Source organism: Luteolibacter sp. Y139, from assembly GCF_038066715.1.
In the GTDB taxonomy this organism is placed as follows: domain Bacteria; phylum Verrucomicrobiota; class Verrucomicrobiia; order Verrucomicrobiales; family Akkermansiaceae; genus Haloferula; species Haloferula soli.
The window spans coordinates 1-115,343 of the sequence record NZ_JBBUKT010000012.1 but is presented as its reverse complement, the minus strand read 5'-3'; the positions used below and the strand labels follow the sequence as shown (position 1 = coordinate 115,343).

The 115,343-nt window shown below is 62.1% G+C and carries 85 protein-coding genes (1 of these 85 running past the window's edge); 47 read left to right on the top strand and 38 right to left on the bottom strand.

Annotation, left to right across the window (positions count from 1 at the left end; genetic code table 11):
- Together WKV53_RS23930 and WKV53_RS23925 are read left to right on the top strand one after the other, a co-directional pair.
- Positions 1-564, top strand: the final stretch of a protein-coding gene (locus WKV53_RS23930; protein ID WP_341407352.1) for a coiled-coil domain-containing protein. 1,554 nt of this gene lie to the left of the window's left edge; only the last 564 of its 2,118 coding nucleotides appear in the window; its start codon lies off the left edge, out of view; its stop codon occupies positions 562-564.
- A gap of 338 nt (positions 565-902) precedes the next feature.
- The gene (locus WKV53_RS23925; protein ID WP_341407351.1) at positions 903-6,227 is read left to right on the top strand and encodes a beta strand repeat-containing protein; all 5,325 of its coding nucleotides are present in this window, start codon (positions 903-905) and stop codon (positions 6,225-6,227) included.
- A 112-nt stretch (positions 6,228-6,339) separates the two neighbouring features.
- Here WKV53_RS23925 and WKV53_RS23920 read toward each other — a convergent pair whose 3' ends face one another.
- Complete coding sequence (locus WKV53_RS23920; RefSeq protein ID WP_341407350.1) at positions 6,340-6,828, bottom strand: hypothetical protein; 489 nt, start codon at positions 6,826-6,828, stop codon at positions 6,340-6,342.
- 206 nt (positions 6,829-7,034) lie between these two features.
- Here WKV53_RS23920 and WKV53_RS23915 point away from each other — a divergent pair, with 206 nt between their 5' ends.
- The 11 genes from WKV53_RS23915 to WKV53_RS23865 all read left to right on the top strand — a co-directional run bounded on the left by WKV53_RS23915 (position 7,035) and on the right by WKV53_RS23865 (position 32,312).
- The gene (locus WKV53_RS23915; RefSeq protein WP_341407349.1) at positions 7,035-8,069 is read left to right on the top strand and encodes an AAA family ATPase; all 1,035 of its coding nucleotides are present in this window, start codon (positions 7,035-7,037) and stop codon (positions 8,067-8,069) included.
- A complete protein-coding gene (locus WKV53_RS23910; RefSeq protein ID WP_341407348.1) occupies positions 8,059-8,949 on the top strand; it encodes a DUF58 domain-containing protein in 891 nt (296 codons plus the stop codon). The genes WKV53_RS23915 and WKV53_RS23910 overlap by 11 nt, the downstream gene beginning before the upstream one ends.
- 3 nt (positions 8,950-8,952) lie before the next feature.
- On the top strand, positions 8,953-11,058 hold the full coding sequence (locus WKV53_RS23905; RefSeq protein WP_341407347.1) for a BatA domain-containing protein: 2,106 nt from the start codon (positions 8,953-8,955) through the stop codon (positions 11,056-11,058).
- A 1-nt stretch (position 11,059) separates the two neighbouring features.
- A complete protein-coding gene (locus WKV53_RS23900; protein ID WP_341407346.1) occupies positions 11,060-13,489 on the top strand; it encodes a VWA domain-containing protein in 2,430 nt (809 codons plus the stop codon).
- On the top strand, positions 13,486-15,180 hold the full coding sequence (locus WKV53_RS23895) for a DUF4175 family protein (RefSeq protein WP_341407345.1): 1,695 nt from the start codon (positions 13,486-13,488) through the stop codon (positions 15,178-15,180). The genes WKV53_RS23900 and WKV53_RS23895 overlap by 4 nt, the downstream gene beginning before the upstream one ends.
- Positions 15,181-15,191: 11 nt before the next feature.
- Positions 15,192-17,039, top strand: coding sequence for a hypothetical protein (locus WKV53_RS23890; protein ID WP_341407344.1), 1,848 nt, complete (start codon positions 15,192-15,194; stop codon positions 17,037-17,039).
- Positions 17,036-17,851: a hypothetical protein gene (locus WKV53_RS23885; protein ID WP_341407343.1), complete on the top strand. Its 816-nt coding sequence runs from the start codon at positions 17,036-17,038 to the stop codon at positions 17,849-17,851. The genes WKV53_RS23890 and WKV53_RS23885 overlap by 4 nt, the downstream gene beginning before the upstream one ends.
- A gap of 255 nt (positions 17,852-18,106) precedes the next feature.
- Positions 18,107-22,753: a beta strand repeat-containing protein gene (locus WKV53_RS23880; protein WP_341407342.1), complete on the top strand. Its 4,647-nt coding sequence runs from the start codon at positions 18,107-18,109 to the stop codon at positions 22,751-22,753.
- A gap of 275 nt (positions 22,754-23,028) precedes the next feature.
- On the top strand, positions 23,029-27,615 hold the full coding sequence (locus tag WKV53_RS23875) for a hypothetical protein (RefSeq protein ID WP_341407341.1): 4,587 nt from the start codon (positions 23,029-23,031) through the stop codon (positions 27,613-27,615).
- Between the two features lie 296 nt (positions 27,616-27,911).
- A complete protein-coding gene (locus WKV53_RS23870) occupies positions 27,912-31,442 on the top strand; it encodes a hypothetical protein (RefSeq protein WP_341407340.1) in 3,531 nt (1,176 codons plus the stop codon).
- 174 nt (positions 31,443-31,616) lie between these two features.
- Positions 31,617-32,312 carry a hypothetical protein gene (locus WKV53_RS23865; RefSeq protein ID WP_341407339.1) on the top strand — a complete coding sequence of 232 codons (696 nt, stop codon included), beginning with the start codon at positions 31,617-31,619 and terminating at the stop codon, positions 32,310-32,312.
- A gap of 16 nt (positions 32,313-32,328) precedes the next feature.
- Here the strand turns inward: WKV53_RS23865 and WKV53_RS23860 are convergent, their stop codons facing one another.
- The 4 genes from WKV53_RS23860 to WKV53_RS23845 are packed head-to-tail and all read right to left on the bottom strand — an operon-like array spanning position 32,329 to position 37,279.
- Entirely contained in the window at positions 32,329-33,573 is a 1,245-nt protein-coding gene (locus tag WKV53_RS23860; RefSeq protein ID WP_341407338.1) for an efflux RND transporter periplasmic adaptor subunit, read from the bottom strand.
- 30 nt (positions 33,574-33,603) lie between these two features.
- Entirely contained in the window at positions 33,604-35,973 is a 2,370-nt protein-coding gene (locus WKV53_RS23855; protein ID WP_341407337.1) for an ABC transporter permease, read from the bottom strand.
- A gap of 19 nt (positions 35,974-35,992) precedes the next feature.
- Positions 35,993-36,715, bottom strand: coding sequence for an ABC transporter ATP-binding protein (locus WKV53_RS23850; RefSeq protein ID WP_341407336.1), 723 nt, complete (start codon positions 36,713-36,715; stop codon positions 35,993-35,995).
- Positions 36,716-36,775: 60 nt separating this feature from the next.
- Complete coding sequence (locus WKV53_RS23845) at positions 36,776-37,279, bottom strand: HD domain-containing protein (RefSeq protein ID WP_341407335.1); 504 nt, start codon at positions 37,277-37,279, stop codon at positions 36,776-36,778.
- 99 nt (positions 37,280-37,378) lie between these two features.
- On the opposite strand from WKV53_RS23845, the gene WKV53_RS23840 reads away from it, so the two are divergent.
- The 4 genes from WKV53_RS23840 to WKV53_RS23825 all read left to right on the top strand — a co-directional run bounded on the left by WKV53_RS23840 (position 37,379) and on the right by WKV53_RS23825 (position 43,279).
- Positions 37,379-38,452: a permease gene (locus WKV53_RS23840; RefSeq protein WP_341407334.1), complete on the top strand. Its 1,074-nt coding sequence runs from the start codon at positions 37,379-37,381 to the stop codon at positions 38,450-38,452.
- The gene (locus WKV53_RS23835; RefSeq protein ID WP_341407333.1) at positions 38,449-39,270 is read left to right on the top strand and encodes a TIGR03943 family putative permease subunit; all 822 of its coding nucleotides are present in this window, start codon (positions 38,449-38,451) and stop codon (positions 39,268-39,270) included. Before WKV53_RS23840 ends, WKV53_RS23835 begins: the two co-directional genes overlap by 4 nt.
- Positions 39,271-39,382: 112 nt before the next feature.
- The gene (locus tag WKV53_RS23830) at positions 39,383-41,260 is read left to right on the top strand and encodes an ankyrin repeat domain-containing protein (RefSeq protein ID WP_341407332.1); all 1,878 of its coding nucleotides are present in this window, start codon (positions 39,383-39,385) and stop codon (positions 41,258-41,260) included.
- 51 nt (positions 41,261-41,311) lie between these two features.
- Entirely contained in the window at positions 41,312-43,279 is a 1,968-nt protein-coding gene (locus WKV53_RS23825; RefSeq protein WP_341407331.1) for a hypothetical protein, read from the top strand.
- A gap of 3 nt (positions 43,280-43,282) precedes the next feature.
- Here the strand turns inward: WKV53_RS23825 and WKV53_RS23820 are convergent, their stop codons facing one another.
- From WKV53_RS23820 to WKV53_RS23810, 3 genes are all read right to left on the bottom strand, one after another.
- On the bottom strand, positions 43,283-44,764 hold the full coding sequence (locus WKV53_RS23820) for a hypothetical protein (protein WP_341407330.1): 1,482 nt from the start codon (positions 44,762-44,764) through the stop codon (positions 43,283-43,285).
- 266 nt (positions 44,765-45,030) lie between these two features.
- Positions 45,031-46,641: a trypsin-like serine peptidase gene (locus WKV53_RS23815; protein ID WP_341407329.1), complete on the bottom strand. Its 1,611-nt coding sequence runs from the start codon at positions 46,639-46,641 to the stop codon at positions 45,031-45,033.
- Between the two features lie 66 nt (positions 46,642-46,707).
- Positions 46,708-47,826, bottom strand: coding sequence for an AAA family ATPase (locus tag WKV53_RS23810; protein ID WP_341407328.1), 1,119 nt, complete (start codon positions 47,824-47,826; stop codon positions 46,708-46,710).
- Between the two features lie 90 nt (positions 47,827-47,916).
- Here WKV53_RS23810 and bla point away from each other — a divergent pair, with 90 nt between their 5' ends.
- Positions 47,917-48,816, top strand: coding sequence for a class A beta-lactamase (gene bla / locus WKV53_RS23805; protein WP_341407327.1), 900 nt, complete (start codon positions 47,917-47,919; stop codon positions 48,814-48,816).
- Positions 48,817-48,822: 6 nt separating this feature from the next.
- Here the strand turns inward: bla and WKV53_RS23800 are convergent, their stop codons facing one another.
- From WKV53_RS23800 to WKV53_RS28750, 4 genes are all read right to left on the bottom strand, one after another.
- The gene (locus tag WKV53_RS23800) at positions 48,823-49,686 is read right to left on the bottom strand and encodes a D-hexose-6-phosphate mutarotase (protein WP_341407326.1); all 864 of its coding nucleotides are present in this window, start codon (positions 49,684-49,686) and stop codon (positions 48,823-48,825) included.
- A 110-nt stretch (positions 49,687-49,796) separates the two neighbouring features.
- Positions 49,797-51,044, bottom strand: a complete 1,248-nt coding sequence (locus WKV53_RS23795) for a Gfo/Idh/MocA family protein (protein ID WP_341407325.1) — start codon at positions 51,042-51,044, stop codon at positions 49,797-49,799.
- Positions 51,045-51,144: 100 nt separating this feature from the next.
- Positions 51,145-52,125: an aldo/keto reductase gene (locus WKV53_RS23790; RefSeq protein WP_341407324.1), complete on the bottom strand. Its 981-nt coding sequence runs from the start codon at positions 52,123-52,125 to the stop codon at positions 51,145-51,147.
- Between the two features lie 60 nt (positions 52,126-52,185).
- Complete coding sequence (locus tag WKV53_RS28750) at positions 52,186-52,581, bottom strand: 2'-5' RNA ligase family protein (protein WP_375341840.1); 396 nt, start codon at positions 52,579-52,581, stop codon at positions 52,186-52,188.
- Between WKV53_RS28750 and WKV53_RS23785 the strand changes: the two genes are divergently transcribed.
- Positions 52,552-52,740 carry a hypothetical protein gene (locus WKV53_RS23785; RefSeq protein WP_341407323.1) on the top strand — a complete coding sequence of 63 codons (189 nt, stop codon included), beginning with the start codon at positions 52,552-52,554 and terminating at the stop codon, positions 52,738-52,740. The genes WKV53_RS28750 and WKV53_RS23785 overlap by 30 nt on opposite strands.
- Positions 52,741-52,763: 23 nt before the next feature.
- Here the strand turns inward: WKV53_RS23785 and WKV53_RS23780 are convergent, their stop codons facing one another.
- Positions 52,764-53,198: a TA system VapC family ribonuclease toxin gene (locus WKV53_RS23780; RefSeq protein WP_341407322.1), complete on the bottom strand. Its 435-nt coding sequence runs from the start codon at positions 53,196-53,198 to the stop codon at positions 52,764-52,766.
- Complete coding sequence (locus WKV53_RS23775) at positions 53,198-53,443, bottom strand: hypothetical protein (RefSeq protein WP_341407321.1); 246 nt, start codon at positions 53,441-53,443, stop codon at positions 53,198-53,200. The genes WKV53_RS23780 and WKV53_RS23775 overlap by 1 nt, the downstream gene beginning before the upstream one ends.
- Positions 53,444-53,539: 96 nt before the next feature.
- Between WKV53_RS23775 and WKV53_RS23770 the strand changes: the two genes are divergently transcribed.
- Complete coding sequence (locus WKV53_RS23770; RefSeq protein WP_341407320.1) at positions 53,540-53,854, top strand: type II toxin-antitoxin system TacA family antitoxin; 315 nt, start codon at positions 53,540-53,542, stop codon at positions 53,852-53,854.
- A gap of 2 nt (positions 53,855-53,856) precedes the next feature.
- Here WKV53_RS23770 and WKV53_RS23765 read toward each other — a convergent pair whose 3' ends face one another.
- From WKV53_RS23765 to WKV53_RS23730, 8 genes are all read right to left on the bottom strand, one after another.
- On the bottom strand, positions 53,857-54,384 hold the full coding sequence (locus WKV53_RS23765; RefSeq protein WP_341407319.1) for a GNAT family N-acetyltransferase: 528 nt from the start codon (positions 54,382-54,384) through the stop codon (positions 53,857-53,859).
- A gap of 24 nt (positions 54,385-54,408) precedes the next feature.
- Positions 54,409-54,978 carry a hypothetical protein gene (locus WKV53_RS23760; RefSeq protein WP_341407318.1) on the bottom strand — a complete coding sequence of 190 codons (570 nt, stop codon included), beginning with the start codon at positions 54,976-54,978 and terminating at the stop codon, positions 54,409-54,411.
- A gap of 113 nt (positions 54,979-55,091) precedes the next feature.
- Positions 55,092-57,662: a DEAD/DEAH box helicase gene (locus tag WKV53_RS23755; protein ID WP_341407317.1), complete on the bottom strand. Its 2,571-nt coding sequence runs from the start codon at positions 57,660-57,662 to the stop codon at positions 55,092-55,094.
- Between the two features lie 204 nt (positions 57,663-57,866).
- A complete protein-coding gene (locus tag WKV53_RS23750; protein WP_341407316.1) occupies positions 57,867-58,226 on the bottom strand; it encodes an iron chaperone in 360 nt (119 codons plus the stop codon).
- A 17-nt stretch (positions 58,227-58,243) separates the two neighbouring features.
- Complete coding sequence (locus tag WKV53_RS23745) at positions 58,244-58,558, bottom strand: hypothetical protein (RefSeq protein ID WP_341407315.1); 315 nt, start codon at positions 58,556-58,558, stop codon at positions 58,244-58,246.
- A 25-nt stretch (positions 58,559-58,583) separates the two neighbouring features.
- Positions 58,584-59,705: a ribosome small subunit-dependent GTPase A gene (gene rsgA, locus WKV53_RS23740; protein ID WP_341407314.1), complete on the bottom strand. Its 1,122-nt coding sequence runs from the start codon at positions 59,703-59,705 to the stop codon at positions 58,584-58,586.
- Between the two features lie 46 nt (positions 59,706-59,751).
- Entirely contained in the window at positions 59,752-61,293 is a 1,542-nt protein-coding gene (locus WKV53_RS23735; protein WP_341407313.1) for a maltoporin, read from the bottom strand.
- 173 nt (positions 61,294-61,466) lie between these two features.
- On the bottom strand, positions 61,467-62,363 hold the full coding sequence (locus WKV53_RS23730; protein ID WP_341407312.1) for a LytTR family transcriptional regulator DNA-binding domain-containing protein: 897 nt from the start codon (positions 62,361-62,363) through the stop codon (positions 61,467-61,469).
- A gap of 367 nt (positions 62,364-62,730) precedes the next feature.
- On the opposite strand from WKV53_RS23730, the gene WKV53_RS23725 reads away from it, so the two are divergent.
- On the top strand, positions 62,731-63,960 hold the full coding sequence (locus WKV53_RS23725) for an aspartate kinase (protein ID WP_345789677.1): 1,230 nt from the start codon (positions 62,731-62,733) through the stop codon (positions 63,958-63,960).
- A 111-nt stretch (positions 63,961-64,071) separates the two neighbouring features.
- Here the strand turns inward: WKV53_RS23725 and WKV53_RS23720 are convergent, their stop codons facing one another.
- Complete coding sequence (locus WKV53_RS23720; RefSeq protein ID WP_341407310.1) at positions 64,072-66,954, bottom strand: DUF2339 domain-containing protein; 2,883 nt, start codon at positions 66,952-66,954, stop codon at positions 64,072-64,074.
- A 185-nt stretch (positions 66,955-67,139) separates the two neighbouring features.
- Here WKV53_RS23720 and recA point away from each other — a divergent pair, with 185 nt between their 5' ends.
- The gene (gene recA, locus WKV53_RS23715) at positions 67,140-68,174 is read left to right on the top strand and encodes a recombinase RecA (protein ID WP_341407309.1); all 1,035 of its coding nucleotides are present in this window, start codon (positions 67,140-67,142) and stop codon (positions 68,172-68,174) included.
- Between the two features lie 196 nt (positions 68,175-68,370).
- Here the strand turns inward: recA and WKV53_RS23710 are convergent, their stop codons facing one another.
- Entirely contained in the window at positions 68,371-70,272 is a 1,902-nt protein-coding gene (locus tag WKV53_RS23710; RefSeq protein WP_341407308.1) for a hypothetical protein, read from the bottom strand.
- A 134-nt stretch (positions 70,273-70,406) separates the two neighbouring features.
- Between WKV53_RS23710 and WKV53_RS23705 the strand changes: the two genes are divergently transcribed.
- The 5 genes from WKV53_RS23705 (at position 70,407) to aroE (ending at position 76,904) form a co-directional block, all read left to right on the top strand.
- A complete protein-coding gene (locus WKV53_RS23705; RefSeq protein ID WP_341407307.1) occupies positions 70,407-72,326 on the top strand; it encodes a RecQ family ATP-dependent DNA helicase in 1,920 nt (639 codons plus the stop codon).
- A gap of 440 nt (positions 72,327-72,766) precedes the next feature.
- A complete protein-coding gene (locus tag WKV53_RS23700; protein WP_341407306.1) occupies positions 72,767-73,702 on the top strand; it encodes a polyphosphate polymerase domain-containing protein in 936 nt (311 codons plus the stop codon).
- A 37-nt stretch (positions 73,703-73,739) separates the two neighbouring features.
- Complete coding sequence (locus tag WKV53_RS23695) at positions 73,740-74,435, top strand: DUF4956 domain-containing protein (RefSeq protein ID WP_341407305.1); 696 nt, start codon at positions 73,740-73,742, stop codon at positions 74,433-74,435.
- Between the two features lie 37 nt (positions 74,436-74,472).
- Positions 74,473-75,945 (top strand): porin, encoded by a 1,473-nt coding sequence (locus tag WKV53_RS23690; protein WP_341407304.1) that lies wholly within the window; start codon positions 74,473-74,475, stop codon positions 75,943-75,945.
- A 62-nt stretch (positions 75,946-76,007) separates the two neighbouring features.
- Positions 76,008-76,904: a shikimate dehydrogenase gene (gene aroE / locus WKV53_RS23685; RefSeq protein WP_341407303.1), complete on the top strand. Its 897-nt coding sequence runs from the start codon at positions 76,008-76,010 to the stop codon at positions 76,902-76,904.
- Positions 76,905-76,907: 3 nt separating this feature from the next.
- On the opposite strand, the gene WKV53_RS23680 is transcribed toward aroE, so the two are convergent.
- Together WKV53_RS23680 and WKV53_RS23675 are read right to left on the bottom strand one after the other, a co-directional pair.
- Entirely contained in the window at positions 76,908-78,002 is a 1,095-nt protein-coding gene (locus WKV53_RS23680; RefSeq protein ID WP_341407302.1) for an FmdB family zinc ribbon protein, read from the bottom strand.
- A gap of 9 nt (positions 78,003-78,011) precedes the next feature.
- Positions 78,012-79,133 carry a hypothetical protein gene (locus WKV53_RS23675; RefSeq protein WP_341407301.1) on the bottom strand — a complete coding sequence of 374 codons (1,122 nt, stop codon included), beginning with the start codon at positions 79,131-79,133 and terminating at the stop codon, positions 78,012-78,014.
- A gap of 180 nt (positions 79,134-79,313) precedes the next feature.
- Here WKV53_RS23675 and WKV53_RS23670 point away from each other — a divergent pair, with 180 nt between their 5' ends.
- The gene (locus tag WKV53_RS23670; RefSeq protein WP_341407300.1) at positions 79,314-80,141 is read left to right on the top strand and encodes an LOG family protein; all 828 of its coding nucleotides are present in this window, start codon (positions 79,314-79,316) and stop codon (positions 80,139-80,141) included.
- Between the two features lie 6 nt (positions 80,142-80,147).
- Here the strand turns inward: WKV53_RS23670 and WKV53_RS23665 are convergent, their stop codons facing one another.
- Complete coding sequence (locus tag WKV53_RS23665; protein ID WP_341407419.1) at positions 80,148-80,741, bottom strand: GNAT family N-acetyltransferase; 594 nt, start codon at positions 80,739-80,741, stop codon at positions 80,148-80,150.
- Positions 80,742-80,840: 99 nt separating this feature from the next.
- On the opposite strand from WKV53_RS23665, the gene WKV53_RS23660 reads away from it, so the two are divergent.
- Complete coding sequence (locus tag WKV53_RS23660; protein WP_341407299.1) at positions 80,841-81,575, top strand: copper homeostasis protein CutC; 735 nt, start codon at positions 80,841-80,843, stop codon at positions 81,573-81,575.
- Positions 81,576-81,726: 151 nt separating this feature from the next.
- Complete coding sequence (locus tag WKV53_RS23655) at positions 81,727-82,170, top strand: hypothetical protein (RefSeq protein ID WP_341407298.1); 444 nt, start codon at positions 81,727-81,729, stop codon at positions 82,168-82,170.
- A 239-nt stretch (positions 82,171-82,409) separates the two neighbouring features.
- Here the strand turns inward: WKV53_RS23655 and WKV53_RS23650 are convergent, their stop codons facing one another.
- The 3 genes from WKV53_RS23650 to WKV53_RS23640 all read right to left on the bottom strand — a co-directional run bounded on the left by WKV53_RS23650 (position 82,410) and on the right by WKV53_RS23640 (position 85,696).
- Positions 82,410-84,173 (bottom strand): phosphatidylinositol-specific phospholipase C domain-containing protein, encoded by a 1,764-nt coding sequence (locus WKV53_RS23650; protein ID WP_341407297.1) that lies wholly within the window; start codon positions 84,171-84,173, stop codon positions 82,410-82,412.
- 69 nt (positions 84,174-84,242) lie between these two features.
- On the bottom strand, positions 84,243-85,079 hold the full coding sequence (locus WKV53_RS23645; RefSeq protein WP_341407296.1) for a hypothetical protein: 837 nt from the start codon (positions 85,077-85,079) through the stop codon (positions 84,243-84,245).
- Between the two features lie 68 nt (positions 85,080-85,147).
- On the bottom strand, positions 85,148-85,696 hold the full coding sequence (locus WKV53_RS23640; RefSeq protein WP_341407295.1) for a hypothetical protein: 549 nt from the start codon (positions 85,694-85,696) through the stop codon (positions 85,148-85,150).
- Between the two features lie 149 nt (positions 85,697-85,845).
- Here WKV53_RS23640 and WKV53_RS23635 point away from each other — a divergent pair, with 149 nt between their 5' ends.
- Both WKV53_RS23635 and WKV53_RS23630 read left to right on the top strand, forming a co-directional pair.
- On the top strand, positions 85,846-86,541 hold the full coding sequence (locus tag WKV53_RS23635; protein ID WP_341407294.1) for a hypothetical protein: 696 nt from the start codon (positions 85,846-85,848) through the stop codon (positions 86,539-86,541).
- A 68-nt stretch (positions 86,542-86,609) separates the two neighbouring features.
- Positions 86,610-87,329: a uracil-DNA glycosylase family protein gene (locus WKV53_RS23630; protein WP_341407293.1), complete on the top strand. Its 720-nt coding sequence runs from the start codon at positions 86,610-86,612 to the stop codon at positions 87,327-87,329.
- A 111-nt stretch (positions 87,330-87,440) separates the two neighbouring features.
- Here the strand turns inward: WKV53_RS23630 and WKV53_RS23625 are convergent, their stop codons facing one another.
- Positions 87,441-87,746 carry a hypothetical protein gene (locus WKV53_RS23625; RefSeq protein ID WP_341407292.1) on the bottom strand — a complete coding sequence of 102 codons (306 nt, stop codon included), beginning with the start codon at positions 87,744-87,746 and terminating at the stop codon, positions 87,441-87,443.
- A gap of 155 nt (positions 87,747-87,901) precedes the next feature.
- Positions 87,902-88,627 carry a 3-keto-disaccharide hydrolase gene (locus WKV53_RS23620; RefSeq protein WP_341407291.1) on the bottom strand — a complete coding sequence of 242 codons (726 nt, stop codon included), beginning with the start codon at positions 88,625-88,627 and terminating at the stop codon, positions 87,902-87,904.
- Positions 88,628-88,743: 116 nt separating this feature from the next.
- On the opposite strand from WKV53_RS23620, the gene WKV53_RS23615 reads away from it, so the two are divergent.
- Complete coding sequence (locus WKV53_RS23615; protein WP_341407290.1) at positions 88,744-89,250, top strand: hypothetical protein; 507 nt, start codon at positions 88,744-88,746, stop codon at positions 89,248-89,250.
- 10 nt (positions 89,251-89,260) lie between these two features.
- On the opposite strand, the gene WKV53_RS23610 is transcribed toward WKV53_RS23615, so the two are convergent.
- From WKV53_RS23610 to WKV53_RS23600, 3 genes are all read right to left on the bottom strand, one after another.
- Complete coding sequence (locus tag WKV53_RS23610) at positions 89,261-90,631, bottom strand: L-serine ammonia-lyase (protein WP_341407289.1); 1,371 nt, start codon at positions 90,629-90,631, stop codon at positions 89,261-89,263.
- A 98-nt stretch (positions 90,632-90,729) separates the two neighbouring features.
- Positions 90,730-92,295 carry a LamG-like jellyroll fold domain-containing protein gene (locus tag WKV53_RS23605; RefSeq protein ID WP_341407288.1) on the bottom strand — a complete coding sequence of 522 codons (1,566 nt, stop codon included), beginning with the start codon at positions 92,293-92,295 and terminating at the stop codon, positions 90,730-90,732.
- Positions 92,292-92,882 carry a sigma-70 family RNA polymerase sigma factor gene (locus WKV53_RS23600; protein WP_341407287.1) on the bottom strand — a complete coding sequence of 197 codons (591 nt, stop codon included), beginning with the start codon at positions 92,880-92,882 and terminating at the stop codon, positions 92,292-92,294. The genes WKV53_RS23605 and WKV53_RS23600 overlap by 4 nt, the downstream gene beginning before the upstream one ends.
- A gap of 126 nt (positions 92,883-93,008) precedes the next feature.
- Here WKV53_RS23600 and WKV53_RS23595 point away from each other — a divergent pair, with 126 nt between their 5' ends.
- Positions 93,009-95,402 carry a hypothetical protein gene (locus tag WKV53_RS23595; protein WP_341407286.1) on the top strand — a complete coding sequence of 798 codons (2,394 nt, stop codon included), beginning with the start codon at positions 93,009-93,011 and terminating at the stop codon, positions 95,400-95,402.
- Positions 95,403-95,417: 15 nt separating this feature from the next.
- Here WKV53_RS23595 and WKV53_RS23590 read toward each other — a convergent pair whose 3' ends face one another.
- Positions 95,418-96,857, bottom strand: coding sequence for an arylsulfatase (locus WKV53_RS23590; protein WP_341407285.1), 1,440 nt, complete (start codon positions 96,855-96,857; stop codon positions 95,418-95,420).
- 604 nt (positions 96,858-97,461) lie between these two features.
- On the opposite strand from WKV53_RS23590, the gene WKV53_RS23585 reads away from it, so the two are divergent.
- The gene (locus WKV53_RS23585) at positions 97,462-100,440 is read left to right on the top strand and encodes an RICIN domain-containing protein (protein WP_341407284.1); all 2,979 of its coding nucleotides are present in this window, start codon (positions 97,462-97,464) and stop codon (positions 100,438-100,440) included.
- Between the two features lie 65 nt (positions 100,441-100,505).
- Here the strand turns inward: WKV53_RS23585 and WKV53_RS23580 are convergent, their stop codons facing one another.
- Complete coding sequence (locus tag WKV53_RS23580) at positions 100,506-101,261, bottom strand: N-acetylmuramoyl-L-alanine amidase family protein (protein ID WP_341407283.1); 756 nt, start codon at positions 101,259-101,261, stop codon at positions 100,506-100,508.
- Positions 101,262-101,359: 98 nt separating this feature from the next.
- Between WKV53_RS23580 and WKV53_RS23575 the strand changes: the two genes are divergently transcribed.
- From WKV53_RS23575 to WKV53_RS23565, 3 genes are all read left to right on the top strand, one after another.
- A complete protein-coding gene (locus tag WKV53_RS23575) occupies positions 101,360-101,722 on the top strand; it encodes a hypothetical protein (protein WP_341407282.1) in 363 nt (120 codons plus the stop codon).
- A 117-nt stretch (positions 101,723-101,839) separates the two neighbouring features.
- Positions 101,840-102,466, top strand: a complete 627-nt coding sequence (locus WKV53_RS23570; RefSeq protein ID WP_341407281.1) for a tetratricopeptide repeat protein — start codon at positions 101,840-101,842, stop codon at positions 102,464-102,466.
- A 4-nt stretch (positions 102,467-102,470) separates the two neighbouring features.
- Entirely contained in the window at positions 102,471-104,720 is a 2,250-nt protein-coding gene (locus WKV53_RS23565) for a ComEC/Rec2 family competence protein (RefSeq protein ID WP_341407280.1), read from the top strand.
- Here WKV53_RS23565 and trmB read toward each other — a convergent pair.
- Complete coding sequence (gene trmB / locus WKV53_RS23560; RefSeq protein WP_341407279.1) at positions 104,709-105,329, bottom strand: tRNA (guanosine(46)-N7)-methyltransferase TrmB; 621 nt, start codon at positions 105,327-105,329, stop codon at positions 104,709-104,711. The genes WKV53_RS23565 and trmB overlap by 12 nt on opposite strands.
- 187 nt (positions 105,330-105,516) lie before the next feature.
- On the opposite strand from trmB, the gene accB reads away from it, so the two are divergent.
- The 9 genes from accB to WKV53_RS23515 all read left to right on the top strand — a co-directional run bounded on the left by accB (position 105,517) and on the right by WKV53_RS23515 (position 115,213).
- On the top strand, positions 105,517-105,981 hold the full coding sequence (accB, locus tag WKV53_RS23555; RefSeq protein WP_341407278.1) for an acetyl-CoA carboxylase biotin carboxyl carrier protein: 465 nt from the start codon (positions 105,517-105,519) through the stop codon (positions 105,979-105,981).
- Between the two features lie 53 nt (positions 105,982-106,034).
- The gene (accC, locus tag WKV53_RS23550; protein WP_341407277.1) at positions 106,035-107,387 is read left to right on the top strand and encodes an acetyl-CoA carboxylase biotin carboxylase subunit; all 1,353 of its coding nucleotides are present in this window, start codon (positions 106,035-106,037) and stop codon (positions 107,385-107,387) included.
- A gap of 9 nt (positions 107,388-107,396) precedes the next feature.
- Complete coding sequence (gene thiE / locus WKV53_RS23545) at positions 107,397-108,026, top strand: thiamine phosphate synthase (RefSeq protein ID WP_341407276.1); 630 nt, start codon at positions 107,397-107,399, stop codon at positions 108,024-108,026.
- Between the two features lie 84 nt (positions 108,027-108,110).
- Complete coding sequence (locus tag WKV53_RS23540) at positions 108,111-109,046, top strand: PfkB family carbohydrate kinase (RefSeq protein ID WP_341407275.1); 936 nt, start codon at positions 108,111-108,113, stop codon at positions 109,044-109,046.
- 441 nt (positions 109,047-109,487) lie between these two features.
- The gene (locus tag WKV53_RS23535) at positions 109,488-110,417 is read left to right on the top strand and encodes a hypothetical protein (RefSeq protein ID WP_341407274.1); all 930 of its coding nucleotides are present in this window, start codon (positions 109,488-109,490) and stop codon (positions 110,415-110,417) included.
- A gap of 83 nt (positions 110,418-110,500) precedes the next feature.
- On the top strand, positions 110,501-111,031 hold the full coding sequence (locus WKV53_RS23530) for a PEP-CTERM sorting domain-containing protein (RefSeq protein ID WP_341407273.1): 531 nt from the start codon (positions 110,501-110,503) through the stop codon (positions 111,029-111,031).
- Positions 111,032-111,303: 272 nt separating this feature from the next.
- Entirely contained in the window at positions 111,304-112,251 is a 948-nt protein-coding gene (locus tag WKV53_RS23525; RefSeq protein WP_341407272.1) for a hypothetical protein, read from the top strand.
- A gap of 271 nt (positions 112,252-112,522) precedes the next feature.
- Positions 112,523-114,523 (top strand): sensor histidine kinase, encoded by a 2,001-nt coding sequence (locus WKV53_RS23520; RefSeq protein WP_341407271.1) that lies wholly within the window; start codon positions 112,523-112,525, stop codon positions 114,521-114,523.
- Positions 114,524-114,544: 21 nt separating this feature from the next.
- Positions 114,545-115,213: a response regulator transcription factor gene (locus WKV53_RS23515; RefSeq protein ID WP_341407270.1), complete on the top strand. Its 669-nt coding sequence runs from the start codon at positions 114,545-114,547 to the stop codon at positions 115,211-115,213.
- Positions 115,214-115,343 lie beyond the last annotated feature (130 nt).

Here is a 115,343-nt window from a genome sequence, read left to right as displayed (position 1 = left end):
CTGCCGGCTTTTTCCCTGCTGAATCAGCGTGAGTTTTCGCCGCCCCCAGCCTGGTTGTTCGTCGATCACTGGCAGGTCCTCGGTCCTTTCGACAATCCGCAGCGGGCGAACATCGATACCTCGTTTCCTCCTGAGTCTCTCGTCGATCTCACCGCCACCTATCCCGGCAAGAATGGGGTTCCCATTCGATGGGAGACGGTCGACTCCCCCGCGCCGAATGTGATGCCGCCCTTTCGCGGCTACAATCAGGCACGCAAGATCGACGGTCTCGACGAGCAAACGGCCTACCGCTCGAATCTCCGCTACACGATCTACTACGCGTATGCCGAGCTCCACTTCGAGCAGGACTGCGACCGCTGGCTGGCCATCGGCAGCGACGATCACTCGAAGATCTGGATCAATGGCGATCCGGTGTGGAGCAGTGGCAAGGACGCGAAGGCGTGGCGAGTGGATGAAGGCTATCGCAAGGTCCACTTCAAGGCCGGTGCCAATCGCGTGCTCTATCGCGTTGAGAATGGCGATGACCGCACCGAGTTCTCGCTGCTGGTCGGCATGCAGCCTTGATCCTGTCAAAGCAGGAGCAGCGTGATTTCGCACGTTGGTAGCTCCCGCGTCTTTCGATGCCCTTAATCTAACAGAAATCTATTCCACGAACTTTCGGCGTTGTGGTGAAAGATTCAGGAAAGTCGCTGCGGTGCGCGTTGATCGCGCATGGAGTGGACTAACAGATTGGTAATTCAGATCCACCCTCATGGGGGGTGAATATCACCCGGGTTGCCTTCTACGTTGGCGATGTTGGAAGCCCGCTTTGAACCCCCGGGCTCGTGATGAATCCACGCCTGCCCCGGGCTATCACCGCACCCATCGGTGATGAACCTCCACCGCGAATTACCCAAGATCCCATGAAACCCAATCGAAGAAGCCAACTCCTCCACCTCGCCAACGTGACTTTGGCCGCACCTGCGGCATGGGCGATTCTCAGTGCATCTGCCCAAGGTGGCAGCGCTACCTGGGCCAATACCGGCACCAACTGGAATGCCGATGCAAGCTGGACGCCGGCCACCGGCTTTCCGGGAACCGCTGGAACCACCGATGTCGCCACGTTCACCGGTGCTGCCACCACTCAGCCTGCGGTTGCGGCCCCGGTCACGATCGGAGGGATCGCATTCTCCGACACGGCGGCGGCAAGCTACACGATTTCCGGATCCGCGCTCACGCTGACGAGCACTGGCACCGGTGCCACCACGAGCGCGGTTCACTCGGCAAACACCAGCGGAACCAATACCATCTCGGCACCGATCGTTCTCGGAGGAGCCGCCGCCACCACCGCCCGCTTCAATCAAGGCACCAACGGCACCCTCGCTCTCAACGGAGTCATCTCCAGTACGAATGCGATCACCGGCACCCGGTTCGAGCCGATCAGCAACAACGTCGCCAGCGTCTTCACCTTGGCGGCGAACAATACCTTCGCCGGCACTAGCACGCTGGGATTCGCCACGTTCAACGTGAACAATCCGGGTGCCTTCTCGACCGGCACGATCGTCTATAGTAACAACCCGCGCTTCAACAACACCTCGGGCGCTCCGATCACGATCGCCAATGCCCAGACGATCGGGACGAACTTCACTTACTCCGGCGCCGATGCGAACTCCAACCTCACCTTCAGCGGCAACCTCAACATGTCGGGAGGCAATCGCACGGTCAACACGACCACGGCGGGCGGCAAGCTGATCTTCTCCGGTGCCGTCGATGTGGGCACGGGAACCCGGCAGCACATCAAGGACGGCCCGGGAGCCCTCGGGCTCACCGGCACGATGACCGGCACTGGCCTCAATCAAACGATCGGCGGTGTCGTTTACAACAACTGCCCATGGCGGGCGAATGCGGGGATCCTCGAAGTGGGCAATGCAGCCGTTCTCGGCGGCGCTCTCGACTTCCGCGCCACCCTCCAGGCTAGCACGCCATTGACCCTGCCGACCACGATCGTCCACGCCACCAACAACGCGACCCTTGGCGGTGCGAACAATCTCACCCTCAGCGGTTCCTACATCCTGAGCAACGGCGCGAACAGCCGCACGCTCATCATCAACAATACCGGCACGACCACGTTGTCCGGCACGGTTTCTCTAACCGACCTTTCTACCGATGCGACTCAAACGCTGACGGTGAGCGTTGATCCGGTGGCGGGTGCCAGCCTCATCAGCGGCGTGGTGCAAAACCTCGCCGGTGGTGGTGCCTCGACCAATCCCATGGGCTTTACCAAAATCGGCGGTGGTGATCTCACGCTCTCGAATGCCAATACCTTCGCGGGAACGCTGACCGTCAGTGGTGGCCGGCTCATCGGCACGAATAGCGCGGCCTTCGGTGCCAGCAGCAATACCATCAGCGTCACCTCGGGCGGCACCTTGCAGCCCGACGGAAACTTGACCTACACCGTCAATGGTCCGCTCACGGTCGCCACCGGCGGTGTGCTGCGCCTCGGCTTGGGTTCCACGAATGGCGTGAATGACAAGATCACCGGCAGCGGCGCGATCTCGATGAACGGTTTGCTGATGATCGACCTGCCGGTCACCAATCCTCCGGATGGCTCGAGCTTCACGCTCTTTACCCAGGCCGTCAGCTACAATACCGGTTCATTCACCGTGGTGGATCCGGCTTTCTTCCAATGGTCCGGCAGCGCGGTCAGCGGACTCTGGACGTACGACAGCGGGAGCGGGATCTATACCTACAATCAGGCAACCAAGACGGTGACCTTCGCCGCGGACTCCGATGCCGACGGCTTGCCTGACGCTTGGGAACGCAGCTTCTTCCCCGGGGATCTTACCAAGCTCTTCACCGGCGGCGATTTCGACAATGATGGTGCTTACGACGAACAGGAGTATGCCGGTGGCTCGAATCCGAAGAATGCCGCCTCCGTCCCCGGCGACGTGGATGGAGACAGTCTGCCGGATGCTTGGGAAAATATCTTCTACCCCGGCGATCTCACCAAGCTCAGCGGCTTGGGAGGTGCCGACAAGGACGGCGATGGAATCTCCGACCTCGCCGAGTACACCGGCAACTCCTCGCCGGCGGACGCTTCCTGGAAGCCGAATCAAGCGAGCCTGAAGCACCGCTGGAGCTTCACCACCGGTGCGGGCCAACTCAACGACTCGGTGGGCACGTCCAATGCCACCATCCTCAATCCCGGAGCCGCGAATCCGGCCACGTTCTCGGGCGATGCCGTCACCCTCGCCGGTGGAGCCAAGGCATCCTCGGAAGCAATCAACCTGGGCTCCAATCTGATCAGCGAGGGATTCCCGGTTACGATCGAGCTCTGGGCCACCCAGAACGCGGTGCAGAACTCCAGCCGCATCTTCGATTTCAATGCCGGCAGCAACTCGGAGTACCTGTTCATGAATTGGACCGAGGGAACCAACCTCAACTCCGACAAGCTCGAGTGGAAGGATTTCGTCACCACTCCTTCACTGGCCTCGACCAATGCGCCTTATGTCCTGGGTAAGAAGTATCACATCGTGGTGACCTTGATTCCTGCCGAGTTCACCGGCGGCGCGCTTACCAGCGGCACCCGCGTCGTCTGGTACAAGGCACCCGCCGATGGACCTACCTCGCACTCTCCCCTATGGACCCAGCGCGGCACCTTCGACACCTCGAATCAGCTGAGCCAGCTTAGCGATGCCATCGGTGCCCTCGGCCAAGCCTCAAGCGGGGACAATACCGCCAGCGCCACCTATGACGAGGTCCGCATCTGGCACGGCGTCCTTGGCGAAACGGAGCGCGAAGTCGCGCAAGCGGTGGGAACCGGAGTCACCAACCTTACGACCGATGCGGATGGCGACGGCATGGTGGATTCATGGGAAGCCCGCTACGGGATAACCTCACCAACCGCCCAGGATGACGGGGACGGCGAGAACAATCTGGCGGAATTCCTGGCTCACACCAATCCGAAGGATACCGCTTCCAACTCGGCGGATCGTGATGGCGATGGCCTGAACGATGTCGATTTCGAACTCTACTACTTCGGCGATCTTGATGAGACCGGCAGCGGTGATTCCGACGGCGACTTCGCCAACAACGAGCTTGAGGAAAGTTCCTTCACCAGCCCGCTGAATAACCTCAGCTGGCCGGATACCGAAGACGGTGTGGGTGATGGCCTGAACGATGGCTGGGAAGAGTACTACTTCGGCGATCGTGATGGTGTGATCGAGGCCGGTGAGCTGGCTCAGATCGCCACCGGCGATCCGGATGGCGACGGCGAGGACAATGCGACCGAATACAACAACCGCACCAATCCCACCGATTGGTTCAGCCGCGCGGTGGTGCCGAGCTTGTTCGCCCTGATCGATGGTTCGACTCGCAATGGCCAGTTCGAGTTGCAAGGACCACCACCGGGAGTGGCCAGCGGCACCAAGCGGGCAAGCTGGGACCAGGCCGGAGCAGCCGATGTCACCTACTGGACCGAATGGGCGCCCTACAACACCACGCCTAACAACAGCGGCGTCGAAGGCGGCACCGGCCTCCAGCATGCCTTCATGGAGAGCGGCAATGCGATGTATAACCTCACCGACTACAAGGCCGCCCAGGGAACCATCTATTGGTTCGCCTTCGACAAGTCGAATGGCAACCAGCTGGACGCCTATCTCGTCTATGAGGACGCCAACGGGGCGATCCAGCCGATCACGGCCTCCCTGTTCAGTTCGACGACTGCGGGCAACAACCAGCTCAAGGGCTACCAGATCCCGGCCGGAAGCCCGGCGATCGGCCGCAGGATCGGCATCGGCTTCAGGTCGTTCTCAAGCTGGGCAGCCTTTGACAATGTCCGGCTTGGTGTGACTCCAAGTGATGTCGATGCCGACGGCTACGACGACACCTACGAAGACCTCGTGTGGGGCGACAATGACGGCGTGATCGAAGCCTCGGACCGCGCCGCCGGACCGGCGGGTGATGTCGATGGCGATGGCATCCCGACGCTTGTCGAACTGAATGGCTCCGCGAACACGCTCTACGGCAATCAGCCGACCAAGCCCAATCTCGCCGACTCCGACGGCGATGGCCTGAGCGATGGCGTGGAGATGAATCTGACCACGGGAACCCAGACCAATCCCAACGTCGCGGATACCGATGGCGATGGATTGAACGACGGGCTCGAGGTGAATACCTACGGCACGAACCCATTGGCCGTGGACTCGGACTTCGATGGATTCGCTGACGGCGTGGAGGCGCTCTACTACGGCACCAATCCGAACGACATCAACAGCGTGCCGAACGTCCATGAGCTGATCGGTCTCACCAAGCACAATGGCAGCTTCGAACTGCTCGGACCCGTTCCGGGAACCGTCAATGCTGCGAAGGCCGGCAACTGGGACACTGCCGCGGCAGGGGACGTGACCTACTGGACGATCTGGACCGAGCAATCGACCGCATCCAATGACAGCGGCACGGAGACGACCGCCTCGACCTTCCGTCATGGGGCCAAGCACGCCTTCCTCCAGTCGGGCAATGCGGTCTACAATCCGACCTCCTACCAGCTGAAGGCGGGCGACACGATTCGCCTGACCTATTCCCGCACCGTTGCTGGCACCCTCAGTGCCTATCTGGTGGTGAACACGGGCTCCGGCATCGTCCAGCTCCCGGGTAGCACCATTCAGGTGACGACTGATGCCAAGGACGGATACGAGATGGTATTCGTGGTGCCGAATGGCCACGCCAGCATCGGTCAGTCGCTCGGTGTCGCCTTCAAGAACACCGGCGGCGGCAATACCTTCCCCGGCGTGGATAAGGTGGCCCTGTCCGTTCAGGACCGCGATACCGATGCCGATGGTCTCAGCGACTTCTGGGAGGACCTCTACTGGGGCGGTGGCGATGATCTGGTCCTTGCCGGTGAGCTCAATCAGGCGAAGGGAACGGCTGCCCAGGCCCTTCCCGGAAGTGCCGATCCGGATGGCGACGGCACGGACAATCTCACCGAGTTCCGCCTCGGACTGAATCCGGCCGACGGCACGTCGGGCTTCAAGGTCACGGCGCTGCAGAAAGACCCGTCGAGCTTCAGCCTGACCTGGCCGAGCGCCACCGGTGTCACGTTCAAGATCGAACGCAGCACCACCCTGGGTGCCGGATCGTGGACTTCCTTGGACGCCGCGTTCCCGGGCGCCGCAGGAACGACGACCTATACGGACAACAGCCTGCCCGCCGGAGCCAAGGCCTTCTACAAGGTCACCTTGAACCCGTAACGGTAGCCCCCTTCAGACGTATCATGGGCAAGGAGGCCGGGAACTGCGCAAGCGGTTCCCGGCTTTTCCATTCATCACGTTCCCACTGGCATGGCTGGGACTGGCGGGGTGGCTACTCTTTCTTGTTGGCTCCCCTTTCGACCAACCAGCCACCCTTCTTGCGCTTGAGGATGAAGGTCCAACCTCGATCTCGTGGAGATCGCTCGGCCATCGACGGAGGAGTCCAAAGCTCGATCCTCTGGGCTCCCGTCCAGGAATCCGGAAGACGCTTCACCTGGATGGGAAGCTGCCCTCCATCCGTCGGCGTTCTCCAGGTATTCGTTTTGAGAGCGGGGAAACTGTTCTGATAGACCCAGCGGACCGATTCCTCGGACTTGCTGTCCCAGATAGGAAGGCTGAGTGCCATCTCGCGGAGATCCCGGTTGTCCTCCGGTTTGAGCGGCCGCCGGTCTGGCAGGAATTCTCCCGCCTGGAAGGTGATGGCATGGCCATGGCTGCGTTTCGTTGCACTCGCAGATGGGGTCTTCGTGATGAGCGCGCAGGAGCCGAGCAATCCAAGGGCGGTCAGCGAGGCAGCGAGCGACTTGAAATGAAGTCTCATTTTGATGGCAACGGAGATTATCCGGAAGGGGTCTGGAAGCGAGAGGATTCCCCGCGACGATCGGCAGGGTTCCGGTCGTGAATTCCCCCCGATTGGGGAGCAACGTTCTGCCCGCAAATATCGTCACATCCTGACACGCGCCCCCGGGGTGAGATTGCCACCGCGCTGGCAGCGTCCTACATTCTCCGAACCCGTCTTCCATGAACATGTCTGAAACCCTTGCCCAGCCGAAGCCGGCGGATGTTGCTCCCGTGACTCCGGATGCCATCAACGAATGCCGCCGGGTGTATGCCGCGGTGCAGAAGGAGTTGGAGAAGGTGATTGTTGGCCAGAAGGACGTGATCGAGCAGATCATGATCTCGATCCTGACCAAGAGCCATTCGCTACTCGTCGGTGTGCCCGGACTGGCGAAGACGCTCTTGATTTCCACGCTCGCGGACACGCTTCATCTCACCTTCCGCCGCATCCAATTCACGCCCGACCTGATGCCGAGCGATATTACGGGTACCGAGGTCATTCATCAGGACCCCGTGACCGGCGCGAAGGAGTTCAAGTTCCACCCCGGGCCCTTGTTCTCTAACATCGTGCTCGCCGACGAAATCAATCGCACCCCGCCGAAGACGCAGGCCGCGATGCTGGAGGCGATGCAGGAGCGCCGCGTGACCGTGGGTGGGGTCACTCGTCCGCTGCCATCGCCGTTCTTCGTGCTGGCGACGCAGAATCCGCTGGAACAGGAAGGCACCTATCCACTGCCAGAAGCGCAGCTCGATCGCTTCATGTTCCTCATCCACGTCGGCTATCCCAAGGAGAAGGAGGAACTTGAGGTGATGAAGCGCGGCACCGGCGCGAAGAGCGAAAAGCCCCAAGCCGTGCTCGACGGCACCATGATCGAATCGATGCAAGAAACCGTGAAGGCCCTGCCGGTCGCCGATCACGTGTACCAATACGCGCTCAACCTCGTCCGCGCCACCCGTCCACATGAGGAATACGCGCTGGCCGATTGCGCCCGCTACCTGAGCTTTGGCGCAGGTCCCCGCGCCAGCCTCAGCCTGATCATGGCGGCAAAGGCGCATGCGATGATCCATGGCCAGGTCTATGCCGGTTGCGACAACGTGGCGGCGGTGACTCCATCGATCCTGCGCCACCGCATCGCGGTGAACTTCAGCGCGCAGAGCGAGAACATCACCTCGGACGAGATCGTGAAGCGCGTCCTCGCGGCTGTTCCGAAACATGAACGCTGACCTACTGGATCCGGATGCCGTGTCGCGGGGCGAAGCGCTCGGCATCATGGCGCGCAAGATCGTTGAAGGCTATCGTGTCGGCGAACACCGCTCGCCTTTTCATGGTTTCGCCATCGAGTTCGCGCAACACCGTGAATACGCGCCGGGTGATGACACGCGGCATCTCGACTGGAAGGTGCTCGGCCGCTCCGACCGCTACTACATCCGCCAGTACGAGCAGGACACGAACTTCGTCACTCATCTGGTGGTCGATGGCAGCGCCTCGATGAACTACGGCTCGGGCAAGCTGACCAAGCTCCAGTTCGCCAAGATCATGGCCGCCTGCCTGGCGCACATCATCCTGCTGCAGCGCGATGCCGTGGCGCTCGCGCTCGTGGATGGTGAGATCCGTGAGTCCATCCCACGTACGGACAACCTCCAGCGGATCCAGCACATCATGGACCGCCTTTCCGCCTTCAAGGCCACTGGCGGAACCAATCTCGGCACTGCCCTTCAACAAGTCTCTCGCGGAGCAGGTCGTCGTGGCATCGTCATCATCATCAGCGATCTCATCGATGATGAAGAAGGCTTCGGCCGCGCGCTGGAACGTTTCACCTACAGTGGCCACGAGGTGATCGTCTTCCACACGCTCGATCCCTACGAGCTGACCTTCCCTTTCGATGGAACCTGGGAGTTCCGCAATCTCGAAGGCGCAGACCGGCTCAAGATTTCTCCCGACGATTTCCGGCGCTCGTATCTTGAAAACATCGGGGCGTTCCAGACGCGCGTCCGCCGCATTTGCGACAAATATCAAGCCCACTACCTGCTGGTCGATACCGGCAAGGATCTCGCTGAAACCCTGAGCGGCTACCTCGCCTTCCGGCAGAAGGTCGGCAAATAGGCCATGAGCTTCCTTTCTCCATGGGTGCTCGGTGGATTGGCCGCGGTGGGCGTGCCGATCCTCATTCACCTGCTCAACAAGTTCCGGGTCAAATCGACCGCCTGGGGCGCAATGAGGTTCCTCAACGATGCGGTGCTCAAGAACCAGCGCCGCGTGAAGCTGGATGAGCTGATCCTGCTGGTCCTGCGCTGCCTCGTGATCGCGCTGGCGGTGCTCGCGTTCGCGCGGCCGGTATTGAAAGGCCTCGGTGTGGGTGGCGGCAGCGAGCCGGTGGCCGCCGTGATTTTGTTAGATCACTCGGCAAGCATGGGACAATCGGATGGCGCGCAAAGCCGCTTCGATCGCGCCAAATCGGAAATTCGCTCGTGGCTTGATCAACAGGATTCGCAGTCATTGGTCGGGCTCTATCTCGCTGGGTCGCGGACGGTTCCCTTGATCGGCAAGCCGGAGAATGACTTTGCGATGGTCCGCAAGTCCCTCGATGAGGCGGTGGTGAGCGACTACGCCAGCGACTTCTCTCAAGCGCTGCGCTCGGCCGTGGAAGCGCTGCAGAACGTAACCGGCCATCCGCGCGAGATCCGCATCTACACCGACGGCCAAGCCACTGCCTTTCTGAAGCGCGATGAATTGAAGCTACTGGCTCGCGAGCATCCGGAGATCGTCATCCGGCCTGTCGTCGTTGGAGAAGCGGCGAGTGAGAACCTCGGGATCACGAGCTTGAGTCAGGAGGGCGGCGTTCCTTCGGTCGGACAGCCGGTGCGCATCCGCGCGGAAGTGCTAAACTCCGGCGCTGCTCCGGTGAACGGGCTCGCGGTGAACTTCACGATCGATGGCTCACAGCCTGCGGGCTCGGCGACTATTCCGGCAATCGCGCCCGGTGAAACTCAGGCGGTGACCATGAATCTCAGCTTCACCGATGCCGGTCCGCATTTCGTCACCGCCACCGTGCCAGCCGATGCACTGGCGTGCGACAATCAGAGAAATGTAGCGCTGGACGTCGCCGGACGCATGGACGTGGTGATTGTGGCCGGTGAAGCAATGGCACAGGCGGGCTACTTCCTTTCCCGTGCCTTGGTGCCGGTGCCACGCGAGCAGGCGGAGCATTACTTCCTTGCGCCGCGATTCGCCAATGCTGCGGAACTGGCGACGATGATTGCCGCCGCGAAAGACGAGCGACCCGAGATCGTCTTCCTCTGCGAGCCCGCCGGTCTAACAGGCGAGGCGGCGGAAGCACTGGATACCTACGTGACGAGCGGCGGCAATGTCGTGGTTTTCCCAGGCTCTGCCAGCGGGCTCGGAGCCGAAGGCACGCCGGAGGGGCTGGTGAAGATGCTTCCCGGCACTTTGGGCGCACCCGTGGAAGCAGCAGCCAACGAGGCGCCGGTGGCATGGCAAAAGGATGGCTTCACACATGAGATCACCCGCTTCTGGAACGAATCGTCGAACGGTGGCCTTGGCTCGGTGAAGTTCACGCGGCATTGCCCTCTCACGCTGAAGAGCGATGCGGCTACAGTGCTCGCCTTTGCCGATGGCAAGCCATCGCTCGCCGAGTGGCGGCATGGCAAGGGCACGGTGCTGCTCTTCAATGCCAACCTGACTCGTGAATGGACGAACCTGCCGCTGCATCCGGCCTTCGTTCCCTTTCTTCAACGCATCACGGGATTCGTCCACGACCGCAACCGCGCGAACCTCAATCTGGCTCCGGGAGAGACCCTTCGCATGCCCGTCGATGATTCGCTGGCTGGCAAGGATTTCACGGTGAAGGCACCGGATGCTGCCAATGCCCGCACCGCCGGCCAAGTCGCCAGCGATGAGTCGGGCAGCTACCTTCGCTATGGCGCCACGGAGAAGGCGGGTGTCTATCAGATCGAAGTCGCGAATGAACCGGTAGCTGACTTTGCGGTGCAGCTTGCTTCCAGTGAGTCGGACTTGCGACCGGTGGATCCCGCCGTGATGACCGAACTTGCCGAGGTGCCGCGCACCAGCGCGACCGGCGGCGACGCCCGCATGGTGGTGAAGAAGGAATTCTGGACCACGCTGATTTGGGCGGTGGTTGCATTATTCGTAGCAGAAGCCGCCATGGCCCATCGCATGAGCTACGCCCGCTAGCATGAACCTTCCCGCTCCATCTTCGTTCCTGCTCGCGGATGCCACCGGCGTCCAGCGCACGTGGACGTGGGGTTACGAAGGTCTGGCACCGGCATGGGCGTTTCTGATCTTCGTCCTTCTCGCGGCATTGACGGTCGTTGCGTATCTCCGGTGCGCTTCCGGCGTCTCGCGGCCGAAGAAATCCATATTGGCCACCCTGCGGCTGGTCGCCGTCGCGGTGCTAGCGGCCTTGCTCGCGAAGCCGGTGATTCACTTCACCGAGTATCATCCGGTGAAGCAGCCGCTGGCCATGGTGGTGGACAGCTCGCGTAGCATGAGTCTGCCCGATCGGCGCGACACTCCCGCCGACATCAATCGGGCGGCCATCGCCGCGGGACTCATTGATCCGGCCAGCGATATCGAGGCCAAGACCGATGCGAACGTGGTGGAACAGGTAAAGAACCTGAGCCGCCATGAACTCATCCAGCGCCTCGGTGACAACCGCAAGCTGGACTTGTGGACGCGCCTTTCCGCTGGCTCCGACCTGCGCTTCTATCAATTCGGGAACGTGCTCAAGCCTCTCGGCTCGCCCGAGATGATCGCGGGCAAAGACAAGGCTCCGCCTTCGGTAAAGTTTCCCGTCATCGAGAGTAGTGGACCCACCACCGCGATCGGCGAGGCGCTGCGACAGGTGATCCAAGAGCCCCGCAGCCAACCGCTCGGTGGCGTGGTGCTCATCACCGATGGTGGCAACAACAGCGGCTCTTCGCCGATCGAGGCCGCGCAGATTGCCCGCGAGAAGAACGTCCCGCTTTTCATCTACGGCGTGGGCGTCAGCTCGCCGCCGGACATCGAGGTGGCCGAGGTTACGGCCCAGAGCCTCGCCTTCGTGGACGAACGCCTTGAAGTGCACGCCAAGGTCATTTCGCGTGCCCTCGAGGAGAAGCCATCGGTGGTCGAGCTGAAGGCGGATGGTGAAGTCGTGGCGAAAGCCGAACTCACCCTGGGCGGCGATGAAACGCGCGAGGTCTCGCTGAGCTACGTGCCATCCAAGCCGGGCGAAGCGAAGCTGGAGATTGCGGTGCCGTTGCGCGATGAAGAGGTTGGTCGAGAAAACAACAGCGCGGCCACTACCACCCGCATCACCGACAAGAAGTTCCGTGTCCTGCTGGTGGAGCAGGAGCCACGCTGGGACTTCCGCTTCTTGCTCGATTACCTCCAGCGCGACCAGCGGCTCGTGGTGAAGAGCGTGATGATTGATGGCGAGCCCGGTCTTTCTAACAAACCCGACTCGCCCTTCCTTCCGTCGCTACCATCGACGCGCGAAGGTCTCTTTGAATCACAGGTGCTCATCCTTGGTGACGTCAGTCCGAGGGACCTCGGCCAGGACCGCATGGAAATGATCGTCGAGTGGGTGGAAGCTGGCGGTGGCATCATCTTCCTCGCGGGGCCGAACTTCAATCCCTCGTCCTACCTTGGCACCCCGTTGGAAATCCTGCTGCCGGTCTTGCCCGACACCACCAAGCCGCGGGCCATGCGGATGCAGCGCGATTCCGCGCCGTTCCCGCTGGAGTTGTCGCCTGCAGGCCGTCGTTCGCCTTACCTCCAGATGGATGGCGATGCCGCGGAGAACGAGCGGATCTGGGCGAACTTTCCCGGCGTCCGCTGGGTCGCACCGGTTGCCCGGGTGAAGCCGGGTGCGGACGTGCTGTTGACCGACTCGCGTTCGTCCACCGCGGGTCGCTACGGCAAGCAGCCCGTCTTCGCGATGCAAGGCTACGGCTCCGGCAAGTGCGTTTACTTCGGCACCGACGAGACCTACCGCTGGCGCAGCCGCACGGGAGAAAAGTACTACTCGATCCTCTGGGGCCAGATCATGCAGACTCTCGCGCTGCAGTTGTTGGACGGAGCATCGCCACTTACCCAGCTCCGCACCGATCGCAAGCACTACGAGGCCGGCGAGCGCGTGGTCATTTCCGGCAATGCCTACACCGGCAACTACGAACCGCTGATCGTTCCGTCGCTCGAAGCGCAACTCGTCTACACCAAGCCGGGCGGGTCCACACCCTCATCGACGCGCAGCATCAATCTCTTCGCTACCGGAAAGAACTTCTTCCGTGCCGAGTTCATTGCGGAAGAACCCGGCAGCTACGCTTTCCACACCGTGCACGATCCGGAGGGCGTGCTGAAGTTCGAGGTGACCGATCCCGATCTGGAAGGCAAGCAAACGCAGCTCGATGACCGCTTGCTGAGGAACATGGCCGCTGCGGCCGGTGGACGCTTTCTACGTGAGGAAGATCTTCACCATCTGCCCGAATGGATCGCCGCGACCAGCGTTCGCGTTGCGAGTCATCGCAAGCTGGAACTCTACTATTCGACATGGATTCTCGGCGGCCTGTGCCTGCTGCTTTTCGCCGAATGGACCCTGCGCCGGTTGTCCCGTCTGAAATGATGAGCGCACCACCTCCTTCCTCTGACGCATCCCGCGAGCTCCACTTGCCCGCGACGGTGGCGCGCACGCTGGATCGAGTGAGGCGCCGGCAACTGGCATTCGCACTGGCCCTGTTTCCGGTGCTGCTTGTGGCGACGCTCGCCACGGCCTGGTTGCTGCAAGCCGTGGCCGACCGCGTGTTTCATCTGCCGTGGAGCGCCCGTTGTGTGCTGCTGGTGCTTGATGTGATCGGCGCGCTGATTCTGTTAGATCGATTCGCGGTCCGCGCATGGAAACGACGTCTCAATCGCAAAGGCGCGGCCCTGTTGGTGGAAAGAGGCATTCCGGATTTCCGCAGCGCCTTGGTGTCGGTGGTGGAACTGACATCGCCTGATGCGGACGTTTCGGTGCGCTCGCGACCGCTGGTCGCGCGGCTGATTTCTGATGTCGAAGAACGTGTCTCGTCAGCGGAAGTGGTTCGTCAGGTCGTGCGGCCCGATCGCTTGAAGAAGCTGTTGACCCGCGCAGTGGCGCCGGTGGCTCTCGCCGCATTGGCCATCGTGCTATGCCAGCCTCTCTCCGGCTTGCTGGTGCAAAGGATCCTGCTCGCCGATGTGGCGCTGCCAGCGGCCACCCAGGTCGTTTCGGTGACGGAGGACCTCACGGTGGATGAAGGTGGCCAGGCTATTCTAACAGCCAATGCGTCCGGCGAGATTCCGCCGGATGGCAAGGTGGTCATCTCGTATGCGGGCAGGCCCGCGGAAACCGTGATGGTTCCACGTTCCGACAAGTCACCGGACGAATTCAGCCTGCCGATGGCAAACCTTCGCGAAGGTTTCAGCTACCACTTCTTGCTCAATGACGGCGTGGGACGCGAGCATCAGGTGAGCGTGCGCTTTCCGCCAGTGGCAGAGGGGCTGAAGTTCGTACAGGTTCCACCTGCATACACTGGCTTGTCGGAGTCGGAGCTCACCCCGACCTCATTGAAGCTGCTCGAAGGCTCGACCTTGCGGATCGAAGGAACGGCCACAAGACCTCTGCGTGCGGGTGAGTTGCGAATCGGTGGGGTAGCGCAAGCGCTACCGCTGACCATTGAGGCAGATCGCCGTAGTTTCCGCGCGGAAGTCGCGGTGTCGAGCGAAGGGTGGAAATCCCTCGGCATCCATATGACAAGCAATGAAGAGGTGGAGTCGGTGAAGGACCCGGTGTATCCGGTAGAGTTGGTTCGCGATCGTGCACCGGCGGTGACCATCCACACGCCGAAGGACGAGGCATCCACGGTCATCGCCAATGACACGGTGCCGGTTTCCTTCGAGGTCAGCGATGACTTCGGGATTCACACCGCGAAGCTGGTTTATCGGGTTTACCGCATGATGCCGGACGGAAGTACCGAGGAAGGCGAAGAAGGCCAAGTGCCGTTGGCGGTGCCACCGGGAAAGACGACATGGAAGCACACCTTCTCCTGGAACCTCGCCCTTCTCGTCCCGGAAGTAAGCACCGGTTACAGCATCACTTTCTCGATCGAAGCGACCGACAACCACGCGGACGCGCCTCGCATCGGCCGCAGTGCCGAGCGCACGCTGAAGGTCGTTTCCGAGCAAGAGAAGCGCTTGGAGCTCCTTGAGCTGCTGGGGCAAAAGGCCGCCGAGATCGAACGCCTCTACGAACAGCAACGCTCGGTCAACGAACGCCTGCAACATTCCAACCCCTGAGCCGAACGACTGTGAAATCCATCTCCTTCATCGCCTCAGTGACCATTCTTCTCCTGCCCGTGCTGGCTCAGCAGGAGGATGAGAGGACCGGTGCCTATCGGGCGAGCGTCTCGCAAACGACACTTCAGACAAATACCGCCCGCATGAAGGAGGACTTGGCCGCCATTATTCATGACTACGAGCGGTATGGGATCGCTGCCGTGGAAGTCGCCAAACTGAAGGAATCGGTGGCCTCGCTCGACGGTATTTCCGGACACGACATGCCGGAGCTGGTGCAGCTTTTGTTAGATGCCAGCCGTTCGTCCGAGGGAACGGGTTTTCGGGACAATCTTGAAAAGGCCGACGGTGGACAGAAGCAGATCCAGACCCGCCTGCGGGCCTTGGCCGATCAGCTATCCCTGTATTCCGATCAAGCGGCGATGCAGAAGCGGGTGGAGGATCTGGCGGTGCGGCAGGCAGCCGCATTGCGTGTAAATCGCGGCATCGCGAAGGAACTGGCCGGCCTCGGCCTCACCGCGGAGCAACTGAAGAAGGAAGTCGCCGCGCTCCCTGCCGACTTGCCCGGGCCTCAGCGTGGCGACGAGGAAGGCAAGCGCGTCTTCGAATTGAATCGGAAGAAGCAGCGTCTGACCACGGAGATGGCGCGCGTGGCGGCGGAGCAGGCGGCACTGGAGAAGGAAACCGGGCTTGTCACGACGGCATTGGCGAAAGTGGCGGAGGATCCAATGGCCCCGGCGGCCACTCACTTCAAGCAGGCCTTCGAAACCGCGCGCTCTAACAAACTCGAGGAACAAGCCAGGTCTGCGGTCCAGGCGGGCGATTCCATCTCCGCAATCCCGGCTCAAGAGGGCGTATCCGGCACGCTTCGTTCGATCATCGCCGCGCTCGATGGCGCTCGCTCGAATGAAGAACGCCTGCGCGATCTGGCCTCCCAGCTTTCGGACTTGTCCGTGAAGGAAGATGGCCTCGCCAACCGGACACCGAAGGTCTGGGGCGAGCAGAAGAACCGCTCGATGCGCGACCAGTTCGCGATCGGTGACCGGCTGGAAGTCCTGCAGGACCGCATCAAGTCACTCGATTCAGGGAATGGAGCCAAGACCGCCGAGGCCTCCACCCGTGCAGGAGAGCTTGGTGAGGCCCTGAAGCATGAGGACTTCCATGACAACGTCCCGCTGGTGTCCAGCACTGCGGATGGGCAGAAGCAACTCGCCAAGGACATGAGCGCCATGAGCGAGGCCTTGGAGGCCCAGGCCAATCAACTCGCCGCCAATGCAAACGGGTCCGCCCAGCCTGCACAAGAACCCCAACTCAGCCCGGAAGCCGCCGCCATCCAGGCGGCCATGAAGCAACTGGTGGACGCGCGCATCAATGTCGAGCTCGCCCGCCGCCAGAATGCCGAGAAGCTCGATTCCAAGTCTCGCGTCGAGCAGTCCCGGCAGAACCTTGCCAGTGGGACTGAGGAAGCGAAGAAAGCGGGCGCGGCCGTCGGTCAGGAAGTCCATCAAGCTTTGGCGGACGCCGACCAGTTCTCAAAGCTCGCGGCCACTGGCGACAAGGTGGAGCACAACCTCTACCACACGAACGAGAAGATCAACGAAGCCCTCGCCGGTCTTCAAGAAGCGGCGATCAAGCTGGCTGCGCAACAACAGCAGCAACAAGGGCAAGGTGGAGAGAGCCCGTTCGCCGCCGCGATTCAAGCCGGTGGCCCGGTCTTTTCCAATCTCACGGAAGCCAGCGATGCTCAGCGGGATGCGCTCTCACTGCTCAAGCAGGAGAAGACCGCGCCGGAGTACGAGACGATGGTGAACCAGTACATCAAGAACCTCGCGGAAGAAACCCAGGACGCCGCCTCGCCATGATCGCTCGAATTACGACATTCATCGTAGGTGCGTTACTCACGACTGGTCCGGCTCGCGCGCAGGAGGAAACGGAGAGTGCATTCGGCTCCTCGAAGAAGACGGAAGGCTCGATGCTCGGCATCTTCTACGACCTCAAGCAGAACCAGAAACGCCAGCCATTGCCTGCGGGGGTCAATCACCTGGAAACCCTCGCCGCATTCCTCGACAGCGGCTGGGACGAGAATGTGCTCAGCCGCTATTTTCGCGCGACCAAGCCGCTGTATGCCACAGAGGTGCTCATTCCGACGATGAGCGCCTGGGGCGCGCCACAAGCCTTCGGGCTCGAAGGTATCGTCCAGCCTTCGCAGTGGTTCGTCATCTACAAGGCACAGGTCTCACCACCGGAAGATGGCACCTACCGATTCGTCGGCATTGCGGACGATGTTCTTGCAGTGGGCGTGAATGACAAGACCGAGCTGGTCTCGCTCTTCGGCGCCCACAAGAACTACAGCAAGTGGAAAGAGCCCGCACCGAACGACGCGATTCCCTGCTGGGCCGGCAAAATGAAGCGAGGCGATTGGTTCACTTGCAAGAAGGGCGAGATCATCGACCTGGACATCCTCATCGGCGAGATTCCGGGCAGTTTGTTCGGGGCATGGCTCCTCATCGAGAAGCAGGGAGAGAGCTACCAGACCTTCACCGACCCGAAGTCAGGGCAGCGCTTTCCGATCCTCCCGGTCTTTCAAGTGAAGGCCAAAAAGGTGCCGGTTTCAACCGGCGACAAGGCGATTCCTTTCACGGTGAATGCAACGCCGTGGATTTGTCATCCGTGAGAAAGAAAACGATCTAACAGATCGTTGCCCGGAACAGGCGCGTACATTTGAAACGAGCTGAAACGCTTGTGGCAGCGGGAATTCCCCCCTCATGGGGGGGTGATTTCTCCGAAGCACCGACGTTCATTTGCGAGCATCGGAACCGCCCGTTCCAATTCCATCGGGCTCCGTGAAACCCTGCCTAACGGCAACCGCTTCCTCTCCCGTATCGACCGGCTGCCTCTTGGCCGTTCATTGAGAACCTGAAGAGCATTCATGAAACCCACTCGCACCAATCCCTTCCTCGCTGGCCTTGTAGCCCCTGTCGTCGTGGCGCTCACCCTGACCGTCGCCCACGCCGCGAACTTCACTTGGGATCCGGGCAATACCACCAACGCGGCAACCATCGATCCCGGCAACGGCAACTGGAATACCACCGCGGGAAACGTGGTGTGGAATAACGCCGGAACCAACGTCATCTGGGCTGCGGCCAATACCGCCGTGTTCGGAGGAGCCGATGGCACCTATGCGGTTACACTGGATGCCGCGCTCTCGACGGTGAACGTCAATTTCAACAACAGCGGCTACACGATCAGTGCGGCAGCTCCGACCATCCTCACCGCCACCATCAACAATTCCACCGGCGGCGTCGCCACTGCCGCCAATACCGGCATCTGGGTGGCTGCGGGCAAGACCGCCACGCTTGGCAACAACGTGACGGTGAACCTGTCCGCCACGGGCTTCGGCAGCCGCGTCGGCCTGGACAATGGTGCGGTGCTCAACGTCGCTGCCGGCGCGAAGATCGACAAGAGCGCGGGAGCGAATCGCGACACGGTCTTCGCAGGCGTCACTGGGGGAACGGCGAACATCAACGTCGCGGGCACCATCACCCGTTCGGTCGCCAGCGATACTGCGGGCATTGTCATTGGCAACGCCGGTGGCGAGGTGATCGCGAACGTCAACAGCGGCGGCATTCTCAGCACCACTAGTACCGGTGCCACCAATACCAATGGTTCGATCTCGCTTGGCAACGTCAGCGGTGCGACAGGCACGCTCAACATCGGCTCCGGAGCAACGGTCACCAGCTCGAATGCAAACACCACCGATGCCCAGTCTGGCGTCAAGATCGGCACCGTCTCTGGAGGTATCGGCACGGTCAATCTGAACGGTGGCACCTTGACCACCCTGAAGGTCTTCAAGGGAGCAGGCACCGGCACCTTCAATTTCAACGGCGGCAGCCTGAAACCGACTGTCGCCACCACCGCCTTCATGACCGGCCTGACCGCCGCGAACGTGAAGGCCGGAGGCGCAATCATCGACACGAACAGCTTCGACCTCACGATCGGTCAGCCCCTGCTTCACGACAGCGGACTGGGCAGCACCGCGGACGGCGGCTTGACCAAGAACAGTGCGGGTATTCTGACGCTTTCCGGCGTCAATACCTACACCGGCAGTACCACTCTCAATGCAGGCAGCCTGGTCCTCGCCGACAATGCAGGCCTCAAGTTCGTCGTTGGCAATTCGACAAGCAACAAGCTCCAAGGCACGGGCGCGGTCACCCTTGATGGCGACTTCACCATCGATATCAGCGGGGTCACCTCGCCGAATCCCTCGGGCTACACCTTGGTGAGCGGCGTGACACCGACCTATACCACGAACTTCACCGTGACCGGTTGGACGGAAGTAACGCCCGGTGAATGGCGCGGCTCCGGTTGGAAGTTCACCACGGCGAATAGCAAGCTGGTCAGCCTCGACAGCGACGCGGACGGGATGGAGGACTCGTGGGAGCTTCAGATCGTGAATGCCAATCCGAGCGATGGCATCACCACGATCGCTCAAGTGCTTCCCGGTTCCGACTACGATGGCGACCAGGCGACCAACCTGATGGAGTACACCTACGGCACGAGCCCGACCAATCCGAACGAGTGGCCTGATACCGATTTCGACGGCCTCAATGACGGTTGGGAAGACGCCACCTTCGGCGACCACGATGGCATCATCGAGCCGTCCGACCTCACCACCGCCACGGCGCTCGACAATGACGGCGATGGCCTGGACGACCTCTGGGAGGACCAGTACTACGGGAACAACAATGGGCTCGTGGAACCCTCCGACTTGACCGTACAGAACGACAAGAACGCGGACCCGGATGGCGACCACAACACCAACGCCCAGGAAGCTGTCGCTCACACCAACCCGAACGACAACACCAGTTGGCCGGACACCGACTTCGATGGCCTCAATGATGGCTGGGAGATCTTCACCTTCGGGAACCTCACCCGCGCCACGAGCAGCGACAATGATGGCGACTACCTCTCCGACGCCTATGAGGACACCTTCTTCGGGAACAACAACGGTACCATCGAGCCTTCCGACCTGACCCCGGCGAATGCCGGCGGCGATCCGGATGGTGACGGCGCCTTCAACTATCAGGAATCCCTCTCGTTCACCGATCCCCACAATGCCGCCGATTTCCCGGACCTCGATGGCGACGGCCTCGGCGATGGTCACTACCTGCGCGCAGGCGATGTGAACAGCGCCACCACCACCTCCTTCATCGATGGCATCAATTGGGACAATGAAGCCGCTACCGTAGCCGGACAGAAGTATGTAGTCGCGGTCAGCGGGCTGAGAACCCGTGACACTGTTGCCGACTTCACTTTCCCCGGCGACCGCCTGCTCGTGGCGACTGGTGGACAGTTGGCTTGGAAGAACAACGGCACGTTGACCATTTCAAATCTGGTCCTCTCCGGTGGTCTGGTGAATCAGGCGGTTACGCCGAATGGCACCACCGTCAATCTCAATGGCGCAATCTCCGTTCGCAACACCGGCTCCACCCTGTCCGGCAACAACGGGCCGATGATCGTCAATGCCCCGATCAGTGGGTCCGGCATTCTCAATATCACGGGCGGCAACAACGTGACGCTCACCGCCACGAACAGCTTCACCGGTCGCTATGCCGTCACTGGAAAGCTCGTGGTCGGCAATGGCACCACCGGCAGCGTGAACATCAAGCCGGTGCACGGCGATACCACCACGCCGATCGGTATTGGCGGCACCGGCACCGTTACTTTGAATGGTCCGTTCAATATCGACACGAGTCTCACTGGCACCACGCTGAATGAAACGTGGTCCATCCTGGAGCCCGGCACCTTGACCGAGAGCTACGGGGCGAACTTCACTATCCCGGGCTTCACCGCGGATGCCGGTGTCGCGGGCAGCCGCCTCTGGACCAAGACTGCCGGTTCGGTGTGGTACCAGTTCAGCGAATCCACCGGCTTGTTCCGAGTGACGGACCCTGACACCGATCTGGATGGCATGGCCGATTCCTGGGAGCAGCAGATCATCAATGCAAACCCAAGCGACGGAATCACCAACATTAACGAGGTCTTGCCAGGCTCCGACTATGACGGCGACCAGGTGACCAACCTGATGGAGTTCACCTACGGCAGCAATCCGGTCAATCCATCGAGCTGGCCTGATACCGATTTCGACGGTCTCAATGACGGCTGGGAAGACATGACCTTCGGTGACCACGATGGCATCATCGAGCCCTCCGACCTCACCACCGCCACGGCGTTCGATACCGATGGCGATGGCTGGGATGACCTTACCTTCGAGGACGCCACCTTCGGCGACAATGACGGCATCGTGGAGCCCTCCGATCTGGTGCAGGCGCCCTTCACCGACTTCGACGGCGATGGCGCCAGCAACAAGCAGGAGCTGGTCGTGGATTCCACCGACATGAAGTCGAGCGGCAGCTTCATCGACAACAATGGCGATGGCTTTGCCGATGGCGCGCGCCTCACCGCGGGTGATGGCAATGGAGCGACCACCTCGTTCAATGGCAATGTCGGGCACTGGAGCGATGGCTTCGGACCGCTCGCCGGCATGAACTACTACGTCGCCGTGGATAGCTTCCGCACTCCGGACAGCACGCCGGCCAACACCACCATCACCTTCCCAGGCAACCGTCTCGTGGTCGCCACCGGCGGCAGGGTGAACTTCAAGTCCACGGGCGCGCACACGGTCGCCTTCAACAAGCTCATGCTGGACGGCGGCAACCTCAACCAAGCCGGTGGAAATGCCCTCATCACCGTGGCGGGCAATGTCACCATCCGCTCGGCGTCCACTTACACGGGATCGAATGGTCCACTCACGTTGAGCGGCCCGATCTCGGGCAGCGGCGGACTGACCGCCAGCGGCGGCACCTTGAGCTTCGCCAGCAACAGCACGTGGACGGGTAACCTGACGGCAAACGGTCCGTTCACGCTCACCGACACCGGCTCCATGAAGTTCGTGCCCACCACGAATGGCACTACGAACTCCATCACTGGAACCGGTGCAGTGACTCTCAATGGCACGCTCAATATCGACCTGAGCGGAGCCAGCACGACCATCGGCCATAGCTGGGCGCTCGTGGCCAATAGCGGCACCAAGACCTACGGCGCGACCTTCAACGTCGCCGGCTTCACCTCAAGTGGCGGGGCTGCCGGAACGCGGTCATGGTCCCTGGGCAACTATCGGTTCGACGAGATCACCGGCACGCTCAATGTGGCCCAGCCGGGCTTCGGGGGGTGGATCAGTGGCTTCGGTCTCGCCGTTGCCGATCAGGATCCCACCGACGATCCGGACCATGACGGCATCAGCAATCTGGTCGAGTACGCCGTGGACGGCCTCAATCCCGCAGCGGCCAATGGCAGCGTCGGCAGCATGAGCGGTCTCACGGTCACCTTCGCAAAACGCGCCCTCGCGGTGAGCAATGGCGACGTGAGCTACGCCATCGAGGAGTCCTCCGATGTCGGCGGTGCCGATGCCTGGAGCGTGATCGCGCCGACGGTGAACAGCGGCTCGGCGATCTCGTACACCTTCCCGGGACCGCTTGTCAGGGACTTCGTCCGCTTGCGGGTGACCCAGCCGTGATGAAGCGGCGTTCCAATTTCAGGGTTAGTTAAGGGTTCAAAACCGGGAACTGCGAAAGCGGTTCCCGGTTTTTCGTGCCGGGGGGTTTGCCGATTTCCCCCCGATTGGGGGGGTGTGGATTCGCTGCGGTTCAGGGATCTGTATGACAGAAGGGAAAAGCCGGAGTGCTGCGTCATGGCAGCGTTCCGGCCGTCCCCGGCTCGCAAACCCAAACCGCGAAGCCATCACGCCGGACCTTCTGCGAAGCGTGTGGATTCGCCTCCCGAAACAAACCCATGAAAACCTCGATCAGGCCGGTTCTGCCGGCCGTGATGTTGCTCGGCACGACCTGGCAAGCCCACGCCGCCTTCTCCGCGGTGGAAACCTTCAATGCGCTCACCAATGGCGCCATCGGAGGACAAAACGGATGGGTCGTGACCGCCGGTGACACCACCACCTCCACGGTCATCGCCGATCCTTCCAATGCGGCGAACAAGGTGCTCAAGCACCTTGGCACCAATGACGCCTACAAGATCCTGCCGACGGCGATTCCCGATGCGGCGGAAGGCACCTTGTTCTATCGCCTGCGTCTTGAAGGAACCTCCAACAACATCTCCTTCGGCCTTTCCGACGTGAGCCCGCCATCGCTCACCGATTTCGCGACTTATGAGGTTCAGAATGCCAGCCCGTCCGGCACGACCTTCCAAGCGCGCGATGGCGCGACGACGCGCTCCTTGTTCACCATGACCACCGGCGTGTGGTACAACTTCTGGTGCGTCATCAATACCACCACCGACACGTTCCGGATCTACGTGCAGCGCGATGGCGATCCGACGTACAATACCCGTACCGAACTGGTCTCGTCCGACGGCACGTGGAACTTCCGCAATGGAGTCGCCGCCAATCCGCTGGCCTCATTCGCGATCCTCTCGAATTCGACGACCTCGAATATCCTGATGGACGACATCTACGTCGATCCGACTCCGATCGCGAATCTAACCAATCCCACCGTAACCACCAATCCGGATGCAGACGGTGACGGCCTCGAGGACAAGTGGGAGCTCTTCTATTTCAGTAGCATCGCCACCCAGAATGGCACCGACGGTGTGACCAATGGCGACAATGACGGCCTCAGCAACGAGGAAGAAGAAACCCGCGGCACCAACCCCACGCTCGCCGATACCGACGGCGACACGATCAATGACGGGACGGAAGTCAGCGGTGCCCTCAACGTCGCCTTCGGGAACCTGCCGACCAATCCGAAACTCGCCGACACGGACGGCGACGGCCTGACCGACTCCCAGGAGATCAATGGCACCCTCAACACCGCTTTCTCCAATCAAGCCACGGATCCGAACCTGGCGGACAGCGACAATGATGGCTGGGCGGACAAAACGGAGATCACCTATCCCTCCAATCCGAACAACAACAGCAGCACACCGAAGGTGCACGAGCTGATCGGCCTGGTGAAGCGCAACGGCAGCTTCGAGTACCGCGATGGCGCCGTGAAGATCACCAACTTCAAGCTCGGTTGGGACGGCAGTGCCGGAGTGGACGATATCGATGCCTGGGCCACGTGGACCGAGCAAACGACGATTTCCACCGACAGCGGCGTGGAGGCCACGCTTGCCACCCAGGGGACCATGAAGGGCTTCTGCCAAGGCGGCAATGGCGCGAAGAACATGTCGACCTACAAGCCGAAGGCAAACGATATCATCCGCCTCACCTATGACCGCGTGAATGGCTACGCGACCGGGGATACCTATCTGATTTACGATGGCACGGATCTCGGTGCCGGCTTTGTCCAGATCCCCACCAGCACCGCCAGGACAGGAACCTCGAATGGCAGCTATGAGATCCTCTTCAAGGTGCCGGCCGGCAGCCCCGCGATCGGCCGTTCGATCGGTGTCGGCATTCGCAATGTGAGCACCGGCAACTGGCCGGGCTGGGACAAGGTGATCCTGAGTGTCCAGGACGCTGACAGCGACGGCGATGGCCTGAGCGACTTCGCCGAAGACCAGTATTTCGGCAACAATGACGACAACCCCACTACGGGTGAGCTTGCTGTCACCACGGGTGCCGCCGATTCCGATGGCGATGGCGTTTCGAATGCCGCCGAAGTCGCAGCGGGATCCAATCCGACCAATATCAACTCCACCCCAACGGACTTGGATGGCGACGGCCTGGCCGATACTTGGGAAATCGACAACTTCAGCAGCATCACCGCACAGGATGGCTCCGGCGATCCCGACGGCGACTTCAACAACAACGAAGCTGAGGAAACGGCCGCCACCGGACCGAATGATGCCGCCTCATGGCCCGACTCGGACGCCGACACACTGAACGATGGTTGGGAGAAGCTCTACTTCTCCGGCAGCCTTGCCCAGACGGCCACGGGCAATCCTGATGGCGATGGCTTCAACAACCTCGCCGAGATGCAGGCCGGCTCCAGTCCGGTCGATGCCGCATGGACGCCCTCGGTGCCGAAGCTGACGCATCGCTGGAGCTTCAATGGCAACCTCAATGATTCGGTGGGTACCTCGCCCGCGACGATCCAGAACGATACGCCTGCGAACCTCGGCCTTTCGAACACGCTTTCCGCGACGAGCGTGACGCTTGCCGGCGGGGTCAAGGCGACCACCGACTGGGTCAAGCTCGGTACCAATCTCATCGGTGGCAAGAAGACGCCGGTGACGATCGAGGTGTGGGCTACCCAAAATGCGGCACAAAATTGGAGCCGCATCTGGGACTTCCACTCATCGACCACCGAGAGTCTCTACATGTCATGGACGCAGACGACCACGCTGACCCAGGACCGCGTGCAGTGGGTCGATGCTACGACCGGGACGCTGGACAACACCAACGCGCCTTACACCCTCGGCACCAAGTATCACGTCGTGATGAGCATCATCCCGGCGGTGAACAGCGGTGGCGCGCTGACCACCGGCACCACGGTTACGTGGTATTCGAAACCCTCCGCCACGGGACTGCTCGGTCCGCAGAAGGGCAGCTTCACCACGACGAACACGCTGAGCAGCTTGAATGATGTGATCAACGCTTTGGGTCGCTCGCCTTTCGGGGACAACAATGCGAGTGCGACCTACGATGAGGTTCGTATTTGGGACGGCTCCATGACATCGGGCGCACGGCAGACGCTTCACGCCGCGGGCCCCGAAAATCCATCACTCGCAGACTCCGATGGCGACGGTCTCTATGACGCATGGGAAACCGCCTACTTCGGCAATCTCACCCAGACTGCCAGCGGCAATCCGGATGGCGACTCCGCGACCAACGAAGCCGAGCAAGCGGGTGGCAGCAATCCGACCGTGGCGGCTTCCATACCCGGCGACGTGGATGGCGATACCCTGGCTGATGACTGGGAACTCGCCAACTTCGGCAACCTCGACCAGATCGCCACGGGCGATCCTGACGGCGACTTCGACACGAATTCCGTGGAAGAGGACCACGGCAACGTGCCGACCTCCAAGCTCAGCTTCTACAGCTCCACCGCCGATAGCGTGCCGGACTCCTGGAAGACCTTCTACGGTATCACCGGCCAGACCGGAGCGAGCGACCTCGACCCCGGCAGTCCGGTGGGTGACGGAGTGACCAACGAGAATGAATTCCTCAACGGCACCAGCCCGATCAATCGCGATACCGACGGCGACGGACTTACGGACGGAGCGGAAGTCACCGCCACCAGCAATCCGCTCGTTCAGGATACCGATGGCGACGGACTCACCGATGGCGCGGAGGTCAATCAGTACGGCACCAGTCCCGTGCTCGCCGATACCGACGGTGACACCTTCACCGACAAGTATGAGCTGGATCACGCCGGCAATCCGACCAATGCCGCGGTCTTCCCGACGCAGACCGCCGGGTTTGAGAAGATCGAGGACTTCGAAGGTGCGGGCATGACCATCGGCCAGACCTTCAACGGGATCAATGGCTGGCTGGTGGACGCTGCCAACGTCGTCGTTGCGCGGCCCAACGGCACCGGCCAGGCGGGCCACTGGGTCAATGGCGCGATGCGGAAATCACTGACCTACCAGGCGCGCCAGATCCTCAATGGCAACACCGGCACCCTTTTCATGCAGGTGTACATGCCGGGCTCTGACGTCACGCTGCTGGATCACTCCTTCAGCTTGAGCGACACGACCGGCACCGGCACCGGTGATAACGAAGCGCAGGCCGGCTATATCAATGGCAACATGACCGTGCGCAATGGCGGTGCCAGCTACACTTCGCCTTACACCCATGCGATGGGTACTTGGTTCAATGTGTGGCTGGTCGCCGATAACAATGCGGACACGGTGAAGGTGTGGGTCGAAAGCCCGTCCAATGCGACCGGCCAGGTGCTGCTCAATGACGCGCAGGTCTGTTCCTTCCGCAATGGAGTGGCGGCCAACCCGTTGATCCAGGTCCTGTTCCTCGACTTCGACACCGACAGCATCATGGTCGACAATCTCTACGTCGATGCGACCGCCCAGAACCTGACCAACCCGGTCAATGCTGGAACGGACAGCGACGGCGATGGCATGACGGATTCGTGGGAAACCACCTACTTCGGTGGCCTTGGCCAGATCGCCACGGGAGACTTCGACAACGACGGCACGGACAATCTGACCGAGTTCCGTCTCGGGCTGATCCCGAACAAAGGCGGCTCGATGTTCATCGCGACACGCAGCGGTGGCGCCATCCAGTGGCCGAGCCAGGCGGGTGTGACGTTCAAGATCGAGCGTAGCACCACGCTGGGCGGCGGCTCCTGGTCGCAGGCGCAAGCCGCGTGGCCTGCCGCGGCTTCGCCAGCCACCAGTACCTCCTACACGGATCCCTCGCCGCCGGTCGGCAAGGCGTTCTACAGGATCACGCTGAACCCGTGATCACTGACCCTTTCCTGGGTTAATCGGGCCATAAGCCGGGGATCGCGAGAGCGGTTCCCGGTTTTTCTTGGTGCAGACGGTGTCTGCAATTTTATGCACAAAGATCTTGCGCCCTCCGGGTGGGTTCGGCTAGGGAGTCCATTACCCAAGAGTTGTATGACGACTTTCAGCGGACTTGGGGGGGGTGGAAGCGGGCAAAAACCTTCCGCCACCTGCCTCAATCCAATGATGCAATTTCAGGCAACCGACGCCAAGGCCCGGCGCGGACTGCCTGCCAACCTACCGCACACCAACCCATGAAACCCTCCATCCCTCCGCAGGACACCCATCGCGCCGCCCTCCTCCGAGCGTCCCTGACGCTTGGCCTGATCGCCACCGTTCACGCCGCGTGGACCACGGTGGACAAGTTCGACACCCGCCCGCTTGGCAACATCAACGGCCAGGGAGGCTGGGTGACCTCAAACACCACGACCGCCCAAGTGCTGGTCGACCCGGGCAACTCGATCAACAAGATCATGAATCACACCGGCACAGCGGGTGCAGGTCTGCCCTTGCCGGTAACGATTCCCGAGAACTCGACCGGCACCTTTTTCATCCGCGTGAAGCGGGTCAGCGGTACCAACGACAACTCGTTTGGCCTAGCCGACGTCACCGCCAACGCAGCCAACGTCAACAATTTCGCGTCCTTCGAGGTTCAACCGAACGTCAACGGCCTGGCCCTCCGGGGCCGCGATATCGGCAGCGCCCAGAACGTGGTGCCGACGATGCAGACGACGGCGTGGTACAAGGTGTGGCTGGTCGTGACGAATGCTCCCGGGCTGAATCCGCCCACCACGACTCCGCCCACGAACGGCGCCACCTACGATCGCTACCGGATGTTCATCCAGAGCGATCAGGATCTGACCTATTCGACTCAGACGGAGTTCTTTCCGACCGGGGATGCCGTGTGGAATTTCCGCAATGGCACCTCCGCGGCGCTGGTCACCGCGCAGTTCACGTCGAATAACGCGGCGACCTCGGTCTACTTCGATGATCTCTACATCGACAATACCGGGCAGAACCTCACCGACCCGACCTTTGTTTCCGATCCGGACACGGACCATGACGGTCTCGAGGATGCGTGGGAGGTCTTCTATTTCGGCAGCATCGCCACCCAAAACGGGACCGACGGTGTGACCAATGCCGACAATGACGGACTCAGCAACGAAGACGAGGAAACCCTAGGCACCAATCCCACGGTCGCTGACACCGACGGTGACGGTCTCAATGACGGCGCGGAATTCTACGGCACTCTCAACGTCGCCTTCAATCAAACGCCAACCAATCCGAAAGCTGCCGACTCGGATGGTGATGGCTTTACCGACTTCCAGGAGATCAATGGAACCCACAATACCGGGTTCGGGAATCAGCCGACGAATCCAAACGCCATCGACAGTGACGAGGACGGCTTTTCCGACCGGGCGGAGATCGTGTTCTACGCGACGAATCCCAACAACGGTAGCAGCAAGCCAATGCTGCTGACGTTGATCGGCCCGGAAGTCCGGAATGGCAGCTTCGAGCTGCTCGGCCCGGTTCCCGGGACCGTGAATGCGGCAAGGGCGGCCCACTGGGATACCGATCCTAATGGCGACGTCACCTACTGGAACCTATGGACCACGGAGTCGACCTCCACCAACATCAACAGTGGCACGGAGACCGGAGCGAACAATACGCACGGGGTGAAGCACGCCTTCATGCAGATCAACAACGCCGCCTACAACCTCACCGATCACGTCGCGGCAGCCGGCGAGATGATCGCCTTCAGCTTCGATCAAACCCGCGCGGGAACCTCGGTCCGCGGAGGACTGGTTTACAATTCGGGCACCGACGAAGCTCCGGTCATCGTTCGTTTCCCGGCGGACCAGCAGACCCTCACGGAGACGACCACCACCGGCACCGGAAATGGCTTTGGTAACATCTACGTGATCCCTGCCGGCAGCCCTGCGATTGGCAAGAAGATCGGCTTCGCGCTGAAGTCGGTGATCGAGTATCCCCACATCGATAACGTGAAGCTGACCCTTCCGGCGGCGGATGCGGATCACGATGGCTTGGCCGACTACTGGGAAGACCGCTATTTCGGAAATAACGACGGCACTGCGACGGCTCAGGAAATCGCGCTCTACAGCGGTTCTGATCAGGCTCCGGACAACGACGGCTTCACCAATCTCCAAGAACAAGCCGCCGGCTCGGATCCCACCAACCCCAACTCCATCCCCGGAGATCTCGACGCGGACGGTCTCGATGACGAATGGGAGATGGCCTATTTCCAAAGCCTCTCCAATCCGAACGGCGCTCCCGGAGCCGACCCGGACGGTGACCATGACACCAATGCCATGGAAGAGACCAACGGCACCAATCCGACCGACCGGATGAGCTTCTATAGTTCCACCGAGGATGTGGTTCCGGATTCCTGGAAGGCCTTCTGGGGCATCTCCGCCCAGACCAGCCAGGATGACTTGGAAGCCGGTGACCCGGTGGGCGACGGCCTTACCAACCAGTATGAGTATTTCTACAATACCAATCCGAACCTCAGGGACACCGACGGGGACGGGCTGAACGACGGCCCTGAGATCCTCGCAGGTGCAAACCCGCTGGTGCAGGACACCGATGGTGATGGCCTGCTCGATGGACAGGAAACCAACTCCAGCCCCACCTCTCCCGACACCGATGGCGACAGCTTCGGCGACAAGTATGAGGTCGACCACGGCAGCAATCCGAGCGACGCGAACAGCTTCCCGGCACAACCGGCTGGCTTCACCCTGCTGGAAGACTTCCAGGGAGCGGGTATGACCGTCGGCCAGACCTTCAATGGGGTGAACGGCTGGTTTGCCACCCTCAACGCATGGGCCACCGTCGCCGCTGAACCGGTGGCGGGTGGCGGCGATCAGGTCGGCTATCTCGTGAAGCCGGGCGCTGTCGGTTCGCCACTACGGAAGTCGCTCTCGGCCTCCGGCATCCAGATCCGCGACGGCCATACCGGCACGCTGTTCTTCCAGCTCCGCTGTGCCAGCGCCACGCTCGACCACAGCTTCGGCCTCAGCGACACCGCCGCGGCCGCAGCCTTCGGGGACTTCGAGGGCCAGCTTGTTGCCAACGCAGGCACCCTTCGGGTTCGTGATGGCGCGGTGGTTTACGATAGCCTGCTCGCCTATCAGCCGGCCACGTGGATGAACATCTGGATGGTGGCGGACAATACGACCGACACGATCCGGGTCTACTACCAGCTCCCGGGTGGATCGCAGACGGAGATCGTCAATCCCGGCAATGCCTTCGACTTCCGCAATGGCGTGGGGACGAACGCGCTGAACGCCTTCCTGATCGTGGACAACGCGGCGGCGAACAATCCGGTCTACATCGACAACATCTTCGTCGATCCGAACGCCTCGAACCTCGCTATTCCCTCCGGCGCCACCAAGCCGGGCCTCGGCGGATCGGACAGCGACAATGACGGCATGGCGGACGCTTGGGAAACCACTTACTTCGGTGGCCTTGGCCAGACTGCCACCGGCGACTTCGACAACGACGGGACCGATAACCTGACCGAGTTCCGTCTCGGGCTGATCCCGAACAAAGGCGGCTCGATGTTCGTCGCGACGCGCAGCGGCGGCGCCATCCAGTGGCCGAGCGTGGAAGGCGTGACCTTCAAGATCGAGCGCAGCACCACGCTGGGCGCGGCTTCATGGACCACGCTGCAAGCGACCTGGCCAGGCACCGCGGGTTCGACCAGCTACACCGATCCCTCGCCACCGGTCGGCCGCGCCTTTTACAAGATCACGCTCAATCCCTGAGCTTCACCCTTCCCTGGGCTAATCGGGTGCCGGGAATCGCGCGGGCGGTTCCCGGCTTTCTTTTTCCCGGGATGTGGGCTCCTGCAAAACAGCGCTCTTCCCACCGCTTCCAACAGGTGCTATCCAAGGAGGATCGGGAGAATTCCCGCACCCGTAACCCAGCCACCCGTTGCCATGAAATCCTTCCGTTTGGCCGCCATCTTCCTGCTCTCGATCGCTGCCGTATCTGCCCAGGAGGTGCGCAAGATCGCCTTCCGCACCCTCACGCTTGAGCCCTTGCCCGGCTTGAACGAACTCCAACTGCCGCCCGCCACGCCAAAGGGCAAGTCGGTGACGGCCACTCTCTACGTCGCCGCGCTGTCACCTGTCGTGGAGGGCGAATTCAAAGGCGACGAGGCGGTCTTCGTCGTGAAAGCGGGTGATGCCACCAAGCCGGTTGCGAAAGGCAAGCTGGCGAAGTCGAAGCGGCAGGTGCTGCTCTTCCAGCCGGTGAAAAATGAACAGGGCGAGAGCAGCTATGAGATCCACGCCTTCGATGACGATCTCGATGTTTTCAAGCTCGGCTCCATCCGCGTCATCAATCTGTCGCCGAAGGAAGTCCGCTTCACGATGGGTGGGAAGGAGCTACCGCCCTTGCCCGCCGGCGATAACGTTATCTATCCCCGGGTGAAGGCGGTCGATGAATACGAGATGTATCAGGTGAACCTCGAAGCGAAGGTCGAGGGCACCGAGTGGACCAAGGTTTACGCCGCGAGTTGGAAGGCGAGCGACCAGCGGCGTGAGATCGCATTGGTCACCTACGACGATCGCTTCAAGCAATTGGCGGTAAAGCTGATGAGCGATGATCCGCCATGGGTGAAGGCGAAGTGAATGGATTCCGGTAGCCCTACTTCCGCTTCGTCACCGGCGTGCCATCCTTCACCGTGTCCGGCGGGTGAAGCAGCACTTCATCGCCGGCGGCGAGACCGGACACCACCTCCGTGAAATGACCATCGGTCTTTCCAGCTTCCAGGGTGATGCTCTGCGCCTTGCCATCGCGGAAGACGAAGGTCTTCCACAGATTGCCTTCGCGGAACAGGGCTCCCGCGGGCACGACCAGTGCGTCGTCACTATGCCAGACGGCGACGCGGACTTCGACGCGGTAACGATCACCCAGCGCCTTGGCCTGCTCCGTCGGGTTCACCAGATCGCACAGCACGAAGACGCGCTGCTCTTCCACGCCGAGCGCGGAGATCTTGGTAAAGGCGGCGGGCTCGATCCGGCGCACCCGCGCCTCCAGCGGCTGCGGTCCGCCCCATTGCTCGATGCTGACGGCGTCGCCCGGCTTCATCGCCACGGCGTCGCGTGAAAGGATCTCCGCTTCGATCTCGATGTCCACCGGGTCACCGATCTCGGCGATCGGAGTGCCCGCGGTGACCACGGTCTCGCTTTCCTGCATCACATTCAAAAGGCGACCGGAGACCGGCGATTTCACTTCGATGGCATTGCCCTCGATCGTGACGGCCGGGCGGTCGAGCGCGGCGTGGGCCTGGGCCACTTCATACTCGGAGGCCTTCAGCGCGAACTCCGCGGCGCGCACGTCGGCCGCGCGCATCGAGCCTTCCATCTCCGCGCGATCGCGGTCGGCTTGCGAAACAGCGCCGCCTTTCAAGGTGTGGATGCGATCGAGATTGAGGTCCGCCATGGTCTTGGCGCTCTGCGCCGCCTTGAGCGATTCACTGGCACGGTTGCGTGCTGCCTCACGGGTGGCGAGGATCGCTTCCGCCAGCGCCTTTGCACGCGGATCGAGCAGGGGAGCAGCCAGAGGTTCGATCGCCGTGACAACGGTGTCGCCCGCCTTGATCTCGTCGCCCGGCTTGAAGGGCACGCGGCGCATGCGGCCGGCCAGCGGTGCGGCGACCACGTAGCGATTGCGGATGCGCGTCTTGCCTTCCTCGGAAACGCGGACGGTCAGCGGCGCGCGGGCCACCACGCCGGTTTCCACCTCGACAGGCTTCGGCTTCAGGCCCATCGCCACGAGCGCGACCAGGGCGCCGACGATGAGCCAGGGGATCAACCGTCGCACCAGTCCTTTGGCGGAGCCGCCGCGTTTGCCTTCCCAGGGTGGTGTGTCGCTTTTGCCGTCAGACATGATGCTTTGCTTGTGGGTGAGAGTGGAAAATCAATCGCGCGCCTTCAAGACGCCGACGAGGTCGAGTTTCGAGAGCATACGGCTGACCATCGCGAACGACAGCGCCGCGGCGGTCAGCACCACACCGATGGCGATCGAGTAGGTCGAGGTCTCGATCACGATCGGCATGCGCACGGTCTCCGTGCTGAAAGAAGCCATGATGAACATGGCGAGGCCCTTGCCAAACATCAGGCCGAAGGGCAGGGCGCACAGTACCAGCAGCCCCAGTTCGCCTAACAGAACGCCCCGGACTTCGCTCAAGCGGAAGCCGACGACGCGCAGCGTGGCAAGTTCACGGCTGCGTTCGGACAGGGCGATACGTGCGCTATTGTAAACCACGCCGAAGGCCACGATCACCGCGAGCACGAAGTAGAGCTTGCGGATCAGCCCGATGCTCTTGGCCGTGGTATCGCGGAAGGACTCGAGCTGGTCTCGCTTCACCATCACCACCGCGGCGCGCGGCGTGTCTTTCACTTCGCGCATGAAGTCTTCCCAGCGCGCATGATCGATCTTGAGGTAGGCGCCATTGATCGTGTCGCCCTCCTTCATCAGTCGCCGCAGCGCGCGGATGTCCATGTAGGCGGCCACGCCGGCGAAGTCCGTGACCAGTCCCCGGATCGGAATGCTCAACACTGGCCTGCGGCCCTCCATGACCTCCACCTGAACCTCATCGCCCACCCTGGCACCGATGACCTCGGCGAGTTTCTTCGACATGATCAGGCCTTCTTCCGGCAGGATGATGGGCTGGCCGTTTTCGTCTAACAGGCGGTTGAGATTGGTCCCCGGTGCGATGCCGATAATGGAGAGCTTGCGGTGGTGATGGGCGAAGCGCAGCCGCGTGGAGACGCTGCGGATCGGCTCCGCGCGGATCACGCCGGGCAGGTGCTCCAGATCATGGAAGCCTTTCTCCGACGAGGGTTCGACGAGGAAGACCGAGGCGTCCTGCCGCTGCGCGCGGTTCCACTGGAAGGTCAGCAGGTAGTCGATGCTATTGGCCATCGCGCCGGGCAGTACCATCAGGCCGGTGGCGAGCGCCAGGCCGGCCGTGGTGAAGACCGCCTGCCATGGCCTGCGCTCGATATTGCGCAGCGCCATCCGGAAAGCTGGGCTGAAGAAACGGGTGAGGCCGATCCGCTCGAAGAAGGATGGCTTGAAGTCCGCCGGCGGCTCCGGGCGCATCGCCTCGGCGGGCGGCAACTTCACCGCCTGCCACACCACCGACAACACGCCGAGAGTCGAAGCGCCCGCGCTGATAAAGAGCGCCAGGCCGAGCGCGCCATAGTCCATGCGGAATACCAGCGAGGGAAAGCGGAAGAAGAGCGTGTACATATTCACCAGCCCGCCCCCCATGAAGCGCCCCCCAATGCCCCCGATGATCGTGCCCAGCAAGCCGATCACGAAGACGAACTTCAGGTAATGCACGCCGACCTGCCGCGACGAATAACCAAGCGCCTTCATCTGCGCGATCTGCTCGCGCTGGAGCCTGACAATGCGGGCCAGCACCGCATTCACCATGAAGGCCGCCACGCTCAGGAACACCAGCGGGTAGGCCACCGAGAGCGCGTGCAGGACCCGCAGTTCGTCATCGAGCCGCTGCGCGGATGCCTGGTCCTTCCGCATGTAGGCACCGCCCGCGCCATAGGGTGCCAGCAGCAGGTCCATCTGCGCGATTACCGGCTGCGCCGCCGCGCCGGGTGCCATATCGAGCGAGATGTCATTGAAGGCACCGTCGAGATTGTAGGCCACGGCGAGTGCGCGATAGGGCATCCAGATCACGCTGAAGCGCTTGTGGTCTGGCAGCGTTTGGCCGGCCCGCGCTTCGAATACGAACTCCGGCGACAGGCCGATGCCGCAAATTTGAAGCGTCTCGCGGTGACCATTGATCACCGCCACCAGTGAATCACCCGGACGCAGGCCGTTCTCCGTGGCGAAGGCTTCACCGACCACCACCTCGCGCCGCGAGTCCGGCTCCGGCATGCGACCGTTGCGAAGGAAAATGCGGTTGAGCTTCGGCTCACTGCCATCTTCCGGCAATGAGATGATGTGGCCGGTCGCCGGCTCCGCGAGGCCCGGCAAGTCCAGCGTCACATCCACCGCTACCCGGGCTTCGAGCGTGGAGACGCCTGGCAATTCCGCCACCCGTTCCGCCATCGCGAGCGGCGCGCGCTTCAAGGTGGCGAATACATCTGCCAGCGCGTACTGCTGGTAGTAGGCATCGCGCGTCGACTCCAGCGTGAGGATCAGGCTGCGCGTCATGATCATCATCGCCAGCCCGCAAGCCATGACCAGGCTGACCGCGAACACCTGGCCCTTCATTCGGCCAAGATCGCGCAGCAGCTTGCGGTCGAGCGGTTGGATCATGAATCACTCGGCCCTTCGTTCACCACTTCAGTTCCTTCGCCGGAAGCCTCACCGCATTGCGCTCTTCGCTGACGATCTTGCCGTCGGAAAGATGCAGCACCCGGTCCGCCATTTCCGCCATCGCGGCATTGTGCGTGATCACCACGGTCAGCGTGCCGAGCTCGCGGTTGATGCGCTCCACCGCTTCTAACACCGTGATGCCGGTGGTCACGTCGAGCGCGCCGGTCGGCTCGTCGCAGAGCAGGACCTCCGGCCGCTTGGCGATGGCGCGCGCGATCGCGACGCGCTGCTGCTCGCCACCGGATAGCTGCGACGGGAAGTGGTCCATCCGCTTGCCGAGGCCCACCATTTCCAGCGCGTCTTCCGGCGTCATAGGGTCGGCGGAGATATCGGTGATGAGCGCCACGTTCTCCCGCGCGGTGAGGCTCGGGATGAGATTGTAGAATTGGAAGACGAAGCCGACGCAGTTGCGGCGGAAGGAGGTGAGGATGTTCTCGTCCGCGCCATCAAGCGGCCAGCCCTTGTAGACCAAGTGACCGGAGGTGGGCACATCGAGGCCGCCGAGGATATTGAGCAGCGTCGATTTCCCGCTGCCGGAAGCGCCCAACAAGCAGACCAGCTCGCCCGCGCTCATTTCGAGATCCACACCATGGAGCGCGACCACATCGAGCTCACCGGTGTGATAGACCTTGCGCAACTTCTGCGCTTGAAACACCACACCGGTGGAAATCGGGACGCTCATCAGCGGCGCGACCATAGCCGGGATGACTCGCGTGGCAACCGTTTGAGATGACAGGAGGTGCTACGAAAGTTCCACCCGTCCGGGACTCATGACGGCGTCGAGATAAGGCTGGATCGATCCGTGGGCCGCAATTTCGCGCCCGAATTCCGTGCTCATGTAGGCCGGGTCCGGAACGATGCCGACTCTGCCGAGATCGAGCCGGTCGGCATCCCAACAGGTCGCGATGGTCGTATTCTCGTGAAACTCGCCCTCGGTATGCCACTCGCAGGCATGGCGGAGCAGTTCGAAGCGCTCGTTATCGAGCTCGTAGGCGCTTCCGCGAAGACTCGCAGCAAACTCGGCACCCCGCGCCCCATGGCCGGGATCCTCCCAGTCATTTTCCCGGCGGCTGTCGTGAAAGAGAGCGAACAAACGGACGACCCTGATATCGGCGCCCGTGCGAGTGGCGAGCAGGAGGCCATTGCGCTCGACGCGCCGCCAGTGGTCCGGTCCGTGGACCGAATATTCCGGCCCATGGAACTGACGGGTAACGAGTTCCCAGAGCGGGTCGAGATCGTCATTCATCTGCTTCCAACAGGATAAGTTTCCGTCGATTCGTCACAAGCAGCCAATCGATCGTGTCGCGGGTTTGACAGCCTCTCTTCCGGCACCTTTCCTCCGGACGTGTCGCCGGACTCCCGACAGGACTTCGCTTTCGCCTTCCTGAGCATCTTGTTCGAGGGCGCGCCGTTCATCTTGCTCGGCACGCTGATCAGCGGCTTCATCGATATCTACCTGCCGGCCGGCACCATGGACCGGCTGCTGCCGAAGCGGAAATTCCCGGCCATCCTGGTGGCGGGTTTGTTAGGCGCGATCCTGCCGGTCTGCGAATGCGCGGTGGTTCCGGTGATCCGTCGGCTGGTGAAGAAGGGCCTGCCGGTGTCCTGCGCGCTGACCTACATGCTCGCCGCACCGATCGTGAATCCGATCACGGCCTTGAGCACGTGGAAGGCCTTCAAGGGGCCGGAGATCCCATTCGGCGAGGGCGTTTCGTATTCGGCCAGCCTGGTGATGACGGCCTCGCGCCTCGGCCTTGGTTTCCTCGTCGCGGTCCTGGTTGGCGTGGTCGTCGCGCGGATTCCCATGGCGAAGCTCCTGCGCCAGCGGCTGGTGGAGAGCATTCAGAAGGACGATGATCGCGATCACTCCCATTCGCATGACCACGGTCACGAGTGCTGCGGCCATGATCATGATCACGATCACCACCATCATGACGAAGGCTGCGGCCACGACCATCACCACCACGAAGAGAACGATAGCCGCCTGATCGCGGCCTTCCGCTCGGCGATGCGCGATTTCGTGGACGTCGGCGTTTACTTCACCATCGGCATCGCGATCACCGCGCTCTTCAATACCGGCATCGCGCCCGGTGCCGACTGGCTTGATACCTTGGCGAAGAATCACGTCGTCGCCCCCGCCGCGCTGATGGCCTTGGCCTTCATCCTCAGCCTCTGCAGCACCTCGGACGCGTTCATCGCCGCCACCTTGGACAAATTCACCTACGGCGCGAAACTTGCGTTCCTGGTCTTCGGGCCGATGCTCGACGTGAAGCTGCTCTTCCTGTATCAGACGGTGCTGAAAAAGCGCTTCATCCTGTGTCTGGCGCTTGGCCTTTTCGTCGTCATCGGAGCGGCGGCCATCGCCTGGCAAGCCGCCATCTTCACGCTCGCTAGTCCCCCTGCGCCCAACTTGCCGTGAATCCGAAATTCCAGCGCATGCTCTTCTCGCTCGCCCTGCTCGTCTGGGCGGGAGTGCTGATCTACTTCCACGTCAGCGGCAGGATCTCGAAGTATCTCGTGCCGGACTTCCATCCGCTGGTGATGATCGGGGGGCTCGGCCTCGCGGTGGTCGGACTCTTCAATCTGCTCACCGCCACCCAGGAAGCGTCCTGCGGCCACGATCATGGACCGGGCGACACGCATGACCACGAAAGCCCCGATGTCCACCCGGTGGCCGCTTTCCTGATCTTGCTGCTGCCGCTTTGCATCGGTGTGGCATGGACCAAGGATGGCTTCGTCTCGATCGGAGCACTCACGCGCAAGGGCCTCATGGACACCCCCGCCGATGCCAGCTCGCTGGTCCTTAGCGCTTCGCTGCCGAAGCTGACCAAGGAGCGGATCGCGACACAGCATCCGAAGAACGCCGATGGCTACCACAGCTTCGGCCTCATGGAGCTGTTCTTCAGCGCCGGCGATCCCGAGATGCGCGAGCTGGTGGAGGGCATGCAGGTGGAAACCGAGGGCCGCGTGATCAAGGACCCCGAGGCCGCCGTGCCGACCCAGCGCCGGCTCTATCGCCTCTTCATCACCTGCTGTGCCGCCGATAGCCGGGCCATCCCGATCATTGTCCGCTTCAAGAACGGGGTTCCGCAGGTGGCAGACAATACCTGGATGAAACTCACCGGCACCATTCGCTACCCGGATGAAGGCGAGGGATTCGTCCCCGTGCTCGAAGTCGATTCCGCCGCCGAGGCACCCGCTCCGCCGGAGGAGTCGTTCATGCGGTCGAATTTCTAGTGTCAGGGCTGGCCTCGCCGAATTGCAGCATGCATGAAATCCATTTTGGATCTCTGTTAGCGTCGGATCTTGTCCGCGCAACCGACGCGTGCTAAGTGATTCCGGTCGCCCAATGTTAACCCGCTCCGCCATCCGGATCGCTGTCACCGCCTTGCTCGCGGTGTCCGTGACGGCGTGCAAGAATCCGCAGCGCGAAGCCATGCGAGAGCTGGAAAAGCGCCATATCGAGGCCTCCGGGGCGTCGCTTCTCACCGCGGTGCAGAATGGCGACACCAGCCTCGCCAAGCTTCTCCTCCAGGCGCAGGTCTACTCTGGCCAGCGCGATGCTGCGGGAAATTCACCGCTCCACCTCGCCATCGATCGCGGCTACCCGGCCATCGCCTGGGAGCTGATCGAGCATGGCGCCGACCTTACGACGGCGAATCCCTCGGGCGTCACGCCCGTTTCCCTTTCCGTGGTCAAGGGCGAGACCGCCATGGCGGATCGCCTGCTCGATGCCGGTGCTCCGCCGGAAGGTCTCACGCCGGATGGTGACAAGGTGCTGCCGTGGGCGATCCGCAATGGCCGCCTCGCCTTCGTCCGTCGTCTCATGGAAGGCGGGGCCGATCCTCACCAGAAGGATGCCGCCGGAAATCCGCTGCTCCACGTCGCGATCGAGGCCGGTCGTCGCGACCTCATGGAAGAGCTGCTATCGCTCGGCGCGGATGCCGCGGCGGTCAATGCCGCGAACGAATCATCCCTGGTCGCCGCCCTCCGGAAAAACTGGCGCGACCTCGCTGCGCCGCTGGTGAAGGCCGGTTCCGATCCGAATCTACCCGATCGCTCCGGCCGCACGCCGCTGGAGACGGCCATCGATTCCCACGACCTCGCCCTTGCTAAAACCCTCGCTGCCGTCGGTGCCCGCCCGCTCGATGGCTCCTGGGGAAATGCCCTTTGGAAAGCCTACAGCCATCGTGAGATCGATGCCTGCCGGCTGCTGCTTTCGCTCGGCGTCTCGCCGGAGACCCGGGACGCCCGCGGCCGCCGGCCCCTTGAGGCGGCGCTTGACGATGATCGCGTGGATTTCCTCCACCTCTTCCTCTGCTACGGCGCGGATGGTCGATCGCTTTACTACGAGGCCTGTCGTAGGAACCGCGGCTACCATGCCGAGGTGATTGCCGCGCATGGCGGACAGCCGACCACCTTGCCCGCGCCGTTTCTGGATACACCGCTGGGCCTGGCGATCCGCGAGGGAGACTCGCGTAGCGCCGTTCGCTTGCTTTCCCATGGCGCGCGGCCGGACCAGCCGGTCGCCGAAGGCCAGTCGCCGCTGTATCTCGCCATCGTCCTGCGCCAGCCCCGCATTGTGAAGGAGCTGCTCAAGCGCGGCATCGATCCGAATGCAGCGCTTCCTGCCAAGGTCTCGGACTCCTTCATCAAGCTGGTCCGCGGTGGCACCGTGCGCTGGCTGCTGAAGAACGATACCAACGTCACGCCCATCATGCTCGCCGCCGACAGCGGCTGCGCCGATACCGCCCGCGCCCTGCTCGCCGCCGGTGCGCGCTCCAGCGTCTGGACCAAGCGCAATCACATGTGGCCGATCAATATCGCCGCGCGGAAGAGTGACGTGAAGATGATGCGCGTGCTGCTCGGGAAGGATCCCGTGGTCGAGCAACGCCGCATCGTCGTCGACCTCTCCGACCAGCGCGCGACATTATACGACTCCTCCGGCCTGGAGCTCTTCAAGACGGCCATCTCTACCGGCCGCAAGGGCTTCGCCACCCGCACCGGCACCTTCGCCATTACCAACAAGTATCGCACGTGGACCTCCACGCTCTACGATGCGAGCATGCCATGCTTCCAGCGCCTGAGCTGTGAAGACTTCGGCTTCCATCAAGGCGTCGTCCCCGGTTATCCGGCATCTCACGGTTGCATTCGCGTCCCCGAGGGGAATGCCCAGAAGCTTTTCGCCCTCACCGAACTCGGCGACCGCGTGGAAATCCAGCCGTGAGGCAATGCATCTCTTTCCATCCGGCAGAGCGATCTGCTAGATGAGGCGGAGATGGCGGAAGAAACGGCTCGATTCATTTCCTTGGCGACACGGGCTGTCGGCGAGCCGGAACGTGAAGCAGCCGGGCATGAGCTTGCCGCCAGGATCGCCCACGCCGGTGGAGAAAGCGAAGTCCCACACGCCGTCGCGAGACTGGCATCCTCGAAGCCGGCCCCGCCGTGGCGATTCCCGCTCCTGGCGAGTCTGGTGGTGGTTGGCTTGGTCGCGGCGCTCGCTTTCCTGATTCCTTCCCACTGGAAGGAGGCCAGGTTGCTAACGCCCGTTCATCATCAAGGCTACGACGGGAATCATATCGACCGCTTGCTCGCCGCACTCGGTCCGGCCGCCGATGACGTGCCGTTGCGGACCATCTACTACACCAATCAGAAAGCCTGGGCCCGCGAGGTCGATTCGTTGCTGGCAGAAGCTCCGGACAATCCTGCGTATGGGCGATTTCACGCGAGATGGTTCAGCTACCTGCACCCCAAGGAAATCCTCCCGCCTGACTACCGGTCCAAGTGGCAGGCACTTGATCCTGACAACGCCTGGTGGGGCATCTCCGCCGCCAACCAGCTCGCGGAGAAATCGATCAGTAGCACTCGCGGCGTCCACACCGTCACGGACGAACCACGTTTCCAGCAGGCGCTCGACTACTTCAGCGATGCGGCTTCGCGTGAGTTCTGCCGGTCAAATGCCGCCGTCGTCCAGGACCGCGAGCTCCGGTCATTCCGAAGGGAAAACACGCTGGTGAGCGCTTACATGGAGCAGCAGCTACTCCAGATCGCCGGCGGCGACTCGGTGAATCTCTACAGTATCCTGAGAGCCATCGATGTCAGGGCCGATCGCCTGGTGACTTCGGGCGACAAGGAAGGGTTGGAGCGACTGATGAAGGACTTCCGGAACATCGTGATGATGATTTTGGACAGTCCGTCCAATGGATACATGTCCGTCGGCTTGATAAGAAGTGTGATACCCCGGCTGGCTGCCAAATGCCGCGCGCTAGGCGTGACCGCAGAAGCAGAGTGGCTGGAGCGGCTTTACGATACGGACAAGCAGCTGCTTGCGGCAGCGAAGAAGGCGCGCTCGTCAGGCGGGCTCGGGCGCCCCTCGAGCAGCTTCGCCCGTCTCTGGCTGGATGGATTTGCCGATGAATTCGCTCCGGAAGACATCGAGCCGGGGCGCATGGCGGAGTATGCGGTCGCTGACCGCTTTGCCGCAGTGGCAGGAGTGCTTGCCTTCTTCCTCATGGTCGCCGGATGCTTGATGGAAGTATCGCGCCGGAGATTGGCCGGTGGCTTGGCGCGGGGGTTGATGCCCCTGTGGCGTGTTTCGGATTCCGCGTGGCTGTTAGGGCTTGGAGTGGGTCTCCCGCTCCTCTGGTGGCTAGGCATCGTGCATCTGTCGCCGCTCGGTTGCCGCGATATCGGGCTCACCTATTTCCATTTTGGTCAGCTTCCATTGATGCAGCCGTGGCTTTCGCAAGACCTCGGAGGCTTGGTGTTTGCAGCCGTCATGATCGTTCAAGTGGCGCGCTGGCGCTGGGCGAAGCGCGGGGCGTTCTTGGCGCTGCGGCCGGATCGCATGTGGATGGGCTGGACCATGGCGATCGTCGCGGCGCTGTTCATTCCCGTGCAGGGAATCGTCCGATACCTCCCGTCGAATCAGGAGAAGTTCCTGCTATTCGGCAGTGCGGCGGGTGGCATTGCCCTGCTATGGCTGTTGTGGGAGGCGGTGGTGATCGTGTTCTTCTCTCGCGAAAACTCCCTGGGCGTCCAGTTGCTGGTCCGTGCGATCCTCCCTGCTGCCGCGACGGCGGCGATCCTCCTGCTCGTGGCCACGCCCGCCCTCCGAAAGGCAGAGCAGACCTGGATGGCAAAAGACGAGCTAATGCGCCGCGACCCGGAAGGCAGTGGCATGACCGTCCTGGAGCGGCGATTGAATGAGCCTCTCCGCCGGACGCTGCTGGACGCCTTGCGATAACCCTCACTCCGCAAGCACCACCTTCACTCGCGCATGGCGTCGTGGACCATCGGATGGCCAGGTGATGGTGCGCTTCACGAAGCCAACTTCGGCCGGCACATAGGCTGCGGTCGAGGATACGGCTCCGGCTGGCAAGGTCGTAGCTCCGGGAAGGGAAGCCGGAGAGGTGGCGGTCTCCACGAGGTACGAGAGTCCTCGTACTCCGGCATCGCTGCGCTCGGGGTAAGTCAGGGTAACATTGCCGCCCGCGACCGAAAGCACCGGCCGCAGCGGATGACCGGCCGGCAGCGCCATCGTGCCGTTTTCCGCATTTCCGCCGAAGGCATACTCGAGGAGGTTCTCCATCCCGTCATCGTCGGGATCATCGCCTTCGCCAGCCTCGCTCAGACCCGCGGCCCACGCGGCGTAGGATGGCAGCACGGTGAAGGACGAAGTCGAACTGGTGGTGGACGTGGTGTCGGATTCCACGGTTACGTTTACTCCCAGCGATGCCACGGCGGGCAGCGATGCCCAGTTCGCCGTGGCCACGATGCTATTGCCCGCTGACATGACGGCCTTGCGGACAGACCACACGCCGCCGCCCATCGGCTCGACGACCCAGCCGGGGGCACTCACCGAGTTCGGAGCTTCGGCCGGATTGAAGGCGAGGGTGAGGGCGACGCTTCCGGTGGTTTGTCCGCCGGTGTTTCCGAGAGTGAAGGTGAAGCTGGCCGGGTGACCTTGTCGCGCCGTGCCGGCAGCAGCTGACGAGGCGAGCGACAGGGCGGTCGCCGTGTATTGGGCCGGCCGCATGCGGTAGCCGGCCGGATTCAGGATCGCATCCAGCTGCCCGATGTAGCTCTGTACGGAGGTGCAATAGCTCTGATAGACGAGGGGGCTGGGATTGGAAACGACGGTGGCGACACCGACCAGCGCCGGTTGACTGTTGTACTCGACGAAGATCGGGCTGCTGGAATCCCCCGACGATGGGCCGTAGTAACAATCATCCACAACTCCCGGGCCCGTCACGTAGTCAAAGTGGAACATCCGCGTGTTACTGGAGTAAGGCGTGTAGGACAGGTCGGTGAAACCCGCGATGACGCCCTTTCCTCCGCAGGCCGAAGTTCCGGTGGTGCCATGTTTGCCGAGCACCATGATGGTGTCGCCGGTGAGCTGCACCTCGGTCTGGTTGTTGCAATAGCGGATGGGAACCACCGTGGCGGGAAGCGGTGAGGACAATTCAGCGACCGAGAGATCCACGACATCCGTGCCGTTCAGGATGTTGGTAAAGGGAAGGATGGTCCGGGTCTGGACCTGATTGTCGGAACCCAGGAAGCGGACGGACTGGTTTCCGCCGGTAAAGTTACCGGACAAGTGCCGGACCGAGATGATGTGCCGGGGCGAGATCGCCGTTAACTGCACATCGCTCGCCGACGGATTTCCGCTGATGTACCACCAGCCCACTCCGGTGAACCGGGAGGCATTGTGGATGAAAGTCGGGTTCATCACCGGGTTGTTTGGGAAACCCGATGAGAAGCGATCATGTTGGGCGGAATTATAACTTCGGAGGATCAGGCCATGCGCCGGGAGAGCGCACGCCAAGGCCGCCAAAAAAGGGAGAGGGTATTTCACAGCGGCGGACAATTAACCTAACCGAAGCCGCTGCACCAGCCTGATGTTGTGACAGTTGCAAACAATGTGGGCCCGCCGTGGGGAGGCCAGCTCGCCTCCGCCAGCTCCCTCCAGCCGGAGCGAAGCAGCAGAAAAGACCCTCACTCGGAAAGCGTCACCTTCACCCGGGCGAAGCGCCGCGGGCCATCGGACGGCCAGGTGATCGTGCGCTTCACGAAGCCCGCTTCGGCCGGCGCGTAGGGCGCGGTCGAGGAGGCAGCCCCCACCGGCAACGCCGTCGCCCCGGGAAGCGAAGCCGGAGACGTGGCCGTCTCCACGACGTACGAGAGTCCTCGTACTACGGCATCGCTGCGCTCCGGGTAGGAGAGCGTGACCGTCCCGCCCGCGACCGAAAGCACCGGCCGCAGCGGATGTCCCGCAGGCATCAGCATGCGGCCGTTCTCCGCATTCCCGCCGAAGGCATACTCGAGCAGGTTCTCCAGTCCGTCATCGTCCGGATCGTCGGTCTCCGCGGCCTCGGTCAATCCTGCTGCCCACGCCGCATAGGATGGCAGCAGTGTGAACGAAGGCTGCGAAGTGGTCGTGGAGGTGGTGTCGGATTCCACGGTCACATTCACATTCAGCGCTGCCACGGCCGGCAACGACGTCCAAGTAGCGGTGGCCACAATGCTATCACCAGCGGACATGACCGCCTTGCGGACCGACCACACGCCGCCGCCCATCGACTCCACCACCCAGCCCGGCGCACTCAACGAGTTCGGGGCTTCAGCCGGATCGAAGACGAGCGTGAGCTCTGCGTTCCCGGTGGTCTGGCCGCCGGTATTTCCCAGCGTGAAGGTGAAACTGCCCGGGTGAGCTTGGCGAAGCGTGCCCGGAGATGCGGCCGAAGCGAGCGACAGCGTGGTGGCCGTATAATCGGCCGGGCGCATGCGATAGCCGGCAGGATTCAGGATCGCATCCAGATGGGTGATGTAGTGGGGAATGAACGTACAGAAGCTATAGTACGTGTCGGGATCCTCATCATCGAACACGGCAGCGAGCCCGACCAATGCCGGCTCGCCATTGTAGTCCTCGAAGACCGGGCTACTGGAATCCCCCGATCCTGGCCCATAGTAGCAATCGTCACCACCACCGCTCGCCACCGTGTAGTCGAAGTGGAACATGCGGGTGTTGTCGGAGTAGGGAGGATAGACGGCGTCTAGGAAACCACCGATCGCGGACGTACCACCCGTGACGGAGTTGCCGCTGACCGGGTTTTTTCCTAGGACCATGACGGTGTCGTTCTGGAACTGCCCTTCGGTCCGGTTGTTCCGGTAGCGCATCCGCTTGACGGTTGCGGGCAAGGGCGACGACAGCGAAACGATGGCCAGGTCCACGCTATCAGTACCATCCACGATGTTCGTGAAGGGCTGAATGGTCCGGGTGTAGACTTGGTTGTCCGAGCCGAGGAATCTCACCAGCTGGTTCCCACCGCTGAAGTTGCCTGCATGGTGTCGCACGCACAGGACGTGACGGGGTGAAACGAGCGTGAACTGGACGTCGCTCGCGCTCGGATTGCCACTGATGTACCACCATCCCACGCCGGTGAACTTCGCGGCACCATGAAGGAAGCCGGCATTCATCACCGGATTACCGGGAAAGCCGGAAGAGAAGCGATTGTGCAGGGCGGCGTTGTAGTTGCGGATGACCAGTCCCCGGGCTGGCGTCAGCAACGCCAGCGCAAGCACGGCAAGGCGGAAGGGTTGTTTCACAGCAATGCCAACATACCCAAGGATTTGGACGAATGCCAGCGCCGCGGCGCGACGTTTCAGCGAGGGCTATTCCTCGTCGAAGGTCCAGGTCCTCCCGGTCCCTTCGTCACCTTCCAGCCGGGTTTCTCCTTGGAAAGAGACCAGCTTGATCCATTTCGCCTCGGCTCGCTCGCGGATCTGCTCCGCCAGCTCCCGCGCGTGGGTCACTACGATGAGCTGGGTCTCCTTCGGCACCTTCGCCATTAAGTCCGCCAGTGGTTCCAGCAATGAGGTGTGCAGGCTGCTCTCGGGTTCATTGAAAACCAGCAGCGGCGGCGGCTTCGGTGTCAGCAATGCGGCGCACAAGCAGAAGAAGCGCAGCGTGCCATCGGACAGCTCGCTCGCATCCAGCCACCGTCCGAGTTCACCACGGGAGAGCTGGAGTTGGAAGCGGTGCTGGTCATCTACCGCCCGCCATTGGCTCCCCGGAAACGCCTTTCCCACCGCTTCATCCAGCAAATCCTCCCGCCCGGATTCGGCGATGCTTTGCAAGTTCGCCGCCAGATTCGCGCCATCGCTCGCCAGGATCGGCGACCAGAATCCAACCCGCGGTCGGCGCAATGGCGACTCCGGATCGACGCGGAAGTGGTGGTAGAAGCGCCAGCTCAACAGCGTCTCCCGCACCGCCGTCAGAGCAGGGTAGCGCAGCCCGTCGCGCACTTCGTTGAGCATCGACTCGGGCAAGTGAAAGGGCAGGGGAATGGTCCCCATTTTCCCATCTTCGCCGCGCAGGCTGATCGAGGTCGCTGCTCGCTTCGCCATCGGCCGGCCTTGCTTGCCACCGAGCCGGATGACCTCCGTTTTGATGTCGGGGTCGGTGCGGAACATCGTGGGATCGCCCGGCGTCGTCGGGATCAGGCCGCACTCATGGGTGAAGACGAAATGGTCGTCCTCGATCTCCCAGCCGACCCGCCGCGGTTCATCTTTCTTTCTCCGCGTGCCCGCCCACATCAGGCCCGGCATGCCGCCCTCGGCCTCGACCGCCTCGGCGAAGCGCCCCTCGGCCATCCGCTGGAGCAGCGCGAGCGAGCGATAGAGATTGGATTTCCCCACGCCGTTCTCGCCGGTGATCACGGTGATCCGCCCGAACTTCACCCGGAAATCCCGGAGCGAGCGATAGCCGCGGACATGGAGGGAGCGGAGCACCCGGAATGCCTGTCCGATCCCGGCGTCGATGGCAAGCAGCCGCGGCAGCTTCCCCTTGTTGGCGTGCGGAATCCGGCCTAGGGGAAGGAAATGACCGCCACGCTCCGGACTCTATCCACCATCACGCTCGTGCTTTTCAGTGGGATCGCATCTGCCGTGGCGGATGATGCATCTGCCCGCGAAAAGGCGTTCACGGAAGGCATGGCGAAGCTGGAGTCCCGCCACCAGGGCCGGCTCGGCGTGGCTGCGCTGAACCTCGGGGACAGGATCAGCTTTTCCCACCGCGGCGGTGAGCGCTTCGCCATGTGCAGCACCTTCAAGTTCCTCCTCGCCGCCGCCGTCGCGGCACGGGTCGATGCCGGTGACGAGCAATGGGACCGCAAGATCTCCTACGGAAAAAAGGACCTCATCCCGTGGACTCCGGTGACCGGCAAGGAGGAGAACCTCAAGGCGGGCTCCATGACCGTCGCGGACTTGTGCGAGGCGTCCATGACGTGGAGCGACAATACCGCTGCCAATCTCCTCCTCGGCACCGTCGGCGGCCCGGAGGGCCTCACACGCTATCTCCGCTCGATCGGCGACACGACCACGCGACTCGATCGCAATGAACCGGAGCTCAACTCAAACGTCAGCGGCGATGAACGCGATACCAGTACCCCGGACACAATGATCGCGACCATGGAGAAACTGCTCTTCGGCAAGCCCCTCAGGGACCCGTCGAAGGGAAAGCTCATCGGCTGGCTAGTCGCCAATCACACCGGCGACAAGCGCATCCGCGCCGCGATGGACCCCGCCTGGAAAGTCGGCGACAAAACCGGCACCGGCGAGAACGGCGCCGCGAATGACGTCGCGGTCGTTTGGACGGCCGATCGCAAACCGTTCCTCATCGTAGTCTTCTACGAGTCCGCTACGGCGACACCCGAGCAACGCGACGCCGTCATTGCCGACGCGGCGAAGCTGGTTCGCGAAGCGCTGGTGGTGGAGAAGTGAATCGCCTCAACCGAGCGCGATTCGCGTCCGCAACACATGACGCTCACCCGGAGCCACGGTGATTTCCGCACCGGGCGCATTCGCCGTCTCGACGCACACGAAGCGTCGGAAATCCTCCGCTGGCATGTCACCAAGCTTTGCTGCCTTCTCCGGACCGGGATTCCAGACGATGGTGGACGCGCTGCCGTGCTTGTGGACGCGGATCGTCCGCGCGCCATTGCGCAGGGTGGCTGTGGAGGTGGAAGCGTAGATTCGGTCGACTTCGCCTTCGATCCGGACTTCACCCTCCTGCATGCCGTTCTCTCGCTTTCCGCCGGCGGTTTCGACGAATGCCAGGCCTTCCAACCCGGCGACCTTCACGTTGGCGATGTCATCCACTGCCAGGTAGGTGTGCAGCGCTCCTGTCTCGCGAAAGGCGGTGCTGCCGGTATTGTGCGAGATCAGCGACACCTGCAGCTCCGCCCCCAGCCGGATTTCGACGATGGCGTGGAACTCTTGGTCCCAGATCGCCCGCGCCTTTTCATCCGACCTCAGCTCGAAGCGCAGCTCCACCGACTCGCCGCCATCCTGACTGTCGGTCAATTCCCAGAACCGCGTGCGTGCGATGCCATGCGCAGGCTTCGATGGATCGGTCGGGTGCGCATTGAACCACGGCCAGCAGATCGGGATGCCACCGCGGATCGCCTTGCCTTCGCGCAAGACGGTCTCCGGGCTGCAATACAGCACCGGCGCGTGGCCTGCAGGCTGCCACTCCATCACGTGCGCCCCATGCAGCGCCACCCGCGCCCGGCAGGACGGGTGATCGATCTCCAGCACCGGGTAATCCGTGGCAGGATAGGTCAGGCGAATGCAGGCAGGCGGCGCGATCATGGAGCCAACGCTAAACCCCGATCTTCGCCTCGCAAGGGGCACGTGGCGGCTGCGGGATGAGATTCGTCCATGCCACCCATGCATGCCGCGCGGGAAAAGCGTCTTTGCCTTTAAGCCATCGGCACGCCCCGGTGCACACGGGAAGCTTCCGCTTGGAATGCAAGGCGATGACCAGCCAAGCCATCCAGGCCCGGCGGCAGCGCATGAGAGCCTTGGAACAGGCGGTCGAGCGAATCCACGATCCCATAGTCACCGCCTCCGTGACCGGCATAGCCTTCGTCGGCGTTCTTCACGATTTCCACCGGCTCGATCCGGCCATCGTCGTGATGCCGCAGCCACAGCTCCGGCGCTCCCGCTTCGTGATAAGGCAGGCCACCCTTCAACGATGCCTTCGTGCCATAAATCTCGATCGCACGACCATAGTCAAAGGCGGTCATGGTGTGGGTCGCCGTGATGCCATTCTCCAGCACGCACGCGAGCACCTGGTGATCCACCACATCATTGTCACATCGATACGCGCAGCGGCCCCACGGCGAGGTGCGCAGGAAATCGAGAATCGTCTCATCATCGGCCTCATCCGCACCGTCCATCACCATGCCCAGCCAGCGGCGCTTGTCAGTGAGGTAGCGATGCGCATCGTAGAGGCAATCCTTCGCCACCGGACAACCATCCGTGCAGCGCGCGGGTGCCCCGGCAGGCGCATTCTCCTCGCGGAACCAAGCACGATGTCCATAGGAAGAAAGGGACGCCGCCGGTGAGTCCCCAAGCCAGCACAGCAGATCCGCATCGTGCGAACACTTCGCCACGATCATCGGCGTCGAGCCGCGCGAACTTCTCCAGTGGCCCCGCACGAAAGAATGCGCCTGGTGGAATGGCTCCACGCCCTCATGCGTGCGCATCGAAATCACCCGCCCGAGCCGGCCGCTTTCGATCACCGCCTTCGCCGTCGAATAGAACGGCGTGTAACGCAGCACGAAGCACAGTGCCACCCGCCGCCCCAGCTCGCGCGCGCGTCGATCGATCGCCTCACAACGTTCCAACGACTCCGCCGCGGGCTTCTCTAACAGAACATCATATCCCACTTCCAACGCCGCCATCGCATGACCGAAATGCTGCGAGTCCTGCGTCGCGATGATCAGCACATCCGCCAGCTTCCCCGCCGTGAAAAGCGACTCCGCCGAATCGAACATCTTCACCTCTCCCTCCGCCGCCAACGCAGCTACTGCCTCGCGCCTCACCGCCACCGGATCCACCGCTGCGGCAAGACGATAACGGCCACCGAATGACGCAGCGATTTTCGCATAAGTCCGGCCACGGGAACCGCAGCCGAGGATGGCGATGGACAGGGAAGCAGACACGTCCCAGCCCTACGCACCACGCTCGCCCGAGTCGAGAGGCGCCTTCATGAAAAGCCGCTTTTTTGGCTTATATCGGTATCCAGATGACTCTTCATCGAGGCTAGACCGGGCCTCGCACATGAGGAGCGACCTCGCTCCGGTAAAACGCCGCCAACTGCTTGTGAAGTTCCGGCGGCAAGGGAGCGAGCGATGACACCGCCCCATTGGCCCGTGCCTGATCCGGCCGGGAAGCTCCGGTGATCACGGTGGATACCGCTTCGTGATCGAGGATCCAGCGCTGTGCAAAATCGGCCATCGTCATGCCGGCCGGCACGAACGGTCGAAGCGCATCCGCGAGCTCCACGCCCTTCTCGAAAGGCAGGCCGGAGAAGGTCTCGCCCACGTTGAAAGCCTGCCCATCGCGGTTGTAGTTCCGGTGATCGCTGGCGGCGAAAGCCTGATCCTTCGTCATCTTCCCGGCGAGCAAGCCACTGGCAAGCGGCAGCCGCACGATCACGCCGACCTGCTTCGCAAGGCACTCGTCGAAGATCTCCGCAGGACTCTGGCGGAAGACATTGAAAATGATCTGAAGCGAGCAAAGGCCCTCTTGGGCGAGGCAAGTTCGCGCCTCATCCATCGACTCCACACTCGCCCCGAACTCCCTGATCTTGCCTTCATCGCGCAGCTTGCGCAGCCATTCGAAAATCTCGCCACGTTCCAGCAGCGCGGGCGGCACGCAGTGAAGCTGCGTGAGATCGAGCGCCTCCACATCCAGCCGCTTCAACGAAGCCTCGGTCGCCGCGCGCACACCAGCCTCGCTGTAGCCATCAGGATACAAGTCGGGCATCCGCCCAAGCTTCGTAGCCACGAAAAACTCACCGCCCCGCTCTTTCAGAAAGCGTCCGATCAGCGTCTCACTGCGTCCACGGCCATAGACATCGGCCGTATCGAGGAAAGTCACACCCGCATCTGCCGCAGCGTTCAGGATCTCAAAGGCCCGGGCATCATCGAGATCGCCCCAATCCGCCCCGCCCAGCTGCCAGCAGCCCAAGCCAATCTCAGAAACTTGCCGTCTTGAGTGCCCGAAGGGTCGCGTGTTCATCGGCAGGAAAACTAGGGACCCGCCAAGCGAAGCGTCGAGCTTCGTTGCCGTCACGATGGACTAGGGAGCGCCTGACAAAGGCCACCGGCCGAGATGAATGTGTTTGCCCTCCGTGCTATCGATCAAAACGATTTCCGAGGCAGTCCACGTGATTGGCTCAATTTGCTGAGGCGGGATCTTCCTTGAGTCCCGGATCAAGGTAAGATGGGGACTGAACTTAGGATTTCCATCGCAGCGAAGGCCTTGATTCCTGATTGATTTCAGCAACGACGCTTGGAACTCGATCAATTCCGGGCTCTCGATGGCCGTCATCACCAGATGGCTCCAGCTTACCATGCCATCGAGCAAGATGGGAAAGGGTAGTACGTTAGCCGCAGCTTCGCATCCATCCGAGGCCATCTTGATCACGCTCGCCGGAACATGGTCATGGAATTCTCCGACGAAGACCAAGCTCATGTGGAGCTGCTCCAGTGGGACAAGCTTTCCCAGACGACCGTGCGCTTGCGAGAGCTGTCCCCTGTGGTCGGATATCGACCGAATGCCGCGATCATCCGGAAGGAAGGCGGCGTACACGATATGCTTTCGGGAAGAAGAGGCTTCCAAGCCGGGAAATGACAACTGCTGATCCATCGCGTCGGTTAGAGGACGATCAAATGCGCTGGTCCGGCTCCCTTCACCACCGAAAGGGGAATGGCTTGATCGAAGGTAGCCAGACAACCGCCGTTTGCCACGGCGAGAGCGAGCAGGTAGAGGTCGGTCAATTGTTTCGGGCCGTGGATCCTCGTCGGATCAAAAAGAGAAGAGTCGCGGAAACTGAGATCATCGTGCCAGAAGCAATGGTTCGTTCCCGAGGCAAAAGCACTGAGAGCCGCAATGATCTCCCCCGCGGTGAAGCGACGGGCTGCGGAGTAAGAGGGATGGCACATGATGCGCACCACCGCATTTTCGGTAAGCGGACAGCTTGCCCAACCATTGGCCGACTGTGCAGCCCACCACCCATGTGCCTTGGCGTGAAACGCGTGAGAGCCATCGAGTAGCGCGATCAGCACGTTGACATCCAGCAGGGCACGCATCAGATGCCCTCCTCATCCATCAAGCGCTCCACATGATCGAGCGTCACCACCTCGTCCAGCCTCGCCGGGAAGACCGGCACGCCATTGCGAACCTCCATCTGCTGAACCGAGATTTGGCTCACTGGAGAAAGCAATCCTTTCCGGGCCAACCGCGAGATCACCTCGCCAGCCGTCGACTTCTCCTTGGCAGCCAGTTCCTTGGCTGCTTGGAGGATGTCGTCTTCGATATCCAGCGTGGTTCTCATGCATCAGATGCTAGCGCATCACTTGGGTTCAGCCAAGCAGTTTCGATTACACGAGGACTGGCCCCTGGGACAAAGCTTCTTGAAATGTAGTACAAAATGGCACACAATGTCGCCGTGTCCGGAGCAACTCCCAAGACCCCCAAAGCAGAACGTCTTGTTGCCCGCGTCAGCCCGGACGACAAACGCACGATTGAGCGGGCAGCCGCCTTGTCTGGACAATCCGTGGCGTCTTTTGTCGTTGCCCACGCCCGAGATGCGGCAGAGAGGGCCTTGGAACGACATGACCGGATTCGCCTGAATGCTGAAGACTCCCGACGTTTCGTCGAGGGGCTACTGGGGCCGGCACGCAAGGTTCCGAAAGCAGTAAAAGAAGCATTCGAAGATTATCGTCAAACGGTAAGGGAGGCTTGATATCAATCTCCGCCTGTCGAAGGGTTCCATTTCGGAACCTCCTTCATGGGAAGGTAAAAGCGGGAACCTTCCAAGGGGAGGAAGCCGAAACGCTGATAGAAGCCTGCCGCTGGATCGTCCTTGGCATCCACGACGACTGCCACCGCTCCGATCTGCTGCGATTCGCGATACGATCGGAGTAGCGCACTAAGGAGCAGCTTCTCGCCAATCCGCTCCGCGGCGAATGCCAAGTCGCGGGCAAGTCGTCCCACCAAAATGGCTCCCAAGGAATCATACCTCGGAAGCTTCTTGCGCAAAGTGTCGGGAAGACGCGTCAATTCGATCGTTGTCGCCGACAAGGTGTAGTATCCAGCGATCCGTCCGGGATCGTCGTCAGGCACGATTACATAGCATGCCGCCGCGAATGCTTTCATCTCCTGATTCGCCCGCCGTTTCAGATAATCGCTCAGAACCGGGACGCCACAGTCGAACTCTTCCCGCCGGTGCTTGGCGGGATCGAGAAGTTCAATGGTGTAGCGGCCTTGGGCCATGATTCGTCAATGTAGTTTTTTGGCTCAATCGCCTTCGACGATGAACTCGCTAGAAAGAGTCATCAAAAAAGCGCCCAGTCGCTTCGCCTCGATCGACGTAAGATCTTCAGGAAGAGAAAGTTTTACGGTCAAACCTCGACGTAGAGGAAATGGATAGCTTATCAGGTGAGTTTCCCCATGTAGAGGTTTGTCGTCGACTCCATTACCTGGAGGAGAAGATTGCGGTAGGTCGGTGCCGCTCGTGCCGCCATTTTTACGGATCTCCTCTTTGGCCTTAGCTTTCTTAGGCCTTCCAGAAACCCGCCATCCTGCGGGATTAGAAACGTAGTCGTTGAAAAGTTGGACTGCCTTCCTGAATCGCGAGGCATAGGTCTCAAGACTAGATGGCGTAAAATCCCGAGCATGGAGATTTTGGAATCTTAGTATAAGGTCTTCGGTGTCAATTTTCCTCACATCGGATGTCTCCCAATCGTCAAGAATGCCAATGACCTTGGCAGAGGCCGATTTGAGACTGGCTGCTGTAGCGCTATTCATTAAGCCTTTGGAAGCTGCCCAAGTCCAATGTTCCAGCAGTGCTTTCCCTGAGGTGTCCATATTTCGCCGGAGACTAACGGTAGTCTTGATGGCGTCAAGACAGTTTTCTTCAATCTTGATTGAGAATTGCGCTAGTTGCCTCTGCTGAGGGACATGAAAGCTTGTCTTGATTCCTATCCCAGCGGCGCAAGCAGCGCGGCCAAAGTCCCTTCATCTGGTGCCGCGGCCCGGGCGGCGTCGGAGAGGAGGCTGTCGGCGAGCTGGCTTTTCTTCGCCTGGAGCTGGTGGATGCGTTCCTCGACGGTCCCTTGGCAGATGAGCTTGTGGACGAAGACCGGCTGGGTCTGACCGATGCGATACGCGCGGTCGGTCGCCTGGGCCTCGGCGGCGGGGTTCCACCACGGGTCGTAGTGGATGACGGTGTCGGCGGCGGTGAGGTTGAGGCCGGTGCCGCCGGCCTTGAGGGAGATCAGGAAGACCGGGTAGTTGCCGGTCTGGAACTTCTCCACCAGCTCGCCGCGATTCTTCGACTCGCCGGTGAGCTTCAAGTACGGCGTCTTTCGTAGTTGGAGAAGCTGCTCGATGAGTTCGAGCATCGAAGTGAACTGCGAGAAAATCAGGATACGGCGGCCTTCCTCGATCAATGTCTCAAGCAACTCGGCGAGGTAGTCGAGTTTGGCGGATCCGGCGGAGTCGGCTTCCAGCTTCGATTCGCCTTCGAACTTCAGCAGCTTCGGCTCGCAGCAGATTTGGCGGAGCTTGAGCAGCGCTTCGAGGAACACCATGCGCGAGCCTTCGAGGCCCTTGATCGCGATCGATTGCCGCACGCGCTTGTCCATCGTGGCACGCACCGTCTCGTAGAGATCCTTCTGCCCGGTATTCAGCTCGACCGGATGGATCAGGATCGTCTTCGGCGGCAACTCCTTGGCGACTTCGGTCTTGTTGCGGCGCAGGATGAGCGGCGCGACGCGGGTCTTGAGCGCGAGACGGCGATCTTCGTCGCCATCCTTTTCGATCGGATTGCGAAAGCGCCGGTTGAAATCCTCCTGCCCACCGAGAAAGCCGGGCATGAGGAACTTCATCAAGCTCCACAGCTCGCCGAGGTGGTTCTCGACCGGTGTGCCAGAGAGACAGAGACGGTGACGAGCATCGAGCTGGCAGACTGCTTGTGCCATCTTTGACGTCGGGTTCTTCACATACTGTGCTTCATCGAGCACAGCGAGGTGGAAGGTGTAACCCTTCAATGCCTCGATATCGCGCTGGATGAGCGCATACGAGGTTAGCACGAGGTCGGCGTAGGGGATCGAGCGGAAGTATTTTTTCCGCTGCGGCCCGTCCAACATCAGGATGCGCAAGGACGGCGCGAACTTCGTAACCTCCGCACGCCAGTTCGGCACCACGCTGGTCGGCGCGATCACGAGCGTCGGCTTGCCCTGTGAACGTCCGCTCTCTTTCTCCGCAAAAATATGGGTGATGGTCTGCAGCGTTTTGCCGAGGCCCATGTCATCCGCCAGGATGCCGTGCAGTTCATGGCGCGCGAGGAACTGCATCCAGCGGAAGCCCGCCATCTGGTACTCGCGCAGCTCCGCCTTGATGCCGTCAGGCTGGGCCGTCTTCTCGATGCCGGAGAAATTGGTGAGCTTGCTCGCGAGTTCGGCGAGCCGCTCGGGAGCCTGAATGCCAAGCTCGTCCGAAGTCGCGATCGCCGCGGCATCCAGCGGGTGAAGCTTCAGCTTCGAGCCTTTGAAGCGCCGCGGATCGATCAGCGCCGCGAATTGTTTCAAGATCCGGCGAATGCGCGCCGCGGGCAGGCGCAGCGCACGCCCGTCCTCAAGGTGATGAAGGAAATGACCATCCGCGGGAAACTCCAGCGTCGTCTCCATCGCACCACGCTCTAACAACTGCGCGAGGATCGGCAGCAGATCCAGCCGCTTGCCCGCGACATCGAAGCCGACCGAAAGGTGGAACCAACCGGTGCCATCGTCTTCCAGTTGATAGACGAAGTTGTCCGGATCGAGATCGATGATCTCGTGCCCCACCTCATCATCGAAGCTGACGGTCCAGCCGCTGCTTTCGAGAATGGGACCGCCGGTGGCGCGCAGCCACGGCCAGAACTCCGCAAGCGCCCCATGGCTGGGATTCGGGAACCACAAGCCGGACTCGTTGACCCCGGCCGACTTCCCCTTGCCCGCGAGACCAAGCAGGAAGCGGAACTGCGAATGCCCGGCCAGGCTGGCGAGGCCGGCCTGCTGGAGCGAGAGGATCGCATTCATCTCCGCCGCGATGTCGCGGCGAATCACCAGCGGTCCTTGGGGCGTGTCGATGCGATGCTCACGCGGCCCGGGAATTCCCCCGAGCGAAATACGATGCTCACCGTAGATCGCCACCGGCCGCGCCACGACCCAATCCCCATTGTCCGGGATCTTCAGCGCCTGGAGAAGCAGGCCCACGATCTTGGCCTTGGTCTCTTCACGAATGACGTTGAGCTGAAACGTCGGTGTGATTTCCAGATGCGGCAGATCCGCAGGGTCGACCTGATTGCCAATAGCTGAGGGCAGCGCGGAATGGCTGCTGCGGACAGGCCGGCCATCGAGCACCCGTGAGACATTCTTCGGCTTGCCCGCCTCATCGAGCAGCGCCGCGGCATGCGGGCAGAAACTGCGCATCTCGCAGGAGCACGTGCTTTCGAAGTCCCAGCCATCGCCGCTCGACCACAGTGTCACCTCGCACTTCTCCCCGGCCACATCGGCTTCGAGGAGAAAGTTGTCATCCCCCGGCCAGCTTCCGGAGAGCTCGCGGACCTTCGGCCGCAGGCGCTGGCCGGCTTGCAGGCATTCTTCATCGAAGCGCTCGCGCCAGTGCGCGTCGTCGAAGAACGAGTGGATGTCGGGAGAGCTGTTCAGGTGAGCGCCTAGGGTCAGGGAAAAACCCGCGACTTGGCAAGCGCATCAACGCCTCGCGTATTGTTTCGCCAGCGTCCTCACCGCCCGCCGGATCAACTCGTAGGGGACGGGCTGGTCGAAGGAGAACTTCAGGTTGTTCTTCGGCCCCAAATAAGGCGCGAGCTCCCTGAGCAAGGCATCATCACCCTTCACCGGCGGGAAAATGCCCAGATGCTTCTTGAACGCTGCAAAGTAGAAGAAGATCCGCTCCACCTTGAACGCAGGCATTTGGTAGCCGATGGTCTCCGTCGCTTCTGGAATCTCTTCCTTCACGATGCGTCGCACCGTCTCAAGGACCTCGCGAACCTCAGGCGACAGCGAGGCCAGATAAGCGTCGATGGACTCGGGTGCCGGTTGCTTGCCCATGGCTGAATTCGATTTTTCTAGTGGTTCTCGATCGCCTGGCCGGCCAGGCCGACGCCAAAGGCGAGCAGCGGGACCAGTAGAACCGCGATAAACCTGGGAGTCGTCTTACGAATGGCAATAAGGAGTCCGAGGCTGACGATGAAGCCCCCGATCCATCCATAGATATGGAATGGAATGTCCTGCCAATTCCACGAATCTTGCGATAGTCCGGCCGCCTTGCCACCCCACAACGCCGTGTATCCGCTGGCCCATGCCGACCATACACAGAGAAGAATCCCGACGGCCCAGAATGCTACACTCGAATCCTCATAGTAGCGTTTTTTCGGGTCCATGAGGTGAGATAAATAAGAGAGAGACTCACCGTTCCCACTCCCCACGCTCGTCCTTCTCAAGCTGGATGCGGTCTTCCAAATTGCGGGCCTTCACCCGGTGACTGCGCTTGGCCCAGCGCTCGACCGTCATCTGCCGCTTCTTGATCTGACGACGGAGCTTCTCGATCTCGTCTTCCAAATTCAGAAAGCTCTCCAAGCGATGCAGATCCAGCGTGCCTGCCTCGACCGCCGCGCGGATCGCGCAGCCCTTGTCATTGCCATGCTTGCAGTCGGCGAAGCGGCACTCGTGTCCCATCGCCTCGACGTCGGCGAAGCTATCGCGCAAGGTCTTCTCATCGGTCCACATCTGGATCTCCCGCATCCCGGGATTGTCGATGAGCATGCCGCCCTCCGGCAGCGGTACGAGTTCGCGCGAGGTGGTGGTGTGGCGGCCCTTGCCGGTCACCTCATTGACCTCGCTGGTCCACTGCCATTCCTCGCCGTAGAGCTGATTGACCAGCGTTGACTTGCCAACGCCGGATGAACCTACGACGCACATCGTAATTCCGTCCTTCAGATAGGACTGAAGCACTTCCAGGCCTTGGCCAGTCAGCGCACTCGTGATGTGGATGTCGGCATCCGGAGCCAGCGCTCGCAGTTCGGCAGCGCAGGCTTCATTGTGCTCCGCGGGACAGAGGTCGGATTTGTTGACCAGCACCACGGCCTTCGCGCCGCTGCGACCGATCAGTGCGAAGTAGCGCTCCATCCGCCGCGGATTGTGATCCGCACCGGAGTCAGTCACCACGGCCACCACATCGACATTTGCGCCAATGACCTGCTCCTCCACGCTCTTGCCCGGCATCTTCCGCGAAAAGCACGAGCGGCGCGGCAAATGCGCGCGGATCACATGATCCTCGTTCTCCCCGCCAAGCTCCACAGCGACCCAATCGCCCACAGCCGGCAAATCCGCGTCGCTCTCCGCATCGTGCCAGACCTTGCCGGAAAGAACGCAGTCGATCTCCTCCACATCCTCCGGGTCTTCCGCAACGAAGGCCGAGTAATTGATCGTCGTCTCGCGAATCAAGCGCGCGGGAAACCACCCTTTCGCCCGGTAGGGGGCGAAGGCAGCGGCGAAGTTTTCATCCCATCCGAGCTCGTCGAGCGTCATCCGCGCGGACGGTAGCCGCCCCGGAGGGACCTGTCCATGCCCACAGTCACCACCATGTTTCCATCTGCACGCCCCAGCTCCAGCCCTGGTCATCGCTGGCGTAGTCGGTGCCGCCCACGCCGCCTTTCAGGCCATTTGCCCACATCGCGTAGGTGACAAAGGCGCGCAGCACCGGCCGGCTGAAGAAGTCGCCCCCCAGCGAAACCTGCGGCGCCAGCGTGATCTTTCCGAGCATGCCCTCGTGACCACCGGCCGTGCCGGACACCCAATCGACCCCCGGCTCCAGCGCGAGGCTGAAGGTGTCATTGAAATGCCAGATCGGCCTCACGCCCGCCGAAGCCCAGTGCTGGTACGGTGCGTTGTCGCCGAATTCCGTGTATTGATACACCAGCGAACTGCCGATCGAGAAGTGGTCCATCGGCTTGATCACCCACTGGTCGGTCACCCGGGCGCGCCACGACTCGTCGGGGTCCGGGCGAATGAAGGTGCCGGCCGGTCCACTGAAGTTCTCGAAGCCCGTGCTGAACGTTTTCGCGGGCCCCGTCCCGAATTGCAGCGAGGTCTTGTGCAGGCTCTTCTCATCCCAAAAGCCCTCGCGAGTGCGGACCAGGCTGAGCGAAAACCCATCCGAATCCTCGGCCTGGACCCCGTTCGAATCGACCCCCGACTCCGATCTCGAATAGGCAAACCCCAGCTCGCCCTTTCCTCCGAAAAACGGCCAGTCGTACCAGCGGAAATCGAAGCTGCTCTTGCTGAAGCCCGCGATATTCAGCGGGTCCGGCGTCGCGATGTCATTGTAGATCGCGCTCTCCGCCCCATCGCCGATCCACGCGAAGGCGAACTTTCCGGCACCGAGCGGCACATCCTCGATGCCCGCGCCGCCTCCACTCATGTCCCAGAAATAGAAGTCGTTGATGTGGATGTCATGCCGCCGGTAGAAGCGGCTGCCCGCCCAGAACTTCGCTTCCGGCATCCCCGGGATGACATTGGCGATCGAGGCCCACGCCTCCGGCACCGAGAAGTCCGTGTCGGCGGACGAGCCGTAGTTGTCGTAGGGATTGTAGAAGGCCAGCCGCAGGTTCATGCGCGCCACCGGCCCATCGTTCATACCGTCCTTCGACGAGAACATCCCCGCCGGGAAGAAGGTCTTGGCAAAGGCGAGCTCGCCGTAGTTCTCGGCCTCATTGCCCAAGCGATACTTCGCCACGCCCGGAATCCCGAAGGCCCGCTGCGGGCCACCCGCGTCCGAGCGGCCATAGCCCGCGCGAAAGTAGCCGGTGATATCCAGATAGCCTTCCAGCACCTGCTCGATGCGGGCGTCGAGTGCCTTCTCCGCGTCCGGGTGCTGGGCGATGTCTCGCGTCTCGGTGTCTTTCTTGAATTGCTCGTCGGCACGCTTCCGCCACTCGCGCGCTTCATCGGCCACGGCCGGAGCCTCGTCTTCGGTGGCAGCGGGAGTGACAGGCTGCTCTGCTGCGGCGCGATGGGATCCGGAGGCATGCGCGGCCTTTTTCGGTGCAGGCGCTTCCTCCAGCTCGGCGATCCGCGACTCCAGCTTCTCGATGCGGGTTTCGTATTCCTGCCGCATCGCCTGGATCTCTTTTCTGAGAGCCTCCGTCCCGTCTTCTTGGGAAAACGCGGGAAGCGAAGATAGCAATAGGGCCCCGGCCAGGCAGGGAATGGGTTTTGCCATCCCTAACATAAGCCAAGGAGCACCAAGGCCGGTCAAGTGTACGATGGTACAGCCCGCCGCCGCCCCTATCAAAACCCGAGCCGCAGCCGCAGCGGCCCATGATAAGCTCTCCCGACCGGCAGCACCGGCCCGTCCGGCGCCAGGGTCAGCCGCCATTTCCCGCCGCTCCGGTCGAGTCGCTGGATCGCTGAGACCCGGACGATCGCTCCGCGGTGGATCCGCTGGAATTCCTCCTTCGGCAGGATCCCCTCCCAATCCCTCACGCTGCGCCGCTCGGTCTGGCGCTGGCGGCCCTTCGAGTGGACCACCGTGTAGTCGCCCGAAGCCTCGATCCACAGGATCTCGGAAAGCGGTAGTGCCACCGAGCCCGCCCCGCTGCGGACGTGGATCAGGCGGCTCTCGGGATCGGCGGAGGGGAAGGAAGCACCGTCCCCGTTTCCCCGGATCCACAGCGAGCGAGCGATCAGATTGGCGACTTCCGCGCATTCCAGGATTTCCTCCTCCTCCCACACGCGCTTCTCGCGCACGGCATCATAGCCGATTTGGAAAGCGATCTTGCCTGCGCGGAATACCGGCAGCGCGAGCAGCGAGCGGACACCCTGCCGCTGGAGTTCCAATTGGAACCCGCGGGCACGCCGCGGCATGTTCGCCACATCACGGATCTCCACCCGGCCGTCGCGGTGCAGCCCCTCGTGAATCCACAGGCCGGCATCGACCGGGATGCCCTGCACCTCTCCAAGCTGCGGCGAGATGCCCGGTGCGACCCACTCGTGGGTGTTCCAGAAGAGGGTGAATGCGTCGTCGTAGCGGATCACCCAGGCCCGGTCCGCTACGTGGCGGCTGCCGAGCAGTCCCAGCGCGCGGGTCACCCCCTCGTCCGCGTTTTCATGCAGAAGCCATCCGGCGAGCGACTTCCAATCCTCGCCGCTCAGGGTTCCCTCTCTTATCTCTCCCTCCTCTCCCATTGCTCTAACAGCAATGTGGAACCGCGGGAAGATTGTCAAAAGATCCACGCACGCATGTCGTGAATCTACGAGAACGACAGCCGTTGGTCGGTAAATAATGTCGTTGGTCGCTAAAGCATTGAGCCACGCGTGCCGGTTATGGATGCCATATGTTGTCGGACGCGTGCTCATGACCCGCCGTGATCCGGTGACTTTCACTTCCCCGACTTTGCCGGGGAAGTGGGAGGCGCTAACACACGGTTCCGGAGCGGACAGGCGGATGCCGGTCCGCTCCGGTGCCTGTTTGCCACCCCTTCCGCCGCTGCCCCACCGGACGCTTGCCAAGGGTGCCGCGCTTTCCTTCACTCCCGGCCCCGTTTCCCCGGCCATGGCCCTTATCGTGCAAAAATACGGCGGTACTTCCGTCGGCTCCATCGACCGCATGCGTAACGTCGCCGCGCGCGTCAAACGCACCCACGACGCCGGAAATCAGGTCGTCGCCGTGGTTTCGGCCATGTCTGGCATTACCGATGGCCTCATCAAGATGGCCAAGGAATTCTCCGAAACTCCGGCCGAGCGTGAATTGGACGTCCTGCTGGCCACCGGTGAGCAGCAGTCGATCGCTCTCGTCTCGATGGCCCTCCACGAAGCCGGCCTCGACGCCGTCTCCGTGACCGGCCGCCAGGCGGGCATCTACACGAAGGGCTCCCACACCCGCGGCCGCATCGAGGACATCGACCCGTCCTACATGAAGCGCGAGCTGGATGCCGGGAATACCCTCGTCGTCGCCGGTTTCCAGGGCATCACCCCGGAGGGCAAGATCCACACCCTCGGCCGCGGCGGTTCCGACCTCACCGCCATCGCCGTTGCCGCCGCCCTGAAGGCGGACGTCTGCCAGATCCTCACCGACGTCGATGGCGTCTACACCTGCGACCCGCGCATCGTCAAAAACGCCCGCAAGCTGCCGGAAATCTCCTACGACGAGATGCTGGAAATGGCCTCGTCCGGTTCGAAGGTGATGCAGTCCCGCTCCGTCGAGTTCGCCAAGAAATACGGCGTCGTCTTCGAAGTCCGTTCCTCTCTCAATGACAACCCGGGCACGTTGGTGCTCGAAGAACATCCTGCCATGGAAAACGTCGTCATCCGCGGAGTCTCGATCGAGCGCTCCCAAGCCCGCGTCACCATCACCAATATCCCGGACCAGCCCGGCATGTCCGGCAAGATCCTCGGCGCGCTCGGTGATGCGGAGATCAATCTCGACATGATCGTGTCGAACATCGCGAGCGACGGTTTCGCGCGGCACTCCTTCACCATGCACTCGAACGACCTCGGCAAGGCCCAGGCCTCGCTGAAGCAGGTGCTCGCCGAGATCAGTCCGGACGCGAAGATCGAGACCGAGGCAGGCATCGCGAAACTCTCCGCCGTCGGCATCGGCATGCGCTCGCACTCCGGTGTCGCCGCCACCATGTTCAAGGCCCTCGGCGAAGCTGGCATCAACATCGGCATGATCTCCACCTCCGAGATCAAGATCGCCGTGACCGTCGACGAGACCAGCATCGAAGACGCCGCCCGCGCCGTCCACGACGCCTTCCAACTCGACAAGGAGCCGGCGAAGTAACGGCCGCTCTGAAACATGCCGAACTCCGCTAATTCCGCTATATAGGCATACCGAATTAGCGGAGTGCTTCCGAGTCCCCGTTCAGCACGCCAATCGTGCGGACTTGGTTCGCTACGCCTCGTCCGCCTCGAAGAGCTTCTTCAGCGCATCCGCGAAGCGGTTGTAGAAGAAGCCCAGCACCACCAGCGCCACGCCCAGCGCGAGGAAGGCGGCGATGCGGATGAAGGTGCCGAAGTCCCAGACATCCACGGCGAACAGCTTCACCAGCGCGACCGCGAGCAGCGCGAACCCGGCGTGACGAAGTGCCGAGAGTTTTTGCCACAGGCCGACGCTGACGAGGCCGAATCCGAGCACGGTCCACAGGATCGCCACCGGCTTCCAATCGAAGTGCCAGATCACGGCTTGGCTGGACCACAGCGCGAGCAGCGCTGACGCCGCCAGCAGCAGCCCGTGGCGGATCGACCGGTGAAAGGCATCTCCCGCCAAGGCGAGCAGGGGAAGCGCGAAGCAGGATGCGACCGTGATCGCGCCATAGGGAAAGGGAGCCGGGTTCATCGGCACCCACCGGTAGAGGACGCAGGTGTGGGCGAGCAACTCGGCGGTGGCGGTGGCGAGGAAGGCCCAGCTTTCCGGAAGCGTGATCTTTCCACGGCGCATCGAGACGATGGCGAGCGCGACCGCGCTGGCCGCCATCACCTCGCCCCACGCATCGGGAGCGAGCTTGTTCCAGGCGATCAGCCACGAGAAGCCGGCGGCAAATCGCGCCAGGATCACCGCCACGGCGGTCGGTCGCGCGAGGGGAATCACGCCAAGCGCGGCGATCACCGGGATGAACAACAGCACTCCCGAGTCACCTGTCAGCCGGGTTTGAATCTGCAGTGCCAAGGGCAGCAGAAGCACCGCCGCGATTTGGAGCACCGGCGAGATGATCAGGAAGCGTCCCACGGCCACCATGCCGACCGCGGCCGAGGCCAAGGCGACCAGTTCGTAAGTTTCAGTGAAGGGCAGGGTTTTGACCTCCTTGGAGATCGCCACGGTGACGGTCAGGGCGGTCAGCCAGAGAAAGACCTCCGGCACTTTCGCAATATCAGCCTGCAAGGGAGCACGGTCTCGATCCAGCCACAGCCGGTGCCCGGCCAAGCCCAGCAGTGCCACCATCACCGGCGGCCACCACGGCAGATCGATGTCTCCCGGATACAGCATGGGCAGACTGGCGATACCGAAGACCAGCGCCGCCCAACCCGCTTCCAGCAAGCGCCGCTGCGGATCGCGCAGCAGGGTGAACGCCGACCATCCCAAGGCCACCACGCCGCATGCCGGCGCGCGCCAAGGAGCGGCGAGATGATGCATGCAAAACAGCATCGTCAGTAGACCACCGGCGATGAAGACAATCGAGGTGATCGCACGGGCAGCTTGGGCTAGGTCACGTTTCGCGACCCAGCGATCACAACCGTCTCGCAAGGGAAACGCCGCCGCCACCAGCAGCGCGGCGACCAGCGCGTGGCTCCACAGCGGGATATCCGAAGAAGGACCGGCTTGGCCCAAGGACACGAACAGGGTCGACAGCCCAGCGACCAGGGCAAAGGCCAGCTCGCTCTTTCCCGCGAACCGACGGAAGGCGAACGACAGGGCCAGCGTTTGCATGGCGAAGCCGAGGGCGAGTTGGAAGCCATCGAGCTTGATCGCCATCGCCAAGGTCAAGGCAGCGAGACCTTGCGCGACGTGCACGCCGCCCGCGACATCATCGCGCGACCGACCGGCCACGCCCATGGCGAGCAGGACCGCGCCGAACACACCGGGCACCACCCAATAGCCTTCCCAAGTCCGGTGCTGCTCCATCCACAGGGCAGAGAAGAGCAGGAAAAACGCGATGTTGTTGACCGAGGCAAAGATTGATCGCGCCCGTTCCGAAAGTCCGCCGAAGTGCCGCGACACCCCGATCACGCTTGGCAGCGCGAATACCGCCCACACCGGCGGCAGAAACCACAGCGCCGAGGGATCGTCCGGCCGTCCGCCGCTGCCGCCCGCGATCTGCCACCAGAAGAAAGCGATATAGGTGCCCGCCATCGAGGCCATCCCCGGCAGCGCCCAGCCGGGCCGCAGCAGGAAGGACGTGCCGGCGACCGCGAGGACCACGTTCGATGTCGCCGAGAGCCAGCCGAGCGGTTGCAGGATCGTCGAGTAGGACGCGAGCAGCAGCCCCATCGTGGCCGTCACCCGCGAATCGCGACGCAACGAAACCCCCACGATCGCCCCGGCCGCACCGAGCAGCAGGACGCCCGCTGTCACTGGCGACTCGATCACCTGCAAGCGCGGCACGTGGTGCGCGGCAAAGGTGCACCAGTAGAAGAATGCCAGTCCGCCGGCCAGGAGCACGTCGCCAAAGCGCCGCATCGTTTCCTTCGCGCCGAGATACACGCCGCTCCCGGAAATGAGGAACGAACCCAAATACAACGCCGCCAGACGCACACCCGCCGGCAAGTCGCGGATCCAATTCTTGTAGGCGAAATTCCCCAGTAGCACGAGCCCGGTCACCAGCAGCGCAATGCCCAGCCGGACCAACCAAATCCGCCCGAAGCGCAGCTCGAAGGAGCCTTTCTCCGCGGGTGGAGGTAGCGGAAGAGGTGAAGGCAGCGGTGCCTGTGGTGCAATGGATTCCCACTCGCGCGGGGGCGGGGAGGAGGCAGGGGCCTTTGCGGTGACAGCGGCGGCTGCGGCCTTTGCGGCGGCCAGCGCCGGGGCAATGGACTCCCACTTGGCCGGTGGCTCGGGAACCTCTTCGGCAACCGTCGGTGGCAGCATGGGAGGAGCTTCTTCCGGAGCTTCCGGCTGAACAAACGCGGGCGCTGCCTGTGGCGTCAGCCGTTGTTCCAGCGCGTGAATGGACCGCCGGATCTCGATCATTTCGGCAGCTCGTCCCCGGGCAAGTGCATCCACCCGCTCGTTGAGCCGCTGAAGTTCACGCCTGTAGCTCTCGGTTTCTTTGTCTGTCACCGTCCGTTTTTACCTTCCGGGCGTCGCGTTCCATCCATTGAGAAATCGGAGGGAAACATCGCGAAAAACGAAGACGCGCCCTGAACGTCGGAAATGGGAAAGGCACTTTTTTGTTCGCCCGAACATCTTTTGTTGACGTCAGCCGCCTTCCCTGAGAGAAGTTCGCCCGAACACTTCCTGACACCATGGCCAAGACCCTAGAAGACGCATCAGACAAACTCGCAGACGCCCGCAAACGCAATTTGGATATGGCTATCTCCAGCATCCAGAAGGAGTTCGGCGAAGCCGCCATCATGCGGATGGGCGACGGACACCGCGTGGATGTGGACGTCATCCCGACCGGCAACCTGCTCATCGACCGCGCCCTCGGCGTCGGTGGTTTCCCCCGCGGCCGCATCATCGAGGTGTTCGGCCCGGAATCCTCCGGTAAGACGACTCTCACCCTCACCGCGATCGCCCAAGCCCAGAAAAAGGGTGGCCTGGCCGCCTTCATCGACGTCGAGCACGCCCTCGACCCTCAGTACGCCAAGATGCTCGGCGTGAATCTCGATGACCTGCTCGTTTCCCAACCCTCGTCCGGTGAAGAGGCCCTGCAAATCTGTGAGGCTCTGGTCCGCTCGAATGCCATCGACGTCATCGTCCTCGACTCCGTCGCTGCGCTGGTGACCAAGCAGGAACTCGATGGCGAAATCGGCGACTCCACCGTGGGTGCCCAAGCCCGTCTGATGAGCGCCGCGATGCGCAAGCTGACCAGCTTCATCTCCAAGGCTCGCACCGTCTGCATCTTCACCAACCAGATCCGCGAGAAGATCGGCGTGATGTTCGGCAACCCGGAAACCACTCCCGGCGGCCGCGCGCTGAAGTTCTTCGCTTCCGTCCGCGTCGACATCCGCCGCATCGGCCAGATCAAGGCGACTGACGGCACCGTCCAAGGCAGCCGCACCAAGATCAAGGTCGTGAAGAACAAGGTCGCACCACCCTTCGCGGAGTGCGAGTTCGACATCATGTACAACGAGGGCATCTCCTCGGTCGGATCGCTGCTCGACCTCGCGCTGGAAATGGACCTGATCCAGAAGCGCGGCTCGTGGTTCGCCTACAATGGCGCCCAACTGGCCCAAGGCCGCGACGCTGCCAAGGAAGCGCTCAAGGCGGACGAAGCACTCTACAACGAGCTCAGCGAGAAGGTTCGCGAAAAGCTCGATACGGCGAAGAAGAAGTAGTCCCTGCTGCTCTGACAAAATCTGCGAGCCCGGGTGGGTTCGCGTTCGATGAAGCGGTGGTCCTCACGGGCCGCCGCTTTTGTGTGACCGGTGGATGCCAGCCGGGCACTCCAGTAATTCCAGTATCTATACATCCGGGAATAGTGGAGTCGTGCCTCAGGTCGCTGGACAAAGCAGACCGCTCCGGCGTCGCTGCTCAGTAGTTCAAGCGCGCCTCTTGGGTGCCGCTGAGAATCTTTACGTCGCCGGCGGCCTTTCCGCTGCCAAGGAACTGGTAGCCCATGGTGCCCGTCGTATCCGCTTCGTAGTGCCGGGTGATCGTCTTGGTCGGCGTCCTGAGAACGAACAGCCACTGGTGGGAGCGCCCTGCCAATTTCACACGCTTCATTTCCAGCGACCAGGTGGTGCCGTTCTCGTTCAGCTTGCCAGAGTCGAAGATGATGAAGTTGGGAGAGTAGGCCTGGATTTTGATGCGCTTGGCGTTCGCATTCGCTCCGAAGGTGCCGAGAAACTGATAGGTGAGGCTCTCGCCGTTTTTGGCCAGCGGCAGATCGTCGAAACCTGGCACCAGGAGATCCGCATCCACGGAACCCGCGGGCGACGGAAGCTCGGCCGTCACGAGATTGCTGGCCACGACCGAGGACAGCGCCTTCTCACCGGCGAACGGGCGCGAGCCGTAGACGCCGTTTGCCAAAACCTTCCCGTCCACCGCCAGCTTATCTGTTTCGGAAGGCTGGCCACCGCCAAAGGCCGTGCCGAACCGGCCGTTGCCGGGAAAGACCGGCTGGCCGAGGATCACGCTCTGGAGCACGTCTGACTGACCCAGCCACTGCGGCTCATCGCCGCGTGGCGCATCACTGGCGATCCCACCGGACGGGGTGTTCGCCCAGAGACGCTTGAGGCCGACCTGGGTGAAGAATCCATCCGGGCCCAGTGCTTCGAAGAAGACGTGATTGCCATTGTATTCCGCGATCCGCGGATCCTTCACCGAATGAGTCTTCCCTTCGTGCTGGATCAGCAGCAGATCGCCGAGGATGTAGATCCGGCTCACCAGCGTGACTCCCAGCGGCACCTTGTTTCCAGGCATGACCTTCGAGTAAATCGTCTGCCAGCCGGCGCTTCCCGGGCTGCCGACCTCGACATTCACCGTATTCCGGTTCAGCCGGATATGGATCAAATCGGTCTCGATCACGCCGGTGGTCTTGATGCCCAGGACGATTCCCCCTTCGAACACGCCACCGGGAGCTTCCTCATTGGTGTATTCCACCGCCACGTCCCGCACCGGGGTCGCGAGGGTGGCATCGAGATAGTAAAGCTGGCCACCGGTGGGCATCAGCTTGCCGCCTGTCACCGTGGCGTTCGGATTGCTGCCGATGAATTGATAGGGCGATCCAATCAGCGGTTTCGAGCCGCTTTCATAGATCGTCCCGTCGGCACGCAGGGTGAAATCGTCGAACAGCTCAGGTGCCGTGGCAGCCGTCGTTGCTGTCACTGCCGCCGCAACTGCTTGGGCTTTTGAAGTGCTATCGGCGGAAGCTGAAGCGGAGGTTTCGTTTCCCTCGGCATCGCGGACGACCAGCTTGCCGTCCCGGTTCACCAGCCGCAGGGTTCCCGGCGGCGGATTGGCAGCGGACCCGCCCGGTTGCAGATCCAGCTGCGCGGGTGCGATGTGCGCACCATCCAGCGCGCTGTCCGCCACATAGGCGACCGGGATCAGCCGTTCTGCGGGATCAAGCCGGCGCGATCCATTCGTCCCGTCGTCGAACCACACCTGCAAGCGAATGTCCGGCTTCCGGAACACGCTCGCCGGGATCGCCGCCATGTTCGGCACCGTCACGTCGCCGAGCACCACGGAGTAATAGCCTTCCTCCACGGCAAGCGACACGGCCGCGGCTGGTTCGCCGCCCTGTTTGCAGGTCCCGTCGTTGCTCCAATAGATCTCGCTGCCGTCCGCATTCGCCAGGGCGAAACGGAAATTTGCAGTCCCGGAGAAGCTTTCGACGCGGCCCTGGTAGTTGACCAGCGTCGGCACTTGGGCCCGCAGCGGCACGATCGCTCCGAGAAAGGTGGTGAGCAGCAGAAGCAGAAAGGTTCTCATAAGAATGAAATCGCGAGGTCAGGAGGCCGCGCGTCGGCGCAGGAGGATGAAACCCGGATTCTCCACGTAGCAAGTGATGTTCCTCGCGTCCGTCCGGTACTTGTCAGGCCACTTCCACCCGGGTTTCCTCGGACGTGGCCGATGACCCGCTGATCCAACTCCTGCGCGAACGCTTTGGCCACGGCGTCTTCCGTGGCGGCCAGCGCGAGGTGGTGGAGGGACTGCTGGACGGCCGCTCCATGCTCGCGGTGTTCCCGACCGGCGGCGGCAAGTCGTTGTGCTACCAACTTCCGGCACTCTTGCTGGAAGGAGTCACGCTGGTGGTTTCGCCGCTCATCGCGCTGATGAAGGACCAAGTGGATGCGCTGCGAGCGAAGGGCGTCGCCGCGGCGCGGCTGGATTCCACTTTGGAGCCGGCCGCTTATGAGGAGGTGATGAAATCGCTCGGCGATGGTTCGCTGAAGCTCCTCTACGTCGCGCCCGAGCGCCTCTCGAACGAAGGCTTTCGCGCACGCTTGAAGAAGCTGAACATCGCACTGGTGGCGATCGATGAAGCGCATTGCATTTCCGAGTGGGGTCACAATTTCCGGCCGGACTATCTGAAGCTGGCGAAGCTCTGCCGTGACCTGAAAGTCCCGCGTGTGCTGTGCCTCACGGCGACTGCCACGCCAGCGGTGGCCAAGGACATTCGCAAGGGCTTCCGCATCGCAAAGGAGGATCACGTCCAGCTCAGCTTTCACCGGTCAAACCTCGACTTGAAGGTGACACCGCTGGCCGCCACGGAACGCAAGCGGCACTTGTTGGAGCGGCTGCGTGGCAGCGAGGGCGCGGCCGTGGTCTATGTGACGCTCCAGCATACCGCGGAGGATGTGGCCACGTTTCTGCAGAAAAACGGGTTGGCCGCGCAGGCCTACCACGCAGGCCTGCCGGATGAATTCCGGGCCGCGGCGCAGGAAGGCTTCATGGCCGGAAAGACCCGCGTCATCGTCGCCACGATCGCCTTCGGCATGGGCATCGACAAAGCCGACATCCGCGCCGTCTACCACTACAACCTGCCGAAGAGCCTGGAGAACTACACCCAGGAGACCGGTCGTGCCGGACGCGATGGCCTGCTCTCCTCCTGCGAGCTGCTCGCCTGTGGCGATGACCTGGTGACACTGGAGAATTTCATCCACGGCGACACGCCTTCGCCGGCTGCGACGCGGCACTTCATCGACCACGTGCTTCGGCTCGGAAAGGAGTTCGATCTCTCGACCTACGAGCTCTCGACCGTGAATGACATCCGTCCGCTGGTGGTGGAGACGATGCTGACCTACCTGGAATTGGAAGGCGTCATCGAGGCGACCCGGAAGTTCTGGTCGTCCTATCAAGTCCGGCTGCTGCGGGATCTCGAGAAAGTCCTGGCCGGCTACGATGCCCGGCGGAAGACCTTCCTCCGGAAAATCTTCGCCGCGGGAAAGGAGGGCCGCAGCTGGCTGACCTTCGAGATCGCCGAGGTGGCTCGTGCGACCGGGGAGGACAGCCAGCGGATCACCGCGGCGCTGCTTTACCTTGAGGAAGCCGGCGACCTCGCCCTGAAGAAATCCGGTATCCGCCAAGGCTACCGCGTCAGAAAGGACCCGGGCGATTTGCGCGAATTGGCCGCGCGGCTGGACGAGCAGTTCCGCAAGCGCGAAGCCGCCGATCTCTCCCGGCTTCGCCAAGTGGTGGAGCTGGCCGAGCAGCCCGGTTGCCTGACCGGCTTCGTCACCGGGCATTTCGGGGAAACGCTCGCCGCACCCTGTGGCCACTGCGACCGCTGCCGGGGCATACCGCCGCAGCCGGTGCCCCGAACCAAGGCACCCGATCCGGACGAGCACGAGATCGGGATGATCCGCGATCTTCAAGAGCAGGGCCACGCTGCCCTGAAGACACCGCGGCAGCTCGCACGCTTCCTGTGCGGGATCAGCAGCCCGGCGGTGACGCGCGCCCGCCTGTCCCGCCACGATGCCTTTGGCCTGCTGGAACGGCTCCCATTCTCGGAGGTGTTGGAGTTCTCCGAGCACCTCCGCTGATAGGCCGTGATTTGAAATCGTCACATCTCCCGGCGACTCCGTTATTGCCGGTTCCGGGAAATTCCCCTAATCTCCGCGCCACTCCCCCCCGAGTCCAGCAGGTTGCCCGCTGTTTCCCCCAACAGTTTGCAATGCCCCCCACATCCCTCCCCAAGTTACGTCCAGCCGTGCCTCCGCGCGTGTCTCTGGTGCAGCGTCATTTTGTCAGACGATTTCCGTCTCATTTTGGCAATCCCGCCGTCGTCCCTACGATTGGCAGAAATCGGGAACCAGTTTTCTCCGAAACTTTGTTAGTTGTTCGGAGTTTGCCCGTTAACGGTTCTTCGCACTCCTTCCGTCGGACACCCAAGACGACACTTCCTACCGCAAAATTTGATCGACGGATCGATTTCGTGACGGGAATGTCACCCGCCGCTGTTTGACACCCCGCCTCCCCTGCAATGGACGCGAACCAGAACCGTATCGAATTTAAATTCGTCCTTCCTCCCCACCTCGGAGAGGTGGTCCGGCGTCGTGTCGGCGAAGTGATGATGGCCGACCGTGGGGCCGAGGATGGCTATCCGGTCTTGTCGGAGTATTACGACACTTCGGAGCGTAGCTCTTATTGGCAGAAGCAGTTCGATGTTCCGAACCGCCGCCGTATCCGCACCCGTGTCTATGGCCGTCGCGACGGCGTCATTCCGGCGAGTGCCTTCATCGAGGTGAAGCACAAGCTCGACGGCGTGACCGTGAAGCGCCGGGTGTCCGTGGATCTCGACGAACTGGAGCAACTCACCGAGGGCATCATTCCAGTACGCAACGAGGCTACCTCTTCTCCTACTGATGGCCGCGTGCTCGCGGAGATCAACGGCTTGGTCAATGAACAGGGTAGCCGTCCGGTAGTGCAGATCCGCTATCATCGCTTCGCCTACGACAGCGGTCCGGATGGCACCATCCGCATCACCTTTGATAGCAACCCGCTCTGCCGCTTCCAGCGAGTGCCGTTGACGCCGGACGATCCGGACTTCGAGCTTCCGCTGTTGGAACCCGGCTCCTCGATCATGGAGGTGAAGACCATCGGCTCGGTGCCCTATTGGTTCCGTAGCTTGATCGGTGAGTTCAATTTGGTGCCTCGCGGGTTCAGCAAATACACGGCCGCGCTGGAGCTTTACGAATTCAAGAGCCGCCCGCCGGTCTTTTCACCGGTTCGCCCCGAGCCTCCATCCACGCGCCGGATCCCGCGGAAGACCGAAGCTCTGGACGACAAGGGCCGCCGTCGTCCTACGGCCACCACCGGCCTGCGCCGCAATATTCCTTCGCCGGCACCGACTGCTGGCATCTTCCGCGTTTGGTTCGATCGCCTGCTTTCCTACCTGCATCTTCAGAAAGCCCGCTAAACCTATTCCGCTCTGCTGCCGTTTCCCCTGACCCAAGATGACCTTCGAAGACTTGTTTAACATCGGCGGAAACGCCAAAGCTGGCACCCTTCACCCTCTGGAAGTTGTAGTGGCCCCGGCAGTGAGCCTGGTCTTGAACCTGGCGATCGCGGCCCTTTACCGGAAAACCTACAAAGGCACCCGCTATTCTCAGGACTACGTCCAGACGCTGATCATGATCGGCCTGGTGACGACCATCCTGATCGTGGTGGTGGCGAGTAATGGCGCGATCGCCTTTGGCATGTTCGCCGCCTTCTCGGTGATCCGCTTCCGTCGCACGCTCGGCCAGTCGCGTGACCTTGCTTTCGTCTTCTTCGCCATGGCCGTGGGCATGGTGGTGGGAGCGAAGCTCTACGTCCCGGCGGTATTGATCACTCTCATGGTGGGAACCGCGGTCTACGTCCTCACCAAGACGGACGCCTTCGCGCCGCGCCGTGCCTCGCACATGCTGACGCTACGGATGACCAGCGACATGGACTTCGAGCAGTTGCTCCAGCCGGTCTTCGACGAGTTCGCGGATCGCGTGCAGTTGGTCAGCGTGTCTTCGGCCCAAGCCGGCATGATGACCGAGCTGCGCTATGGCATGCAGCTCAAGCTCGGAGCCAGCACGCCCAAGCTGCTGGAGGCCTTGCATCTGGTCTGCGGCAATAACCGCGTGATCCTGACCCCGACCGGCAACGAGCTCGACATGTGAGCCGCCGGTAGGAAGAAAAACCCGCTTCCGTCTCGTGATGAAAACCCTTCCCGCGTTGTTGTTCCTTTCCTGCCTGGCCGGACCGCTCGTTGTCCCGGCCAATCTTCATGCCCAAGAGCCCGCCGCCGAGTCGGCGAAGCCCGCCAAGGACGGCAAAAAGAAGAAGAAAAAGGACAAGGATAAGAAAAAGAAGAAGGACAAGGATAAGGCTGAGGGTGCGGACAAGGGCACCGAGAAGCATAAGGACAAGCACAAGCACAAGGATGAGGCCGCATCCGAGCCGGTTTCCACCGGCGCTGGTGTCGCGGCCGGTGCCAATGCCAGCGCCAAGGAGGCTCCGCCGGAGCTTGTCGACAAGCCGGCGTCCAACAACGGCGACTGGTGCCAGTGGCTCCAGAACAACCCCGGCCTGCTCTACGAGAACAAGGAAAACCCCTACATCCAGTCCTTCAAGATCGGCGGGCGCTTCCACTATCAGATCGCGTCGTTGGAAGGCACCGATGTCAATGGCATGGACTTCAACGACAAGTACGATGAATATCGTAGGTTGCGGTTCGAGACCAAGACGAAGTTCCTCAGGTATTTCACCGCCGAGGTGAACGTGAACCTGGTGGATGACAACCGGTTCCACAACGGTCCCTACAGTGATCTGGAGTGGGGCTACGACACCTTTGACGAAGCCTCGGTGACGTTCGACATCGGCAAGGCCTTCGGGGATGGCTGGCTGGACGGCATCAAGCTGAAGTACGGCCGGATGAAGTTGGACATGACCGAGGAAACCCGGATGTCCTCGAATGACACCTACACCATCGAACGTTCCTCCATTTCCGAAAAGGTCAGTGGCGACGCCGGCCGGCCGACAGGTGTGACCCTGGAGCTCGAGAAGGGCGACTGGGACTTGATCCTGGGGATGTTCAGCGCCGAGGACGATTCGGATTTCGTCGCCGGCTGGGGCGAAGGCCAGTTCTTCTACGGCAGCCTCCAGTGGCGTGCGACGGACGATCTCAGGCTGGTGCTCGATTACAGCCAGAACAATAGCGATGGGGTGGACGATGCCCTTGGCTACGGCTGGGCGGCCGCTCTCTCCGCGATCTACGAGAAGAAGAACTGGGGCGTCATCACCGAAGCGCTTTATGGCGACAATGGTGGCGGCATCAGCGCGCCAATCACGCGCCGGCAGGGTGATTTCCACGGCTTCGTGGTGATGCCGTGGTACTGGATCCTGGAAAACAGGCTGCAGGCGGTGCTTCAATACCAGTATGCCAGCTCACCGGAATCGCAGGGCTTGCAATTGCCGTCCCGCTACCTCCGCGCGGAGCATGAAAATCCTCTGGTGGACGTGGACAATGGCCGCGGCAATGAGCACCACTCCCTCTACGCCGGTCTCAACTGGCACCTCTGCCCCGACCGTGTGCGAGTCATGGGCGGCTTCTCACTCGACGACCTGACGACGCGGAAGAGCGAGGTCAAGGCCTACACCTGGCAGCTCGCGGTCCGCACGTCCTTCTGATCCGACCGGCCGCGGATTGACGACCGCAGCGCGCCCGCCATGGTGGGCGCGCTTTTCTTTTCATGAGCCTCTATTTCCCCGACGACCTGACGTCCCGCGAGCGGCTGGATGCCGGGCATGACCAGCCGGCGCGCCTGGCGGTGATCGGCCATCCGGTGGCCCACTCGCTCTCGCCGCGCATGCACCAGCCGGCGCTGGATGAGGCCGGCATCGCGGCGCGTTACATCAAGGTGGAAGTCGAGCCCGGTCAGGTGGCAGAGGTCTTCACTCAGATGCGCGCCCTCGGCTTCATCGGCTGCAATGTGACCGTGCCCCACAAGTTCGAGGCGCTGGCCGCTTGCGATGAGGTCGATGCCGGTGCCGCGGAAATGGGCGTGGTGAATACCGTGCGCTTCGATCCGGATGCCACCCGCGGGTTCAATACCGATGGCTACGGCTTCGAGGAAGCCGTCCGGGAAACGCTCGGTGTGACCTTGCGCGGCGCGGCGGTCCTGATCGCTGGCGCGGGTGGTGGGGCGGGGGGGGCGATCGCGGTTCACTGCGCGCGCGAGGGTGTCGCCCGGCTGGTGTTGGCGAACCGCAGCGTGGACAAGATCGAGGAGCTGGCGGGCCGCATTCGCTCGCAGCACGGCGAGGTGGAGATCCTCACTGCGGCCTTGGACGATCCCCGCCTGAAAGCTTGGGCGCACGATGCGGATCTGATCGTCAACACCTCGTCACTGGGGCTCAAGGAAAGTGATCCTTCACCGCTGCCGTCCGACTGCTTCACCGCGCGCCATGCGGCTTACGATACGATCTATCGCCCGGGCACGGCATTCCAGCAGGCCGCCATCGCGGCCGGGGCGCGGGTCGGGACCGGCCGGGAGATGTTGCTCCATCAGGGCGTGAAGGCATTCCGGATTTGGTTTCCCGGCAGTGACCCGGTGGCGGCCATGCGCCGCGGACTGGCGTCCGGCTGAGGCTTACTTTGCCGGCGGCAACTCCATCCAGTGGGTGGCCAGCAAGTCGGTGATTTTGAACGTCCGTTCCTCCGCACCTTCGCGCGTGACCCGGACATGCAGGCGGATCATTTCGCCGGGATCGTATTTCACCACTCCGCTGCCGAAGGGGCCCAGATTCTTGGCGCGCGTCGTGAAGGCTTCCTCAATGGCGCGACCCATGTCGGAGGCGCGCGTGACCCGGATTTCCGGTGAGGGTGAAAACGCTTCCCCGGGACGGCCGGGCCGCGGGGCGTAGAGCACCAGACCAATGAACTCGGGATCGCGGCCATTGGCTCCGACCCGCTCGCGGGCAAGCACGCGGAACACGCCCTCTCCCTTGCCCTTGCCGGATACGAATTGAGGCCACGGCTCGCTGCTGGCGCGCGAGAAGGCATGCCAATCGATCTTCCACTCTCCCTCTTCCTCGAAGAAGACCGCTTCGAGGAACTTGCCGTCGTCCTCTTTCCACATCGTCTCGATGGCCCGGCCGGCGGGGGTGTGGATCACCTGATAGAAGGGCAGCGTGAAGCTGGCATCAGAGGACAGGATCGGCTCATACTTGAGCGCTGCCGCCATCTCCGGGAGGATCTCCTTGGCTCGCAGAACGTGAGGTGACCTGCCTCCGATGTCACCCGCCCCGACAAATTGCTCCAGCCGCCTCGCACAGTTTTGGATTTGGTCCTGGAGCAGGCGCGAGTCCTCCATGGCCTGGCCGCCAACGGCCTGGGCATCGAGCACCGAAGTCGCCTCGCTGGCGTCGGGTGACTTCCCTTTCAGCCAGATCGCGGCGGTGCCCAGCACCACGGCCCAGACCACCACGAAGATGGCCAGGGCGCGTGCCTTCTTCTGACCTTCGCGATTGTGCTTGGACCGGCTGGACGATGACCCCGAGCGCTCCTTCGGCTTGCGGACTTTCCGGCGGATGAGGACGGGTCCGGGAGCTTCCGTCGCTTCGGTGCCGGCCACGGGATCGCCGCCGCATTCAGGACACGCACCACGCTGGTCGGCATCTGCCGTCCCACGGAATAGCGCGCCGCAGCGGGAGCAATGAAACCAAGCACCGGGAATGTCGCTCACGGCCTTTGGTTACGGGCTCACCCAGCCTTTGTGAAGCATCTCCGTGATTTCGAACAGGTTCACACCTTCACGCAGGGGGCCGGAAATGCGCAGGGTCGCGGGGACGGATCGGGTTTTCTCAAGGAGAACGGAGCTTTCATTGAGTTCTGCCTCGAGCGAATTCGCCGTGGTTGAGGACCTCCGGACAAATGCCCAGACGAATTCCTCACCCGCGGCATCGAGCAGCTGATATGAGCGATAGTCGGCTTCCGGGAATTCCGGCGTGTAGAAATTCCCCGGCTGGGCCACCACGCGGACCTTGGCTCCCTTGACCACCGTCTTCGATTTCCGCAGCTCCGAGAGCTGGGCATCACCGATGCCCTCGGTAGCCTCCCAATCGATTTTCAATTGGCCGCCTTCACGGACGAAAGCCATTTCGAAGTTCGCGAAGCCCGCCGTCTTGCCCCGCAGGATGAGTGCCGGGCGCACCTCGCTATCCGAAATCGATGTCTCGACCAGATCCTTCGAAAGCTCGCCCATCGGTTGCCAGAGGGCCATCAGGCGTTCCTTGACCCGCGCGGCATCCCTCACGAGTGGCAGCACGGCCTCGGGCGAGGTCGCCGCCGCATACTTCTTCAGGAGCGTCTCCGCCTCGTGGGTGAGGGGCCCCATGTGGTCCAGAAAGTAGGCCTTCTCTTCGCCGAATGAGTCCTGCGGGGCGAAGACGATGGCTTGCTCGGATTCGTTGGACGGCTTCTTCTTCATCGACATCACCCCCGCTACCGCCGCTACCGCGAGCGTGCAGGTGCCCGCCGCCATCCATAGGGTCCACGCGGTCAGGCTGCGTTCCTTGCTCCGGTGCCGCGGCACGTAGGGTGCCGCCGGTCCCACCTCGCCGATCACCTCGCTGATCGTACGCGCCCGCAGGGGCTCGGTGCCCTCCGCCTGCAATCGCTGCACCGGCGCTGCCGACGGATCTTCGACTGCGGCGCTCGCGCTCGTCTGGCCGGGCCCGATTTGCAGGCCGATCTCCAGGCCCTTGCCGCGGCCGGGCTCGGGAGTCGGGCGCGCTCCGCCGATCACGCGGACCTCAAATCCTGCGCGCACCCCGTCGCCATCCTCGTGCGGTTCGTTTTTCCTGTGCGGCAGCATGCGCTCGGCGGGAAGGTGTCACGCTCCTCTATCTCCGCAAGCTTACCCCGCATTTGGAGCAGAGTTTGCAAAGCCATGGTTGTTTCAAACTAACTGCCCGGTTTCCCGGCTCGGCAGGCCCTCGCCGGGCCTTGGATTCCCCGTGGCAAGGCCGTGAATGCCGTGTTAGAGAATCCCGTCATGACCCCGCCCGATTGCCCCCAGCTTCCGCAACCGACTGCGGAGCACCAGATTAGCCCGGAGGCGATTCGCGAGGAAGAGCGCTTCGAACTGGAGATCCCCGAGCGAGGCTTCCTCGCGGGACCGCGCTCCCGCCTGCATGATCTGGGCACCATCTTCCGGGTCGGGGCGGACTTCGTGCGGGCATTTCGCACGCTGCATTTCGTCGGCCCGGCGGTGACCATCTTCGGCTCCGCTCGCACCCAGCCGGGCACCACCTACTACGAAATGGCCCGCCGGATGGGCGCGGAGGTCGCCAAGCTCGGCTTCACCGTCATGACCGGCGGTGGCCCCGGCATCATGGAGGCGGGCAATCGCGGTGCCCATGAAGCCGGCGGTAGATCGATCGGCGTGAATATTGAGCTGCCCTTCGAACAGCACCTGAATCCCTACGTCGATCGCTCGGTCACGATGCGCTACTTCTTCACGCGCAAGACCATCCTGATCAAATACTCCTACGCCTTCGTGGTGCTGCCCGGCGGAGCGGGCACGCTCGATGAGATGTTCGAGACGATCACCCTGATCCAGACCGGCAAGATCCGAAATTTCCCCATCATCCTCATGGGGAAGGACTACTGGCAGCCGCTGATGGATTTCGTCTATCACATGGCCGATGCGGGGATGATCAGCCCCGGCGATCCCGAGCTGATTTTCTTCACCGATGATGTGGCGGATGCCATTGCACACCTCCAGCGCCATGCCGTCCGGCAATTCGGCCTGCGCCGTCAGAAGCTGCCCAAGCCGAGTGCGATCTTTGGAGAAAAGACGGCCGTCAAACCAGCAAGCTGAGCGGCCTTACAGCATCGCGGGCGAGAGTTCGGCGAGCCGCTCGGCCAAGTCCGCTCCTGCGGCTGTATTGGGAATCGCGTTCAGGTCGTCGAGCTTCCAGCGGAAGACCGCATTGTATCCGTCCCATTCGCCCGCGGCCCCGGTATCTCGCATCCATCGCAGGGCCCGCCGGTTTTCCGGCATGGTGTAGCCGGTCAGTGTCTCGATCCCGCAGCGGAATGCCACCAGCCAGAGGATGCCGAGCAGCAGCGTCGCCACCCCACGGCCTTGATCGGCGTCCATCACGGTGACCGAAAACTCCGCGTCGTGGGTCTCCTTATCCGATCGCCAGAAGCTTGCCGCGCCCAAGCCGGGAAAGCCCTCGCGGGTTGGATCGAAAACGGTCCAAATCGCGTGGTTGGGTAGTTGATCCGTCAGCAAGCGGTTCAGCATCGCATCACCGATGATCTCCCCCTGCCGCACCCAGAACCGTTGGTAGCGGGCCTCGGGAGAAAGCAGCCGGTAGCCCGCCGCCACATAGTCGCGGTCGGCCGGCGTCAGCGGTCGTGCCACCACCGGTGTGCCATCATGCAAACGCAGTTCGAGCCGCTCGGGAATCATCACGGCTATCCAAGCGCAGGTTCGTCGGATCTGCCACCCGCGAGTTTCGGGATGGTCGATGGCAGATCGCAGATGGTAGATCGCAGGCACCGATTGCCCATGACTCTTGAAATCTGCGTCGATTCCCTCGACTCCATCCTCGCCTGCGCCGAAGCGGGAGCCGACCGCATTGAACTCTGCGCCTCGCTCACCGAAGGTGGCCTCACGCCCAGCGCCGGCACACTGGTCCAGGCTCGGTCGCTTTTCCCCGGCGAGATCGCCATGATGATCCGCCCGCGCGGTGGCGACTTCGTTTACCGGCCGGAGGAAATCGCGGCGATGTGCGCGGACATCGAGCTCGCCCGCGATCTCGGCGCGGATGCCGTCGTCTTCGGCTGCCTCGCACCGGATGGCTCGCTGGATCTCGTCGCGATCGAAACCTTGCTCGATGCCTGCGATGGCTTTCCCGCGGTCTTCCACCGCGCCTTTGATGTCTGCTCCGAATTGCCTGACGCGCTCGAAACTCTCGCGGAGTTCGGCTTCGAACGCATTCTAACAAGTGGTGGTGCACCCTTTGCCATGGACGCGCTCGATCTCATCGCCATCCTCGTTCAACAGGCTGGCGACCGCCTCGACATTCTTCCCGGCGGCGGCATCAAGGCCGATCAAGTGGCCGAAGTCATCCGCCGCACCGGCGCGAACCAAGTTCACCTCTCCGCTCGCAGCGTTCAAGAAAGTCTCATGACCTTCCGCCGCCCCGAGGTGCCGATTGGCGCGCTCACCGTGCCCGGCGAATACGAGCGCTTCGTTGCCGATGCCGCGTTGATCGCCGCGGCTCGCTTGGGTCCCGGGTAGCCACCAATTACCTCGCATCTCAAACGCAAATTCCGAACAAGCAGATCCGGAGCGAAGTAAAGCGGCGACAAATAGGGAATAATATTTCAACGCGAAATTGACTTCATTTTCAGATCAAAAAAGACAACTTCATGACGCGTAGTCTCCAGAAATGAAGAAGTATGTAGTAATCTTAATTGCGGCAGTTGTGGCCGTTGTTTTGGTATGTATGTCGGTTTCGACGACGGCACCGGATCCGCGAAATCAAGAATTATCGTCCGGCGCTGGCCGCTTTCCCTGGAACGTCCCTAAGAAGATTTCCTTCAAGCCAATAGCTGGAGTCTATTCGTCCGAAGAGATTAAAATGAAGGTGACCCTTACTGAAGATGGTGACCTTATCTTTGCTGAATCTGAGCCTTGGGTTGAATTGGGTCGCAAAAAATACGTCCTAGAGAACCCATCGCTTAGCTTTGATATTGAAAATGGGGCATATTACATCGATTTTCTTGATCCCGATCCTGAAGTTATGACTCTTTCGAGAAGGCTGAAGCCGTTTGTTCAACCTCAAATAAGAGAATATCTTCATCTGCGACGATCAGCGGATGTGGCGAAGTAAGCTAATCATGTTGGGCTAGCGGCTTTGGAGGATGGCCAAAAACGGCAGGAGGAGCTTGCCAGACGAGCCTCCGCTCGATGCTTGGGAGAAAGTTAAAGCGGCGAAGAATCCGTAAGGCGATTGATGGATGCCTGAAGATGTGGAAAAGCCAGGATCCCGCTGAAATACTAAAAGCTTAGTACATACATAAAAAAGGCGGAGGCGATCGCATCGCCTCCGCCCGGAAATGGATCAGCCCTTCAAGGTGTCCGCTCCAGCAGGAAATCCTGCCAGGCGTTGCCGTTGTCGGGATACTGCTCCAGCCGCACGTTGTTCCCGCCATTTCCTCCGGGGATGTCCCAGCTCATGCCATCGTGGACGAAGTAGAATTTGAAGAGCCCGTTGGTCTTCGGCAGGATGCGCAGCTTTTGGTCGCCGGCATTTGCGGGCAGGTAGTCCCACAACTGGCAGTCCTCGCCATTCACGCTGGTGCCGTTCACCACGCAGAGCACGCGGGTCAGGGCATTCAGACTTGAGGCGCGCAGGTGGCCATTCGTCACGCTCTCGAAGCGCCACTTGAACCACGGATTGTTTTCCCAGGAATATTGGATGATCGGGCTGCCATTGGTGCTGCCCATGTTCTCCACGCAGATGTACTTCCCGGTGGATGCACGCGCGAAGTAGTCACCCCACGGCTGAAGGCGCCACTGTTGGTTGATCGAGCCATTGTCCGCGGCTTGTTCCACGCGGTCGTTGTCCGCGGTGCCGGCACCGGTGATTTGAAGCACCAAGCCGCTCTTCACGTTGCGGATCTTGTAGTAGCCATTGCCCGCGTCCACGAGGTCGAACTGCTGGCCGTTGTTGTTGCCAGTGTATTCCCAGGCGTGGACTTTTGCGCCCGCGGCGGTGGAGTCGTTCTCGATGCAGGCGCACTTGCCGCTGACCCATGAGGAGATGCGGAAGTGATCCGAGTTCTCGGTCGGAGCGAACACCCAGCGTTGGTTTGCGCCGTTGTAGTCGTAGGTCCACTGGTTGACCTGCGCGCCGTTGTTCGTGTTGCCACCGATCAGATCGAGACATTTGCCGCTGTTGCGGTTCACAATCATGAAATACGCCGGACGATAGACCGGGCGACCGGATGGCGCGTTCGTGTTATAAATGGCTGAGCACTTCGCGGCATCGGCGAAGTCCATGAGGATCGAGCCGAAGCGCCCGCTGACATTGCTGCCGAAGAAGGTGGTGATGCGCGGGTTGATGTTGTTCGAGACCGTCGGAATGTTCGGCACTCCGAAGATGCTGGTGGTGCCGCTGGTGAAGTTCACGTACAGCGTGCCCGGACCACCGTAGCGCGCTTCATTGAGGATCTGCAGGATCTGGTTCCACTTCGCGTTGTTGTCGGAAACGTTGTAGCGATCCTGCACCCGCAGCGTGCCACCGGTGCTGAAGGTGGTGTTGTCCGGCCAGTTGGAAGCATCGATGCCCTTCGGCGTGGCAGACGCACCGAAGCGGCGGAAGAGCACGATCTTCCCGCGTGCCTGAGTGAGCGTCGGAATCGCCGAGCCGAGCACCCACTTCGAAGGATTCGCCGCCACGTAGGTATCGAAGGTTGCCTCGAAGGAGCGCGTGTTCCCCGTGGCATTGTATTCCTCCTTCACGCTCATGATCACCGTCTCGCCGGGATTCGCGTTCAGGAAGCCGATGGTCGAGTTCAGGACATCGTTGAAATTCATGTTCTGATAGACCTGCCCGTGATGGATCGCGAAGGCGTCATTGATGTGACGGCAGCGGATATCGAGGAATCGCACGCCGGCATTGAGCTGGTCGGTGATGGACAGGTTCTGGCACTTCGCGGTGCCGGAGACCGGCTCGACCATGGCACCTGAATCGTGGGTGCCGGGGATCGAGAATTGGGACAGCGGAAGATTCCCATCAAGCGGGGTCATCCAGTTGTTTCCCGCGGCATTGGCGCAATACGAGAGCGCCACCATTAGAAGGCCGGCAAGCCGGCCCATGGTGTGTTTCATGGTTCTTGGGTTTAGGTGTGTGTTATGGGTTTGGGTCCGACCATCTACGGTTTGATAGATGGTACAGGTTTAGTGGGACCCTAACACTTCACCCTTCGCCCGCTCCCGCAAGGGGCCATCGGGAAATAATTCCACCCACTCCGCCGCAGCGTTGCGATCCTTCAGCGCCCATTGGTGCAGCACGGAAATCACGGCTTCATCCTGGATCTTCTCAGACGAGATTCGTTCTGCTGCAAGATTTGCAGCCTGCTTGGGATCGATTTCGGCAAGTGAGAGCGCGAGATGATTCCAGAGTGAATCCTTCAGTCCGGGATCTTGCCGATTTTCCACCCATGCCATCGCCGCCTTCAGATCCTTGCGTGGCCAGTGATGCATGATGTCCTCCGCGAGAGCATTCTTCTCCGAGCCACCATGCTCTTCTGCCAGAGTCATGGCACGTGCAGGATCCGTGATGGCCAGCTGGTTGCAGATCGTGCGTATGCAGTAATGTTGCTCCTCGGCATTGCCCAGGCTTTCGCACCACTCGACACCGGCCTCCGGATCCGAGCTTGCCCAAGCACCCGCGACGAAAAGAAGCGCCCGTTGCCGCTGCGCCCAAGGGTCCAAGCCTTGCGCAAGCTCCGCCGCGGCAGGCAGGTCGCGTTTTGTTAGATCAGGCAGCAGGACTTCGAGTGCGGTTGCAGCCGTCTCACGATCAGCGGAGCCAAGTGCCGTCGCAATTGCAGCCGGATCATGGACGGGTGCCTTGCGGTCACGAGTTGCGGCCTTTCCCAAACGCTCCGCGAGTTTTGATGAAGATGTGGCGGCAGCGTGGCGCTCCGCATCCGAAGACCGCAGCGCATGCTGCTTCACCGCGACGGGAATCCCCACCCCAAGCCCGCCAAGAGCCAGGAGCCAAGGTAGCAATTTCCCTTTTCGCACGCTCGACCCTCCTTCTCTGGCAAGAGCCGGTCAAGGCAGCGCTTCCGGCTTCATCAGAGGATGCCCAACTCGCGAGCACCGACGCTCACGGTGCCGTACTTCTCCTTCAGCTCTTCCCTGCGCAAGGCATTCTCCTCCTCAAGGTGGGCCAAGTGCGCTTCGCCGCGCCGCTGTACCCAGCCTGCCAACCAACGGAGCCCCGCCGCCATGCCGGCGATTCCCACCGCTACGATCGACCATGCGATCATCCGGGGAAGCAGTCCCTCCGGCATCGCGTCCGCGCAGCAAAAAACGAGTAGAAGCGCCTGCGCTGCGACCACTTGGCCCCAATGCTTCGCTCCCACCGCCTCCGAACGCACGAAGAGCATTCCCGCCCAGAACATCAGCAGCACTTGCGGCAGGATTGCACCGACCCAGGTGATGTGCTCGAGGATTGGCTTGTCCGCACGGAAGCCGAAGGTTCCGATGCCCGACATGGTGCCAGCCCACAAGCCCAGGGCACCGAGGGCTATGCCAGTCAGGATCGCCAGCGCGAAAAGTCCGGTCTTCCCCAGCACCCAGCCGAAGGCGTCTAGGAATATATCGATGATGCCGCTTTTCATGATCCGGAACTCTGCCGAAGACCAAGGGAAAAAGCAAGGACGCCGGAGGGTTGATTCGGGCCCTCGGTTTTGAGTTTCCGAGCTATTCTCCTCATTCAGGCCTTTTCCCGGCCGCTTGTCGGGATAGGCTCTTTCAAAGGGGTGACCGTGTGAATGATGCGCTAAATGCCTTTATCGAGCTTTATCGAGGAGCCCTGTTCTCCCACTCGGACGTGATTTTCGACGGCTTGGAACGTGGCACCGTTCGCTTGGTACGGATCTCGAATGATGTCCCATCCGGCCTCTATGCGGAGCTTTTCGGACACAGGGCCAGCCTTCTTGAAGCCTTGGACCCATGCCCTGATCCCGAGTCGCGGGATGAATGGCGAGTAATCGCGGATCATCTGGCAAAAGCTCACGAAAGCGAAGTTTGCCGGACGTGGACCTTTATTGGAGAGAGGTATGCCTACACCGTCTATGAGATCGAACAATCCAGCGTGATCGCCGGATGTGAGGTCGACGATCTGGCAGCGCGCGAGGAACAACGCGCCAAGATTGCTGCGATTGGAGTGACGTTCTCTTCCAATACAGTCCGCAAGATCGGCGAGGTTCTCGTGGATCCACGCTTCGGATTTGGAGCGGAGGGCACCAGAGCGAGTGGCTATGAACTCTACACCGCGAAGGAAGCTGCCCGTGAGGCAATCGAGCTCCTGAGAAACTGTGGGATATTGGATGCGCACGAGATCGAAATTTATAACCCTACGAGGGGTGCCAATGACGGCACGCGCTATGATCGCTTGCTTGCTCACCTCGAGGGAGAAGATAGCAATCGACCGTCATATTCGGGAGTTCGGTTCAGCCTCTGAAGCTCTGGTGCGAAAGCAAGGATGCGGGAGAGGTTGATTCGCTGCCCCTGCCACGCTTGAGTCGCCGCGTGTCCGATGCCCTGATCGCCGCCTCCCGCACGCTGGCCGACCGCCTGCGCCCGCTGACCTTTTCCACCGCCAGCCACGTTTACCTGCCGCTCGACTATGCCCGCGAGCCGCACGAGCTTTATCTCAAGCGCTTCGGCGGCGGAAAGAAGCGCGTTGTTTTCCTCGGCATGAATCCCGGACCCTTCGGCATGGCCCAGACCGGTGTGCCCTTCGGCGAGATTCCCGCGGTGCGGGATTGGATGGGCATTTCCGCGGCGGTCGGAAAGCCAGCGATGGAGCATCCCAAGCGGCCGATCCAAGGCTTCGACTGCCCCAAGTCCGAGGTCAGCGGCCGCCGGCTATGGGGGCTCTTCGCGGAGCGTTTCCCCAAGGCGGAGGATTTCTTCAAGGACCACTTCGTCATCAATTACTGCCCGCTCGTCTGGATGAGCGCCACCGGAGCGAACCTCACGCCGGACAAGCTTCCGTCTTCCGAAATGGTGCCGGTGGATCAAGCCTGCCTCGATCACCTCGCCGCGACGCTGGAAGTACTAAAACCACAGTACTTGATCGGCGTCGGCGGTTACGCCGAGGAGCGCCTCAAGGCCGCCGCCGAACGCACCGGCTCCAACGCCACGCTGGGCCGCATTCTCCATCCGTCCCCGGCCTCACCCGCTGCGAACCGCGGCTGGGCGGAAGCCGCGACGAAGCAGCTCGTCTCGCAAGGGATCTGGGAGTGATTGCAGGGCTACCTGGCGGTCACGGGCGCGGTCTGCTCCGGGATCGCCATGCACTGCGCATTCATTCACCTCGCTACGGCGAAGATCCGGCGTAGGTGCATCGCCGTAGGGTCAGACCCCGGAAAGCTCGAATTGCACCTTGAGGAGGCTGTCCTTTGCCGCACCCATCCAAGCGTCGGGCGTCTTGTGGTCCGTGCCTTCCTGAGGAACCAGCGCATGCCAGCAGCAGGATCGGAAAAGCTCCACCTTCTCCTGAACGTAGCCCGCTTTGGGGAGGGATTCGGATTTCGATTTCAGATCCTGATCGAGGCGCAGGCAAAGGGCGTCGATCGCAGCGAGGAGCCTGATCCCTTCGAGAGCGTCTTCGAGATCGATGGCGTCGAACAGTTCGCGGATGGCGATGGCAGTGGATTTCATCACGGCTAAAGGATTTCAGGTTTGAGCGTCTCCGGCAAGTCGGCGCATATGCCACCTGCAGGAAAGCGGCAGAGGACACCCTGCAATCGAAGCCTTCGATGCTCTCTCCCGAGTGAAGGGCCCGGGAGCCTCGGAAGGGTTTGTCGGGCGACCCGCTACGGTTTGGCCAGAGGCGCCGTTTGTTCCGGAGTTGCCATTCCTCCCGGCAACTCCAGCAGGCGGATATTGCGGAAATGGATTTCCGAACCTTCAGCCTCCAGGCACAGGTAGCCTTTCCGCACGCTGGCCTGGCTCATGCCGTTCACGAACTTGCCATTGATCGAGAGCTTGATCACGCCGTCGGTGCAGACGACCACATACTGGTTCCATTCGCCGGCACCCTTGCAGCGCATCTCCTTCGACATGCTTCGTTCGCCGCGCGGGAAGTCCGGCACGGCTTGCAGGCCATTGGCACCAAAGAGCTCGCCTGAAACGTAGCCGGGGTGATTGGGCGATCCATCGGGCTTCGGATTGAGGCGCGGCCACTGGAGTTCCAGCATCTGGACTTCCATGCCCTTGGGCAGCTGCTGGCCCGGGGCGGGCGCGCCCTCGCTCCAGACGAAGACGCCGGAATTGCCGCCCTCCTTCATGTGCCGCCATTCGATCTCCAGGATGAAGTTCTCATACTGTTTCTCCGAGCGCATTACCCCGGTCGGGTTGCCGGAGCAGACGAGGATGCCGTCTTTCACCGTCCACGTTTCAGGAGAGGTATTCACATCCACCCAGCCGCTGAGATCGCGACCGTTGAAGAGAGATTGGAACGCGAGTGCTTCGTCCGCAGCAAGCAGCGCCGGAGTGGCGATGCAAGGAAGGACGATGGAAAGAAGGGCCGTGCGAATCATGCGGATCAACTACTGCGAAAAGTATCCGGTTTCTTCACTTGGGGACGAAGATTGCGATGTAGGCTGGCGTTGTCATTCCTCGACGAATCAGAGGGAAATCTCTAGCGTGGCTTCCGATGGATCCGGTCGACATCTTCGGGGAAACGCTCTGGCAGTGGATCAAGCGAATCTTCCTATACCTGTCGTCCATGGTTTTGGGAGGAAGCTTGGGGGAGGTCATTGGTTCTCTCTCAGGGATTTTCAGAGGGAAAGTTCCAGAGATTGCCACACTGTCTCGCGATTTCCTTCAGGGACCGGAATGGATCATCGGGTCGATCCTCTCGTCGATGGGAATTCCTTTGATTGCTCTCCTGTGTGTCTTCGTGATTACCTCCTGGTCTCCTTATTGGTGGTGGTTCACCGGGGTGGCCATGGTTTCCTCGCTGGTCATCTTTGATGACTCAGGTGCCGCGCGTTGGGGAGTCTGGCTGGTAATCATGATCACGCTGGCTGTCGCCGTCCAGTGGCTGAAGTTCTGGCATCGCAATCGCTGGGCGGCAGAGCTTGCCGCGTTGGGAGCAGAAAATGCAGTCCGGCGTGCCTATGAATCCAGCATGGCGGATCTGGACGAATCCAAGCGATGATTTTAGCGGCCTAGCATTCCACGACGTTGACCGCGAGACCTCCACGCGAGGTCTCCTTGTACTTGCTCTTCATGTCGCGGCCGGTGTCGCGCATGGTCTTGATGACCTTGTCGAGCGAGACGAAGTGCGAGCCATCACCGGCCATCGCGAGGCGGGCGGCGTTGATCGCTTTCACCGAAGCCATCGCGTTGCGCTCGATGCATGGGATCTGCACCAGCCCGCCAACGGGATCGCAAGTGAGGCCGAGATTGTGCTCCATGCCGATTTCGGCGGCGTTCTCGACCTGCTTCGGTGTGCCGCCGAGGTATTCCACAAGCCCCGCTGCAGCCATCGAGCAGGCGACGCCAACTTCACCCTGGCAGCCGGCTTCCGCGCCCGAGATGGAGGCATTGCGCTTGTAGAGCATGCCGATCGCCGCCGCGGTCAGCAGGAAGCGATGGATACTATCCGCATGCAGCGAATGGCGGAAGCGCACGGCATAGTGAAGCACGGCGGGGATGATGCCGGCGGCGCCATTCGTCGGTGCGGTGACCACGCGACCACCCGCGGCGTTCTCTTCATTCACGGCGAGTGCGTAGAGATTCACCCAATCAAGAATCGTCAACGGATCGTTCAGGCAGGCTTCTGAATTACTACGAAGGTTCTCGTAGATCGCCTTCGCACGTCGTTTCACTTTCAGGCCTCCGGGAAGCACGCCTTCGTGCGAGCAGCCGCGTTTCACGCAGTCTTGCATCGCTTGCCAGATGGCATCAAGGCGGGCACGGGTTTCTTCCTCGGGGCGCAAGGCGTTCTCATTGGCCAGTAGAAGCGAGGAGATCGACAGGCCCGTCCTCTCGCAATGCGCCATCAATTCTGCGGCACAGGTGAAGGGATAGGGCTGCGCCACCTCGGCCACAGGCGGTGCTTTCATCTCCTCCTCGGTGGCGATGAATCCTCCGCCGAGCGAATAGACCACCGCGTCTGCAATGGGCTTTCCGTTCTCGTCGAGCGCAGTGAAGTGCATCCCATTGGGATGCAGCGGCAAGGGTTTGAGGCGCTTGAAGTCGAGATCGCGCTTCTCATCGAAATCCAACTCCGCACCCCACGGAGTGAGCAGCTTGCCCGAACGGATCGTGGCGAGCTTTTCCGGAACGCTATCGATCACCACCGTCTCCGGCTCCTCGCCGAGAAATCCCAACAGGATCGCCGAGTCCGTGCCGTGACCCTTTCCCGTGGCGGCGAGTGAGCCGTAGAGGTCGCAATGCAATCGCGCCACCTGCGGCGCGAGTCCCTCTGCTTGCAGCCGCACGACAAACCGGCACGCCGCACGCATCGGCCCCACGGTGTGGGACGACGACGGGCCGACGCCGATGGTGAACAGATCGAGAGCGGAGAGAGTCATGTGCCGTCGGCCAGACTGACCGATCGCGTGGAAAGCCGCAAGGACGCGGGGAAAATTGACCGATTCCGGGGCGACAGATGCGGCTTGGTGTCAAAGGACTACCTCGGCATCTCATTCCGTGCCTTCAACGCACGGATCTCATCCTGCGAAAGCGGGGTGTCGAAGATGAAAACCTCATCCACCTCGCCGCGGAAGAAACCGCCGTCGTGATGGTTCGGAACACTTTGATTGTAGGTGATGTTCCGTCCCAACCACACGCCGTGGCTCGCGCCTTCGGTGCGCGTATTCAACTCCTGAAGGGAACGGCGGGAGATGGGCTCCAGTTTGCCATCTAGATAGATGAGCACGTGCTTGCCGATGTCGGGTTGCGAGGCCTCGAAGAGCACTACAGCGACGTGGTGCCATTGGTCATCGCGCAGGTCCGTCGCGCCGATGATCTGGCCCCCGTGTGCGCCGACGCGAAGGTGGCCGACCGGGCCTTCCTTTTCGACTGGATTGATGGAGACCTGCCAGACTCCGCCAAAGTTATTTCCTTCGAAGAGGCCCCACGAGAGGATGCCGAAGCCTTCGCGCAAGCTGAAGTCCTGCGGCACCTTCACCCAGAAGCTGACAGTGCGCGGCTCCCGCCCGCCGATTCCCGGGAAATCGCTTTCCGCGTAGCCTCCCTTGCCATCGAAGGCGAAGGCATGACCGAACACTCCCGGGACCTCGGCTGGCTTCTGCCCCGGCTCCATGGCGCGGGAATTCATATCATAGTCCCCTCCCGGGAATCCTCGTAATTCGGCGGTATCGCTGCCGCTCCCGGCTCCTTCCAGTGGCCAGTGGATTGCCCGCGGGGATCCCGCGCGCTGCGGCGGCAGAGAGGTGTAAAATGAACCCGGGTCCGCGGGTATCCGCGCGCTGCCGTTGCCGTCGAAGCGGAGGGCATCGTTTTTCTTGAGCAGGACCTTGGCACCGTCGGTGGGGATGGCTTCCACCTCGCCTTCCAGCACGTGGGTTTCCACGCCCTCGTTGCTTACGGACACTCCGAACTCGGTGCCGAGGTCAACGACCGCGCCCCTCGATGTCTCAAGGCGATAGCCGTGACCGGCCTCCGTCACGCGCATCAAGACGCGGCCGCGATGAAGCACCGAGCGCATCGGCTCCGCCAGCTCAAGATCCGCCGGACCTTCCACGATCATCCGTCCGCGGCCAGCCATATCGAGTTCCACCAGGCCGCTATCAAACTGCAAGCGGGTGCCGGGCTTGAGTTCGCCGCCTTCGGTTAGCGGCGTCGCACCGCCCCAAGTGATGGTTTCGAGACGGGTCACGCTGGCCACCTTCCCGGGCCCTACGAAGAACCACGTCGAAAAACCGAGCACGACCATCGCGGCGATCGCCATGATGCGGTTGCGCCAAGCATGGCGGCGAATCTTGTCCTGCACGCCGGAGAGGAACTCATCCTGGTCGGCCCTGGACACCGCCTCCATCAGCCTAGCGTGGCGGCGTTCGGCGGTGAGCTCATCCTCGAGCGCCACGCCTAACAGACCCTCGATGACCGCGTGAGCACCGAGGACCTCGAGAGCCTGCGGATCGGCCTCCAGCCGTTTCGCAAGCGCGCTCCGCTCCGCTTCCTCCATGTCTTCGGCGAACAGCCGTGCGATCTCCTCATCCTGCCGCTTCATGATTCCGGCACCTCCATCTTCTTCTGCACGCACTCCGCAAGAAGTTCGCGCAACCGGTGAAGCTGCATCGTGAGCGCCGAGTAGCCCTTGCCGCTCTCGGCGGAAATCTCGCGCACCGTTTTTCCCGTCACGTAGCGCTGGTTGAGCAACTCGCGCGATGGCCCATCGATCTTGTCGAGGCACTTGGTCAGCGCATCGAGTGCGCCGCTTTCATCGCCGCTTGCGGGAAAGGCATCCGCGCCGCGGTCGATCAGTGCCTGGAGCTCGTCATTGCCGCCGATGCATTGTTCGCGGCGCTTCCTCACGAAGTTCCGTAGGTGATTCACGGCGATGCCCCGCAGCCAGCCCTCGAAGCTCGCTTCGCCGCTGTAGGTCTTGATGCGGCGGAAGGCCGTTACGAAGACATCCTGAGCCAGATCATCCGCCGCGGCCCAGTCACGGATGCGCGAGCGCAGGAACCCACGCACCCAGCCCTCATGAATCCGGACGAGTTCGCCGAAGGCCTCCATCCAGCCCGGTCCACGCGCCTGTATCCGGCGAAGCAGGGCAGCCGGGGGAGAAGCCGGAGAATCAGAGTCAGAGTCCACGAAGACGGGATGTGGCAGGCTACGCAAAGTGACACAAAAAATTTCGCAGCCACAGGGAGATTCCGCCGACACGGCTTTTTTGAGGGAAATCGTGTTACCTTTACGCATTCGACACACTTCTGGCTGATGCGACGTCTTCTCACCGCCTTCGTCATTCTAGCAGCTCCGCTTTCTGCCGGGCCCGTGCAGCTTTCCGGAATCTATCCTCACCTCGCGATGTTCAATGAAGAGGGGGAATGTGGCACCGGAGCCGTGGTGCCGTGGGCGGATCGCCTGTGGGTGGTCACCTATGCACCGCATGCGCCGAAGGGGTCATCCGACAAGCTCTATGAGATCACGCCGGATCTGAAACAGATCGTACGGCCCGAGTCGATCGGTGGCACGCCGGCGAACCGGATGATCCACCGCGAGTCAAACCAGCTCTTCATCGGACCTTATGCCGTATCCTCAGAAGGGAACGTGCAAGCGATTCCGTACTCGACGATGTTCGGTCGTCCGACGGCCAATGCCCGGCACCTCACCGATCCGGCTGGTAAGATCTACTACGCCAGCATGGAGGAGGCGCTCTACGAAGTGGACGTGAAGTCGCTGGAAGTCACCGAGCTATTCCGCGACGAGGCGCTCAAGGGCGGCCACAAGGCGGACCTCCCCGGCTACCATGGCAAGGGGCTCTATTCCTCGCAGGGCTTGCTCGTTTATGCGAACAACGGCGAATATGGCGAGGCCGCTCAGACGCGTCCGGAAACACCGTCTGGGGTGCTTGCCACGTGGAATGGCAAGGAAAGCGGGTTCGACATCGTCCGGCGGAACCAGTTCACGGAGGTGACCGGTCCCGGTGGAATTTACGGGAACTCCAGTAGTTCGGATCCGCTCTGGGCGATGGGTTGGGATCATCGCTCGCTGATCCTGATGCTGCTCGATGGCGGAAAGTGGCAAACCTTCCGCCTGCCGAAGGGATCGCACTCCTACGATGGTGCCCACGGCTGGAATACCGAGTGGCCGCGCATTCGCGAGATCGGGGAGGGGGACAGGCTGCTGGCCACCATGCACGGCACCTTCTGGAGCTTCCCGAAAACCTTTTCCTCGAAGAACACGGCCGGTATCGCGCCGCGTTCGAATTACCTCAAGGTCATCGGAGACTTCTGCAAGTGGGACGATTGCGTGGTTTTCGGCTGCGACGACACGGCGAAGGCGGAGTTCCTCAACAAGCGCAAGGCCAAGGGCGAAATCGCTGCGCCGCAATCGCAGTCGAACCTATGGTTCGTCGAGCCCGGTCAGATCGATCATTTCGGCCCCGTCATTGGTCGGGGCGCCGTGTGGGTGAAGGAGGATGTGGAGGCTGGCAAGCCGAGTGATCCGTTCCTGATTTCAGGGTACGATCACAAAGGCCTGCATCTGGCGCAGTCAGGGACGGCCAAGGCCACCGTGACCCTGGAGGTCGATGAAGATGGAACTGGCACGTGGAAGAAGCTCAGCGAGGTGGAATTCTCATCACCTTATCAGTGGATCGACCTTTCCGGGCTCAAGGGCGTATGGCTGCGCCTGACCTCTTCGGAGAAACTCATCGGTGTGACCGCCGCCTTCTCGTTCTCCAACTCCGACAAACGTAGTAATGCACCGGATGCCATCTTCGACGGACTCGCATCCGCATCGGAAAAGGACGTCACGGGCGGCTTCGTGCGCGCCCGGGCGGACAACAAGCGGACCCTGGCCGTTGCCGTCGTCGGTCCTGATGGCAAGGACATCGGAGGCTACGAATTGGACGGTGACCTCACCCTCAAACCCACGCAGGAGCTTCTAGCGCACACCAAGGAGCACGCCGGTATTCCGGTGGGTGTGATTTCCACGGACGAGGCTTCGGTCCTCTTCATCGATGATCATGGCAAGCGCTGGCGCTTGCCGAAAGGAGATCCTGCGCTCGACGAGATCGGCCCGCTCGGCGACAGCCGCGTCGACCGCGAGGTGGCCACGGAGCGCGACTTCTTCCACGCGCGAGGAACCTTCTACGAATTGCCGGCTGAGAATGCCGGCGGCTTCGCCAAGGTCCGCCCGGTGGCCACGCACAACAGGCGCATCCACGACTTCTGCTCCTACCGCGGGCTGTTTATCATGACCGGTATCGCCGCGGATGCGCCGAAGGACAATGCGCACATCATTCACTCGACCGATGGCAAGGCGGCACTATGGGCCGGGGCGATCGACGACATCTGGAAGATGGGCAAGCCGCGTGGACAAGGGGGCCCATGGAAAGACACGAACGTGAAAGCCGGTGCCGTTTCCGATCCCTATCTGATGACCGGCTACGACAAGAAGTCTCTCACGCTGGCTTGCGACAAGGACTCCGTGGTGAGTGCCGAAATCGATCTAACAGGGGACGGGAATTGGGTCGCCTTCCGTCGCTTCGAGGTCATTGCCGGAAAGCCACTCGCCTATGAGTTCCCGGATGCCTTCTCGGCGTACTGGATCCGCTTCAAGTGCGAGCAGGATACGAAGGCCACGGCGCAGCTCGATTATCGATGACCCGGATCCTCAAGCTCAGGCGTCCGGGATTTTGACGGGGAAGATTTCATTCGGCGATGCCTCGCGCTTCAGAACCTCGACCGCTTGGGTGATCAGTTCGGGGTGGCCGGCAGAGAGATCGGTGGTTTCGTTTGGATCCTTCGCGATGTCGAAGACCTGCCATGGGCCCGGCTTCTTCGTGTCGAGATTGCGGCGGAGCACCTTGAAGTCACCGAGGCGCACCGCGACTTGGCCGCCATACTCGGGAAAGACCCAGAGCATGGGCTTGGTGCGTTCGACCTTGGCATCGCTTGTCAGGGCGGGCCACAGGTTGATGCCGTCGAGACCATCGGGCGCTTTCAGATCGGCCGCAGCGCAGAGGGTGGGGAACCAGTCCGGGAAGAAGCCGGGCGTCGTGTTTTCCGCGCCCGCTTTCACCTTGCCGGGAAGTCGCACGATCGTCGGGACGCGCAGGCCGCCTTCATAGACGGAGCCCTTGCGGCCGTTCAGTTCGCCGACGCTCTTGAAGAACTCCGTGTCCACGCCGCCCGCGTCATGGGTCGCGCCATTGTCGGACGTGAATACGATCAGAGTTTCATCCAGGATGCCGGCTTTCTCCAATGCCTCGCGCACCGCGCCGACATGGCGGTCGAGGTCGCTGATCATCGTGGCGTAGGCGGCACGCGGGCGGGGATTCGGAAGATAGCCGCCTTCGCCGCGATAGGGCTTGGCATCCCAATCCTTGGGATATTCATCGAGGTGATCTAGCGGCGGATGGATCGCCACGTGTGGCTCGATGAAGGCGAGGTAGAGGAAGAATGGCTTGGACTTGTTAGACGCGATGAACTCCTGCGCCTCCTTCACCATCAAGTCGGGCGCGTAGGTCTTGCCGATCCATGGTTCGGCTTTCACTTCGCCCTCGACCGGCTTGGCGTGACCGGGGATCGGGGTGGGATTGATCTCCACCTGCTGGTCATTCCGCCACAGGAAGCGCGGGTAATAGGAGTGGGCAACCGCCTGGCAATTGTAGCCGAAGAAGAGGTCGAAGCCCTTCTTATTCGGGTCGCCGGTCGAGCCGACGGGCCCGAGTCCCCACTTGCCGATCGCGGCAGTAGTGTAGCCGGCTTTCTGGAATGCGGCGGGCAGCGTCGCGATGCCGGCGGAGATCGGGTGCTGGCCCTCTTTGAACTGCGGGAAGGAGACGCTGGCCTGCTGGTTGCCGCGGATCTCGGCGTGCCCGAGGTGCTTGCCGGTCATCAGCGTGCAGCGGGCCGGTGCACAGACCGGCGCGCCGCTGTAGTGTTGGGTGAGCTTGGTGCCTTCCTTCGCCAGCCGGTCGATGTTCGGCGTGTGGATCTTCTGCTGACCGAAACAGCCGACTTCACCGTAGCCCAAATCGTCGGCCAGGATGAACACGACATTGAGGGCAGAGGCTGGCAGCGAGCAGGCGAAAAGGGCAGCAAGGATCGGGCGCATCGGCAGCAGGCTACGCCAAGGCCGGGGGGATTGTTCCCGCGAATTCGCGAGAGAAATCCTCGATTTTGCGGCCTTCGGACTTTGCCACGAGGTGGACGTTCGTCGCGGATCATCGTTTATGGAAGGACAGGTAGATCCATAAACAATGAACTAATTATCCGGTAAAATATGCGTGCATAATTATTGCTTCACGGAGAGGTTTAGTGAGTTAATAAATATGACACGAAATTGCAGACGTGGCTATTTGCGCTATCCCCGACAGGTTTAGTTGTAAGACGCGCTTTGCAAAGTTTTCAGACTTTTGTTCAGTGTTGTAGGTAAAAGACTTAGGAGCGTGTCGTTTCCCAATTTCGGACACGATGCCGGACTCCCAAAATTAATTCCCGCCAAGGAAATCGATTCCTAACGGATAGGCATCAGAAAGCATTTGCCGACATTGTGATAAAGATGATAGGGGCGAGTTCTGATTCCACTGCTGCCCTCTGGGATCAGGACATGCGAATTCGGTGAATCTGCATTCTGCAAGTTCATGCAAACCCAACCCGACGACGAGCGTCGGGGGTGCGGTTCATCGTGTCGCGCACAGACCCAACAAAAAACACCTATGAAACCTCGTTTGAACCCGAACCAAGCGACCGTTGGGCAGCGCCGGAAGCGATGGATAGCAGCAACGGCAACGCTTGCCGCCCTGATCACCGCCGGAGTCCTATGGACCCCGGGCAAGCATGAAGCCGGTGGTTCTCCCGGCCCTGTTTCCTCAAAGGCATCGGTGCGGCCCGACCGGGAGAAGGAACTGCAGCGCCTCGCTGACTTAGTGGAGCGCGGCAAGCAGGCGATCCCGCTCGCCGCCGTGTCCGCCGATAGCCCGCCGGTGCCATCGGTCGTGCCGGAGCGCGAGCTGACCGCGAGCGGCTGGATGAAGGACCCCGATCCGGCGATGCAGGGCTTCTCTGCATGGACGGAGCGCTATCTCGCCAGCCCGACGGCTTCGCGCGGAGCCTTGGAAGCGGATGGCATCGCGGCTGCGACGGCCCGGCGCGTGGCATTGGAAGGCCAGATCAGCAGCGATCCGCGGCGTGCCCTGGCGAATGCCGTGCCGCTTTCGGTGCGCGATCAATTGCCGGAATCCATCCAGTCTCTGTTAGAGAAGCGGGTGGACGCTTTCGGTGACCTCTCGGTCTTGAACGCCATGGCAGTTCCGGGAGGAGAGGCCATTCCCGCGACCGACCGCGTGGCCATCGGCGATAACTTCTATGAGGCCCATCGCTACGGCAACCGCGAGAACGTCTCGTGGGTGCGCGATGCCTCGCTGCACGGCATCGTCGTCGACAACAAGATGGCGGTCCTCGACAGCCCGGTGCGGGTGCTTGAGGAAGGCGAAAGCCTCGACGGCGAGATCGTCAACGAGACCTGCCCAGTCTCGCAAAAGACCGTGGCCGCAGCAGGTCACGGCAGCGTGAAGCCGGGCAACAAGACCCAGTTCCAGCTCGGCAACGACTACTACGAGACCTGCGAACCGGATCACGTGGCGAACGTGGAGTCCGGCATCGTGGCGAGCGAGAAGGCCAACGAACCGACCGGCAAGACCTTGGCGGATCTTGGCCTGCACCAGCTATGCATGCCAAAGCCGCAGGCACTGGGCGACAGCTCGGCGCCGGGCACGGCTGGTTATCTCGGCAAGCCACCGACCAGCATGACCTTCGGCGGGAAGAAGATCCTGATCATGCGCGTGCAGGCGAATGACACCGGCTACCCGGCCAATGGCAGCCCGACCGACTTCAACAACATGGTCTACGGCTCCGGCGGGTTCGACACCCGGATGCGCCGCATCTCGTACAACAACACGTGGATCTCACAGTCGGACGTCACGCCGGTGATGACCCTGCCGCAGCCCCGCACCTACTACGTGGGTAATCCGCTGGGCACTGCGTATGACTGCAACCGCTGGATCACGGACGCGAAGAATGCCGCAGTGGCTCAGGGCTATGTGCTCTCGAACTACGCGCAGCTCATCGTGGCCCATGAGAGCTACAACACCGGTGCAGCTGGCCTGGCATGGGCGGGCTACATCTTCCTCAACGGCTTCTTCGGTGTGGAGGTAACGCTGCACGAATACGGCCACACCTTCCGCCTGCCGCACGCCAATTCATGGTACACCACGGACGGCAATCCCATCTCCACCGGCAAGCAGCACCGCGAGTATGGCGACGCTGCCGACCCGATGGGCAATGCCTGGGGCGCGAATCAGTACAACAGCTTCAATCCCTACTATAAGAACATCTGCAGCTGGCTTCCGGACAGCGCGGTCCAGACGGTCACCCGCAACGGCACCTATCGTGTCTATCAGCACGATGGGTCAACGGCACTGAACCGCACCGTGGCGATCAAGATCGGCCGCGACTACGAGTACAACTACTGGATCGGCATCCATGGCGATCCGGTCGCACAGACGAACTTCAACAACGGCGTGGCGGTCTATGCCGTCTCCTCGTTCAAGTTCTCCGACTCGCACCTGCTGGACATGAACAATCCCGGCGACGACAACCGGGACAATGCCCCGCTGGCGGTGAACCAGACCTGGTATGACTCTGCGGCTGACGTGACGATCAAGACCGTGGCCGTGGGCGGCACCAATCCGAACCGCTACGCCGACGTTCAGATCACCTTCGGTCCGAAGAGCAATGGCAACTACCGTCCGCTGGTGAGTGGTGGCGTCTATCGCTTCAAGAGCCGCAACAACAACAAGTACCTCGGCATCGCCGGCAACAGCTCCACGAATGGCGTGCCGATCACCGCATTCAACGCGACGAATACCGCCGCGGAAAACTGGGTCGCGTGGCGCGAGAGCGATGGCAGCTATCGCTTCAACCACCAGGGCACGGACAAGTGGATGGACGTGGACAACAACGGCCAGGGCGATGGTCCGGAGATCTGGCAATACACCGGCAATACCAGCGACGCCCAGCGCTGGTACATCGGGCAGAACCCTGACGGTTACGTTTATTTCACCCACAAGGGCACTGACGGCAAGGTGATCGACATGGATCCCGGTGGCGTCAATGACGTGCACCAGTGGGGGAGCTTCGAGGCCACTTGGCAGCAGTGGTATCCGGAGCTGGTGGGGATGAGTGCGGGTAGCTACCGCCTCATTCCCCGCCACGCTCAGGGCCAGGTCCTGGACATTGCGGGCGGTGGCACGGCCAATGGCGCGGCGACAAATCTCTACCAGTGGAGTGCGACCTCGAACCAATTGTTCACGCTGGCCGACGTGGCGGGTTATGCCGGCCGCATCCGCCTGACGCCGACCAATGCGACCGCCAAGGCGCTCGATGTGAATGCGGCGAGCTCGGCCAATGGCACCAAGCTCCAGCAGTGGGATTGGCTCGGCACCGGCAATGCCGCCCAGCGCTGGGCCTACACCCGCACCGATGGCAATTGGCTGCGCTTCACGCCGGACTGCGCGACCGGCAGCTGCATGGAGGTGAGCGGTGACGACAACGCCTTCGGAAACGGCAGCGTGGTGCAGCTCTGGCAATTCACCGGAGCACTGGACCAGCAGTGGCGCTTCGCGGATTCCGATTGAGATCGCTCAAGTCCTATGGCCCCGGGAGGAAACTCCCGGGGCTTTTTCTTGGAGCGGAGCGGCGGCTAGGATCCCGCCGGGTCCGAGGGCCGGCTCGGTGGAGCATTGATCGGGCGGGGGAGGGCGCCGGTGCCGGCGTCGCCGTTGGCCTGTTGGTCGAGGATGGCGCGGGCGATGGCGGCTGCCATCTTGTCGCGATAGCCCGGATCGGCGCAGAGGCGGGCTTCGGAGGGATTGCTCAGGTAGCCGATTTCAAGGAGCACGCACGGGATGTCCGGGTTGCGGGTCAGGCGCAGGCGGCGGCGGACCATGCCGCGGTTGCCGGATTCGGCGGGGGAAACGGAGGTCAGGGCGCGCTGGAAGCGGGTGGCCAGGCCGTGGCTATCGACGCGCCAGTAGTAGGTCTCCGGTCCGCGGACGCCGGCACCGCTGGAGTTGTAGTGAATGCTGACGAGGATGGTATTGCTCTGGCCGCTGGCGCGGGCGGCGCGGACGTCGAGGTCGATGAAGGTGTCATCGCTGCGCATCAGGCGGGTCTTCACCTTGCCGCCGAGCTGGCGCTGGAGGCGCTTGGCGGTATCGAGCGCGAGGTCTTTTTCCTTTTGGCCGGTGGTGCCGGAGACGGCGCCGCTGTCCTTGCCGCCGTGACCGGCGTCGATGATGACCGTGTCGAAGCCCTTCGGGCCGGGCCGGTGGCCCCAATAATCAGGGCGTCCATTGTTCGAGGCGCCGCTAGGGACGTTGGCGGTGCCGGGGCCGGCGCAGGAGGCGGCGAGCAGGCAGGCCACAGCGGCGAAAAGGGTGGGGAGTCCGAATCTCACGCCGCAAAGCATTGGCGCGCTCCCACCCCGATGCGAATGAAAAAGCCACGACGGAAATTCGTGTTTGAAATTGCAGGCCGCCCTTCCAGCTTTCTGCGGTGTTCCAGATCGTCTTCAACGAAATCAGCGCGGCTGAGATTTCCCGCCTCGATACGCTCGAGCAGCTTGACCTGCTCGACGAATTCAAGGTGACGGAAAAGGATCTGGAGAACCTCGATGGCGACCGTTTCGGCAAGATCGAGCGCGACGGCAAGACGCTCTACCGCTTCCGCGCCAAGGACTGGCGCTTCTATTTCGAGGTGAAGGACCGCCAGGTCATCGTCCACCGCGTGCTGCACAAGGGGACCTTCTCGGATTTCGCCTTCCGCTCGAAGATTCCGATCGGCGAGGACGAGGAATTGGCGAAGTCGAAGCACTTCTGGAAGCTCATCGACGAGGGCCGGGCCGCGCGCCGCCTGTAAAAGAGGCGGATTTTTGACTTCCCGGCGGGTGCGGGCGGTTTCTTAGTCTCACGACATATGAAGTGGGGTGTGTATGCCGTTCTGGTGCTTGTCAGCTTATTCTGCTGGGGGAATTTCGTGAAGGCTGGAAAAGATGTGGCGGATGCTCAGAAGAATTATGAGCAGGTGAAGAACGATGGCGAGGAAGACGAGCAAGTGATCAAGGACCTCAATTCGAAGGTCGAGAACGCCGCAAGCAGCCGCTTCGTGAATGGCCTGCTGCTCACCTTCCTGACCGCCGGCCTGATCGGCATCGTTTTCGTCATCCACATCCTGCCGATGCTGGCCCACCGCGTCACCCACGCCGTCTACGACAGCGGCGAGGAGGTCGACAAGGACCCGATGCACGACGCCCGTTCGAAGGTCGCCCAGGGCGATTGGGAAGGCGCCATCGAAGCCTTCCGCCAAGCGGCAGCGATCGATCCGCTCAACCGCCTGCCCTACGTCGAAATCGCCAAGATCCAGCTCGAGCAGCTGGAGGACCCGCAGGCCGCAGTCCAGACGCTGCGCCAAGCCATCGAGGGCCAGGAGTGGCAGGAAAACGACGCCGCCTACCTCATGTTCCGCCTCGCGGGAATCTACGACGAGAATCTCGGCGACCGGGCTTCGGCTGCGACCACCATGCAGCAGGTGATGGAGCAGTTCCCGGAAACGCGCCACTCGGCCAACGCCCGCCACAAGCTCCACGAGTGGGGCCTCGCCTGATGCCATGCGTGCCGCGCTCCGCCGTTGGGTGGAGCTCCACCCGTTGCTGTGGGCTGCCTTGCTCGCAGTCGCGGCGGTGGCGGCAGCGGACGGCTACGTGGCAGCGGGATTGGGCATCGGCCTGCTCGCTTTAGGAGGGATTCTGCCGGTCCGGCGGTCCGATATCACGGTAGCGGCGGTGGTTCTCGCCGCGCTGGCTGCCGGTCTCCATCTCTACCGGCTGGCACCCCAACGGGCGGCGCAGCGATCGGTGGAGGAGCAGGGAAGCATCCTCGCCACCGTGACGGCGCGGTTGCTTTCCGAGCCGCAGGCAACCGGCGGCGGGTGGTCCGCGCTGGCTCAGATCGAAAGCGGCGGGCCGGGCGGGAAGGTTTCGTTGCGAGGAAACGGAGCGCCACCGGGGAAGGGTGCCAGGATTGAGGTGAAGGGCCGCTTTCTGCCGTTTCGGGAGAAGAGGAATCCCGGCGAATTCGACTTCGCCAACTGGCTCTACCGGCAGGGCGCGTGGGGCACCTTCCAGGCGACAGGGCTGGCGAAGCTGCTGAAGGAGCCCCCGGCGATCGATCAGGCGGCCGCCAAGGCGCGTGCCTGGTTCCGCAATGCGGTGACGGCCGGTTTGGACCCGGCGGCTCAGGAGGCGGCGGTGATCCGGGCCATGGTGCTCGGGGAAATGCCGGAGGATGAGGACATGCTGATCGAGGCCTACCGCCAGAGCGGCACGCTCCACGCCTTTTCCGTCAGCGGCATGCACGTGGCGATGGTCGGCCTGATCGTCTGGTGGGTGCTGCGGTGGTGCTGGGTGCCGCGCCGGGCGGCGATCTTCGTGATCGTGGCGGCCATGATTGGCTATGTGTGGATCACCGGCTTCAAGCCTCCGTCCATCCGGGCCCTGATCATGGCGGGGATGGTGCTCAGCGCCTTCGTGCTGCGGCAGCGGCCGGACCTGCTCAATGCGCTTGGCTTTGCGATGTTGGCCGGGTTGCTGGTGGATGGGCATCAGCTTTTCCAAGTCGGCTCGCAGCTTTCCTTTGGAGTGGTGGGGGCGATCGGAATCTTTGCGGCCACGATGCGGCGGCCGTTTGCGTTTCTGGAGACCCGGGAACTCTATCTGCCGCGGCAGCTCTATGGTTTGTGGAGGAACGGGTGGCTGTGGTTTCGCCAGCAGACAGCTTCCGCGCTGGGCGCGTCCTCGGCGGCCAGCTTCGGCTCGCTGCCATTGACGCTGTGGCACTTCGGATTCGTCTCGTGGGTCTCCATCCTGGCGAGTCCGCTGATGGGACTCCCGGTGCTGTTGCTGATGATCCTCGCCTTGGCCGCGACCGCGCTGGCACCCTTTCCGGCCGCCCAGCAGCAAGTGAACCGCTGGAACGGCCATGTGGCGGGGTGGTGCACCAATGTTGCCACGGGCTTCGCCGCGGTCCCCGGCGGAAACATGACCTTTTCGCGTGGCCAGCTGGGGGACAACTTCCTGATCGCCTACGATGCCGGTCACGGAAGTGGAGCGGCGTGCCTTTATTCCGACGGTTCATCGGTGCTCTTTGACACCGCGCATGCGGCAGGATTCCGGCGGACGGTGCTGCCATCGCTTCGCTATCTGGCCCTGAGCCCGCAGAATATCGTGCTTAGCCATCCTGATGGCGACCACATCGGCGGCACGATGGAGGCGCTCGATATGTTGCCGGTGCGGCAGATCCTGCTGCCGGTGGAGAAGGCCCGGAGCAAATTCTTCCGGGATATCAAGGCGGTCTCGCAGCAGCGGGGGATCAGCACGCACCGGGGCCTGCTCGGTGAGAAGTTTCCAATTTCTCCCGAAGCCTGGCTCGAAGTCCTCCATGAGCCGGATGCTCGTAACCAGAATGCCGTGGCCGATGAGCGGGTGATGGTCACGCGGCTCCACTGGCACGGCTGGCGCGTCCTTTTCACCAGCGATGCCGGCCTCGGGGCCGAGCGGAAGATGCTGGAAGCCGGCGGGGATTTGCAGGCGGACGTGATTGTCGCGGGGCGGCACGTGCAGGATGTCTCGCTAGGGGACGACTTCCTCGCGGCGGTGCAGCCGAAGGCGATTATCGCCAGTCACGCGGACTTTCCGAAGGAGGAACGGATTCCCGAGAATTGGGCCGCGGCCTGTGAGAAGCGCGGGACGAAGGTCTTCCATCAGGGACGGACCGGAGCCGTGACCTTGGCAGTCGAGAAAGACGGCTCGCTGGTGATCCGCGGATATCTGGACGGCTCGGAGCTCAGGCTACGCCGGTGATTTCCGCAGCCGCAGCCGCTGGAGGGTCTTGCCTTCGCTTTCCCAGAGGAGCTGGAAGTCGGTCTTCGGGTAGAAAAATTCATCCTCCGGCCACTCGAGCCGCTCGAACTTCCCGAAGGCGGCGACCTTTTCCTCGGCCCACTCGAAATACTCCGGGTGGTCGGTCTTGAAGAGAAACTCCCCGCCGGGCTCGAGCAGGTCCCAGATCGCCTGAAGGAACTCCTCCTGAATCAGCCGCCGCCGGTGGTGGCGCAGCTTCGGCCACGGGTCCGGGCAAAGCAGGTGCAGGCGGGAGACCGATTCGCGCGGCAGCAGCCACTCGGCGGTGTAGCGGCTTTCGAGGCGCAGCACCCGGGCATTGGTCAGGCCGAGCTTGCCGATGCGCTTGCACACCTTCCGGACGCGGCCCAGCAGGCGCTCCACGCCGAGGAAATCCCGCTCCGGATAGTGGCCGGCCATTTCCCACAGGAACTTCCCGTCGCCGCAGCCGAGGTCGATTTCGAGTGGCCGGCCCTCCCGGACGAGCTCGTGCTTCTCCAGCCGCCGGAAATAATCGGCGGGCACGAATTCCTGTGGCTCGGGGATGCGGGCGGGGCGCTGTGCTTCCATCGCGCCGCGTTTCCAGCCCGTAGGCCCAAGTCTTTCAAGGTTTTCTTGCCACGCGGAACTTCTTACTGGCACTTCGGCGCTCCGGGTTCCCGCTTGACGCTCTTTCACACCGTTCCCTAGCCTCCGCAACCGTGGCGCTGGCACTAATGCCGCCCGGGTACCACCACCTAACCGCTTTCTCACCGCCGTGGACCTCAAGGAAATCCGCAAGATCGTCGAGCTCATGAACGAGCACGGGCTCACCCTCTTCGACATGTCGAAAGAAGGCTTCCAACTGAAGCTCCGCAAGGGCCAGGACGTCGAATCCCTGCGCGGACTCCTTGGCAGCCTGCCTGCCGCCGCCCCGGCCTATGCTCCTGCGCCCGCCGCCGCTCCGGCAGCCGCCGCTGCCACCCCGGCCGCCGCGCCGAAGGAGGAAGGCACCGCGATCACCTCGCCGATGGTCGGCACCTTCTACCGCAAGCCCGGTCCGGATTCGCCGGACTTCGTCAATGTCGGGGACGCAGTCAGCGAAGGCCAGACCCTGTGCATCATCGAAGCGATGAAGGTGATGAACGAGATCAAGGCCGAGAAGTCCGGGACCATCACCGCGATCCTCGTGAACGACGCCACGCCGGTGCAGTTCGGCGACGCCCTTTTCCGCATCAAGTGAGTTCCTCGGTTTTCGCTCTGAAAACTGAAAACTAAACACTGCAAACTTCTTCCATGTTCAAGCGCGTCCTGGTCGCCAACCGCGGTGAAATCGCCCTCCGCATCATCCGCGCCTGTCGCGAACTCGGCGTCGAATCCGTGGCCGTCTATTCCGAGGCCGATGTCGATTCGATGCACGTCCAACTCGCCGATGAGGCGGTCTGCATCGGACCCGCTCCGAGCAAGGAGAGCTACCTGAAGCCCGACCGCATCATCGCCGCCGCCGAGATCACCGAGGCAGAGGCGATTCACCCGGGCTACGGTTTCCTGTCCGAGAACGCCCGCTTCGCCGAGATCTGCGAAAGCTGCAATCTCCAGTTCATCGGGCCGTCCGCGAAGGTCATCTCGACCATGGGTGACAAGGCCACCGCCCGCGCTACCGCATTGGCGAATGGCGTGCCAGTCACTCCTGGTTCTGAGATTCTTTCCGATGCGAAAGAGGGCCTCGCCGAGGCCAAGCGCATCGGCTTCCCCGTGATGATCAAGGCCACCGCCGGCGGTGGTGGCCGCGGCATGCGTCCCTGCTTCAAGGAAGAAGAGTTCGAAGCGCAGTTCCGCGCCGCTTCCGGTGAAGCGCTCGCTGCCTTCGGCAATGGCGAGTGCTACCTCGAAAAGCTGGTGCTGAATCCGCACCACGTCGAATTCCAGGTCATCGCCGACCGCCACGGAAACTTCATCCAGCTCGGTGAGCGCGACTGCTCCATGCAGCGCCGCAACCAGAAGATCATCGAGGAGTGCCCGTCGCCGCTGCTTGGCCCCGAGCTCCGCGCCCGCATGGCGGAAGCCTCGGTGAACCTGATCAAGAACATCGGCTACGAGAACGCGGGCACCATCGAGTACCTCGTGGATGAGAAGGGTGAGAACTTCTACTTCATGGAGATGAACACCCGCATCCAGGTGGAGCATCCCGTGACGGAAGAGGTGATGGGCTGCGAGCTCATCAAGGAACAGATCCGCATCGCCGCCGGCGAGCCGCTCTCCGGCCACGTCCTCAATGCCGCGCCGCGTGGTCACTCGATCGAATGCCGCATCAACGCCGAGGATCCCTTCAACAACTTCTGCCCTAGCCCGGGCAAGATCGACATGTGGTATGCTCCGGGCGGCAAGGGTGTCCGCGTCGATACCCACGTCTACTCCGGCTACTCGGTCCCGCCGAACTACGACTCGATGATCGCCAAGCTCATCGTCACCGGTGCCACCCGTGAAATCGCCATCGCCCGCATGAAGCGCGCGCTCGGCGAGTTCATGATTCGCGGCATCAAGACGACGATTCCGTTCCAGAAGGAGATCATCGCCCATCCGGACTTCGCCGCCGGCACCTACGACATCGGCTGGGTCGCGCGTTATCTGGAAGAGCGCAAGGGTTGACCCGCGCTGATGAAGCTCACCGGCCAGCTCTACGCCATCGTCGATCTCGGCTACGTGAAGCCGGAGAACGCCGTGACCGCAGCCAAGGCCTTGCTTGCCGGCGGTGCCGACCTGCTTCAGCTGCGCGCGAAAGGTCACGCCGAGCAGGACATCGAGGATCTCTCTCGCATGATCCTGCCACTGTGCCGTGAAGCAGGCGTTCCGTTCATCGTGAACGATTATCCGGAGATCGCCGTGCGCGTCGGCTCCGATGGGGTTCACATCGGCCAAGATGATGGGTCGCTCGCGGGAGTGCGCGCGATCGTGGGCGAACAGATGATCGTGGGCCGCTCCACGCACTCGCCGGAGCAAGCGAAGGCCGCCTTGGCTGAGGGCTTCGACTACATCGGCTTCGGCCCGCTGTTTCCGACGCCTACCAAGGCCGGGCGTCCGGGCATCGGCATCGAGAATATCATCGCAGTCCAGGCCGAAGTTGGCTCTCAGATCCCGGTCTTCTGCATCGGTGGCATCAAGCGCGACAACCTCCCGCAAGTCCTCTCGGCAGGAGCGAAGAACGTCGTGATCGTATCCGACCTTTTGACCGCTCCTGGCGTCACTGCTGCCGTGCGCGAAGTGAAGTCTGCGCTCTCCGGCGACTGAGTTCCAGATCGCTCCGGCCAAAAGCTTCACCGTTCACGGGTGTTTTTTCTGGTCTCTTGGCTCTCGCCTCTGGTCTCTAACGCCATGTCCAACCCGCTCCCCATTGTCGTCGGAGGAACCATCGCCATCGACAACGTCAAGACGCCCTTCGCTGACGAAACCAATCTTCTGGGGGGCTCGGCCGCCTATGCTGCGCTCGCTGCCTCTTTCTCCGGCGTGCCGGTGAATCTCGTCGGCATCGTCGGCAAGGACTTCCCGGCTCCGCACCTTGCGATGCTGGAAGGCCGCGGCATTTCCCTCGATGGCGTCGAGCGCTCGACCGGTGACTCGTTCACGTGGTCCGGCGAGTACTTCAACAACATGAACGAGCGCACGACCCACCGCGTCGGCCTCAATGTGCTGGAGAGCTGGGAGGTCAAGGTGCCCGCCAGCGCCGCTTCCTCGGCTTTCGTCGTGCTCGCGAATATGTCACCGGACAACCAGCTCCAGATGCTGGCCCAGTGCCAAGGAGCCGACCGCTTCGTGATCGCCGATACCATGGACCTGTGGATCGAGATCGCCAACGAGCGCCTCCACGACGTGCTCAAGCAGCTCGACCTCTTCGTCATCAACGACAGCGAGGCCCGGGAATTCACCCGCACCTCCAATCTCCTCCAAGCTGGCCGCCAGCTTCTTGCCAAGGGTCCGCGCCACGTCGTCATCAAGCTCGGTGAGTACGGCGCCATGCTGTTCTCGGCCGAGGGCGGTGAGGAGCAGTTCTTCCGTAGCCACGCCTACCCGATCCAGGAACTCGTCGATCCGACCGGTGCCGGTGACTGTTTCCTCGGGGGCCTGGCAGGATACCTGGCCGCTAAAGGCTCCACGAAGCCCGACTTTGCGACCCTGCGCCAGGCCGTGGTTTACGGCTCGGTGGTGGCCTCCTTCACCTGCGAATCCTTCTCGACCCGCGGTCTGGAAGCGCTCGATGCCGCTGGTCTCCAAACACGTTTGGATCACTTCCGCGCGGTCACCGTTTGGTGAGGTTCACGCCAACCTGCGACGCCTCAGCTTCGCTAGGCGCGCCAGCCTCGGAACGAAACCCCGTTGTCCCTCAAAAGCGGGACAACGGGAAATTTCTGAGCTCACTTTTTTTGCGATAAATCGACATTTATTGTCATATCGCCGATTTTGGCCGAAATTTTTTTATCGCTGCCGACCGCGTGTCTCTTCACGCGCGCAATTTGTGGGCCAAATGCGAAATTCCGGCCCAAAAGAGGGCTTCTGAATTTCGCGCAAGTCTCTGATTATAAACGAAGAATTTGCAGGTATAAAACTTCCTTGCCTATTCGGCTGGAATCACGCTCAATGCGTTTAATGAAGAGAATTTCGCTGGGCAACCCCGTCTCATGACGAAGGCGTCACGTTTCCCCTGCGCTTTTTTCCTCGACGGACATAAAATCCAGACCTAAACCCAGACTCGTCATGAAACCAATCATCCCTACCGCGCTTTTCGGGGCGCTTCTCGCATTAGGCGTGGCCAATGCCGCGACCACCACTCCGGTCGGTTACTACTCTTTCGACGGCAAGGCCGGCGGTAACCTCTTCGTTCCTGGCTTCGTCAATGCCCCGGCCTTCGCGGGTGCTCTGACCGCAGCGAGCGGCACCACCCTGACGGTGGCTGCCAACTCGCTTACCGCGAACGCCTACAACCAAGGTGCCGTTTACAAGAAGTTCTACGCGGAAATCACCTCCGGCCCGAACGCCGGCGTTGTGCTCGACATCGTCTCGAACACCACCAACGTGATCACCCTCGCCAGCTCGGTCGCTTCCTTGGGCCTCTCCGGCACCGAGACGATCACGGTTCGCCCGCACGTCACGCTGAAGAGCTCGCTCGCCAGCGCCGAAGCTTCGCTGGGTGCGTTCAGCGATAGCGCCACCTTCTACGCCAACGGCACCTTCCAGACCTACTACTACGGTGGCGACGGCGGCACCGGCTGGTCTTCCGACTTCGCCACCGATGATGGCGGTGCCCGTCCGGTCGCTCCTGGCACCGGCTTCGTGCTCGGCCTCGGCTCCAACGTCGGCCTCACCATCACTGGTGAAGTGAAGGCTCCGGACACCGTCGTCCAGCTCGTCTCCGGCGTTGTCAACATCGTCGGCCCTGTCAACCCGCTGGTTGGCGATGCCGTGAACCTCAGCAACACCGGCTTCGGTTCGCTGGCAGCATTCTCTGACTCCATCACCGTTTACCAGCCGGGCCCGTTGTCCGTCTTCGTGACCTACTACCCGCTGGGTGATGGCACTGTCTCCTCCGACTTCGCCACTCCGACCACCGACACGATCAAGTACACCACCGGTGCCGTCGTCATTCCGTCGGGTCCTACGGCCCTCAAGATCGATTCCGGCCTCTAATCCTTGGTCTGGGTCTCCCCTCTCCGAATAAAAACACTACTAATTAAATCAAAGCAATGAGAGCAAAGTTTATTGCTGCCCTTATGGCGACCGCAGCCACCATCGGTGCTGCCAATGCTGTGAGCGTTACCCTTACCGGTATCGCAAACACCTCGGTCGGTCTGGTCACCGCTGGCACCTCCGCCACTCTTCTGAGTGGTAATGCCTACTTCTACTCGACCGCTGTCGATCTTACCGTCGCTCAGGTCGCTGGCATCACCACGCGTGCTGCCTTCGAAGCCCTGATCGGCGCCGATCCTGGCGCAGTTCGTGGTCCGGTTGCCTTCACGGCCGGTGCCTTCACCAGCAGCGCTGCTACCGAAATGGGTGCGGTCGGTAACAATACCTACCTCTTCCTCGAAAGCGCCGGCGGTTTCGGTATCTTCCAAGGCCCGACCGTTCCTTCCTTGGGCGCGGTTACCATGAACCCGGCCAACATGATCGAAGACCTTAAGGGAACTTCGACCCTGACGAACGTCAGCGGCACCAACTCCGGCTTCCAGCTCGTTCCTGAGCCTTCGATCGCCCTTCTGGGTGCTCTCGGCGTGTTCGGTCTGATCCGCCGCCGCCGCTAATACTCGGCACGGAGATAGTCAATCTTGTGGGCGGGATGCTTTCGCATCCCGCCCATTTTTTTTTGCCCGGTTGGCGATGCCTGGAAGCTCAGGCTCCAGTCGAGACCAGACCGGATGGGGAACAGGGCCGGATGGGGGAGAGGAGCGGTAAAAGTAGAGTCAAGGAGCGGGTGAGCTCCGAGGGCACAGGGCGTCCAAAAAAGTAAGAAGCGAGAGCTTGGCGGCGCAAGATGTGTTATGCTAGTGAAGGCCGGACTTAACATAAAACCGTCATGAAACCCCTCATTCCTACGACGCTTCTCGGAGCGCTCTTCGCTTTTGGTGTGGCCAATGCCGCGACCACCACTCCGGTTGGTTACTATGCCTATGACGGCATAGGCGGCGGCAATATTTGCATTCCTAGCTTCGTCAACCCGGCCGCGTTTTCAGGTGCTTTGACTGCAGCGAGCGGCGCGACCCTGACGGTGGCTGCCAATTCGCTGACCGCGAACGCCTACAACCAAGGTGCCGTTTACAAGAAGTTCTACGCGGAAATCACCTCCGGCCCGAACGCTGGCGTGGTGCTCGACATCGTCTCGAACACCACCAACGTGGTCACCCTTGGCTTCAATATCTCTGGCTTGGGTCTCACCGGCACCGAGACCATCACCATTCGCCCGCACGTCACGCTGAAGAGCTTTCTCTCCAGCGCTGAAGCTTCGCTGAATGCCTTCAGCGACAGCGCCACCTTCTACGCCAACGGCACCTTCCAGACCTACTACTACGGGGGTGATGGTGGCACCGGCTGGTCTTCCGATTTTGCCACCGCCGATGGCAGCGATCGCCCTGTGCCTCCGGGCACCGGCTTCGTGCTTGGCTTGGCTGCGAACGTTCGCCTCACCATTACCGGTGAAGTGAAGGCTCCGGACACCTTCGTCCAGCTCGTCGGCGGTGTCGTCAACATTGTCGGCCCGGTGAACCCGCTGGTTGGCGATTCCGTGAATCTCAGCAACACCGGCTTCGAAAGGCTGGCAGCGTTTTCCGACAGTGTCACCATCTATCAGCCAGGTCCCCTGTCCGTCTTCAAGACCTACTACCCGATATATGGTCCCTTCCCGGGAGATCCCGGCGTCCTTTCGGACGATTTCAGCACCCCGACCTCTGACACGATGAAGTACACCACCGGTGCCGTTGTCATCCCGTCGAGCCCTACGGCCCTCAAGCTTGATTCCGGCCTCTGATGCCGGGAATGCCTCTGCTCTTCGAATAGAACACGGCATGTCATCTTGTGGGCGGGATGTGAGCACATCCCGCCCATTTCATTGCCATTGGTCCGGCTCCTTTCCTTGGGGGAGGGAGACCGACGTCGGACGAACAGGGGTGAAGGGAGGCAGATCCTTCCGGGTTGGTTTGCTGGCTTGAGTTCATCCCCGTTGCGTTGCTTCCTTTGAGGATCTGATGATTCGCCAAGTCGCCCTATCGGTTCTTTGCCAACTGCCACTCCATGCGGCGGTGCCTGAAAATCGGGGTTGGGAATATGAGTTTGCCCATCGGTTCTCCGGGCGGCTGACGGCGCTGGAGAATGAACAGGACTCCATCCGGAAGTCCCTGCCGGAATTCCCGAATGTCCCGGTGGCCGATCAAGGAGGAACCGGCGGCCTTGCCAGCTTTTATATCGGAAAAGAGCCGGACTACCAGAAGGACTGCCTGGTGGATCTCCGCTTTCCCGTCCCGGGAAATATCGATCTGGTCGTTTTGGTACCTGCCCGCCGCTATGGCGTGGATGGGCTGGAAGCCCAGTTCGGGCTGCCGGATCGCTTTTCGGTGGAGCTGCTGGGCCAGGACGGGAAAGTTCTCCGCAAGATCGGCGAAAAGAGCGGCCTGTGGGCGGATCCGGTGCGCTCGGGCCATCCCTTCGTGTTTCCAGTGGATCCGCCGCTGGAGGCCGCGGGAGTGAGGATTTCGGCGACGAAGCTGCGGCTGGACGCAGACTCCGCCAGCTATGTCCACGCCTGGTCGGAGGCCTTTGCTTTTTCGGGTGAGCGCAATCTTGCCCTGGGATCCACGGTGACTTCTTCCGGAGATGCTCCCGCCACAGCCCCTTGGCAGTGGGCAAATTCGTTTCTGGTGGATGGCATGACTCCCCTCGGTTTGCCGGAGGAGCCGGCGGCACAGCACATGAACGTCGGCTGGATGACCGATAAACCGAAGGCGACCGATCCCGTCTGGGTGGAATTGGACTTGGGCGAGGAGCGTGAGTTCGATGCCATCCGCTTGTTTCCCGCCAAGCGTCCGACCTCGGACTTGCCGAGCGGCTTCGGCTTTCCCCGCCGGTTCAACATTTCGATCCCGCAGGCTGGCGGGGAGCCCGTCCGCAAATCCGTGGAGATGGCGAATCCGGGGCACAATCCGGTCTTGGTCCAGCTGGGCAAGTGTCACGGACGCAGTGTGAAGATCGAGGCGACGGAACTGTGGAAAGCCTATGAGAACTATCCGGCCTTCCTCGCATTCAGCGAGGTGGAGGTGCTGGAGGGTGAGAAGAATGTCGGTCTGGGGGCGGCGGTGCGTTCCTCCGGTAGCATGGGTGCGGTGGTGGGTTCGGGGGTCCAGTACTGGATCGCATCGAGCCTGAGCGATGGCTTCGGCCCGGATGGGAAGCTGGTTTCCCAGCGCGAATGGCTATTGGCGCTGGACCGGCGGCTTGGGCTGGAAATGCGGGAGTATCAGCTCCAGCGGGAGTCGGAGGCAATTATAGCGGGATGGCGGCGCGGCGGCCTGTGGGGGGTCACGGCGCTGGCCGCCTGCGGGGCCTTTGTTCTGGTGTATTTGCCGATCCGCTACCGGATGAGGGAGAAGCGCGAGCTATCGCGGGTTCGCGAGCGCATTGCCGGCGACCTTCACGATGAAGTGGGCAGCAATCTTGGCAGCATCCAGATGCTTGCCGATTTGGCCGAGGGGCATGCCGGCGCCACCGGGCCGACCAGAGAGCTGAAACGCATCCAGCGCATCGCCGCGGAGACCGTCAGCGCGGTTCGAGACATCGTCTGGCTGCTGCGGCCGCAGGGCGACCATCGCATTGGCACCGTGGAGCACCTGCGTGAGACGAGCTCGATCATGCTGGAGCCGCTGGAGTGGGAATTCACCGCGAATGAGCCAGCCTGGCAGTGCGAGATGTCCGACGAGTCAAACCGCCACCTGTTCCTGTTCTTCCGCGAGGCGCTTCACAACCTGCTGCGCCACTCCGGGGCGAAGAAGGCGCAGATCCGGGTGGAGTGCGATCCTTCATGCTTTCGTCTCACGGTTGCGGATGATGGCTGTGGGATTCCTCCCGAGAAGATGGAGCGGCCCTCGACCTTGCGTGCCCTGAGGCAGCGGGTGGAGGCCTTGGGTGCGGATTTCAAGGTCGAGAGCAAGCCGGGGGAGGGCACTCGCCTGGAGCTGGGGATTCCGTTGATGGCGAAGCGGACGAAAAAGCCTGCCGCCGAGGCGAAGCCCGGCATTGCGCCCGGCTGATCACGCGCGTTCAATGAGGCCGTGGCCGCCAGCAAGACCGCCGATTCCAAGCCGATCCGCCTGATCCTCATCGAGGACCACGCCGACTTCCGTGAATCCGTGTCGATGGTGCTTACCGAGCGCGGCTACGACTGCGTCGGCGGATTCTCGAACATGGAGGACGCGATCGAGGCGATCCGCGGCGGCCTGGAAGCGGATCTGGTGCTTTCCGACCTCGGCCTGCCCGGCATGAGCGGCGTGGAAGGGATCAAGAAGGTCCGCGAGCTCTTGCCGAAGGTGCAGGTGCTAGTGCTCACCGCCTTCACCGACAAGGCCAAGGTCTTCTCCGCGCTCGAGGCCGGCGCGCACGGCTATCTGGTGAAGGCCGGCAGCGCCACCCGGCTGATCGCCACCCTGGAGGAAGTCTTGGCCGGCGGCACGCCGCTCGATCCGAAGATCGCCGGGATGATTCTCCAGACCTTCCGCCAGCTGAGCCCGATCCAAGGAGGAGAAACCCTTTCCACCCGTGAGGCCGAGGTGCTCCAACTCTCCGCCAAGGGCCTGACCCGCCAGGAAGTCGCCGACCAGCTCGGCCTCAGCCAGCACTCGGTGACGGAATACATCAAACGCTGCTTCGACAAACTCCACGTCCGCAACCTGCCCGCGGCCGTCAGCGAGGCAATCCGGCGCGGCCTGCTCGACCTCTCCTGACCGTGTCCCAAATCTTGGGGACATGACAGATCCCGCATTTTCGGGCAGAGTCTTCACATCCGAAGGGGCTCCGGCCCTCAGGGTATGAAAATTTCATGACGAAATTCATTGGGGCCGCATGAGTGTGCGG

Bases quoted from the DNA above. Each gene is read 5' to 3' on its own strand.
- WKV53_RS23900 (WP_341407346.1), top strand. From the start codon at position 11,060: ATGAACCTTCCCGCTCCATCTTCGTTCCTGCTCGCGGATGCCACCGGC.
- WKV53_RS23785 (WP_341407323.1), top strand. From the start codon at position 52,552: ATGGAATTCTCCGACGAAGACCAAGCTCATGTGGAGCTGCTCCAGTGG.
- WKV53_RS28750 (WP_375341840.1), bottom strand. From the start codon at position 52,581: ATGAGCTTGGTCTTCGTCGGAGAATTCCATGACCATGTTCCGGCGAGC.
- WKV53_RS23655 (WP_341407298.1), top strand. From the start codon at position 81,727: ATGAAGAAGTATGTAGTAATCTTAATTGCGGCAGTTGTGGCCGTTGTT.
- thiE (WP_341407276.1), top strand. From the start codon at position 107,397: ATGAAGCTCACCGGCCAGCTCTACGCCATCGTCGATCTCGGCTACGTG.
- WKV53_RS23760 (WP_341407318.1), bottom strand. From the start codon at position 54,978: ATGGACACCTCAGGGAAAGCACTGCTGGAACATTGGACTTGGGCAGCT.
- WKV53_RS23800 (WP_341407326.1), bottom strand. From the start codon at position 49,686: ATGATCGCGCCGCCTGCCTGCATTCGCCTGACCTATCCTGCCACGGAT.
- WKV53_RS23875 (WP_341407341.1), top strand. From the start codon at position 23,029: ATGAAAACCTCGATCAGGCCGGTTCTGCCGGCCGTGATGTTGCTCGGC.
- WKV53_RS23905 (WP_341407347.1), top strand. From the start codon at position 8,953: ATGAGCTTCCTTTCTCCATGGGTGCTCGGTGGATTGGCCGCGGTGGGC.
- accC (WP_341407277.1), top strand. From the start codon at position 106,035: ATGTTCAAGCGCGTCCTGGTCGCCAACCGCGGTGAAATCGCCCTCCGC.
- WKV53_RS23860 (WP_341407338.1), bottom strand. From the start codon at position 33,573: ATGTCTGACGGCAAAAGCGACACACCACCCTGGGAAGGCAAACGCGGC.
- WKV53_RS23675 (WP_341407301.1), bottom strand. From the start codon at position 79,133: ATGCTGCCGCACAGGAAAAACGAACCGCACGAGGATGGCGACGGGGTG.
- bla (WP_341407327.1), top strand. From the start codon at position 47,917: ATGACCGCCACGCTCCGGACTCTATCCACCATCACGCTCGTGCTTTTC.
- WKV53_RS23660 (WP_341407299.1), top strand. From the start codon at position 80,841: ATGACTCTTGAAATCTGCGTCGATTCCCTCGACTCCATCCTCGCCTGC.
- WKV53_RS23765 (WP_341407319.1), bottom strand. From the start codon at position 54,384: ATGGCCCAAGGCCGCTACACCATTGAACTTCTCGATCCCGCCAAGCAC.
- WKV53_RS23775 (WP_341407321.1), bottom strand. From the start codon at position 53,443: ATGAGAACCACGCTGGATATCGAAGACGACATCCTCCAAGCAGCCAAG.
- WKV53_RS23920 (WP_341407350.1), bottom strand. From the start codon at position 6,828: ATGAGACTTCATTTCAAGTCGCTCGCTGCCTCGCTGACCGCCCTTGGA.
- WKV53_RS23615 (WP_341407290.1), top strand. From the start codon at position 88,744: ATGGATCCGGTCGACATCTTCGGGGAAACGCTCTGGCAGTGGATCAAG.
- WKV53_RS23745 (WP_341407315.1), bottom strand. From the start codon at position 58,558: ATGGACCCGAAAAAACGCTACTATGAGGATTCGAGTGTAGCATTCTGG.
- WKV53_RS23665 (WP_341407419.1), bottom strand. From the start codon at position 80,741: ATGATTCCCGAGCGGCTCGAACTGCGTTTGCATGATGGCACACCGGTG.
- WKV53_RS23910 (WP_341407348.1), top strand. From the start codon at position 8,059: ATGAACGCTGACCTACTGGATCCGGATGCCGTGTCGCGGGGCGAAGCG.
- WKV53_RS23525 (WP_341407272.1), top strand. From the start codon at position 111,304: ATGAAACCCCTCATTCCTACGACGCTTCTCGGAGCGCTCTTCGCTTTT.
- WKV53_RS23790 (WP_341407324.1), bottom strand. From the start codon at position 52,125: ATGAACACGCGACCCTTCGGGCACTCAAGACGGCAAGTTTCTGAGATT.
- WKV53_RS23565 (WP_341407280.1), top strand. From the start codon at position 102,471: ATGCGTGCCGCGCTCCGCCGTTGGGTGGAGCTCCACCCGTTGCTGTGG.
- rsgA (WP_341407314.1), bottom strand. From the start codon at position 59,705: ATGACGCTCGACGAGCTCGGATGGGATGAAAACTTCGCCGCTGCCTTC.
- WKV53_RS23650 (WP_341407297.1), bottom strand. From the start codon at position 84,173: ATGAAACACACCATGGGCCGGCTTGCCGGCCTTCTAATGGTGGCGCTC.
- WKV53_RS23670 (WP_341407300.1), top strand. From the start codon at position 79,314: ATGACCCCGCCCGATTGCCCCCAGCTTCCGCAACCGACTGCGGAGCAC.
- WKV53_RS23625 (WP_341407292.1), bottom strand. From the start codon at position 87,746: ATGAAATCCACTGCCATCGCCATCCGCGAACTGTTCGACGCCATCGAT.
- WKV53_RS23610 (WP_341407289.1), bottom strand. From the start codon at position 90,631: ATGACTCTCTCCGCTCTCGATCTGTTCACCATCGGCGTCGGCCCGTCG.
- WKV53_RS23725 (WP_345789677.1), top strand. From the start codon at position 62,731: ATGGCCCTTATCGTGCAAAAATACGGCGGTACTTCCGTCGGCTCCATC.
- WKV53_RS23855 (WP_341407337.1), bottom strand. From the start codon at position 35,973: ATGATCCAACCGCTCGACCGCAAGCTGCTGCGCGATCTTGGCCGAATG.
- WKV53_RS23780 (WP_341407322.1), bottom strand. From the start codon at position 53,198: ATGCGTGCCCTGCTGGATGTCAACGTGCTGATCGCGCTACTCGATGGC.
- WKV53_RS23695 (WP_341407305.1), top strand. From the start codon at position 73,740: ATGACCTTCGAAGACTTGTTTAACATCGGCGGAAACGCCAAAGCTGGC.
- WKV53_RS23915 (WP_341407349.1), top strand. From the start codon at position 7,035: ATGTCTGAAACCCTTGCCCAGCCGAAGCCGGCGGATGTTGCTCCCGTG.
- WKV53_RS23880 (WP_341407342.1), top strand. From the start codon at position 18,107: ATGAAACCCACTCGCACCAATCCCTTCCTCGCTGGCCTTGTAGCCCCT.
- WKV53_RS23690 (WP_341407304.1), top strand. From the start codon at position 74,473: ATGAAAACCCTTCCCGCGTTGTTGTTCCTTTCCTGCCTGGCCGGACCG.
- WKV53_RS23820 (WP_341407330.1), bottom strand. From the start codon at position 44,764: ATGAACCCGACTTTCATCCACAATGCCTCCCGGTTCACCGGAGTGGGC.
- WKV53_RS23595 (WP_341407286.1), top strand. From the start codon at position 93,009: ATGCGACGTCTTCTCACCGCCTTCGTCATTCTAGCAGCTCCGCTTTCT.
- recA (WP_341407309.1), top strand. From the start codon at position 67,140: ATGGCCAAGACCCTAGAAGACGCATCAGACAAACTCGCAGACGCCCGC.
- WKV53_RS23870 (WP_341407340.1), top strand. From the start codon at position 27,912: ATGAAACCCTCCATCCCTCCGCAGGACACCCATCGCGCCGCCCTCCTC.
- WKV53_RS23540 (WP_341407275.1), top strand. From the start codon at position 108,111: ATGTCCAACCCGCTCCCCATTGTCGTCGGAGGAACCATCGCCATCGAC.
- WKV53_RS23735 (WP_341407313.1), bottom strand. From the start codon at position 61,293: ATGCGGCAGGAATACGAAACCCGCATCGAGAAGCTGGAGTCGCGGATC.
- WKV53_RS23590 (WP_341407285.1), bottom strand. From the start codon at position 96,857: ATGCGCCCGATCCTTGCTGCCCTTTTCGCCTGCTCGCTGCCAGCCTCT.
- WKV53_RS23640 (WP_341407295.1), bottom strand. From the start codon at position 85,696: ATGAAAAGCGGCATCATCGATATATTCCTAGACGCCTTCGGCTGGGTG.
- WKV53_RS23620 (WP_341407291.1), bottom strand. From the start codon at position 88,627: ATGATTCGCACGGCCCTTCTTTCCATCGTCCTTCCTTGCATCGCCACT.
- WKV53_RS23535 (WP_341407274.1), top strand. From the start codon at position 109,488: ATGAAACCAATCATCCCTACCGCGCTTTTCGGGGCGCTTCTCGCATTA.
- WKV53_RS23530 (WP_341407273.1), top strand. From the start codon at position 110,501: ATGGCGACCGCAGCCACCATCGGTGCTGCCAATGCTGTGAGCGTTACC.
- WKV53_RS23865 (WP_341407339.1), top strand. From the start codon at position 31,617: ATGAAATCCTTCCGTTTGGCCGCCATCTTCCTGCTCTCGATCGCTGCC.
- WKV53_RS23925 (WP_341407351.1), top strand. From the start codon at position 903: ATGAAACCCAATCGAAGAAGCCAACTCCTCCACCTCGCCAACGTGACT.
- aroE (WP_341407303.1), top strand. From the start codon at position 76,008: ATGAGCCTCTATTTCCCCGACGACCTGACGTCCCGCGAGCGGCTGGAT.
- trmB (WP_341407279.1), bottom strand. From the start codon at position 105,329: ATGGAAGCACAGCGCCCCGCCCGCATCCCCGAGCCACAGGAATTCGTG.
- WKV53_RS23700 (WP_341407306.1), top strand. From the start codon at position 72,767: ATGGACGCGAACCAGAACCGTATCGAATTTAAATTCGTCCTTCCTCCC.
- WKV53_RS23585 (WP_341407284.1), top strand. From the start codon at position 97,462: ATGAAACCTCGTTTGAACCCGAACCAAGCGACCGTTGGGCAGCGCCGG.
- WKV53_RS23710 (WP_341407308.1), bottom strand. From the start codon at position 70,272: ATGAGAACCTTTCTGCTTCTGCTGCTCACCACCTTTCTCGGAGCGATC.
- WKV53_RS23830 (WP_341407332.1), top strand. From the start codon at position 39,383: ATGTTAACCCGCTCCGCCATCCGGATCGCTGTCACCGCCTTGCTCGCG.
- WKV53_RS23605 (WP_341407288.1), bottom strand. From the start codon at position 92,295: ATGAAGCGGCAGGATGAGGAGATCGCACGGCTGTTCGCCGAAGACATG.
- WKV53_RS23845 (WP_341407335.1), bottom strand. From the start codon at position 37,279: ATGAATGACGATCTCGACCCGCTCTGGGAACTCGTTACCCGTCAGTTC.
- WKV53_RS23770 (WP_341407320.1), top strand. From the start codon at position 53,540: ATGGCACACAATGTCGCCGTGTCCGGAGCAACTCCCAAGACCCCCAAA.
- WKV53_RS23885 (WP_341407343.1), top strand. From the start codon at position 17,036: ATGATCGCTCGAATTACGACATTCATCGTAGGTGCGTTACTCACGACT.
- WKV53_RS23750 (WP_341407316.1), bottom strand. From the start codon at position 58,226: ATGGGCAAGCAACCGGCACCCGAGTCCATCGACGCTTATCTGGCCTCG.
- WKV53_RS23850 (WP_341407336.1), bottom strand. From the start codon at position 36,715: ATGAGCGTCCCGATTTCCACCGGTGTGGTGTTTCAAGCGCAGAAGTTG.
- WKV53_RS23895 (WP_341407345.1), top strand. From the start codon at position 13,486: ATGATGAGCGCACCACCTCCTTCCTCTGACGCATCCCGCGAGCTCCAC.
- WKV53_RS23825 (WP_341407331.1), top strand. From the start codon at position 41,312: ATGGCGGAAGAAACGGCTCGATTCATTTCCTTGGCGACACGGGCTGTC.
- WKV53_RS23730 (WP_341407312.1), bottom strand. From the start codon at position 62,363: ATGGGAGAGGAGGGAGAGATAAGAGAGGGAACCCTGAGCGGCGAGGAT.